The following is a 114,624-nucleotide window of genomic DNA, read 5'->3' on the forward strand; positions in this document are numbered from 1 at the left end:
GCAAATCGGGACCCCGCCCTTGATGGCCTTGCCCGGCTGATAGTATGCAGTTTCACTGAGAAACAGAAGATTGTTCGAGTCATTGGCAGGCTGGAAAGAGAGAACCTGTCCTGCATAGACCGAGATAACGGCGCTGGCTTTGTCGTTATCGATTTTGATAAAGGGAAATCCGCCCGTACCTTCGACGAATTTAAGTTGATCACCAATTCCATGATCGGCATTCAGTTGTTCGATATTCATAAGATGGGTTCTTGGGTTCTGTTTGATTTATTCACTACGGGTACGGATGGGATGCCCGAGCTGGCAGCCCTGCTGGGAAGCTGGCATCATAACACCATGCGGGTTGCCGGGAAAAGCTTCGGAAGCCACGATGCGTGCCCGTAACGCAACGACCCCGCATTTTCGAAACCTGCTCTTCATCTTGCATGTTGTTGCGCCCTGCCCTGCATCCAAAAATTACATACTCCATTCCGTCCAGCTGCCGGATTCAGGATTATCGCAACAGAATCAGCCTGGGAATAGCATCCGCACCAGCCCATACGATAGCGTTTTGTCCGAATTCCTTGCCCAGCGCCCGTGACGTCTCCAGATCCAGGCCGAGCACAAGAAAACTTTTCTCCGCCGGCCATGCGCCGGATGGATCGTGGCTCTCTCCCTCAAATATCCATCCCGGGCGGGCTTTACGATCTAATTTATTGCGAAGACGCGCGCAAGCCATCAAATTTTTCTCATGGCTTTGCGGCACGCTATATGGGTTGCAGGCGGTAATAAAAGCCGCACATTTAAGTTTGGATGCAGTGAAAAGCCGCGATAGTGGCTCGGAATACTCGTCGATGCGCAGTATGACCGTTCCGGAACCGGATTCTGCCTTCAGTGCTGCCCGGTACTTGGTCGCGCGGTAGGCAGCTATCAGAGCTGGAGAAATTTCCGCTTGTATCAAAAACGCACTCCAGTCATGTTTAACAATTGTCAGGCCGGACTCATAGCCAATGCGGAAGGACGCCCATTCCATTATTTCCGGCAGTGATATTTCACGCCATTTACGCTATATCAGGCAAGATTTCGTATAACGTTACAAGGATTTCCTGCAGCAAAAACATCTGGCGGAATATCCCGGGTAACCACGCCGCCAGCCCCGATAGTTGTTCCCTTTCCTATCGTGACGCCGGGATTGATAATTACGCCACCGCAAATCCAGGCACTGTCCTCGATGAGGATGGGCTTGGCCGCTTCCAGACCTTTATTGCGTTCTTCCGCCGCCAATGGGTGCGTGGCGGTGTAGATCTCAACATTCGGTCCCAAAAATACATTGTTGCCTATGGTCACTTGCGCGCAATCCAGAATAATACAATTGAAATTAGCTGAAAAATTATCACCAATACGAATGTTATATCCGTAATCACAATAAAATGGCGGCTCGATTTCAGCCTGCCCGCCCAACGCGCGCCCAGCAGTTTCCGCAACATGACGGCACGCTTCCCGATTTCATCCGGAAGCGTGTCATTTGAATACTTTAAGCAATCTCCTGGCCCGTTTTCTTTCGTTACGAAGCAAATCATCGCTCGACCGGTACAATAGTCCGGCAATCATCTTGTCTTTTTCTGTCAGATGCGCCACTTTTAACCTCCGATCGATGTTTATCAAAAGAACTTGGCAAGTCAGACAAGCAATCGGGAGTATTTCTTTCACATCCCCATTTTTTTAGAAATCGTATCTTGGTTCAATGTTCAAAAAAATTTTGAGATCAATAAAATTTGAACCACTCTTGATGGTGTCAACCATCGTCAACTTGGGGGCGTTATATTCGCTAATAGCGCAAACAGAGCATTGATCCCTGTTAGTCCGGGTAATCGCTGCAGGAAGATAGCTATTCCCGCCAAAGATCGCGGATTGATTTAATTTAGTTGCATTGTGCAACCGATCCATTATACTTTTAATGTGCAACTAACCGTATATCCGGGGAGCAAACCTTATTTGATCCACGGACCGTTGAATATTTGAATTCCGGGCATCCAATACTATAAGATAGGAATTGTGTCCGTATATCGGAAAGTATGCCTATATCAGTCAAGGCAGGACAGTGAAATTGTGACGGTGAGTTCTTTTCATGGGATGAAACAGGATCCGGCTCAACCATAGTGTTTTTGCTGGCGTGGCTCAAGCGCACGAGTTCAATGCGCGGAGACCGGCAAACGTAGACCAGGAGGAGGAGTATCAATTATGATCAAGCAGGTGATGCAGGCCGGCGTACCGGTCTTTACCATCGTCATGGCGCTCTATTGCGGTGCCGCGGTTGCGCATGGAAAAGTGGCTATGGAAGAAGATACATGCATGCGCCGGCTCGGCGACAACAGCATGGTACATTTAAGTGCTTATCAGCCACAACATGAGCCAAGCGACCAGTATTGCACCGAGATACCCAAGGAAGGCAATACTTTTCTGGTGGTGGATCTCGTGGACCAGGCGCTGCGTGACATTCCGATAGGAATAAGGGTGGTAAAAGGAACCAGCGAGGTGGAAGACGAGACAGTGACGTATTTGCGTCCGAGCTATCACCCCGATGGAGTGATCAGGGGAGAAACCAGTCTGGACCAGGGACTCTACACGGTATTCATTACAGGAGAGTCTGTACCTCCCGTACATTACCAATATCCATTGCGGGTAAAGATGGTTAACTATGCGAATATTTTTCGTGCATCGATAGGGCCGCTGATAGCCATGCTGCTGTTGACCCTGTTTGCTTACAAGGTCATGAAATCGAAGCGCATGCAGAATTGGCGGTCTTCCCGCCGCTCGTAGGCTATTGAGGGCATGCCCAACCGTTGCCATTGCGTTGCGGACTTTCGAAGTTGATCGGTCTACAATTTTAGCCGTCCCGGCGACGGAGCCGGACAGGAGCGAAATCGCGGAGCAAAACCGCAGTGTCGGCGACTGCTTGGTAAAAAGGTCATGGGTAAAAAAAACAACGAAAAAAAAGCGAGCGAACCTCTGCCGGAGCTATCCAAAAAAGACTACGAGGATACGCTCTACAAACTTCAGGTTGAACTCGTCAAGCTGCAGCGGCATTTTATCAAGTGTGGCGACAAGATTCTGATCATCTTCGAGGGACGGGACGCAGCCGGCAAAGACGGCACCATCAAGCGCATCACCCAGCATCTGAGTCCGCGCGAAACACGTGTCGTGGCGCTTGGAAAACCTTCGGATCGGGATCGCAGTTCGTGGTATTTTCAGCGTTATACCCCATATCTGCCTGCCGCTCAGGAACTGGTATTATTCAACCGGAGCTGGTACAACCGGGCTGGAGTAGAGCCGGTAATGGGTTTTTGCACGGATGCCGAGTATAACGAATTCATGGCCTCGGTTCCGGAGTTCGAGCATATGGTGGTCCGCTCAGGCATTAAACTCCTGAAATACTATCTCGACATCAGCAAATCAGAGCAGGCAAAACGGCTGGATGATCGGAAGAACGACCCCCTCGCGCAATGGAAGATCAGCGCGCTTGATGAATATGCGATCAAGAAATGGAAGGAATACAGTCTGGCGCGCGACAAGATGCTTGCACATACACATAATCTTACCGCCCCGTGGACAATAGCCCGCGCAAACGATAAGCAGCTGGCGCGAATCAACATTATCAAGGATCTTCTCAACCGTCTTGACTATGAGAATAAAGACGAACGCCTGGTCATGCCGGACACACGCATCGTGATGGAGTTTAAAGTCTCCTTTATCGAAGACGGCGTGCTGGAGCCATAATGAAATCTCAATCCGGCGGTTGAGCACTTACTCACAGGGTGGAGTGCAGCGTTGCGACTCGCCCTGTACCCCAAAAACCGCACATCCCGCCTCGTCCAACCACAGGATTCAGGTGAAACCATGGTCAAACCGGGGCCTTTTCATGGTACCGGTGACACCCGAGGGCAATTCATCCCTCCTTCCTTGAGTAATATCGGGCGCCGCCCCCAGCCGATGGATTAATGCAACAACGTTGCGTTGATGATAATCTACCGATACGGCGGTGAACCATACAAGTGGAAAGCGATATTGGATGCGCCCAAAGCTTACCATTGCCGGTTTGGGCCTGGATTCCATGTCAGGCCGGAAATGGCGAAACCCATGGCCATACTATTATTTGAAGCGGGGCGAAAAATGAAGCAGGTATTCCATTTTCCAGGTCAGGCAATTCTCGCTGCCGTTATTGTAGTTGAATCCGCATTCCCCGTTTGGGCGCACGAGCCCGGTGCTCATGTACATGGCCGCGCCGCGCTGGAAATCGCTATCGACGGTGCGATGGTGCAGATCAACCTGAATAGCCCGCTGGATAATCTTTTGAGATTCGAGCATGCCCCGAGAAACGAAAAGGAACGTCAGACCGTCAAGGCCATGGCATCGAAGTTTAATCAGGCTGATAGCTTTTTCATTTTTACGCCGGCGGCTCGGTGCCGGGTAGAATCGACTCATCTGGCTTCACCTGTGCTTTCTCCGGATTTACTGGCAACCGCCTCTCAGGCTGGCAAAAGCGCTGACAAAAATGCCGGCAAAAACAGCGGTGCATCCGAGACTTCCCCATCAGCCTCGTCCGCCACCGATGGGCATGCCGAGCTGGAGGCCACCTGGCAATACCAGTGCGCGAAGCCACAGGCCCTGCAAGGCGTCGAGGTGAGACTATTCCAAATGTTTCCCCGCCTGCAACGCCTCGATGCCGCCGTAGCGGGCCCCAAGGGACAGTCGAGCGCAAAGCTATCGCCTGAATCCCCCCGGTTGAAGTGGTAGTACAGGGAGTGATCAGAACATGAGCCCGTTTGTGATCGACATTCAAAATCTGGTTTTCCAATGGCCGGGCAAGCATGGCTTCCGCCTATCGATCCCCCAATTTCTAGTGAGGCGTGGGGAACGTGTTTTTCTGCAAGGTGCGAGCGGTAGCGGCAAGAGTACCCTGCTGAGCCTGCTGGGCGGCGTGCTGCTGCCGCAGCCCTGCCATCTGCGCGTTCTCGATACCGACCTGACGGCGCTCACATCCAGTGCCCGCGACCGGTTCCGCGTGGATCATATCGGTTTCCTGTTTCAACAGTTTAACCTGGTGCCTTATTTATCCATGCGCGAGAACGTGCTTCTGCCCTGCCGGTTTTCCCAGCGCAGGCGGTGGCAAGCGCTTAAATCAGCCGCCTCGCTCGAACAATCGGCGGACCGGCTGCTGGGTCAATTGGGGCTGGATATGAACTTGGCACGACAACCCGTAACGGCATTATCGGTCGGTCAGCAGCAGCGTGTGGCGGCCGCCCGGGCGCTAATTGGCCACCCCGAGCTGATCATTGCCGATGAGCCGACTTCCTCGCTGGATGCGGCCCGGCAGGCGGAATTTCTTGATCTTCTGCTGGGCCGCTGCGATGATGAGAATGTCACGCTGATTTTTGTCAGCCATGACCAGCGACTGGGGTCGCATTTCAGCCGCACCGTCGATTTGCATGAATTGTGCGAAACAGCAACCCTCTGACCAATCGAATGGAGAAAAAAATGTCACTATCACATACTCGTAAGGTGCTGGCTATAACTGCTGTATTGGGTGTATTGATTAGCGCTGAGGGTACCGCGGGCGTTGATGCGATCATTAAAATTGATGGTTCCAGCACCATGTATCCCATCACCGAAGCGGTGGCAAAAAAATTCGAGGCAGCCCAAAAAGGCGCAATCAAGGTAACAGTCGCCATCTCGGGTACCGGCGGCGGTTTCATGAAATTCTGCGGTGGTGAGATAGACATCGTCAATGCCTCTCGCCCCATTCAGAGAAAGGAGATGAAGGCTTGCAGCAAGGCCGGTGTGAAGTACGTCGAATTGCCGGTGGCATTTGATGCATTAACCGTGGTGGTGAATCCGGGCAATACCTGGAGCAGAACCATGACTGTCGCGGAATTGAAGAAAATGTGGGAACCCGCCGCTCAGGGCAAAATTACCAAGTGGAACCAGGTGAACCCGGCATGGCCTGATGAGAAATTCAAGCTCTATGGCGCAGGCCGGGATTCCGGCACGCTCGATTACTTCACGCTGGCGATTGTCGGCAAGGAAAAATCCCGCCGTAGCGATTTTACGGCATCCGCGGACGACAACGTACTGGTGCAGGGCGTGGCGAACAACAGGAACGCGCTGGGGTTCTTCGGCTTTGGATACTATATGGAAAACCAGGACAGGGTCACCGCTGTCGCGGTGGATGATGGGAGAAACGGTGGCGTCATTCCCTCCGTTGAAACGGTGGAAGACGGCACCTATCAGCCTTTGTCCCGTCCCATTTTTATCTATGTGAACATGAAGGCCGCGGAGAAGCCCGAACTTCAGGAATTTGTCGCGTTCTATATGAAAAACGCATCCGCTCTGGTAAAAGGATCCCAATATTTCCCGCTGCCCCCCAGAGCTTACGCCGCCAACATGGAATTCTTCAAGACGAAGCGATTGGGGACGGTATTTGATGGCTTTTTGCCAGTGGGCCTTACTATCGACGACTTGCTCCAGCGAGAAGCCCGTTTTTATGAAAATTGATCACGGCATCGTCTTCAGTGCCAATCAGTGCCCGGAAGCCGATTCCAGCCAAGCTGACTTGTATGGATTGTGTAAAAGTGCGAGGGGCATGGCCTGAAATCATTGTTTTCCCTTGCACTTGCCAGCGCGTGGAACCGGCGTGCCACGCTGGGGTTGATGGCAATCAGCATCGCGCTTTCGGTCATGCTGTTGTTGGGCGTCGAGCAATTGCGCACCCAGGCGCGCGACAGCTTTTCGCAGTCCATATCCGGCACCGATCTGGTGGCGGGTGCGCGCACCAGCCCCATTCAGCTCATGCTTTATGCCGTGTTCCGCTTGGGGGATGCCACCCATAATATCCGCTGGGCAAGCTTTGAGGCAATGGCGGCGCACCCGTCGGTGGCATGGGCAGTGCCGATTTCGCTGGGCGATTCACATCGGGGTTTTGCGGTAATAGGGACCACTTCCGCCTATTTCGAACATTTTCGTTATGGCGATCGCCGACTGTTGGCATTTGCGGCGGGTAAACCTTTTACGGATATTTTTGACGCGGTAATCGGGGCGGATGTTGCCGCGAAGCTTGGTTACCAGGTGGGCGACAGGATTGTGCTCAATCATGGTGCCAAAGGCATCGGATTGACTGAGCATGCCGATAAGCCTTTCACCGTAAGTGGCATTCTCAAGCGGACCGGCCTGCCGGTGGATCGCAGCGTTCATGTTGGTCTTGAGGCTATCGAAGCCATTCATCTCGACTGGCAGGGAGGCGCTCCGATGCCCGGAGTATCCATTCCGGCGGAATATGTGCGTAAATTCGATCTGGCTCCAAAGGAAATTACGGCGGCACTCATTGGGCTGAAAAGCCGTGCGGGTGTTTTCCAGATGCAGCGGTTCATTAATCAGTACAAGGGGGAACCTTTGCTGGCTGTGCTCCCCGGCGTGGCGCTGGATGAGCTGTGGTCCATAGTCAGCATTGTTGAGCAGTCGCTGCTGGCCATTTCCGTACTGGTGGTCGCGGTAGGCCTGAGCGGTTTGGTGGCAGTTGTGCTGGCCGGCTTGGGCGAACGCAGGCGCGAACTGGCGATTCTGCGCTCGGTCGGCGCCGGTCCGCGTGTGGTTTTCCTGCTGCTGGCTATCGAGGGGCTGATGGTGGTCATGGCCGGTGCGTTGCTGGGCGTGCTGGGATTGACAGTGCTCAGCCTGTTTGCAGCCCCCGTTCTGGAGGCGCATCTGGGTATTTCGCTGGCGGCGGGTATGCTATCGGCCGCGTCGTGGCAGCTACTGTTACTCGTCATGATAACGGGATTTCTGGTCAGCCTCATACCCGGTTATCGCGCCTACCGGTTATCCTTGACTGATGGTTTAACGCCAAGATTGTGAAAAAGGATATCAATATGACTACTGCTTACCCGCACCTGACCCCTTCCCGCTATTTCATTCTATTCTTGATCGGCTGGCTGGTTTTTGCGACGCAAACAGCGGTCGCAGCCGATCAGGATTATAAGGTTGGAGATAAATTATCAGCGCCGGGCGCAGCCAAAAATAAGCCCGCCGTGCCTTCGGCACCCACTACCGCCGGTTACAAGGAAAAAACCTGGGATGATCTGATGCCCAAGAACTGGGACCCGATGGCACCACTGAAAGGGCTGAAGCTGGACCACCTTAAAGACGGCGACCCGCGCGCCATCGAAGCGCTGGAAAAAATACGCGTAGCCTGGAATGACGCCCCGATCGAGCCCGCGCTGGATGGCCAGCGTATCCGTATTCCCGGCTTCGTAATACCTCTGGAGCGAGCAGGCAATAAAGTCAGCGAATTCCTCCTCGTCCCCTATTTCGGGGCATGCATCCATACGCCTCCGCCACCCTCCAACCAGATCATTCATGTGCGGACATCGAAACCCCTGGCCAATATGCGCACCATGGATACGATGTGGGTGAGCGGGGTGATGCATGCCGGCAAGGTCGACACGGAAATGGGCCAGGCGGGTTATCAGTTAAAAGCTGAATGGGTCACACCTTATCCGTAATAAACCTCTGAATGGGATTTTTTGGAACAGACGTTGTTCTCCATGCAAAAAGTGACAGCAGGAGATTGAGTGCTGACGTAGCGTCAGGCACATACGCTACCGTATCATCGAGCGTTACCGTTCGCCTGCCGACGATCAGAGAACTCGGATGAATACTGAAGCGGTCCTTGGCGGTGTGCCTGCGCCCATTTGATGGTATATCTTGCCGATCAATATCATGGCGCGGTCGATAGCAGTCTTGCTGGAGCCCGTCTTCATTGCCAGCGCATCGATGAGTTCTTTTGTGTCATGCCTTGAAAATTCCCCTGGTTTAAATTAATCCCCATTGGTTGAACGATAAGGCTAGCTCGATCAATTCCCTTCCTATTCTACATAAAAAGGCATTCCGGTTTCCCTGCCGTGGGAATACGCTAACAGCTTGCTGACCTTGGATTTCAACCCGCTATTATGTGAATGTTTTGGCCTGGCTTATCCCCGTTCCGCCCTGCTGCTCACATCGCGCGTTCGACTATGCGGGTTAATGGAACATCATACTTTACCTGTAATATTCTACAGCTATTCAGAGACGCCTCTGCATGATGTAATTGGATTGCCCTAACAGTTGGGTTGAGTCTGATCGACATAATTTTTATTCCCTGGCGCGAACATCGCCACGGCAAACAGAACGAGCCAGCCTTCGCCTTCGCCCCAAGGAGCGGAAATCAAACCTGCGGAAATTAAATGACTACAGAAGATGATCCATCGCTGACATCGGCTGACGAGCCTCCCTTATCCAAAGGGGCGCTAGAAAAAAATCAGCAAATCCAGGGCAAGATGGAAAGTTGCGCCGCGGAGCTTTCTGACGTCAACGAAACAGCAAAAAAAGAGATGGCGGCCGGTACTGCATTGCAGCAAGTGGAAAGCACGCTGGCACGAAGCAAAAGCGTGGAAAATAAAGTGCAGGAGTGCGCTGACGACCTTCATGAACTCAATGTTGTTCTGGCCAGGGAAGTTGATACTCACGAGGAGCTTAATCGTGAATTAATGGAAACCGGGCGGAAACTATCCACTACACAAAATATCTTATCCAAAACGCAGGACGATTTGGCTATTGCGCACGAGGTAGGGGTGGAAGCGAATGCGTTGCTGATGCGTTCCGAAGAAATACACACGGAACTCCGCCGAGATATTACGAAAGGCCAGGTTGCTGAAGCGAGGCTCTTTGAAGAGAAGGAGTCCTTGCGCATTACGCTGAGCTGCATTGGGGATGCCGTTATCACAACGGATATTTCCGGAAAAGTGACTTATTTAAATCTTGCGGCTGAAACGATGACCGGTTGGACTTCACAGCAGGCGAAAGGTCTTCCGTTGCCGGATGTGTTTCACATCGTCAATTCACAAACCAATGAATCTGCGCCCAACCCCGTGGAGCGGGTTCTCCGGGAAAAGCAACCGGTGGGCTTGGTTCTGCATACGCTTTTGACACACCGAAGCGCCACCTCTTTTCTTATTGAAGACTCGGCTACGCCGATACGGGATCAACATGGCGACCTCATAGGCGCCGTGCTGGTATTCCATGATATTACTCATGCGCAAAAAATGGCGACGCAGATGACTTACCAGGCATCCCATGACGCGTTGACCGGTCTCATTAACCGGCACGAGTTCGAGCGGCGCCTGGAGCACGCACTACAGACGGGCAAACAGGATGCCAAGCAGCATACGTTGCTGTATCTCGATCTCGATCAGTTCAAGATCGTGAACGATACGTGTAGTCACTTGGCCGGCGACGAGCTGCTAAGACAGTTGACCAGCGTACTGCAAACCATGCTCCGCAGCAACGATACGTTGGCTCGCCTGGGCGGGGATGAGTTTGGCGTATTGTTGGAAAGTTGCCCGACGGAACCTGCGCTTCGCATGGCCGATCTATTACGACAGACGGTGCAGGAGTTTCATTTCGTCTGGAAAAACAAAGTGTTTCAGCTCGGCGCAAGTATCGGATTGATTACCTTCGGCAATGACAAGGAAGAACTCACCGATATTCTACGCATGGCGCACGCAGCTTGCCATCTTGCCAAGGACAAAGGGCGCAATCGCGTACAGATCTATACGTCGGAAAACAAAGAGCTTGCACAACGCCACAGTGAAATGGAATGGGTTGGGCGTATTCAGAAAGCGCTGAAAGAGAAGCGTTTCGTGCTGTACTCGCAAAAAATATTGCAGCTGGGAAATGACGTCAAGAATGGCAACCATTATGAAATGCTGTTGCGCATGAGGGACGAGGAAGGAACACTGGTGCCGCCAATGGCCTTTATCCCGGCTGCCGAGCGTTACGGCCTGATGTGCCGGCTCGATCGTTGGGTAATTGCTACCGCATTTGCACAGTATGAAGGACGCCATCCACCCGGTAGCGCCATGGGCACCTGCGCCATTAATCTATCCGCCGCATCCATCTGCGATGAAAATTTTCATGAATTCGTGGTGGCGCAGTTCGATCTATATAAAGTTCCACCTGGCGGGATCTGTTTCGAGATCACGGAGACATCGGCGATTGCCAATCTGGCCCAGGCAGCGATATTGATTCGCAAATTAAAAGCCCTGGGCTGTCGTTTTTCTCTGGACGATTTTGGAAGCGGCATGTCCTCGTTCACTTATCTCAAACACTTGCCCGTCGATTATCTAAAAATTGATGGCGGTTTCGTGAAGGATATGATGGATGACCCTATTGACCGCGCAATGGTTGAAGCCATCAACCACATAGGGCATGTGATGCATATCGAGACGATCGCGGAGTTTGTGGAGAACAACGCAATTCTGGAGGCACTGCGAACGATGGGCGTGGATTATGCGCAAGGGTATGGCGTCGAAAAACCGCGATTAAGCGAGTTTCCAATACTACCATCTATTTAATCCCCCTCACCACTGAGTCTAGTCCCGCCAGCGGCTTGCCCCGCATAGCGGAGCTTTCACATCCGGGTTAATTCATTAGGTCTTGCAAGCCGCCGAGCCAGGCCGCCGCGATAGTCAGCACCAATCCCGGAATAACCTGTAATGCAAAACGGCTGCCGCCGTTCAACACCGCCAGCACTATTTTGGTCACTGTGTTGGTACTCATCGCGAGAAGAATAGGCAATACCGCCTCGGCCGCTTCAAGTTTGCCTCCCGCTGCCAAGGAGGCTATCGATACCGCGGGGGAATGCGTATCGGCGAAACCGGCTATTGCAGTGCCGGCGATCAGCCCCGCGCTGCCCAGCCAGGCATTGAGCGCCGCTGCGATCAGGAGAACCGTCCCCATCGTCGACGCAAGGATGAGCGCGCTGCGAAAGCTGAATGCCCTGCCCATTGAAATTGTTTCAGGCGGATTCTGTCGCAGCGCCTTCACGAAAAACCAAGCTCCATAAGTCACCGCCATCAACCCTGCCAACAGGAGCGGCACCGCCATGGCGGTAAGCGTGGCGGGATGAGTCGCACCGAGCACAACTGCCATTTGCACAATGGTGGCGACAGTCGAGAGAACAGCACCCCCAACCGCCGCCGGCATAAGCTCCGGCTTCTGTTTGGCGAGCGTACCCATGGAGGCTATCGTCGCCGAACTGGATACGAACCCGGAGGCCAGCCCGGCCGTGGGCAGTCCATAGCGCGGACCCAACAGGCGCAAGGCGATATATCCGCTCGCGCTAATCGACATCATCAACACCACGATGATCCACAAAGTATGCGGATTGATTGCATTGAAGGGGCCCATGTAACTGTCAGGCAACAAGGGCAGCACCACCAGCGCAGCCCCAGCAAGTACCAGCGCATCATGCAGCTCGGCTTCGGTCAGGGTTTTGCGCACGAAAGTGTGAATGCGGGTTCGCGCCGCAAGCAGGAGTGCTACCGTAACGCCGAGACTGGAAGCAAGCAGCGGTTCGCGCATGGCAAGCGCGCCGAGCAACAACGTGAGAAGCTGCACGAATTCGCTGGTAAGGCCGGGGTCGCGCTGATTGCGTGTACGAAAATAGCCCAATGCGATGAATCCAGCCACCGAGAGCGTCACCACCGCCAGTAATGGGACCCCTCCCAGTTCGAAAGCAAGCGCGCCAAGAAGAGCTGTGACTGCGTAGGTGCGAATCCCCGCCGGCGCGCGGTCCCGCCCTCCCCCCTTTCGGCGTTCGCGCTCGATGCCTATCAGCAGGCCAATACCCAGCGCCACGGCGATTTGCATCCAGTTATCGGTGAGCAAGGTCATCTTGGCGGTCAGTTCCGGTGACCGCGGCGCGATGCCGGGGATGAGATCGCAAACTTCATCATATTGCCGCTACAAAACTATATGTATGGAATTTCCATAATCGGTAGAGCGTAGCGTAACCCATCATTGAAGTGTTTTTATACTTCATTACATGACTCGCCCAGGTATCCGGCCATGACTTGATGTTTTGCGCAGGGTTTTGACAGGTTGCGCCACGCTCCGTCATCCTGCGGGAAGCGGATGGCAGGTCTTAAAAGTATCATGGTGTACACATTGCTCATATGCTGGATAGGCTCCGAACGGTATCAAGACACTTTAAACATATTTATGTTGACAAAGTTACCGGTGGTTGATAACCTGCGTTCACGTGCCGCACTTTGCCACGCGTTTCTCTCACCGCCGCAATGAGATTCTCCAAGCAGGTGCCGTATGAAAACAACCCGATTTGCAGCACTGGTCTCCATACTTGGTTTATTGGTGTCATGCGCGCCGATGAGTCCTCACGAGGCGGTCAACAGTCCCGCTCTCCGTAAGGCGGTACAAAGTGCAAGAACCCGCAGCGATCATACCGCCTTATGGAAGCATTTTGAAAAACTGGCTTTGGAAATGCGGGTAAAGGCAGAGGAGCAAAGGCAATTGCTGAAGCACTATGAGGAAAAAAGCTATCTCTATGGCCGGCAAGCGCAAGACCGGCAATCGTACACATGGGCTTTGTTGAACAGATATGAGCTGGCTGTGGAACAAGGCCTTGCCAAGGCCGAGGCTCATCGGCAAAAGGCAGCGAATCTTGCGCAGGATGATCAAGGTGTCTTTGTCCGGCAAACGACCGGTACGCCCGCTATCGTAAAGTACAGGCTGCGCTCAAACAGCATTACTGGCAATAATTAAGCACAGGTAGTTATCCAGGTAGGCAGGTCATAGCTGAATTTTTTGTAATTCCATCGTTGGATACGCATTCATCAGACCTTGGCACCGAGGTTGAAATACCCGTTTTTTTATTTGAATCAAACAGAACGTCTCAAGAGGAGTCAATGCAAATGCAGACAAATTTGGGATCGATGAAAAAAGAAGCACGCACGAAATGCGATACTGCATTGATGGAAGCCCATGCCTTGATTGACTGGGAAGGGCTTCGTACCGAGCTTATGGAGATCTATAGACGCGAGATCGGCCAAGGCGGAGGAGAAGGAGAAAAATTCATGGATCCGGTACCCATCTTCAAGGCAGTGCTATTGGGTCATTGGCACAACCTGTCTGATCCGAAGCTTAAAGAGGCACTCCATATGCGTACCGATTTCATGGATTTTTGCGGCATGGGTCACTCTGGCGACGCGCCGGATGAGATCACATTGCGCCGCTTTCGAAGTCGTCTGATTACATCAGGCAGGCTGGCCGGAATGCTCGCTGGCGTTAATGCGAAATTGCGAGCTCACGGTCTCGTGATCAGGGGCCCGCGCCATGCTGCTGCTGATGACGTGCATGTGCAGCCGTCCGTACGCCCCAAGCGTGACACAATTGATAATGCGGGTATCATGGGTGCGCCCCATGCCATCGAAACCGGAAACAGGCGAGACGGCATGTCAATGAAATATCCCAAACTGATTACCTGCATTAAAACTCGGCATTCCGATCCGGACGCTACCTGGATCAGAAAAAATAAAAAGAAGTATTTTGGTTACACAGGTTACGTACACGTTGCCAACGAGGATAACTATATCCGCAGGAGTGTGCAGGGTGGACAGCAAAAATAAAACAGTACGGCAGCTTTCATGCCCAAGGAGGCGCTATTGGTAAAAAAATGGTTCCCGCTGATACTCCTTATTGTCTTCACAATAATCAGTATGGCTGCGTTAACAGGATTGGCCAGGAATCTGGCCCAGAAAACAACTGTTCTCAGTGATCCGTTATGCAAGGCGGTATGGAAAAAGAAAAAACCGTATCAGTTTGCACAAGCCATGGGCCAGGCAAGGAGGTTGCAAGCCGCTGAGAAATAATTCTGGATAGATCCTTCTTTATCATGGGAAGTACTCGTGAATGCGCCATGAGTGCGATAAAGCAGGCAAGTGTCGGTGCCGACGGAGTCCTCATGGGGGGAGGCATCAGGCTTCCCCGTCGGCTATGACAGGCTAGCGGTGATCGCTTCGGCGGCATCGCTAGCCACTGGCGCTCGCCGCCTATGGAAAATATCTTTCCATTCCAAAAAGAATCAGGGCCAATAAGGGGACAAAACAAATGATGAAGACTGCAAGCCGCACTCCCATCAGGTCGGGAAGCATGATTCTGCCGCGGTTGCCCCACTTCAGAATCGTCGAATCCAGATAACCGGACAACTCGGCGTAGAGATAGCTACCCGCCAACAGGCCCATCATGCCTGCAATTGCATCGTAATTTCCCTGCCCCAGCGCTGCGGCGCCCGTACCTGGACAGTAACCCAGCAATGCGAAGCCAATGCCGAAAACCAGCCCCCCGATTATGTTGGCAGCATAACGCGTGGGCTTCACATGCAGTTGGACAAACCCCAGGCCATGCAGGGAAAAGATACCGATCATGCCGACTGCGATGGCGGTGAGCATGATTTTCATGACGGTGAAATCCGTCATCAAAAGCGCTCCCAGCAATACTTCGTATTTGGCAACACCGCCCTTCTGGAGCAGAAAACCGAATACGATGCCAAAGATCAGCCCAAGTAAAAGTTGTCCTGGTCCATTTGCCTTTTCGCGCGATGGCTTGTTTGATGCTTCCTTTTCGTTTTCCGCCTTCTCGTGCGGGAGCGGGAAAGCAACGGATGAAAGCATTTCCTGTGTCGTTGGCGAAATGGGAGTCATAGCTGGTACCCCTCAGCACCTATATATTGAACATCAGTTTTGCGGTGATAGCGCCGCCCACAAAAAAGCACATCAGCGCAATCCAGGAACCCACCGAGAGTTGCAATGCTCCACTGATTCCGTGCCCGCTCGTACACCCGCCCGCGAGCCGCGCACCAAACGCCATAACCGTACCGCCGATAAACGCAATGCCAAGACGCAGTGCGCGACTTGAACCAAAGTGTTCTTCCCACAGGGGAGGTATCCATTGCGCGGTGATTTCGCCGCCTGTATAAGCAGCCACAAAAGCACCCAGGATAATGCCTGCCATGAGCATGACACCCCAATCAATCTGCGGTTTTGTTTCCTGAAAAAATTTGAGAGATTCAGTATGCCCCTTGGAAAACAGGTTTCCTATGAGCCCTGCAATACGCGCGAACGACGTCGAGGCGCCAATCGGCTGGTTGGAAAAATAAAATGTCGCCATTGAGAGTATCCCGATGAGCGCGCCGACCAGATAGGGAGACCATGCACCCCCGTCATATTCCATCAATGCCTCCCGTCGGATTCAGGTGACCAGCCTGCCCCATCTCGTTCCTTATTGTTTTCCGGCGACTCTTCCCAGCCCCCATTGCGGCCAGCCCTACTCCCAGTAACACCAGGGAAATGGGTTCCGGCAGCGGTGCAACCTGGGTGAAAATTGCCGACGAATCGCTCATCAGTATCAGATTTGCTCCATTGATCCCATTGATACTCCCGACGGTATTAATGCCGCACTCCAAGCCACCCAGCGTATTCGGGCCTGCTCCATTTATCAGCATACCGGCACCATTCGTGAAGCAGGATGACGGGTCAGCCCGCGAAAAGGGGGTATCGAACAGGGTCTGGAAATCAAGACCCATTCCGGGTGCCAATCCAACAGGAAAATAGAGTGGATCCAGGCTCTCGACAGTTATTCGGAGGGCACTGCTCCCGACCGCCGTGATGCTCTCCACGCCGGGATAATTGTCGGGACCAAAATTGTCGAGACTACCAGGCGGCACATTCCGGGCAGAAATTGCCGTTTGCCCTACGGAAGCGTTTACCGTACCGGATAAAATGAGTATTGGGTCGCTATTCGTGGCATCCGGCCCGAACCCGGTCCCATTTCCTGCGTTGGCATCCGGTGTTGGATCGAAATACAACCTGAAGAAATTGTCGCCACCGGCAATCGTACCCAGCACAACTCTATTGCCTACGGTCGAGACTACCTGTTGCTGATAACCTGCAATATATGTCCATCCATTCGATCCCGGACTGCCAATGCCGCCGCCATTACTGTCCAGGAAACCGCCGAGCGAGGCGTGGGTGTAGAGCTGGAACACATCTCCCAGAGGATGGGAAAATATTGACGCATTACCAACCGGCGTCAACATCGTATTGCCCGGCGCCCAATCCAGACCTTTCACATCCATCGCGGGGACAGCGCCGCCACCATCGGCATTAATGATGATTGCATGCGAGGTGGTCGCCAGCATCATGGATAGGATGGCGAAGAATAGTTTGCGCAGGTCCATCATTGGCTCCCGGAGTCAGGTATGTGTGAGTTTTGGGCAACGCGGCGTAATTTGGCTTGTGATTACTCTGTCTTTTCCAATGGCAGGCCCAGCGCTTTCCATGCGCACAAACCTCCCAGCAGGTTATAAACCTTCGAAAAGCCATTCCGTTCCAGGATGCTTGCAGCCAATCCGGCCCGGTGCCCGACGCTGCAGTGAACCACCAGTTCACTGTCTTTCGGGAGTTGAGGAATACTGTCCTCCAGATAGCCCACAAAGGTGTGGATGGCACCCGGTATATGTTCCTTTGCCCATTCGTTATCGTCCCGCACGTCGAGCACGTTGACTTTGTGTTCCCGCATCCAGTGGGTGCATTCCTCGGCGCTGATGGTGCCCAATCCGTAAATGGGCAGGCCCTGCTCCCTCCAGGATTCCACGCCACCGGCCAGCATGCCCATCACTTTGTCCAGACCGATTCGCGACAGGGATGTCACCGCCTCCTGCAGATGATCCGGCTCATCGAGCACAAGAAATATCGGCGTATTTTCGTCCGCGACCCACCCGCCGAAGGCTGGCAGCCCTTTCAGCCAGATATTGTAGGACAGAGGGATATGCGCGGCCGCAAAGGCATCCGGCAAGCGGCAATCGATCACGACTGCGTCCTTCATCCCTTTCTGGAATTCCCGGGGCTGGAGAACGCGAAACTCCGCCGGCAGTCCAGGTGGCCTTCCTCCCATCAGATTCACCCGTTCCATATGGGTAAAATAGGGCGGGCGCGGCAGCTTCTCCGCCATTTTGTGGTCGACAAATTCCATGCGGCTTACCTTGAAGACGAGGTTGGTCTCTTTCTCGATACCCAGCGTGGAGTCATCGCGCCTGGAAATATTCCCGCCGCATGCCGAGCCTGACCCATGCGCGGGAAGAACCAGCGCCTGGTCACCCAGCGGCGCAATTTTTTGGTGAATGGAATCATAAAGAATACCGGCGTTTTCACCGGTCTGATCCGGATCGGGCAGGTCGGTGCGCCCGGTCTCGCTGACAAAAAGCGCATCTCCAGTGAACACGCCCCAGCACTTATCCTTGGTATCCTGCGGATAGACGGCGTAACTTACGCTTTCCGGCGTATGGCCCGGCGTTTCAAGCGCTATGATGCGCGTGGTGCCCACCTTGAGTTCTTTTTCGTCCCCAAGCCTGATATCCGAGTGTCCAAAGAGTTCGTGTGTGCCGGTGACGATCCTGGCACCCGTCATCGCGGCCAGCGTTCGCGATCCGAATTCAAAATCTTCCTGACGGTGCGTTTCGAGTATATAGGCAATACTTAGATCGTTTTTCCGAGCGAGTTCCAGATATTCATCGATATCGCGCCGAGGATCGATCACTACCGCAAGCCCCTCCCCGCACCCGAGCAGGTAAGAGTTCTGCCCCAGGCCTGAGGCTTTCAGTCTTTTAAAAAACATTCGCTACCCCCCTTCCCGGCTCGGCGTAATTTCGCTGGTTTTTTGATTGGATAAACGTACGGTCATGAAAAACAGCATATTGCCAGCGCACAGGCTGGTCAGTGCGTTGGGACACATAATTCGAAAAGTGCGCGTGCGCCCTGGAAGAAACTCGCGCGAATGACTGGCCGGCTCAATCCAGCGGGATGGAGACCACAGCCGCTTGGGTGTGTTCAGACCGATGGGCGTTTGACTGTCCCTTTGGACAGGCTGGCGTGACGAAGCAGCTAATTTGACTTGCTTGAATGCTGGCAACGGTTATTTATTGATACACATCACCGTCGCGCGAATTTTTATAAGGCAATCGTATTGGATTTGCAATTTTCAATTATCCCGTCTATAAAAAAATGGAGTTATACCGGTACAGCTGTGCGCCGGCGGAGCCTGTGCTATGGGGTAAATGTTAAATTTCTTTCTGTAACCATTAAAGCTCAATCAAGCCGGCATACAGCCGATCAAATGAGGAATTCGCTATGGCAACCAGGTATCTCAGCAATTATTACAGTTACAAAGTCATCCCGCAGGTTTTTGGTTTCCAAGTGACCGAAGTTGATCCGAAATTGGCGCTGGAAAAACAAGTACAGGGACATCTCGCGAATGGGCACCATTATTTTTTCCAGGACGAGTTCCAGAACGCCCTGAGTGAGTATCAGACAGCCTACGCCCTGCTGCACAAGTTCCTTCATCCCTATTTCCCTGTTGACGTCACTGCAATCACTACTTCGGTGCTCAAGCAGATGCAATTGACCGATATGATGGTTACTGCCACTGCCCAGGTTGCAAAATACCGCTCGGTCGTGGGGGAGCGTCCGATAGTATCGCCCGACAGTCCGCCGCAGGAAGTCGCGTCCATCGTGCAAAAGCTTGGTGGCACGGGCAGCACCGTGGTGGCGTCGTCCGCGGCGGTTCTTTATGAGCAGGCTTCGACGTATCTTCAGGCTGGAGCTACCGCTGAAGCCCGGCCCATTATTCGCCAGGCGCTCGAGCTCAATGGAGGAAGGGATCGCGAACTGGAATCGAATCTTCTGGTCGCATCCGGCATAGCGGCCGTGCAGCAAAGCGAATTTGATAACGCTCGCGACAGTTTCATGAAAGCATTCCAGCTTGCGCAGCGCACAGGCGCGGGTGTTGGGCCGGCGATCATACCCGGCGTCGTGGGTGTAGCCGGAACGCCCGGCGCAGCTGCCGCCGCAGCGCCCGGGCAAGCGCCGCAACCCCCGCAAACGCCGGGACTCGGGGCAATCAGCAACAACCTCGGGGTTGTGGCGGCCTTGACCGGGGATGCGCGCAGTTCCGGCGCTGCTTTCCAGGCGGCGGGAGACTCCGTGCCCCTGTCGTTTGGGCGCACGCTTTCGCAACCGCTCAACCCCGGTACGGCTACCGCAATGCAGAGACCGATGGGCAGCGAGGGACTCGGCCTCATTCTTAATTCGCCATCAGGTTCCAACCAGTATATGAGCCTGTCGCCCGCCGTTTCTCCGTCCAGCGGTGCTCAGCAATTCGGCATCTTCAAAGGCGATCAGGTCGTCAGCGTCGATCTTCAGGTCAACGCAGCCGCAAACCTGACGGCAAGCATCTACCAGCCCCGAATAACCGCAACCTCGCTCGCGGCACTCGCTACTTTCGAGATCATCGACACCAATTTCATTGCCTATATTCCCCACACTTATGGCTTCACCATTCCATTGAGTCTTGGCGATTGCCATCTGGAGCTGGGCGATTATGAAGAAGCCATCACCTGGTACGAAAAGGCTCGCGACTATCAATACCTGAACCAGGCCATTGAAGCGCCGATGGTCTGGTTGAAGCTGGCCAATGCATACGCCAGATGGGGCAATTTTCTGTTCGAATCCGGTGAAAAGGCCGAAGCCAGAACGAGGTACGAACAGATCGTTCGTCTCACCGATCCCATTCTGGATCCGGCTTCTGCGCTGTACAAGTCGCCGGTGTTCGACGGGCTTACAGCGCAGGTACAAGCCATTCTTGCCGCGCCGCAGCCGTTGGATGCCGAGGTGCACAACCCGTCTATCGCAGCCGTGGTATTGCTTGCCAAACTCAACATTCAAAACATCGAGGATGGGATCGATTTTCCATTGCTCAGCATGGCTCGCGAGCAGGTGCCAGTGTTTCGTTTTGACTACTTGCAAAATACCGCGCGCTACTTCGCCGAGAATGCGATTCAGGCAGAGCGGACATACATCAATTTCAAGACCAGCGCTGAGCAGGAGCAGTTCCAGCGGTCAATGCTGGAGAATGCGGTTGACCTGGAGACCGCAAACGAACAACTCGAGATCAAGAAGGTAGAGATAGCACAAGAACAGAAGGAAGCAATCGAGGCAAATCAGGCTTATGCAAACACACAGCTCGAGAACGCCAGGGATCTGAAAACGGAATATGCGGATGTGAGTCTCGAACAGATGGCCTTGGACTCCGAGATCACATATGTCGGCGCGCCTACGACCGAGTACGACTTCTCCGGCTATGGGGGATATGGAATCTCGGACGGAACCCACCGTGTCGATGAAGTGCTCCGTACGTTGACGCGCCGGCGCAGCGAGATCTCGCGCGAATTCGAACTCGATAACATGGATCGCCGGATCAGCGAGCTGGAAGCTGCGAAGAAAGTCGCGGATGAACAGGTGGATATCGCGACCAAACAGAAAGAGGCCGCCGATATCCAGAAGAATATCGCCACGCTGCGCAAGCAGCAGGCCGAGCAGCAACTGGCGCTGTTCGACTCGCAGGAGTTTACGCCTGACCTCTGGAACCGCCTGGCGAACGAGATTCGCCAGATTTCCAAGTCATATCTCAACCAGGCTATCGTGATAGCCCGGCTGATGGAACAGGCTTACGAGTACGAGGTCGGCAAGGCGGTCAATATCATCAAGCCATCGTATGTCCGGAACGACCTCTCGGGGCTTCTAGGCGGCGATTTTCTGCTTCGCGACATCGATTCGTTCACCTTCATGCGGATCATTCTGGGCGAGAAAAAACAGCCGATGAAGGAAATCATCTCTCTGGCAGACCGCTACCCGGTTCAGTTCCTGCGCGATTTTCAGCGAACCGGGACCATGGGTTTCCGTACCGAGCTGAGCGATTTCGACCGGAACTATCCCGGCGCCTACCTGCAGCGCATCAAGCGCGCCGAGGTGATCGTCGAGGGGTTGATCGGCCGCGGCGGAATACACGCGAGCCTGACCAACACCGGGCTCAGTCTGTCGCGAATGCGTAATGGCGGCACCCAGATGCGGCTGCTGCAGCCGGAAACGCTGCTGCTGTCGCAATACCGCATCGCTGCGGACGCCGTGATCTTCACGCCCGATGTCGAGATGCTGGCGATCTTCGAAAACAGTCCTGTTTCAACCTCATGGGTATTCGAGCTCAATCCTGCGGCAAACGACATCGTCCTGAACTACATTACCGACATAAAGCTCGTGCTCTATTACGAGTCGTTCTTCGATCCCAACCTGAAACCGAAGGTGCTGGAAGAACTCGCGGTCGCACAGGTGAATGCCGGACGCCGTACCGTCGCACTCCGGTACGAGCTTTTCGACGAGTTCTTCGCGTTCCAGGATACCGGCGAGGTGACGTTCACGCTTCGATCGACCATGCTTCCTTTCTATCACACGGATCCACGGGTACGCGAACTCACGTTCCTGATCCAGACGGACGAGGGCATAACGCCCGATAACCTGGTCGTCAAGGTATCCACCGCTGATGGCACTGCCGCTACCCAGACCACGACCGCGGACGGGGCGCTTTCGACGGGTGGGTCGAGCCCGCTCAATGCGTTCATCGGCAAGCCGTGGTTGCAGGAATGGAAAATCAGTATTCCAGTTGCGGAGAACCAGGCCCGGTTCGATGCCGGCTTCGCATGGTCTCAAGTGCAAAATATCGTGATGACCACGGAGTACGAGTTCACCCCCCGTCGCATTCCCGGCCAGCCTTACCTGTTGCTACTGGATCGCCTCGATACGGATACGCTTGCAAACTTCGACGTCGTCGACGATCCCCAGGCCACGGTCTCCGCGCCATCGCAGTGGGTCTTCAATGCTGAAGCGCAGCGCATCGATCAGCTGTCGGATATACATGGGGGCGCGTTTGGGACTGGTGCGACCGGACCTGACAAGCCCGGCACCTACCTCGTTCGTAAAACGACTGCCCAACTGCCCGCGGTCCAGAACTTCATCCTGGCCGTCGACATCAGTTCGGAAGATGACGACGGTATCGGCGTGGTGTTCCGCTGGCAGGACGTGGACAACTTCTATTATTTCCTGATGGACCGGCAGCGCAGCTATCGCCGCATGGGCAAGAAGGTCGCCGGCGTATTCCAGGAACTCGATACCGCCGCGCTTGATACGACGCGTGGATACGATGCCGGTACGAGCTATTCGCTGAAGGTACGCATCAGTGGAATGCAATTGAACGCGTACCTGAATGACGAACTGGTATTGTCGGGGCAGGATGCGTCGCTACCCGGCGCCGGACGCGCCGGACTTTTCTGCTGGGGCAGCGCGGGAGTGCACTTCGACAACTTCCGCATCGTGGATCTTTGAAACGGAAAGAGGATAGCCTGTGGCCAATAAATCGCCTGTCAATCGTCAATCCGCGTCCAATCCGGCGGGTGGCGGTGACGTTCGCGGTCTCGGTGAAACGTTTCAGCCGGACCTGAACTCTGGAGTCGGCAACTATCGGGTTCCTCTCGATCTGTTGCCGGGCATACGGAATTTCCAGCCCAGCCTTGCTCTCGGCTACAGCACCGGCGCCGGTAATGGCGCCTGGGGTCTTGGCTGGTCGCTGCCTTTTGCCGCCATCAGCCGCCGCACGTTTCGAGGCACGCCCTCCTACGGGGATGATGATACATTCCTGTTCGCCGGACAAACGGAACTCCTGCCCGTGGGCTCCGATACCTTTCGGGCATCCATCGAGAACGGATTCGAGCAATTCAGCCGCATGGCGTCCGGATGGCAGGTCACGGAAAAGTCCGGCATACGCCACACCTTCGGGACTACGGCTGAAAGCAGGGTTGAATTCGATGATAACGGGACGACCCGGGAGTTCGCATGGCTTATCGAACGCACCGAGGATACCGCGGGAAACACCATTACATACCAGTATCGAACGGAACAAGGCCAGCGATATATCGAGGAAATTCGCTACGCCGTCTATGCGATCCGGTTCGAATATGAGGCCCGCCCGGACTCGTTCTCGGATTTTCGCAGCGGCTTTGAGGTGCATACCGCCCTTCGTTGCTCGCGTGTCACGCTTCATGTCGAGCCGCTGGGACCGGCCGCCGTGCGGACGTGGGCGCTGGCATACGATATGGAGCCTTACTCCGGTCTATCGCTTCTTCGGTCGGTCACATTTTCGGGCTTCGATCCGGAGACGGGGGAGTCGGCGTCACTTCCTCCGCTGGAATTTTCTTATACCGGATTCTCCCCCTCAAGCCGCCGTCTGAGGAAATTCGTGGCTGAAGCGGGCGCTGCGCCTCCCGGCCTCGACCAGCCGAATCTGGAACTGATCGATCTGGATGGCCGCGGTCTGCCCGGTATTCTGTCGATTGAAAACGGCGCGGCGCGCTACTGGTCCAATACAGGCGGGCTCAGGTGGAGCCCGCCCCGCTCCTTGCCGCAGTTCCCGGCCGTCTTCTCCACAGGGGAAGACCGCGTGCAATTCGCCGACATGGATGGAAACGGTGCGGCGGATGTGCTCGTCGGCAGCGGAACGCTAAGCGGCTTCTACCGCAATGAGGGAACCGGCGCGTTCGCCGATTTCAACCGGTACGTCCGGCAACCGCAGCTCGCTTTTGAAACCGGTGGCCTGCAGTTAATGGATGTCAATGGCGACGGGCTTGTTGATGCGGTGCACGATGGCCGCACCGGTCTTCAGGTATACGACAACCTGGGTTCCGCGGGGTGGGCACCCCCACGGCTCGTCCCGCGTGACGATCTGCCGACACCGGTGCCGAATCTTTCTTCGGGAGATCCTCGCGTCCGTCTCGCCGACATCAATGGTGACGGGCTTGCAGATGTAGTGTTATTCAGCAGCGGTTACTTCGAATACTGGCCTTCGCGGGGCGGAGGCCGTTTCTCCGAATCGCGCAAGATGACCGCCGCGCCAAGATTCACGTATCCGTTCGATCCGGCGAGAGTGTTCCTCGTCGATATCAACGGAGATGGTCTGGCCGATGTCGTTTTTGTCGGCTATGACGAGGTCACGTACTGGATCAACCAGTCGGGGAACTCATTCAGCGCCCCGCAGACGATTCGCTACACGCCGCCAACCTCGCGTGCCGATACCTTGCGAATCGCGGACATGAGCGGAACCGGAACGGCAGGGATTTTGTGGACAAGTCCGTATCCGGACTATCGCTACCTTGACTTCACCGGCGATGTGAAGCCCGGCCTGCTTTCGCGCATAGATAATGGACTTGGCCGAATCACGGCCATCGAGTACTCGACCTCGACCGGAGAAGCAACGCGCGACCGGGAGCAAGGGAATCCATGGACGTCATTTCTTCCATTTCCGGTGCAGGTGGTTTCCGCCGTCACCGTCGATGACTCGATCAGCGGCTTGCACAACGTGACTCGCTACCTTTATCACGAAGGCCATTACGATGGGTATCGGCGGGAATTCGACGGATTCGGCCGATCCGAGCAGATTGAAGAAGGCGATGACTCGATTCCCTCGTGTCGAACTGTCTTTTACTATCATACCGAAGCTTCGGGCCGGCCAGCGGTTCCCGATCCGGAGCTTCGGCGCAGCCTGAAACGCAAGCTTTTCCGGGTAGAAGTATTCGGAGAAGACGGGGGTCCGCTGGCATCGGCTCCATACCGTGTGGAGGAGAGTACGTGGACCGTGCACGTTGAGCAGACGCTTGCGGATAGCCGGCGGGTCCTGTTTCCTTTCATCGAGGAGACAGTCATATCGACATTTGAACGGACGTCCGATGCGCGTATCGAGAGGCGCCTGTTCACGTTCGATATATCCGGAAATGTGACCACCGAAGAGCGTCGCGGAGAAGGCGGACCCGGCGCACCCGGCATCGTGACGACCCACGCCGAGTATGCACTGGACCCCGCGGGACGCGTCCGTGACCGCGTTTCCCGCATTGTCCAGCGTGACGGCGACGGCAATCTGCTCAACGAAGTGCGTCATTATTACGATGGCCCCGCATTCCAGGGATTGGCGCTCGGCCAGGTCACGAATGGACTGCTCACCCGCACCGAAAGGGTGGCGCTGCACAAGAATGCAGCCACGTCCATATACGGTGCGCATGAGCCTGATTTTTTAGCGTTGCAGTATCACGATGGAGTGGATCAGGCTGGCGAGCCAGCCTGGCTGTATAATCATAAACGGGTCAGTCTGGATGAGCGCGGCAACGTCTTGGTCAGCCGGGATGCACGCGGCAACGATACGACCTACGTCTTCGACGAATTCGGTCTGTTCGCCACATCGATCACTGATGCAAAAGGCTTTGTCGCATCGGTCGAGCATGATCTCCGGGTAGCGAGGCCCAGGCGGATGGTGAACCCCAACGGCGGAGTGACCGAGTCGCGCTACGACCCCCTGGCGCGTATCGCCTTGGTAGTGGCCCCCGGCGATACGCTCGCACTCCCTACCGTCGCCTATTCATACGAGACCGCGACGCTGCCTGCGCTGCGTGCTGCCCATTATCTCGTCCTGTCGGGTGATTCCCGCACCATTTCCGTCAATGAGTATCTCGACGGAACCGGCGCCCTCTTCCAGCGCCGCACGGAGCATGACGGCAACAGGGTATCCGTCAGTGGACAGGTCGTTTCCAATGCCCGGGGCAAGACAGCCGAAAAATTTGAATCCTTCTATGCCGAAGGACTGGAGTTTGAACCGTATTCAACCGATCCTTCCGCGCCACGACGCAGCTTTTTCTTCGACCCATTGGGCCGCGCGATCCGCACCTTGCATCCGGATGGCGGCCAATCCGGCGCGGAATATCGAACGTTCGACACGGTGTTTTCCGATGCCGGAGATAACGACCCTGCCCTGGCGGATTCGTTCGGGACACCGCGGCGCGAGATCTATGATGCATGGTACCGTCTGGTGGGAGTGGAAGAGCGCGACCAGGCGTCAAGCCGCACAACAAGCTACGAACTTGATGCCACCGGCCGTTTGCGGCAGATCACCGATCCCCGGGGGGTGGTCCTTAGCCGCATCACCCGCGATCTGACGGGTCAGGAGATTTCGATTGAGCATGTGGATGCGGGCCATCGCCTGTTGGCTTATGATGCCGCCGGCAACCTCGCGCTGCAGGTGGATGGGGCCGGCGAACCCATTAATCGCAGCTTCGATGAACTGAATCGCATCATCGGGACGACCTATGGGGGGGCCGAGCCGGAAACATACTTCTACGACGCCGGGACAGGCACGAATCTGACGGGCCGTATTGCACGCACGATCGACCCCGCCGGCGAGACCACCTATAGCTATGATTCCCGCGGCAATGTCATCGAGCGCTCGCGCCTGGCGCCGGGCCAGACCGAAGCCCTGGCGCTGAGCTACTCATTCGACCGCATCGGCCGTATGACGCGGCTGACCTACCCCGATGGAGCGGTTATTGATTTCGAGCACTACTCGGGATTTTTGCTTCGGTCCATTCCCGGAGTTTTGAACGCGATCGAGTACACAGCCGCCGGTGTGCGAACGGGGATGGATTATCAGAACGGAGTCCGGACTGAATACAGCTATGATCCTGCCTCTCTTCGGCTAAGGGAGATCCGGACGTTCCGGCCCGATACGGGAGACGTATACTTTCATACCCGCTACGACATCAATACGGTCGGGAACGTTGCGTCAATCGAGGATCTGCGGCCTGCTACGCCGGGATTTCTGCGGACGCAGGGCTTCGCATACGATGCCTTCCACAATCTGCTGGAGGCTTCCAGTCCCGATCCGGTAGCAGGATATTCACATGTCTACGAATATGACGCAGCGGCAAATTTTATTCGCAATCCACTGATCAACTCCAATCCGCTCTTTTATGAAAACGGCGGCAACAGCAACCGGCTGAGTGGTCACAGCGATGGCATTAATCCCGTTAGCCTGTTCGGGTACGACCTGAACGGCAACGTCGTATCCATGCCGGGGCGCACCCTGACTTTTGACGCGAAGCAGCAACTTGCGCGCGTGCAACTGGACAGCGGTACCGATGTGGCTTTTTTCTATGACCATAAAGGTGTGCTGAGCCGGCGCGAAGCGACCGAGGCCGGTTCGACGGAGGTGACGCACTATGTTGATAACTTGTTCGAGTCGGGTGATGGTTCGGACACGCGCTGGGTGCTGGCGGGAGACCTGCCGGTCGCCCGTATCTCCGGTGGGACGACCGTATTCATCCACAACGATCATCTGGGCAGCGCGGTCATCTATACCGATGCGGATGGCGGCCTTTTGACCGAGGCCGCGTTCCACCCTTTTGGAAGCGTGCTCATTGCACCGTCCGGTACGCTGCCTCCCGCATTCGCGACGAAAAAACTCGATGCAGAAATCGGCCTGTACTATTTTAACGCGCGCTGGTACTCGCCGACGATGGGCCGCTTCATTTCACCGGACCCGCTCTACCTGTACCAACCGGAACAGGGGCTCCAGGAACCGAAGCGGCTGAACCCTTATGCGTACGCCGGCAATAATCCGGTGCGCTATGTCGATCCGAGCGGCCTCGGCTTCTGGGACGTGCTGGGCGCGATCGTCATCGCCATAGCCGTGGTGGTGGCCGTTGTCGCCGTTTCGGTGCTGACTTTCGGAGTCGGGACCGCGATCGGGTTCGGCACGCTCCTGGCCTATGCGGCGGTTGCGGGACTTGCGGGCGCCGCAATTGGCGCTGTCGTCGGCGGCATTGCCTACGGTAGTTGGGAAGGCGCCCTGCGCGGTGCGCTGATCGGATTTACCGCAGGCGCCAATGCCATGATCGGCGGCATGATCTTCGGGCCGATTATCGGCGCCGCACTGGGTGTCATCACCTTCCTCTCGGTCATCCCGCCAGTGGCAAAGAGCGATGTCTATCAGGGCATACTCGGCTGGACCAGTTACCTGATGCCGATGAGCTGGCCGGGCCATGCCATTGGTCTTACCTTGTTCGCCCTGAACGTCGTCGGCTACCTGGTCACGTTCGGGCAGGTGGATGCGCTGCGGATCCGGGATATGCAGGTTGACTGGAAAACGGGAAACATTTTCACCGTGGGCGGATGGGTCGGCCAACTGGACGGGAGAGCATTCAACTTCGGCGCATTCAGTTTCGTGAACACATCCCGGTATGTCGGCGGAGAAATCATCCCCGCCACGTTCGAGCATGAATCGGGCCATATGCTGAGCAACGCGGCGTTCGGTTTCTTCCAGGCAACGCGCGTGTTTGAAGGAAATGGTCTGGACAGCTTCTGGGAGCGCATTGCCGAAAGCAATGTGCCCCCAGGGCTGCGCGGCAGTGACCCCGTGACACCAGAACCCGATCGTCCCAAGATCCCGCAATGGGGCTGATGTACTCATCTGCGCTTCAGCGGCGTTTGCTCGCAGGGAAGAGTTCTACTTCTGAACTGTCTACTTGACGGGGAAGCTTACGGATAGATCATTTCATACGGGAATAATGCGTCAAAAGACGGGAGTTGTTGCTAGCCTGCCCGTAGCAATTCAACGGATACTTCATTCTGGCATACCCCGTCGCGCTCGAACACGCTGATGTTTTGCAGAGTGGTTTGCGCAATGCTGGACAGCGCTTCAGCGGTAAAGAATCCCTGATGTCCGGTAATCAGCACATTCGGAAAAGTCAGCAGGCGTTGGAATACATCATCCTGTATCACTTGATCGGATAGATCCTTAAAGAACAAGTCGCCTTCCTGCTCATATACATCCAATCCGAGACAGCCGATTTTTGAAGATTTCAACCCTTCAATCACCGCCAGCGTATCAATCACCGCGCCGCGGCTGGTGTTGATCAGCATTACGCCACGCTTCATGCGCATAATCGCCGCCCTGTCGATCAAATGATGCGTTTGCCGGTTGAGCGGACAATGCAGGGTGATGATGTCGCTGTCCGCATAGAGTTGCTCCAGCGGAACATATTCCGCACCCAGACTGATGCATTCCGGATTTTCTTGCGGATCATGGGCGATCAGGCGGCAACCGAAACCGTGCAGTATTCGCGCGACTGCGGCACCGATGCGCCCTAAACCGACAATACCGGCGGTTTTGTCGCGCAATTCAAAGCCGAGCAGTCCTTGCAGCGCAAAATTTCCATTGCGCACACGATTATAGGCTTGGTGAAGATGCCGGTTGAGCGCGAGCATCAATCCCACACTATGCTCTGCTACCGAATGCGGCGAATAGGCGGGAACCCGCACTACATGAAGCCCCAGCCTATTGGCCGTCTGGATATCGACATTATTGAAGCCCGCACAGCGTAGCGCGATGAGTCGGGTGCCCTGCGCCGCCAACGTTTGCAGTACCGCGGCAGTCAGCGTGTCATTGACAAACACACACACGGCGGGAAAATCCGCCACCATCTGCCGTGTTTCCTCGCACAGGTGCGAATCAAAAAACATCAACTCATGCCCGATCTCACGATTGGCAGCCAGCAAAAATTGACGGTCATAGGACTGTGCACTACAAACAGCAACCTTCATTCAGACTCCTTATTGGCTCCATCTGCGCCCGCACGGAATAATCAGCGCTGAGTGCCTCAGCCAGACGTTGGGGGAAGGCTGGCTTATCCGCAGCAGCCCGATTGTGCCTGCACCGGCGGGCATTTGACGGTTCCGAAAGAACAAAATACACAACAGTCACCAGGGTGTGGACGCAGCAGCGCCTTGCAGCCAGTGCATTCATAATAAAACTGGCAGGCATCTGTCGGCATTATTTCCTGTTTGGCATATCCGCAGTACGGGCATGTCAGCACCGATTCAAGGAGGGGCGAATCCTGGCTCGGATCAGCAAGTGACATGAAAAAGTCCGATAGTTGAGCCTTTAGCCTTGTTCCACCGGTGAATGGCTTCGGGAGTGGGCGAGAGATCAACCCGGATCTCCTTTTTCTCGAAATATTCAGCTGCCTCTTTAGAGAGCGTTACCATGCCATGGTGGCCCGAGCCAATGATAAGCCGCTCAGCCCCTTTTTCGTATATGTACTCAGCCTCGTCGAGTGAGATTGTATGAGATGTACCGTACACTGCCTTGGATAGTTTTTTCTTTCTCTTCTTGATCTCGCCTGAAAGCCGGATGAGAACATCATGTTCGATATCGGACCCATCTATGGTGATGGAGCCAAATTTGGTATCGTCAATTCTAGGTTTCATGACAACTACTCCTGTCGTTTGCGCCTGATATTTGACATGAGTGGACCGCAGAGGCTACAGGCCGGAAAGAATCCGCTGGATGGAAAGACCGTGCATCATGCGGTGGCAAGCGTTCCATCCTTGAACTTCTTGCCGGGCATTATTCCTTGGCCTGCTCCGCCATCTGGCGATGAGATTTCGCAATGCTCATATTGTTGTCCGCGGCCTCCTCATAAAGGCGCGCCAATGCCTTGGTATGCTCTTTCAGGTCTTCAGTGACCCTGCCGTAGTAATAGCTGTGCGCCTCATATTCGGTGAGTCTGTTTTTTTGCGCCTGCGCCTTTTCCTGCATTCGTTTGGCCGCATTTTCATAGTGCCGGGCCAGTGCGTTATGGTCCGCTTTGGTCTTGGCATTGCGAATGGCATTTGACATATCCATGGGGTGGGGATCGACGTGCGCACAGGATGCCAACAGACCGAGGACAGCCAGAATTGCGAAAAAACTTTTCATAATGTGTATCTCCGTGGTGGGGTTAGAGTGAAAAAGTAATAGTACAATGTAATTTATGGCCATACTTTATAATTTGATGCGATTAAGCCGCAAGGCATTGGTGACAACAGATACCGAGCTCATCGCCATGGCGGCGCCGGCGAACATCGGCGACAGCAGCAGCCCAAAGGCCGGGTACAGCACACCGGCGGCCAGCGGAATGCCAAGCGCGTTATAGCCGAAGGCAAAGGCAAGGTTCTGCCGGATATTGCGCATGGTGGCGCGTGACAGCACGATGGCGCGTTCGATGCCGCGCAGATCTCCCTTGACCAGCGTAATGCCCGCGCTTTCCATCGCCACATCGGTGCCGGTGCCCATCGCGATGCCGACTTCGGCCTGGGCCAGCGCGGGCGCATCATTGATGCCGTCACCTGCCATCGCCACGGTGCGCCCTTCGGCCTGGAGGCGCTTCACATGACCTGCCTTATCCTCGGGCAGCACTTCAGCCAGCACTTCATCAATGCCCAGCTGCCGCGCAACCGCATCGGCGGTGCTCCGCGAATCGCCGGTAAGCATGACGATATGCACGCCCAGATTCCGCAGTGCCGCGATGGCTTCCGGCGTGTTTTCCTTGATCGGGTCGGCAACCGCGGCGATACCCGCGGCAATACCGTCGATGGCGAAGAAAACCACTGTTTTTGATTCCGCGCGCCAGGTTTCCGCACGCGCGTCCCAACCCTGCGTATCAACACCATGCTGTGCGAGAAAGTTGCGGCTGCCCACCAGCACACGCTTGCCGTCGATAGCGGCTTGCACGCCGAGGCCGTTGATGGCGTTAAAAGCCTCCACCCGGCGCGGTACCAAGCCGCGCGCTTTTGCATTTTCGATAATCGCGAGCCCGATCGGGTGCTCGGAAAGCTGCTCCACGCCTGCGACCATCGCGAGCGCTTCGTCATGCGCAAACCCTTCGGCGATAAAACCAGTGAGTGCGGGGCGTCCAAGCGTCAGCGTACCGGTCTTGTCCACCACCACGGTATCGACATCCCGCATACGCTCGATCGCATCGGCATTGCGGAACAGGATGCCCACGCGTGCCCCCTGCCCCATCGCGACGGTCATCGAAATAGGGGTGGCAAGGCCGACGGCGCAGGGGCAGGCGATGATGAGAACGGCAATGGCATTGAGAAACGCATAGGCAAACCTCGGTTCCGGGCCGAGAAACCACCATGCAAGCGCGGTAAGGATAGCGATGGCGATGACAGCCTGGACGAAATACGCCGCAATGACATCCGCAAGCCGCTGGATGGGCGCGCGGGTGCGCTGCGCTTCCCCAACCATGTGGACGATACGCGCCAGCAGCGTGTCCGCACCTACGCGCTCGGCGCGGATCACCAGCGAGCCGTTGCTATTCATGGTTGCGCCGGTGACCTTGTCGCCCGGCCCCTTGGCTACCGGCACCGGCTCGCCGGTAATCATGGATTCATCCACCCAGCTCGAGCCTTCAAGTACCGTCCCGTCGACAGGAATTTTTTCTCCCGGTTTGACGCGCAGCCGGTTGCCTACGGTCACGGTGTCAAGCGGCACTTGTTCCTCAGTCCCATCGTCGCTCAGCCGCCACGCCTGGTTGGGCGCGAGCTTGAGCAGTTGCTGAATTGCCCGGCTGGTCTGGCCCATCGCCCGCGACTGAAGATAGTCGCCGAGTATCACCAGCGTTACGATAACCGCGGCCGCCTCGAAATAAGTCCCCACCGCGCCATCGTGCGCGCGGAACTCCTGCGGGAACCAGCCGGGCATGAGCACCGCCGCGAGGCTGAAGAGATAGGCGAACCCGACTCCCAGACCGATCAGCGTATACATGTTGAGCGCGCGATGCACGAGCGAAAGCCAGAATTTGCGCAGGATCGGCCAGCCCACCCACAGCACGACGGGGGTCCCCAATGAGAACTCGACCCAGCCGCGTGTATGCGGCTGAAGCCCGAACGGCTCATGAATGCCGATCATGGGCGCCATCGCAAGCGCCACCAGCGGGAGCGACATGGCGATGCCCATCCATAACCGGCGCGCGAGATCACGCAATTCGGAATCATCGGCTTCCCCGCCGCCCGTGCCTGCGACAGATACCAGCGCCATGCCGCAGATGGGGCAGTCACCCGGTGCATCCCGCAGGATTTCCGGATGCATGGGGCAAGTCCATTGGGCTTTCACCATTGCCTGAACGGGGGCCGAAGGTGCGGCATCCGTGTGCCGGTGATCGTGATCGTGGGAGTGCGCGGGATTCATGCCTGATTCATTTCAGACTTTCAGCAGAATTACGCCATGAAATCGAGCCTTGAGCTACCATGATTCATATTAGACCAGCTTTTGCTATTTGGACAATTTTTGGAAATTATTGCGCCACCGGTAACTCGTTCAGAATATCACTCGACTCAGAAAATCGTTCATTCGATTTAATGCTTATGGTATATCCTGCGAGAGGAAGCGATCATTGCATTCCCCTGGCTATCTGGCGGTGGATATCAGCCATACTCATGTTTGCCTCCGCAGCTCGCTCATAACTGCTTATCAGGCTTAAACAATGCAGTTTGAAGTCCTGGGTACGCTTGCCGTAGTAATAGGGATGCGCCTCATATTCCTCAAGCAATTTTTTGTGCTCTTGTACCTTAGCCCGCATTTCTCTGGCCGCGTTTTCATAGTGTCTGGCCAATGCGTTATGGTCGGTACTCGTTTTAGCATTCCGGATGGCGCGGGTCATATCCATCGGATGGAGATTCATTTGCGCGCAGGAAGCCAATAAACCGAGGATGGATAATACGGCGAAAAATGATCTTGTCTTCATGAGACCTCTCCATGGTAATGAGTTTTCAGAGAATAAATAATTTTAGCGAAGCAACCGGACAATAAAAATAGTGCCTTGATAATATAGGTGTTGCATTTCATTTTAAGGGGTTACGCTTTATTCCACCCATCCTGCCGATGCAGAGTCACAAGAATTTTCACATGCATTTTTCCCTCCTCAAGGCAAGTGTGACAACTACCAAAAATTTGCTTAAATCCATTCCAGCAATAGTAGCGCATCCTCATTTTTCATTCTGCTTGTGCAGGCTCCATTCCTTGACCAGTGCATAGATAGCCGGAATTACAACCAGGGTAAGCAGAGTGGATGACACCATGCCCCCCACCATGGGTGCAGCGATGCGCCGCATCACTTCCGAGCCGGTGCCGCTGCCCCACATAATCGGCAGCAGACCCGCCATGATCGCCACCACGGTCATGATCTTCGGACGCACCCGCTCGACCGCACCTTCCATGACAGAAGCATACAAATCAGCGGCCGACGGCTGGCCGCCAGTGCTCGCTCGTTTCGTCTTGATGGCTTCCCATGCATGATCGAGATAGATCAGCATCACGACTCCCGTCTCGGCGGCAACTCCGAGGAGCGCGATGAAGCCCACGCCTGCCGCGACACTGAGATTGTAGCCAAGCAGCCACATCAGCCATACGCCGCCTACCAGTGAAAAGGGCACTGACAGCATGACAATGAGGGTTTCGGTAAGCCGCCTGAAATTAAGATAGAGAAGCAGAAAAATGATGGCCAGGGTTAGCGGCACCACGATTTTCAGCTTCTGTTTGGCCCGTTCCATATACTCGAACTGGCCGCTCCAGGTCGCATAGTATCCGGGTGGGAATTTCACCTGCTCTGCCACTGCTTTCTGCGCTTCGGCCACGTAACCGCCAATGTCGCGGTTGCGAATGTCGACAAAAATATACGCGGACAGCAGCGCGTTCTCGGTGCGTATGCTGGGCGGGGCCTTGACCGTCTTGACGCCCGCCACCTGCCCCAGCGGAATCATGCCTCCGCCTGGAAGAGGCACCAGGATCTGCGTAGCGATGGCCAGGGGATCTTGCCTCAGCTCACGCGGATAGCGCACCGCGACACCGAAGCGCTCGCGGCCTTCCACCGTGGTGGTCAGCATCTCGCTGCCAAGCGCCACCGAGATCACCTCCAGCAGATCGCCGACCGCCAGGCCGTGGCGGGCAAGGGCCATGCGATCGGGTTCGATATCGAGGTAGTAACCGCCAGTGGTGCGTTCCGCATAGGCACTGGTAGTTCCGGAAACCGTTTTTACAACTGCCTCTATCTGTCGGGCGACGTCCTCTATCTCGTTCAAATCCTTGCCGAACACCTTGATGCCGATCGGGGTGCGGATACCGGTGGCAAGCATGTCGATCCTGTTCTTGATCGGCATGGTCCAGGCATTGCTGACTCCCGGTATCTGCAGAGCCTGATCCAGTTCAGTGATCAATCGGTCCAGGGTCATGCCGGCGCGCCATTCATTTTCCGGTTTCAGGTTGATGACCGTCTCCGCCATCTCCAGCGGAGCCGGGTCGGTGGCGGTATTGGCGCGCCCGGCCTTGCCGAACACCGACGCCACCTCGGGAAAACTCTTGATGATCTTGTCCTGGGTCTGCAGCAACTCGGCGGATTTGGTGACCGACAGCGACGGCAAGGTGATGGGCATATACAGCAGGCTTCCCTCGTTCAATACCGGCATGAACTCGCTGCCCAGTTTCATCGCCGGAAATACCGAGAGCGCAAGGGTAATCACGGCCGCCGCGATGGTGAGCTTCTTCCAGCGCATGACCCAGGCGATAACGGGACGGTAAACCCATATCAGGAAGCGATTAACGGGATTTTTCCGCTCGGGCATGATTCTGCCGCGAATGAAAAGAAACATCAGCACCGGCACCAGCGTGATGGACAGGAGTGCCGCGCCCGCCATGGCAAAAGTCTTGGTATAGGCAAGCGGTGCGAACATCCGCCCTTCCTGCGACTCCAGAGTGAATACCGGCAGGAACGAAACCGTGATGATCAGCAGGCTGAAGAACAAGGCGGGCCCAACCTCACGGCAGGCGTCGATCATGATCCGCAGGCGGGGTGCGTCCGGGGGCGCGCGTTCCAGATGCTTGTGGGCATTCTCGATCATGACGATCGCGGCATCCACCATGGCACCGATGGCGATGGCGATGCCGCCCAGGCTCATGATGTTGGAGTTGAGACCGAGCATATGCATCGCGCTCAGCGCGATGAGGACGCCGACCGGCAGCATGACGATGGCCACCAGCGCGCTCCGCGCATGCATGAGAAACACGATGCAGACCACGGCCACGACAATGCTTTCCTCGATCAGGATGCGCTTCAGATTGTCGATGGCGCGATGGATCAGCTCCGAGCGGTCGTAAACCGCCTGCAACGACACACCCTCCGGCAGACCGCTGGAAATTTCCGCAATCCTGGCCTTCAGGTTATGGATGACGTCAAGCGCATTCTGGCCGTAGCGTGCCACGGCGATTCCGGCGACCACTTCTCCTTCACCATTCAGCTCCGCGATCCCGCGCCTTTCGTCGGGCGCCAGTTCGACACGCGCCACGTCGCGGATCAGTACGGGTGCGCCCGCCTGCGCCTTGAGCACCAGATTCTCGATATCGGATATCCCGCGCAGGTAGCCCCGGCCCCGCACCACGTATTCGGTTTCCGCCATCTCGATCACCCGCCCGCCCACATCACGGTTGCTGGCACGGATCACCGCCGCGACTTGGCCGAGTGGAATATCGTAGGCTTGCAGTTTGCGCGGCTCCACCGTGACCTGATAGGTTTGGACGAACCCTCCCACGCTCGCCACCTCGGCCACGCCCTGGGCCTTGGTGAGCTGATAACGCACAAACCAGTCCTGTAGCGTGCGCAGTTCCGCGAGCGTGTGCTGAGCGGCGACCACTACATACTGGTACACCCAGCCGACCCCTGTCGCATCCGGCCCCAAAGTGGGGGTGACACCGCGCGGCATGCGCCCGGCCGCAAAATTAAGATATTCGAGCACCCGGCTCCGCGCCCAGTAAATGTCGGTGTCATCCTCGAAAATAATGTAGATAAACGAAGCGCCGAACACCGACAGACCGCGCACTACCCTGGATTTTGGTACGGCAAGCATGGCCGTGCTCAGCGGATAGGTAACCTGGTCTTCCACTACCTGCGGCGCTTGCCCGGGGTACTCGGTATAGATGATGACCTGCACATCCGAGAGATCGGGAATGGCATCCAATGGTGTGCGAACCACTGCGTAGATGCCAACGCTGATAACCAGAGCTGTCGCGAGCAACACCACGAACACATTGCGTGCGGACCATTCGATTATTCTGCCCAGCATGTCAGTGTCCGCCGTGAGGGTTGGAGGCGGGGCGGGTGACAGGGCTGCCGCTTGAAGGCTGGATGGGGTGGATGCGAACGATGACATACTCCCCATCCGGTTCCTCGGCCATCTCAAAAGCAACCTTCTGGCCGGGTTTCAACGAACGCAGCAGTGCCGGCTCCCTGGCGCGAAAATCCATGGTCATCGCCGGCCACTTGAGACTGGCAATCGGACCGTGTGCGATCGTTACCGTCGCGTGCGCCCAATCTATCGCTTCAATGCTGCCGTCGCCGCGATGTCTTGCCGGTGCAGACGCGGATGTGCCGGATCGGGACTCGTCCTTATCAGGCGTGGGATCAGGAACGTTGTGACCGAAGCTGCCCAAAGCCGCCTTGAGATTGCTCTCCGCATCAATCAGAAAGTTCGCGCTGACCACCACTGCTTCTCCCGCAGCAAGCCCTCCCAGCACTTCGACGTAGCCGTCGGCGTGCATGCCTGGTTCTACCGTACGCGGCTCGAACCGGCCCTCGCCGAGCGCTACCAGCACCAGCCGCCGTGTGCCGGTGTCGAGCACCGCCGAGTCCGGCACGGCAAGCACCTTATCTTTGCTGTGAGATGATGCAAACTCCACCCTTCCATACATGGCGGGCTTGAGCAGACCCTGGTCATTGGGTAGCTCGATACGAACTCTGGCGGTGCGGGTTTCCGCCGTCACCGTGGGGTAGATGAACGTGACTCTGCCGCTGAATATCTTGTCCGGATAGGTATCAATCCTGATCGTGGCGCTCTGTCCCCTATGCACCATGCCAAGATCCTGTTCGAACACGTCAGCCAGCATCCAGATCTGGGATAAATCCGCAATCTGGTACAGCACTTCTCCGGGCATGAAGCGTTTTCCCTGGATGGCGGGCTTTTCCAGCACGACGCCGCTTGCCGGGGAACGCAACGTGACATGGTGGCTGACCTTTCCCTCCTGCCGCAGCGCCCGTAGATCAGTTTCCGAGATGTCCCAGTTACGCAGCCTCTGCAAGGCACTCTCGGCCAGGTGCTGCATACTGCTGAGAACCTCCGGGCCGCCATCCTCGACCGACTGCAATCCTCTTCTGGCGATGAGATACTCATGTTGCGCCGTATCCAGTTCGGGACTGTAAACATCCATCAGCGCGTCGCCTTTTCTTACTGCCTGGCCGGTGGTATTGACATAAAGCTGCTGAATCCAGCCTTCGAACTTGGGTGTTACGGTGTATAGCCGCCGCTCGTCCACCTGCACCGTCGCCACCGCCCTCACCGTGCGGATGAGTTCGCGCAGTGTTGCGATCTCGGTCTTCACCCCCAGTTTTTGCACTTTTTCGGTGCTGATCGTCACCACCACCGGGACGCCGGAGGGAGATTCTTCGCCCTCATAGACCGGTAGATAGTCCATGCCCATCGGATCTTTTTTCGGCATCGGGGAGGTGTCCGGTTGTCCCATCGGGTTGCGGTAATAGAGAATCCTGCCCTTCGTCTCCCCCTGCTTCGCGTCCTGTGGCGTTGAAGCCTCGGACAGGCTGGGCGACGCGGGAATCGAGGATGGGGATTTGGCGCTGCCCCACCAATACCCGGCGGCGACGGCGGCTACTGCCAAAACGATCACTGTTATTAATTTGGTGATGGTTTTCACAGAGCCTCCTCTGAAGCGGGAAGGCTCATCGGCGACTTTCCGATCAGTAAATCGATTTCCGCTAGCGCCTTGTTGTAGCCCGCCATGGACGTCACCTGACTGATTTCATAGTTGAATACGGTCATCTGGCTATCAAGCAAGGTCAGAAAATCGACCCGATTGACGCGATATGCGGCCAATGCTGCTTCAACCGTAAGCCGGGCCTGCGGCAGAATAGTGGTCTGATAGAGCCGTGCCGATTTCAGGCTTTGCTCGGCCATCGCCGCCTGCTGGCGCAGACTGGCGGCCACTTCATTGCGCTGCGCCTGGTACAGGCTCTGGGCCTGATCACGTATCGCCAGGGATTCCGCAACACGGGGAGCGAGCTTGTTCTCGCGCCATACAGGCAGGTTGATCGCCATGGTCAGGCTGACCATGTCGGCACGCCGCGTACCATCCAGCATATTGTCGCGCTGGCCATACGACAGGCGCACGTCAAGGTCGGGGTAGTAATTCTTGCGGGCCAGATCCAGCGCTTTTTCATTGCGTGCCACGATGCTTTGCAGCGCCAGCAATTGCGGACGGCGTGCCAGCGCTGTTTCGCGCAATGATTCGAGATCCACATGCTCTTCCCGCAGTTGCGGCGGTTCCGGTACGGGCGCCGCAACGGTTGCGTCGCGGCCAAGCGCGCGGATGAGTTCAGCTTCGATCGCCGGCCGTTCGCGTGCGAGCCTGAGCAGCTCGTCCACCATCCTGGATACCTGTGTCTGGGCCTTCAAAACATCAGCCTGGCTGCCCCGCCCCACCGCGTAGTGGTCCTCCGCGATGTGCAGGAACTCCTCCAGGATCAGTTTGTTCTTTTCCGCCAGACGGGTCATTTCGAGCGTAAGTCCCAGATCGAAGTAAGCGGTCTTGATGTCGCGCACCACGCGATTCACCGTTTCCTGATAGCCAAAACTGACGCTCTGCGCATCGCGAGCCGCAACATCCTTGCGCAAGCCACGTTTGCCAGGGAATGGCAGGCGCTGGGACAGACCGATCATTTTCATGGTCATGTCTTCGCGGTTGAAAGTCGAAGATGCCAGCGGCGCGTTGATCACCCCCGCTTCGAGGACCGGATCATCGAGCGCTTCCGCGGGCGCTATGCGCTGGCTGGCGGCATCGCGTTGCCGTAGCGCGGCCTGAATTTCCGGGTTATTCTCTAGGGCTTCCGAAATAAGGGAAGCAAGTAGAGGAGAATTATCGGCATTTCCCATTGCAGAGGCCTTCGGGAGAGCAGCCGCGAAAGTCCGCATACCTGCTTCCGCACGGGCGTTACCTGGAACTTCAGCTTGCACATTTACTGAAACCATCGCCCCGGCAAGCACTAGGGCAACGGTTTTGCTGCGGATCAATGCGAATCTCCCTTTACAGGAGCCTGCTTCCGGAATTTCACGATGACGTAATCTGAACCTGATTTTTCCAGGAAGAATTCCACTGCATCGCCTTCCTTCACATGATTGGCCAACCCGCGCTCCTTGAGGCGAAAAGGCATGGTCATTCTCGGCCAATCCAGTGCGGGAATAGGATCGTGATCTATCTTTACCGTGGCTTTGGCCTGATCCACATGCAGCACGATTCCCTTCGCAGGAATGGGATCCGCAGATGTCGCGCTTCCGGATACACCTGCAACGACTGTGCGCTCGTCTTTTTCCAGCATGGGTTTTTGCTTCGGGGAAAATCGCTCATCGGGAACTGCCACCTCGGACTGAATCGAGAAAGCAGCCGGCGCCGGATCGGCCGATGCCGGCTGAATGATCTGGCCCGCGAGTATCGGAGCAGGTATGGATGCGAGTACCAGCCCCCAGTGCAACATGACAGAGAACGGAATATTCATTCTGACCTCCCAAAAAATTTGTAACCGCCGCGATACCGCTTCAGCAATGGCCGGATAGCGGTTACCGCTTACGCACCTGTCAAACCTTGCACCGCAAAGGGCGCTGCGCTCGGATGCAGGTTTAATAAAAGTTAAAAACGATTGTTTGCCCTTGTTACAGGCGGATTTCTTCTGTCGAAGAATTAAGCGAGAGGGGGATGTTGCGGCTGCTGAAGAATGGCTGAAGTAAAGCGGGAATCAAAAGCGATGGCGTAAGAGGAGCCACCGCTGAAAATCAGGGAGGCATACGTTGTGGGAAGCAGCGTGCTGAAACTTGCATAGCAAGGGAGGCTCTCACATGGCAGGCTGGATGTCATGTCACCGGATGCTCTGTCTTTCGAAAACTTTTCATCGCCGTCATCGTGAAGATCGCAAGGGGCGGTAACGGCTGGGATATCAAGACTGGCGCCCATTTGTTTCGCCTGCACGCACAACGGCATGATGGCAGCGATCGCGCCTTGCAGCGGGAGCCACAGCATGATTAAAACCAGTAGAAGTTTTCGTCCGGACACCATGATTGGCTCAGTATAGGTGACTTTTCCTGTAGAGGGCAAGCTGCCTGTAAGAGAGATCTGTTTCGATTTAGTTCCGGCGCCGCCGCCAGCACCTGTTCAAATGGTAGATCACTCCACTCGGGATGGGTAAGGCACAGCGTAATCCATCAAAAATCCCGGCCGACATGGCATATCAAACCCTGACCGGATATCGACGCGATCGCAGATTGACAAAGTGTAAAAACAACTCAATGATAGGTCACGCGTTGCTTCAGCGAGTCGCCGAGCTCAGCCATAAGGGGGAAAAAGCAGCGGGAAGTAAACAGGATCAGTGAAAAACAGGGCAAACAGGAGGCCAACATGCAAGGCATATTTCTCAAATTCTTTGTGAGTGAATACCGGGAGCACAACGGCATACTATTGTACGAATGGCTACTGGAGCGTGCGAAAAAAAGCGGCTTTCACGGCGGCACGGCCATACGCGCGATAGCCGGGTTCGGGCGGCACGGCATACTGCACGAGGAAACGTTTCTTGAGTTGGCGGCGGATCTTCCTGTGGAAGTGAGTTTTGTCCTGAACGAAGAGGAAGCCAGACGCTTTCTGGAGTTATTGGAGGCGGAAAATGTGGATCTGTTTTACGTTAAATTCCCTGTCGAGTACGGATTCCTGCCGGAGTGACCAGCACTCTCCTCGTTTCGCACCCATACCGTGATACTCGAACGCCGGGTGAGCGACCATTAAAACACAAGGTGCAATAAGCAAAATACATTGCGTCGCGTGAGAATTTCCTCACTCTATTACTGTGCCTTGCATCCAGCCAGCATCCATTTTTCACCCCCCTTCACGCAACCAGGATAATAGTCTGCCGATTGCCAGAAAATGGCCTCACGCGGCACACCGCCCCGTGGAAACCGGTAACCCGAAAAAACGCAGGGTGCGACAAGCGTGGCGCATTGCGCTGCATGAGAATTTCAACCTGTAAGATCTTACAGCTATCCCGAAACTTCGTTTAATTATCTAATGTCACGGCCAAGTCACATACGAACTGTTTAATTGCAAGCACGAAGTACGGCGCCGGGCGGCATCGCTGGCGCCGCCTGCCTTATGCCTCACAAATCACACTTTAGGGGTATTAGTGATATCCGGTGGTGTTCCGAAGAAATCACCGCCTCCAGTTGACGGGACAGGCGCGCTCGATACGCAACAACAACCATCACAAGGCTCTTCCCATGCAAAATAACAAATCGCGGTCTTTATCCATGTCTCGCCGTGAATTCCTGAAAACAACGGCCGCCGCTGCTACCACCATGGGTGCGGCCGCCCTTCCGTTTAGCAAACTCTATGCCCAAGGGCCCGCAAAGTACCGGCGCATGAACATTTCAAGCCCGGAAGCAAGACGTACCATCGAGAGCTACAAAAAGGCAATCCGTGCGATGCTCGCCCTGCCTCCGAGCGATCCGCGCAACTGGTATCGCATTGCCCTGACCCATACGATGGACTGTCCCCACGGCAATTGGTGGTTCCTGGTATGGCATCGCGGCTACATAGGCTGGTTCGAGCAGATTTGCCGGGAACTGAGCGGCGATCCGGCCTTTGCACTCCCTTATTGGGATTGGACCGAGAATACAGATCCGCGAAAGCCATTCCGGCCAAGCGTCCCTGCCGTCATGTTCGAAGATGTGCTTACGCCTACCGATTCCGTCTACATTCCCCACTTCAGGGAATTCCAGGCCCGCTACCGGGATGTCATGGCGAAGGCGGATTATTGGAAGCGTATCTACAAACCCGATGGCGAATTTGACGATGCAACCCAATACGGCCAACTCCTCGCTCGCGGCATCCGTACGCCCGATGACCTCTGGTTTGACATCATCGATGACCCCAGGGGAACGTTCTTTTTTGATCAGGCCCATGCGCGCGGCCTGACAAAAGCGAAACCTGGGTTCGATGGCAAAACGGCAAAGGCTGTTTCCTTGCAAACACTGCTGGATGCGCTCGCACCACGTGATTTTCTCACTTTCGCCAGCCCCAAAACAATGGGACACAGCGGGTTGACCGGCTTCGGCGTTCTCGAAGGACAACCGCATAACAGGGTGCACAATTGTGTGGGGGGCATCTTTACCGAGGCAGGCGGGAATACCACTGACAGCGGCGGCTTCATGCAAGCCAACCTGTCGCCCGTCGATCCCCTCTTTTTCCTGCATCACTCGAATATAGACAGGCTGTGGGACGTATGGACCCGCAAGCAACAGGCACGTGGATATCCTGTTCTGCCGGAAGGATCGGATTATGACGCGTGGTCCGCGGAGCCGTTCCTGTTCTTTGCCGACTCGAAAGGACGGCCGGTGATCAAAACGACCGCCGGCGATTACGCCACGATCGGCGATTTCAATTACGATTATCAGCCAGGATCGGGTGAGCAAGTGGTGCCGCCGGTTCTCACTGCCGGAGCGCTCAAGGCGAGGGCGGTTACCCGGATCGAGCGTTTCAGCGCGCAAATTACCCGCCCGACGGCAAATGCCACCGGGACAGCGAGCGGCGCGGTGATGATTCCGCCCGCGCTGCTCCAGGGGCGAATGGAACCAGAGGCGCCAAGGCTTTTTGCACAGGTTACGATTGCCCTGCCTCCGCTGGCGCACGGCCACGACTTCGCCGTTCTGGTCAACGCCCCGGCCGGCGCGACCGGGGCCGATCCATCAAGCCCGCACTATGCGGGCACGCTCTCGATGTTCGGTCATCACCTCGTGCATGCCCCCGTCACCTTTACCGTACCATTATCGGGTACGATTGCCGCGCTGCATGAGGGTAAGCTCCTGCAAGCGAATGCGCCGCTGGATATCCGGATCGTGCCGGAGCAGATGGCCCTGCCTCGGGTACTGGCCGCAAAGCCCGGCATGAAAGCAAAGGCCGAAGTCCTTTCCATCGTAGTGGAAGCGCATTGACCGGGAAAACCATGTACGGACGGCGGCCTAGCCTTGCATCAATCATTATGGTATTGGCATTTTCGGCCGCATGTGTAAGCTGCACGAAGGCTGAAGGTGATTCCCAGCAGGGTGTGATCGAGCTAGCGATTACCCGTCCCGCGACCCCGCAGGAGGCGGTATGGGTACAGGTCCGTGCGGGCAACCTTCCGCGCGGGACGGAGATCCGTGTCAGCACACGCAAAGGAATACTGCTCGGTACCGTCTCGCCTTTCGGCGGACCGCCGGGGCAAGAGGCCATCACGCACACAATTCCCCTTCCCCAAAGCGTCATCGTAAATAACCGCGTGCAATTGCGTCTTACGGTCGATGCACCGGGCAAGCCCGCACGTTCGCCCCAACCGGGCGAGGTGGAAAGCATCAATCTGGTTTATGTGCCGATCAGCTTCTAGCAGACTGCCAGGAAACAAGCGCCACCCGGGTTTGTGATGATTTTTCTGAACCTGCTATTGATCCAACAGGAGGATTCGTGTCTTTAACCTGAATTCGGTAGTTGGACGAGGTGAAGTATGCTTTTTGTGGGCGCAGGGCAAGGCGTGACGACGCGGAATGGCCGTTTCATTCCAAGAAAGCTGTAACGCAGCCATGTTCCGCAAAAACTGTGCAATTCACCCTGAAGCGGCCTCACCCAGAAGATGAGAGTCAAATAATATGAAATATTTTTATTAATCATTATCACTGACCTATTAAATGAGCAATCAACTTGAAGAGGGTTGAGATAAATACTACAGGGTTAATGAGATAAACGGGAAGAACAAAAACTATACGGGAAGAAATGGGAAAGGAAAATAAAAAAGCTTTGCAGCGAATGAAAATAAAAACAGCTACCGGTCGGCAGGAGGGAAATTGAATAAATTAGGTTGGCGTAGCGCCACCTCTTCCAAGCGAACCTTTTCGATTATACGGTAGATCCACTGAATGGACACATCATGCTTTTTGGCCAGCGCACTATGGTTGCTACCGTTAAATTCTGCGTAGATTTCACGGTCTCGTTTTGATAGATTTCTAATCATACCCTTAGGGAAATAAATCAGCTGACCGCCCCAGATGTGAGCCATTAGATCCGCGACAGCCTGCCCCACTTCGATTGCTTTCTCATCACTTACGCCGCACAAAGTCCTGGTGGTTTCGGCCACGTGAATCACAAGGTCAGACAAAAGTTCAGCGTTCTTGCTGGCTGGATCAACAGTCATAGCTTGTTTTCGTGACATCAAACGCTCTCCTGCTGAATTCTATCGAGCCATTTCTTAAGCGTCTCGATAACATGAGCAGCTTCTTTAACGTTGAGCCACTGCAGCGCTTCCCTGCGGGTAACTCTCTTTACATAAGCCGCCAGTGCCCGTTCTGACGGGTCTCGTACGATACCTTTTTCATGTAATGACAACCAAAGCGCACGGATCATTTTTGATTGAGGATCGTCAGCAAGCGGGCGGGATTGCTTCGCCTTACGTGACGGCCTATTGGTCCATCCATGAGACTTGAAATGATCCAGCACATTTTTTCTACCAGCCCAGTCCAGATCCGAAGCCGATTTCACCCGCGCCACCGTCCACAGCATGCTGCGGTACGTTTCATCATCCAGGCCGAGCTGCTGCTTAGCTATATGGATCTGCGCAAGCTCACGTTTACGGATATCGTCGGCGCGGGCGGGTTTCATATGATGAGGAATAAAGTCAGCCGAGAACGTTGTAACCGCGACCGCGCAGACAATTGATGATCATCTGTTTCTGATTTTCGGCTACGTTTGTTACGCCTCCCACACCACCTGCCAGTGCGCCAAACCCGGCATAACCAGCGCTGTGCCCACCTCCCGCCACCAGATTGAGAGCGGTTCCTACGAGCGCGCCCCCAATCGCACCGCTCGCGGCGCTGGAGCCCTGGTCACCTGCATTTCTCGCATATTCCTGACACTCAGCCAGATCCTTCCCGTGATTAGGCCCGGCATTGTCGACCACTGGTGAATAGTCTGGGCCACTGGTTGGCCGTGGCGGCGGGACATAATAATTTGGTCCGGTTAAATTCAAGCCACTACAGCCGGTCAAGATTACTGATGCAGCTATCAAAACAGCGATCAATTTCATGATTATTCCTTAGTATTATTGTTGAAAATGTATGCCAGTCTTCGACAACGATAACGGCTAACAGTGCTTATTCTGAACCTGTTCCGCGAAAGGCATTTTTCCAGGTAAAAAATGGAGCCTCGCAGTAAGCCAAAGCGCGATTTTCGTCATCAGCGATGCGAAATTTGCACTTGCCGCCAGCCAGGAAAGCAAGCCGACCCGCACTCGCGCGCACTTCCGGCTCATGCTTTTCAGGAAAAGAATGCAGCACGTCGCGCCAACTGCCCTTGAGATTGACTTGTAGCTTCATGCGCGCACCAGGCCATTGAAACGCTCCAGGAACATAGCTTTTGCGCCCGACGGCGAACAGGACCAAATCTTTTCGGTTAAAGGGTCGATGCCCGCAATCAGCGACCACTCATCATCATGAGCGGGCATCAGGTCACGCTGCTCTGTTGCTAACATGACTAGGTCTGCCTGTTTGACGCAAGCAGGCAATTCCAGCGGCAACCCGAAACGCTTGAATATTGCCTCCTCCACACGTTTTTCAATCGCTTTGTATTCTGGTAGCAGCTGCTTAAGTGGCCGGGTCATATCCCCTACATAAGCCTCTGCCGCGTCGTGTAGCAGCCCAGCCAGGGCATGCTGGGCAGGTACGATCATACTGACGTACCAGGAATGCTCGGCAACCGAATAGAAGCTGCTGGTATGCCCAGTAAAGCGACAAAGATTGGACAGCGCCGTGGCAATATCCTCAATCTCTATCTGGCTAGGCTCTGGCTCCAGATAATTGAAATAATGACCACTCCTTGTCAGGATGTCCGGGCGGATCTCCATCACGCCACCACTTCCCGCTCGAACGGTGTAATCACGAAATCCTCGATATCAGTTACCACCTTAATACCTGCCACGCCGCGCACTTCATTCGGCGCATTGAGGATTGCATCTTTATTGATTTCCTCTTTTGTGCGCACGAACTTGCTAAAGCCCAGGCGTTTCAAGGTTTCGATCACGGTTTCGACGCCACGCACCGAAACACTGGCTGGGCGCTTGCGCCATTGCACTTCACCGGTAATTAGATTCGCCGTTTTGACCCGGCCACCGTTTGTCAGCTCGCTCCGATGCGCCTCGCAATAGCCTTGGACACCATCCTGCAACGTTTTGAGCTGCTCGTTGAGGGCATCCAGCCGGGGCTGGAAGTTGTGTGTGATCGCCGCGATCGAATCGTTCATTTCCGCAGATGAGCGGGCTAGCTCACGCTGCACGTCGCCAATTTTCCGGATATCGGCAGCGGCATCATCTTTGGTTTGCGGCACATAGACCTGTGCCGGGGCTTTAAGTCTGGTGGCGGTTTTAGCCATTTTTGTGTCTCCTCTTGTGGTTAATCGTTAACGAGCGTGCCATTCCGTATCGCGTGGTCCATCCACCACTGGACTCTCGTCTTTTTTTCTTCGATTTCGCGAAACGATGTGGACCTCTTTAGAATGCCCCGTTCCTCCAGCATTTCAACAATCGCCAGGACATCATGAAATTCTTGTGCAATGCGCTGAGCGTTCGTAAGGTCCTGGCCTGGCTCGATCTCGCCCATACCAAAGCGAAGGGCTTTAGAAACGCGATGCTGCACTTCCGCGCATTCCTCCGATAAACATGTCAGCAAGTGCTCTGATGTGTTCATTTTTATGTCCTCAGTTTCATCTGCCCGATCAAATCAGGCAGCGGCATCTTGCGCAGGGCGGCTTCAAGCACCAGGCTATGCATGGCGCGGCCGCGTAGAAATTTGCATGTTTCTTCCAGATCCTCGGCGGTTTCTGCCATGTAATACCCGGTTCGCGGAGTACCGCAGACCGCATAGCCTTCTTCCCGCAGTTGGCTGACGTGAAGGCGCACCATGCGCGGATTTACCCCCACCAGCGTCGATAACTGTTTAACGGAGATCCCGCGCCCCTTACCGATATGGTTTGAGAGCGTGAAAAGGACTTGATTAGGTGTCGTCATCGTTACCTCTTGACGTGAATTTGCCGAGCTGCTGTTTGACGGATTGCGGCATTGGCGATCGCTGCGGAGCCGGTTCGGCGCGGTCCGGTTCTTTCCCGATCTGTCCACCTATCGCGGTCCTGCCAGCTCGCCGATCCTCTGATTTTGCTTCCGCCTTAGCCTCGGCCTTGTCGGTGTATCCGGCAATGATGGTCAGTAAATAGCCGTGCCCTTTCAGCGGCAGGGTGAGCTTGTCGCGCTTGGCCAGCATCTCCTCAATGCCTATGCGCCAGGTTTCCGTGGGAGCTGCCCAAATACGCCCATTGCGCTCAATCTTGCCTGAGCTGATCATCGGCAAAAGCTCATTGAGAATCGTATTTACCCGGTCGAAAGAGAGCTGACGCTGCGCTGGCCGGAACAATGCAAGGTATTGCACTATCAATTTGCCGAGCGGTGCAGGCAGCTGCAGGGCGGTTATCACCGCTTCGCGCGCGCCTTCGGTGCCGATCACTGTATCAAGGCTCATGGCACTACCGCAGGATGGGCAACTCAGGCGCACAGATGGCTCTCGCTTGACATGAAATTGATCAGCAGCTGCGTTTGTTCGAGATCTAGCTCGATCGGCTCGGTGGCTAGCCCGAACAGCATGATCGTTTTATCTGACGTGCGCGCGAGGCGGAAACGAGGTGGGGCAAGAGTATCCATCCCGATTCCCGCGCAGGTTGGCGATGATTCAGGTTGCTTGATCATATTGCTGGCATCAGCGACATGATCTGCGGGTGTTGGCTTCATTGATGTGTCTGGTAATGCATTAGGGAGCTTGGCGGTTTTCCTGCGCCGATCCGACAAAAGTTCTTCCCGAGTTACACCTGGGGCGAGCGAATAAATTTTATTGCTGTAATCCCCATCGACGACAATCAAACCGAGATCAATGTGGTTTTTAATAAAGGGTCTGACCGAGGATGCGTGGGATGCCGCGATCAGTTCTCTACCTGTTGCCTTGCCCCTCTCAGCAAGCAGTTCCAAGATGACCTGCGCTTTGTTTTTTACCGGTTCCATAATGTGTTCCTCGCTTTGTGGGATTGAGTTATCCGCTTGCGCTGTCGGCTTGTATTCAGCCGAGATTAGTTTCTTCGGATTGATTGTGAACTGCTTGAAGGACATTTTTGCAGGCATACCAGTCGGCCACACGACAACATACGTCAGGCAATCGCGCGTGATTGTGGCGCGGTTAATGGCGCGAGCATCGAAGAGATCTTGCAAAACCTCCATCAGAGGCAAGGCCGGGATTCCGGTTTTTTCGGTTAGTTCACCAAACGACATCGGTAATTGCGCGCTACGGCCATTGAGGCATCCGAGAATTAGATCCTGCTGAGTCATCAATGCACCCTCTCCCTTGCGCTTGGCATCACGCGCACGTATTTCTCAATGGTCTCGTCTACCACTTTAACCAAGGCATCCTGATCAGGTGACATGCGTGCCGCGACAATCCTTGCAAGCTGCCCCATTCCGCTCGCCAACGCGTACCGCGTAACATCCAGCTGCTGGGAAAGCATGGTCGCTTTCCCATTCGCTTGCGCCAGCGCTACATGGAGCCCCGGTTCTGCCAGTGCGATCTGAATCAGGGCGATAACGGTGGCGCTGGAAGCGTTATATCCCTCTTTAACATGTTTTCTGAGCAATTCGAGGTCAACACCATTCACCACCACGGCTGTCATGATGACCCCCCCGGCACAGCCGGGCGGCTGCGCATCGAGCTTCCATAACCGCTTGTGGCGGCATAGATACAACGCAGCGCTTCCGGGTTTTTCCCGCCAAGGATGCGGACGGTAGACACCAGCTTCTCGCCGGCCTCGGCAGCCGGACAGGTCTCGGATAGACGTTCGATCTCGCTGACTAGTCGTGCAATTTCCCGACGCTGATCGTGGTCACGATTTCTGATAACCGATAGGCCACCAAAAAAGATTGCGATGCCAACGATAATAAGTAAGCCGATGACGCCGATGGCTCGCCCAGGATGCTGGGGATCTGGTGACTGATACCATGTCATGATGTCCTCCTGATAACCCATTCGATCTGGACACCTTCGACGGACGCCGCCATTGTGGTTTCCTCTCCATCGGCAGACCGGCTGTATTTGATCTCGGCCGCATCCAGTGCGATCGGTGCGTTAGGGGTTGGTTGCTTGATGATGATGCGAGCGTTGCGGTTACCCGCGATCACGCTTAGCACCACAAACCCATGACGAGCAAGAGTTATGGCGATACGCTTCGCACGAGTTAGCGCGTCCATGACGCCCTGGTTGTGCTGGCCAATAGACGGCGTGGCGAGGACTAACTGCACTGTCATGATGTCCCCCCCAATCTTTTGGCAGACTTCCAGGCGCCTAGCCAGGTGTAGCAGAGGCCGCTATCGCGCCAGAGACGGTATGCGAGTAGTAGTCTGGTCATGGTCAGCTCCTTATAGGGCCTTGACCAAGTCAGCGTTTATTCTCGGCGCGCCAATTTCGGCGCACAGATTCATCGCTTTCGTGGTCAGATTGTTGATGATCAGCGGATAAATCATGCTGACGGCGCCAGAGTTGCTGCGGGCGGGGCGCGTAAGGCGTGCACGCATGGCGTCAAATGCATCAGCCTCACAAATGTCTTGCAGGTCTTTACCCACGCGTTTGAATTTCAGTGCGAGGTAGTTTTCCAGGTGGGCATTGAGCGGCATCAGTTCGGCAATTTCACAGCGGCGAATCACTTCACGCGCCTCGTAGTTCATCCGCTCATCCAGCTTGTTCTTGAGCTCCGGCTGGCCGACGAGGATGATGGAGAGCAGCTTTTTGAAGCCGTCTTCCAGCTCCCAAAACCGCTTAAGGTATTTCAGGGTTGAGACCGACAGGTCGTGCGCCTCCTCGATCAGCAAGACGTGTGTATTACCCGCTCGGCTGGAGTCGGTGAGGATACGTTCCACCTGCCGTGCTTTTCCTTCCAAGCTGCGGCGCGTCTTTGTGCTGGGGCGCATATCGTCGATGATGGCCTCGCAGATCGAACCCGCAGTGAGCGTGCCTTTATCGATCAGTCGCGGCTGAATTACGATGACTGGATGGCTCTCACGCTGCACGCGGTCTATCAGGTCGCGCCGCAAGACGGTTTTTCCAGCGCCAGACTCACCCACCACGGCCAGAAACCCGCCGTGCCTGGCTGTGGTGAACATCGCTTCGCGGATGTAGCGCTGATCGGCCGACAGGAAAATATCATCCGCGCTCTGCACGTCATCGGTAAATGGATCGCGGAAAATTTTGAATTGTGATTTGGCTTGAGCCGATAGCATTACGACCTCCAAGGGTTCGATATCGATTTGGGGAATTGCCGGTAGAGTCTGGCCTGTTCTGGCGCGAACACGGGTCAGCTGCGGTTGAGCTTTCGGCGCAAAGTCCCACAGCGTGGTCAGAGTGGCCTCAGGCACACCGCGGTCCCGCAGCATCCTTTCCGTTGCGGTGACGATCGCTTCGCGCGGCGTCAGCTTCGGCCACAATCCCCAGTTAATGATGTGAGAGGCGCCGGTCCTGGAAAGGGCTTTGCCATGACTTTGCATGATGGCATCTGCCCATCTGGGCTGAGGTATGCCGTATTCCAGTAGCACCCATTTAAGGTTGATGGGCTTAAAGCTAAGTTCAGTTTTAGGAGCGGTTTGTGACATAGCCGCCTCCACTGATGAGTGTTCCCTTGATAGTCATGCTAAAATTTCCTCCGTAGTTCAGTTGTTACAAAAAACGGCAGGTCTTGAAAAATTCTGCCGGGTCATACACCGGCGAGGCTGCAACCTCGCCGGATATCTCTACACCGCCCTTAGGCGCGCAACTCCAAGCGTTTCCTCAGCGACTCCGGCGCGCAGCGATGCCGCCAAGCTCATCAGATCATCCTCGGGCACGCCGTCCGGATACAGCTCCGCGATGCGCTGGTTTTCCTCAATCGTGACTGGCCGACCTAGCTCTGTGCGCATGCGCATGGCGGCCTGCATTTGCGTCAGCGGCCGCACTACTATTTGAGCGGGGTTAGGTATATCCATTGCCGTGCCTTGGCGCGGCAGGTAGTACGGCTGGGGCGAATCGTCGATATGTTTGTATGGATCGATGCGGCCACCGAACGGCAGCGCTTTTTCTTTACGGTTGGCTTGGGCGGCGTCAGCGGTATCGGCATCCATAGCCAGCCGCTCGATTTCATGAGCGGCCTTTTGCGCGTCGGTATCGGCACGGCGCTTATATGATTCGCCAATAACCGGTGCGCCGATCGGGAATCCATGTGCGTCCTTTTGCACCGCCTCAATCACCTGGAAGACTTCATGACCATCCTCCCCAGTGAGCACTACCTGGGCGGCGCTTGCCCGCCACGGGTTGCGGGCGATCAGCAGCTTTTCGCCGACCATCACGCCCGGAACAGGGGAAACGTCGTATGTCTGGCCACGGAATGACACGGTCAGATGGTTGGATACATCGCGTTTCTCGGGATCGGAACGGGCCAGTTCCCGGCAGATTTCCACGGATGGAGCAATGCGGTACTGATCGGCCGCAATCGCGCACCAGGAGGCGTAGCGCGATTTCCCGGTGCGGGTATGGACGGACGTCGCGTTGAATGCGCGCATCCACTGCCAGGCAATACCGTTGAGTTCTTCCAGTGAATTGGCCCGCCGCAGCTTCAGTCCGGATTCAAACTGGCACTCAATGATGTTGTGCGCCTGTTCCACCTGCCCTTTTGCACGCGGGTTTCCGGGTTTGTTGATCAGGACCCGCACCGACAAGCTCCGGCACAGATTGCGGAATATCGCGCCGGTATTTGCACTGCCGGGGTCGAGCATGACATCGAACGGCACGCCGGAAAAGGGATCGTGCTGGCCGCGTTTCTGCATCGCGTTAATGAAAATGTTGCAGAGATTCTGGCCGGATTCCGCCCCCAGGACGTACTCGACATAAATAGCACCGCTTGTATGGTCGGTCACGGCATAGCGCCACACACGTTCGCTCTCGATCTTTTTGAGATTGGCGGGTTTGTTTTTGTAGAAATCGTTAGCAGCCATGACTTGCAGCCCAGCGTCATGTTCCGCCGAACGCAGGTAATACAGCACGCAAATGGAGGCGTCGATCTGCCAAACGTGATTCGGATGCTTGGATGCCATTGCAATGGCTGGTGCGGGCGCCAGCAAGGTATCCGGATGCAGGTTGTAAGCTCGCAATCCGCGCGCGATCGCGGCGATCGATAGCGGCATTACCTCGCCTGTCTCTGCATCCACACGTTCGCAGCGGATCTCATTATTTGCCCGTAGGATGCGCACTGCATTTTCGATACTCATCAGGCGCTTGTTGTTGCGCCGCATGGATTCGATCAGCAGCGCCGATATCATCTTTGCCTCGTCAATGGTCAGGGCGACCGCGCCGGCATCGGAGCGCTGCTTGCGCGCTGGCTTCATGGTTACTTCCTTGATCTTTCGTAACAGAGTTGCGCGCGACAGGCCGAGCTCTTTCATGGCAGATTGATAGATCCATTCTTTGGTGCCATGCCCGGCTTCGCGGGCAGCCTGCCCCACCGAAACCAGCCGCTCTGTCAGCGCCGCGCTCATTTTCCGGTGACAAACTCGGGCACTTTGATTGACTCGAAAGCCTTTTCGATTTGTTCGTCGGCATCAGACCTCATCCATGCCGGAACCGGGTTACCATCGGCGATCAATTTGATGTTGAATTCGCCGCGCATGGTGGCGATGGCGAGTGCTATCTGCGACAGCAACCCGACCATGAATTCCTCATGCGACACCTCGTTCTCGCGGCCATGCTCAGTCAGCGCAGCAAATGCCGGGCGCAGGGCACCGAGGATCGCGGCCTCGGCCGTAAAAGCATGTTCGCTTGCTTCCTTGCGCAAGTCGGAAGCTATTTCGTCCGGTGAGGCAATCTCAACCCGGCGAGTGAGCTTGTGGATGGTTTTATCCTGGTCGTCGATGATCCGATTCTTGTTTTCCAGGACTTTGGATTGCGCCTGATAGTTGGCTTCCAGTTCGGAAAGTTGCTCATCCTTCCTTTGATTGCGCGCCATTATTTCTTCGGCGAGGTCCAAGAAAGCATCTTTGTCACCGGTTTTGGCAACCGCTGCCAGCGCGTCTTTTTGATCTTCTGGCAGCTTGCGGTATTGGCGCAGTTCGCGGTAACCCATCCCAAGTAAAGTCAGGCTCTCCATTGCATCCTGGCCGAATACTCGAAGATTCAATAAATCCTCATCGACCTTATTTGCAGAGGTGCCAATCGCGCGGCAGAAACCATCCCAAGTCCCGACAGTCGGGATTCTTTCTCCATTACGATCTAAAGCGTTAGTCCCTGATAATGCGCGATAAAGTTTGTTTTCCTTGATGTATTGCAACTTGCTCAAACCCACGACCGTCGTGAATTTTGAGATTGCCGTCGCCATACCGATCTGTCCGACCATCTGGTTCACTAAATCGCGCTCCTCGGAATGACTGCTGCCGATATTCGCGATCCTTTCCTCCTGGATCGTAAGGGCATGACCTGCCGGAATTGGATCGTCAATCCCAATGTGATCAGGTGTTGGTTTCTGATGCTGTACTCTTGCCATGTATTACTCCTGTTAATGTGCTTCGCGCGAATAGCGCTGTTCGATTTCACCGGCGCGGCGCCGGACTTCATCGAGGTGACGAGAAAACGATAAGCCGATCTGTATCAACTTCGGACCAAGGCGCCAGCGGGTGGTATCGTGCGGCAGCTGCTCGGCCAAGCCCAGTTGCTGAAGCACACTCAAATCTCGCGTGATGTTGCCAGGGCTGGTGCGTAGCGCCTTGGCCAGCTCGCCAGGGGCGACGCCGCTGAATTCATTTCCGGCAAGCAGCATCATTACTTTGTAGCCGCGCGTCTGTGCATCGTTCTTGTACTGGCGATCTGCCATTACTCCTCCTCGGTAACAAAATCGAATTCAGGTTCCAGGTGCTTGCCCACATTGCCGCGATGCCAGGCAGCTGTTTGCATATGGTCGGTGATGGCATTCAACGTCTCGTTAGCATCGGCTTTGCCAGCATAGAAATCCGCCAGAAGCGCCATAGTTTTAGAAAAGCTGCCATGCATCTTGAGCAGATCAGCGTCTTGCAGGCTGCGCCCCGATGGAATCTTGACGGAAAGATTGCCCTGGGCGTGGGTAAGGTGATCACTGATGAAAGTGCAGCCACAGACATGTTCGTAGGATTGCACTAAGGACAGATGCATCTTTCCGTTTCCGAGCCAGGAATAAAGATTGTCGGCGCTGACGCCCATCCGGTCCGCGATGCGTTCCACCGACAGATTGCGTTTGGCTTTGGCGTAGTCCTTGCAAAGCCGCATGGCTTCAAGCGTGTTGCGAGGGATTATGCGATTCCAATTCCGGGCCATTTTTCTAAATCCGGTTCGATGAATAGTTAGAAACAAAAACCAGTTTTCCGCCTATGCAAACGTTTTTCACGGGCGCAAAATGCCGACCATCAAATTGGTGACGAGGTGTTAACATGGCGGATAACGAATTCAATGAGCTGGCCGGACGTATAGAGGCAATAAGCACGCTTGTATTGCACGCGATTGCCGATCTGGAGATGAGTGAGTTCATTGATGGCCAGGGATTCACGAAGGGTATGCGTCAGGTTGCTGAGGATCTGCAATTTCCACAGCCTCATCTGGATGCAACGCGCCGTACGCTGCTGGAGCTGGCTGGTGCGCTGGATAGCGCCAGGATGAACCGATAATTGGTTGATTCAAGGGAAAGCCAAGGTGATCATTACAGATTCTCATGCTGCACTCTTTTGTTTGGGGGTTAAGCGGAAAGGCGCTCTTCGTCTGGTTTGAGACCGAGCTTCACGGCGATTTCATGCGCTTTGCCGTAATGGCATTTGGCTTGGCCGTTTAGCACGCGGTACACCTCGTTACGGGTGTAGCCGTTATCCTTCGCCCAATCGGTGAAGGTGACGCCGCGCTGACGAAAGCGATGTTTAACGCGATCTGTTGGGCTCATGCTCGGGTTCCTTGATGCAAACATATTCAATTAATGATGTGGTGATTATTGCAGAATAATGCAATAAGTCAATAGTGAGAGTGCAGAATAATGCAACCTTTTTATGAGCGGCTGATTGAGGAACGAAAGAGGCTTGGTCTCACCCAGGACGAAATGGCGCATGAGGCCGGCGTTGCAAAGCGTACTTACTGTAACTATGAAGCCGGAATCTCTGCACCGACGGCAGTGCAGCTCGGCGTCATAGCTTTGATCGGGGTGGATGTTCAGTACGTTATGACCGGTAACCGCCAAACCGCGATCAGCCTGGAGCAAGAGCGCGCGGGGTATGTGGTCGAGGTGTTGAGCAAGGAAGAACAAGCGCTGCTGGACAACTACCGCAATTCTCCTCCAGAGGGTAAAACTGCCATCAAAGCGGTCGGCGTTGCGGTCGCGAAATCTGATAAAGACAAAGCGATAGAAAATTATGAAGGCCCCGAGAAGCGGGTAGGTGAACGGCGTCAAGGAGATCGACGCCAGAAAAGCGCATAGCTGCCATCAAGTTTAAACCGCATTAAAAGACCCTCTCTGTCATACCGCATATCCTCGCGATATGCGATCAATCAACCTCATAGTAATTCACTGCGCGGCCACGCCTAACGGCAGGTCCATGTTTCGCTCTGTCCCTGGCAGAGCCGTCAGCATGACGCCGGTGGAAGTGCTCGATGAAATGCACAAGGTGCGCGGCTTCGCACGCACTGCCGGGTTTCGTGCGCGCCAGAATCCCAATCTCACTAGCATTGGTTATCACTTCATCATCTACACGAATGGCACGGTCGCGACCGGGCGCCATCTTGATGAGGTCGGCGCGCATGTACAAGGCTTCAATGCCAAATCCATCGGCATCTGCATGATCGGCACGGATGAATTTACGGTGGTGCAATGGAAGAGTCTGGCGGGATTGGTTAATGCCCTGAATGAAACTTATCCTGATGCCCGTCTCTGCGGCCATCGAGACCTGTCCCCGGATCAAAACAAAAACGGAATCATTGAGCCATTCGAGTGGCTCAAGATCTGCCCAGGCTTTGATGTCGCAGCATGGCTGAATAACGACATGGAGCCATTCCCCCAAAACGTTTATTCGCCATTATGAGCACCGACATCGGGACGCCCGATTGCAAATGCTGGTGGCGCAGCAGAACCTTGTGGTTTAACACCCTGATGGGCGCTTTGACCGCGCTTGAAGCCAATGTTGCCCTGGTTCAGCCACTTGTGCCTGGGAATGTGTATAGCTATTTCGTGCTGGTGCTCGTCATCGGCAATTCCGTCCTTCGCATCGTCACCACGCAGGCGCTTACAAAATGATAGCAAGCCCATATTTCTGGATCGCCCTCCTGGCGGGTGCGCTCGCGATCAGCGGCGGCTCGTATTACTACGGCGGCAAACATGCCAGGGATGCCGCCAAGGCCGCGCAATTCGTCGAGCTTAGTGACGCTGTGGGTAAAGCCATTGCTAAGATCAAGACGATCACTAAAGAGCTCGATAAATATGAAGCCACCCGAGAAAAAGTGCGCGTGGTGTACAGGACCATCAAGGAGAAAGCAGATGCCAATATCGATAAAAACCCTGGTTACGCTGAGTGCGGTCTTGATGCTGACGGCTTGCGCCTCTACAACGCTCGCCCCGCAGATATTGAATCAGGCGCCCCCATCCCTGACAACTCCGTGCCCGGATCTCCCCCCGGCGTCGGACGGGAAGCTGTCCACGATCCTGAAGAACAGCATCGAGAGGGCTGAGCTCTATTATCAATGCCAGGCACGTCAGGCAGTGTTGGCGGACTGGGCAAAAACGATTACCAGCGAGTAAAGTTTATTCATCTTCAAGCAGAGGAAAGTGATATGAAAACCAGATTGTTGCAGCTCCCAGCCGTCCTGTTAATCGGGGCACTGTCACTCACCGCCCAAGCCGGTGCGCTATCGGATTACCTTGAAAATAAAATAATTGATTATGTGTTTCGAGGCCAGACATTTACCGCGCCTACTACCACATACTTTGCGCTGGCCACCACGTCTGGCAATGATGCTGGCTGCGGCACGGAGGTAAGCGGCGGAAGCTATACGCGGGTGGCGGTGACATCAAGCATGGCTAACTGGGCTGGGACTCAGAGCGCGGGTAGTACCACCGCATCGAGCGGCACGGGTGGAACCACCAGCAATAACGCCACCATCACTTTCCCCGCGCCCACAGCCAGCTGGGGCACGGTGGTTGAGTATTGCGTTTTCGATGCATCCACGGCGGGAAATCTGCTATTCCGGGCCGCCCTAACTACCAGCAAGACAGTCAATAACGGCGATGCCGCGCCATCATTTGCGGCCGGGTCGTCTACGCTACAGATCGATAACTAGGCGCCTGAATGCCAATCGTATCCAGCCAGATTATTTCCCAATCTGTCCAGGTTGACGGTCGCACTGACGTTTTGGAGCGACACACGGATCACAATGGAGTAGATCACGATTGCCCCTATACTGCGGCTGTCGGTCTGGATATTAATGTGGTTATGACGCTTCGCGCCCAGAATATAGGGGCGCGGATTGATATGCTGGAATTGGCCGAAGCCGAGGCTAACAATTTCGAATTGTCACTCTCACAAGTGGAGTTTCTCAAGCGATTCACGCAAAAGGAGCGCACAGATGTAAATGTGGCAAAGCGGACTGATGCAGAAGTAGAGGACGCTTGGAATTTCGTTATGGCTGCCAAAAATGGAATCCACCTTAGAAACCCATTAACGATAGGAATGCTTGCCCTGCTGGAAGCCAAATTACTGCTTGATCCTGGGCGCAAAGAAATTATAGGGGCGCCGTAATGGCGGATTTCCTTCTTCGGTCTACCAGTTCAACCGAGAGGCAGAATTCAACCGCATATGCCTTAGGGGATCGAATTGTCATCGCGCGCGCTGACGCGCAGTCCGGTTTTGCAAACATGCGGAAGTATGTTTACGAGTGCACCACTGCCGGAACTACAGCTGGAAGCGCGCCAATTTACCCGACGACACCTGGCGGGACTGTAAGTGATGGCTCTGTAGTATGGACGTGCCGCGAGTGCCAAACATGGGCAAATGCGGCGCGGTACGCTGATTATATTGCCAATAACCGCATGGCTGCGGGAGACAGGCTATTCGCCTCGCAGGCGCATGCGGAAACCAGCACGGTCTCCTTGACTATTACGTTCCCAGGAACAGTGACAAACCCTTGCTATTTTCTTTGTGTCGATGATTCGATTGGCGGAAATTCGCCAACAACCGTTAGCACTGGGGCGTCAGTATCGAACTCGGGATCGGTCACCCTATCTGTGAATGGCTCTGTAATTGGGTATGGCGTCGCTTTCACTTGCGGGTCCGGTAGCGGTAATCTCAGCCTTAATCAGACCGCGAATATCCAAGAGTGGACATTATGCGATTTTGTTCTTGGGGCCAGTGCAACGCAGCTTCTGATACTCAGCGCATCTGGGAGCGGCTCAGTCTCAGCGGAAACTACACTAAATAATTGCCGTTACCAGTTTGGAAATACCGCCTCTCGTATCAAACCTTCCAATATAGTATCAATACAAGGTGGGAGCATAATATCTGGAGGCACCACGCCGACTTCTATATTCAGCCGCCCCACATCAAATACTCCGGTCAATCTTTCAGTCAGTGGTTTAGATTTTTCAAACCTTGGCTCAACGGTAAATCTGGTGGAGGGCGGGTCATTCTCCGGTAATAACGGCGCAATGATATTGCGCAATAGCAAATTGCCATCGAGTTGGTCTGGCTCCTTGCTATCAGCAGCCATCACGACTATCGGCTTCAATGTAGCCGCATATAACCTCGATTATGCCGACACCAATTACTCGGTATGGCTGGAGGACTATTCGGGATCGGTAAGACACGATACTGCACTGTATCTCTCCGGCACTGACGGGATAAAGTTGAACGGTGCTGCCGTCCCCCTTTGCTACAAAATGACGGCATCGGCAAATGTGATGCCTTTGGAGGGTCTGTGGAGAGTGATCGTCAATGAGGTCACAACCTCGCAAACAGCAACGTTGGAAATAATCCACAATGAAGCAGCCGCACTGAACGATGGGGAAATTTGGCTGGAGCTGGAATATCCGGTAACGGGTGGCAGCGCACAATTCGCGCGACTGACTGATAAGTCAAATCTTCTGGCCACTCCAGCCACGCAAACTACATCCTCCGCTGATTGGGATGACGGATTAAGCGAGCGAGCAAATTCAACTGTGTATGCGGTCGGCAATATTATTAAATCTTCGGGATCGCCCGGAAGCGCGTTCATCTGCACCGTCTCGGGCACAAGCGCAGGAAGCGTGCCTGGGGGCTATACGAGTGCCGCTGATGGAGCGAGCATTACGGATGGGTCGGCAACATTTAAAGCCATGCGTCGGCAGAAACTGCAGGTGCCATTTACCGCCGCCGAGCAGGGTGTGATAAGAGCACGTGCTGTGTTGGCAAAATCCAACGCCGTGGTATGGGTAGCCTCTAAACTAGCGGTGGCGTAATGGCACGGCAATACGTCGTCGATGGCCTTCTGATTCAAGAGTCCGGGACTCGGCAATATGTTGTCGATAGTCTTCTGATTCAGGAAACGACGTCGGCAAATGGTGCAGCCGCATTAGCGGGCGACGCTCAAGTGGTGGCAGCAGCCACTGGCGTGCTGACTACAGAGATCAAACTCGTCGGCGCAAGTCTGTCCGTCGCTACTGCTGCGGGAAATTTAACCACGCAGATCCCGCTCGCCGGTGTGGCTGTCGCCATAGCTCAGGCAGCTGCCGGACTGTCCACACAAATTTCACTTGGCGGCAATGCCGCAGCGGTCGCCGGGGCATCCGGAGCTCTAGCAACCGCTATCCCATTGGGGGGGCAGGCGACAGGTAATGCCGTCGCGGCCGGCGTACTGGCAACTCAGATCCGCCTGGGCGGCGTGGCGGTGGCGCAGGCGATGGCGAGCGGGGATCTTGCTGGCGGCGGAGCGCTGGCCGGAGCTGCAATTGCTACCAGCGCTGCCGCCGGCAATCTCACGGCACAGATCAGATTGAATGGCGCGGCGGTGGCGGCAGCCGCCGCAGCGGCCGGGCTGTCCACCCAGATCAATCTGTCAGGCAATGCCCATGCAAGCGCGACTGTTGTCGCAACGCTTACCACCATTATCCAGCTCGCAGGTGGCGCGTTGGCGGTGTCTGGCGCCGTCGGTACGCTGATAACGGCCATACCATTGACAGCGGCCGCTCTCGCGACTGTGATCGCCACAGGGGAGCTGACGGTTCCAATATTGCTGGCGGGCAATGCTTTGGCCGTGGCAAGCGCAACCGGGCAACTGTCTGGCATGAACCCGGAATACAACCCGCGATATGCTGTTCATGCCGTCGAACGGAATTTCGAGACCAGTCATACCAAGCAGTACGTTGTAAATTATGAGGCGGGGCTGCAATGAGCGCTGTGTTGTGGCCTGAGAAAGATCCTGCCGAGGAGTTGTGGCTCACGTTCAATTACGGACCTGCGCTCACTGTAGGCGAGACTGTCTCTCTCGTAAACATGTCCGTCCAACTTAAGGCCGGTGTAGATGCATCACCCTCGACCTTTATCTCTGGGATGGCCGTGGTCATGGGTGACGGCAAAGTGCTGCAGTTTGCGCGGGCGGGCGTTGATCAGGCCACATATCTGGTGAAGTGCGTGGCCACTACATCAAGTGGCCGCAAGTTGGTTTTGGCTGGCAAGGTGCCGGTGAGGGAGATTGCATAGATTGTCAGGAGCGCACCGAAGAGCAGCGCCATTAATTAACTCAAAATTGATACAGCGATGGATATCGAAACATTGAAATTTGGCTTCCAGGTATTGCAGTTCGTAGCGACCGGCGCGATCGGTATCTATGTTTATATCTCCAATAAAAACCGAGTCACGAATGATCGTATCACTACGCTGGAGAGCGATATCGACAGTCGACTGGATGGGCAGGGCATACGTATCGCCAAGGTGGAAGAGGCGCTGAATCACACGCCGACGCATAGCGATCTCGGTGCGCTGCATGATCGTATTACCTCTGTAGGTAAAGGGGTGGATTTCCTTGCTGGCGAATTCAAGGGCGTAAAAAATGTGTTGAATGTAATCCATCAACACCTCATGAACGGGACCAAGAAATGACCTATTCAGAATCTGTAGCAGCTGACCGGCGCCTGCTCATACTCAGGGCATTGAGGGAGTCACACGAATACACCGCAGCGGCACGGCTGCTCCGTGTCTTTCTAGGATCATTCGGCCGCCCGGTATCCGCTGATCTGGTGGAATCGGAGCTGGCCTGGCTCGCCGAGCAGGGGCTCGTGACGATAAGGGCGGGCGGGGAAACTATCGCCACCCTCACGCCACGTGGTGCCGATGCTGCAAACGGCCTCACCCGGGTGCCTGGTGTGCGCCGTCCGGAACCGGGGGAATAATGCCGCCACGCTCAAAAGTCGGTGAGCTGCCTGCGGAGGTTCGCGCTTGGCTCGATCGCGCGTTGGCCGACAATCAGTTTGGCGAATATGAAGCCCTGTCTGTGATGCTTGAAGAACGAGGGTTTGCAATCAGTAAAAGCAGTTTGCACCGTTACGGAACCAAGCTTGAGCGGCGCCTAGCTGCAATCAAGGCGAGCACCGAAGCCGCCGCCGCAATCGCAGCAGCCGCACCCGATGAAGCCGATAACCGCAGCAATGCAATCATTAGCATTGTGCAGACCGAAATTTTCGAGGCGCTGCTGGCCATGCAGGAAGCCGAGGAAAGCGGTGACCCCGGCAAGCGGAAGAAGACCGATCCGGGCAAGCGGATCGCTATCCTGGGCCACGCGGCCAAGAATATCGCCACGCTCACCCGCAGTAGCGTCAACCTGAAAAAACACCAGGCGGACGTTTATGCAAAGGCGCAATCAGCCGCAGCGGCAGCCGAGAAGATCGCCAAGAAAGGCGGTTTGTCGGCCGAGGCCGTGGCGGAGATTCGTAAGCAAATACTGGGAATTGCCGCGTGACGGGCATTCACTCAACGCTGCTGGCCAATGACGCGGCGCGCGGAGATGCCCCGCCTCCCGTTCTTCTGGGCTACCAGCAGAAATGGGTAGCAGACGATTCGCCGCTAAAAATCGCTGAGAAAAGCCGTCGCGTAGGTCTGACCTGGGCAGAGGCATCTGACGACGTCTTGATCGCGGCGGCAGAGGGCGGAACCAATGTGTTCTACATCGGCCCTACTCAGGATATGGCGCTGGAATACATCGAGGCATGCGCCATGTGGGCGCGGGCATATGATTACGCGGCAGGCCAGATCGAGGAGGGAATCTTCCAGGATGGCGACAAGGAAATCAAAACATACAAAATTGATTTCCCCTCATCCGGACGGCGCATTGTCGCCCTTAGTTCGCGCCCGACCAATCTTCGTGGTAAGCAGGGTGTCATCGTTATCGATGAGGCCGCCTTTCACCCGGACCTGAAAGCGCTTCTGAAGGCGGCAATGGCCATGCTGCTATGGGGCGATAAGGTACGTATCATTTCCACCCACGACGGCACGGACAATGCCTTCAATGAATTGATTCAGGAGATCCGCGCTGGCCGACGCAAAGGAGCTGTGCACCGCATCACATTCCGCGAGGCGATCGAGCAAGGGCTATATCGGCGTGTCTGCCTGCGCCGTGGCATAGACTGGACGGCGGCGGGCGAGACGGCCTGGGTGGAAGATGCTTATGCGTACTATGGCGATGATGCGGCCGAGGAGCTGGACGTTGTGCCCAGTCAAGGTGGCGGCGCCTTCCTGACCATGTCACTGATCGAGAAACGCATGTCGCCGGATACAGCCCTGGTACGCGGTGCCTGGAAACAGGAATTCGGACATCTGCCGGACAATGAGCGCTGGATGGAAGTAGACGCCTGGTGTGCGGAGAATCTGTTGCCGCACTTGCTGCAGCTCGACGCCGCACGCTACCACGGTTTCGGTGAAGACTTCGGGCGCGTGGCCGATTTAACCGTGCTCACCTTCCTGGAAGAGGGCTCTGATTTGATCAACCGCGTGAGGTTGATGGTCGAACTGTCGAACTGCCCCTTTCGCCAGCAAGAGCAGATTCTGTTTTACATCGTTGACAAGCTGCCGCGTTTTCGGTCGGGTGTGCTCGATGCCACCGGCAACGGGGCGTATCTGGCCGAGCGCGCTGCGCAGCGTTACGGCGCATCCCGCATCGAGCAGTTACGGCTCAGCGAGGGTTTCTACATCGAACATATGCCACGCTTCAAGGCCGCGCTGCAGGACGCCACGCTGGACCGGCTACCCAAGGATTCGCAGATCCGCGATGATTTGCGCGCCCTGCGCGTGATTGACGGCGTGGCCAGGCTACCGAATGTCAAAACACAGAAGGGGGATGGTAAGCGCCTGCAGCGCCACGGCGATGCTGCCATTTCTCTGTTCCTGGCGAACTATGCGATGAAACGCGAAGTTGTTCCAATGGAATTCCAATCACTTGGCCGGGCGCGCGAATCCGCTCAGCTCTCAGATTACATCGAGGCATAACATGGCTCAGCCATCAAAAAAAGAACTGACGCAAGAGATCGCCACCATCGAGCGCGACGTTACCCGCTTCGCCTTCGGTGGCGTGTTGGAAAATCTGGATGACACCCTCAAAACCCGTGGCGGTGGCAAGGGCCTGAAAATCTATGATGATCTGGAGCGCGACTGTCACGCTTACGCAGTACTGCAAAAACGCAAGCTCGCGGTGATTGCGCGCCCCTGGGAAGTGCTGCCCGCCTCGGATAGCCCGTTGGATCAGCGTGCAGCCGAATTGGTGCGGAGTCAGCTTGCTGCAATGTCGTTTGACAAAGTATGCGCGGCGCTCCTGGATGCCACGCTCAAGGGCTTCGCCGTCGGCGAGGTGATGTGGGTAGCCCAGGGCGCGGAACTCGTTGCCACCGAAATGCGTCCCCGCGATCAGCGCCGGTTCGCGTTCAATGAACAATCGGAACTGCGGATGCTTACGCGCCAATCCACTATGTTGGGTGAGGCCGTGCCCGACAGAAAGTTCATCATTCACCAGTTCGGCGCCAAGGATGGCAGCCCCTACGGCCTCGGCCTGGGGCACAAGCTTTTCTGGCCGGTCTTTTTCAAGCGCAAGGATATTGGTTTCTGGCTGATCTTTGCCGATAAGTTCGGCAGCCCGACGGCACTCGGCAAATACTCGACCGGCGCTACCTTGCCCGAACAGAACAAGCTGCTCGCCGCACTCAGCGCGATCGCTCAGGACTCAGGCATCATCATACCCGAGGGCATGGTTATCGAGCTGCTCGAAGCCGCCCGTTCCGGCTCCGTCGATGCCTACGAGAAGCTCGCTCGGTATATGGATGAGCAGATCTCGGAATGCGTACTGGGCGAGACCATGTCCACCACGGCCGCCAGCACCGGGCTGGGCAGCAATCAGGCCGGGGTGCACAACGAGGTGCGCATCGAGCTGGCCAAGGCCGATGCGGATCTACTCAGCGACACATTGAATGCTACGCTGGTACGCTGGATAGTCGATTTCAATTTGCCCGGTGCCGGTTACCCGACAGTATGGCGACTGTTCGACGAAGGTTCCGGCAGCGATATCAATACTTTCACTATCGGGTTGCAGCGATTGGTCAATATGGGCGTGCAGGTTCCGACTCGATGGGTGCGCGAGCAGTTCCTGATCCCGGCGCCCACCGCTGATGAAAGCATACTCGAACCGAGAGCCATTCCGGGTGAAGGCGGCGGGGCCTCACCCGCATTTGCCGAAGCTGACGGGTCGACAGAAGGCTCAGATCCCACTCCGGTCACCACGATGGCCGAGCAGCTTGCCATGAACGCGGCATCTCCCTGGGAAACAATTCTCTCGGCGGTGCGGAAAAAAGTTGATGGCGCGCAAAGTCTGGAAGCACTGCGCGACGATCTGCTTGCGGCATTCGGTGAGCTGTCGGTCGACCAGCTGACCGCCGTGATGGAAACCGCGTTTGCAGCGGCGGATCTGGCGGGAAGGTTCGGAGTTGAACAAGAGGCGCTCACTAAGAAATGAAAGCCACGGACGTCCAAAGGTGCGCCTCAGTGGGAGACGATCCATTTAAATCGTTTTATAAAACGTTTAAAGGGGTATTTTCTGAGCCAGGCAACGCTCCATTTTGTCTGAAGGACGCACATGGCGGTTGATGATAATTCGGCGGCCGCTTCTGCCAAGCTCCCTTTCGCCGAGCAGATCACTTTTTTCCGCGCAAAACTCAATCTCCCGACCAAACGTTGGAACGATATTCTGAAGGCAGCGCATGATCGGGCATTCATTGTTGCTGGTGCACAGAAAGCCGATTTGCTCCAGGAGCTGCGACAAATTGTCGACAGTGCGATCGCGGAGGGAAAAACCCTACAATGGTTCCGGGACAGCTTCGACGCCATAGTGGGAAAGCATGGGTGGAGTTATACTGGCCCACGCGACTGGCGCACCCGCGTAATCTACACCACCAACATGAGCACCAGCTACGCGGCCGGCCGCCAACAGCAGCTGCAGCGTTTCGAATACTGGCGCTACAAGCACAACGATTCGGTACAGCACCCGCGCCCGCTGCATGTTTCCTGGGACGGTCTGATATTGCCGAAAGATGATCCCTGGTGGCAGACGCATTACCCGCCCAATGGGTGGGGCTGCCGCTGCCGCGCGGTTGCGGTAACGCCAGCGGAAGCGCGACGTGCAGGCAAAATGGAAGCGCCGGATGATGGAACCTACACCAAGACGGACCACAACGGCGTTACGCATACTATCCCGAAGGGTATCGACTACGGCTGGGACTACGCACCAGGTGCGCCCGGCAATAAGTGGGATCCGGATTACAACCGCTACTCCCCCGAGCTCGCCGAGCAGCTGCGCAAACACGTCGAGGGTGGCGGCTAATGGCGCGTATAGAAATCCAGGTTGATGACCGTGGGGCAATGCGGGGGCTGGATGAGTTGATCCGGCGCGGAGGAGATTTATCCGGCCCCCTTGCAATGATCGGCGAGAAGATAGCGGATTCAACGATGGACAGATTCGGCACTTCGCGCGGTCCGGATGGCCAGGCATGGGCGCCCAACTCGCACCTGGTGATTCGTCAATTGCTGGAAAGGAAGCCAGGCGCATTTTCCAGGCGTACCGGCGGGCTGACGGAAAAAGGAAAATCTTTTGTAGCGGGTAAAAAACCTTTGGTTGGCGAAACGAGATCGCTTTCAACCACCATCCGTTACCAGCTGCTCGGCCGCGATGCAGTAGTAATCGGCAGCTCAATGATCTATGCTGGCACACATCAGTTCGGCGCCAGGAAAGGTGCCTTCGGCAAAACTCGGCGCGGAGCGCACATCCCTTGGGGAAACATACCCGCGCGCCCATTCCTGGGTATTTCCGAACAGGATCGCGGTACGATTATCGACGTGATCAACGATTACCTTACCGGAAGTAATTATTAAATTACATTAATTGAGGCGGTGCATGACTCCCACGACAATGAAGCATTCGAGGGAGATCCATGAAACCACTTCATATTTTCAAGTCCGGCAGTCACGTTGCCACCAGTGGCGACACCTACAATTTCAGCGACGCTGATTTAGCCGCAATCGCTGCCTCCTATTCACCCGACAAGCACGAAGCGCCTCTGGTAGTAGGGCATCCCAAACATGATGATCCGGCTTATGGCTGGGTCAAGTCGCTCAGTTTTGCCGATGGCAACCTGCAGGCGGAACCTGCCCAGGTAGAACCGCAATTCGCCGAACTGGTTGCCGATGGCCGCTTCAAGAAAATTTCGGCCAGCCTCTATTCGCCCGCACACCCTTCAAACCCCACCCCCGGCAACTGGTATCTGCGTCACGTCGGCTTCCTTGGCGCACAGCCGCCCGCCGTCAAAGGTCTGAAATCCGCCTCGTTTGCCGATACCGAAGAGGGCGTAGTCGAGTTTGGCGATTGGGCAGATATGCAAAACGCCAGTCTGTGGCGCGGCCTGCGTGATTGGATGATTAGCAAGTTTGGCTTGGATGAGGCTGACAAGGTTGTGCCGGATTGGGCAACCACTTCTCTTACCGAGGATGCAGTACGGCAGCCGGCATCGCCAGTAAACGGGTCACCCACCTATTCTGAAACCGCCGCCATAGCGGCAACAACCGCAGGAGATGAGATGAGTGCAGAAGACAGGGCGCGGCTAGCCGCACTGGATAAAGAGAACAAAGAATTGAAAGCCAGGCAGACGGAGTTTGCCGAGCGTGAACGTGTGATCGCAGAGCGCGAGGCGAAAGCCCGCACCGCTGAAATTACCGAGTTTGTCGAGGGTTTGACGGCTGCTGGCAAGGTCCTCCCCAAGGATAAACACGGCCTGGTGGCTTTCATGAGCGGAGCCAATGAGGCGGGTGTGATCGAATTTGGCGAAGGCGACAAAAAGGAATCCAAGGCTGCAACCGAGTGGTTGCGCGGTTTTCTGTCTAGCCTGCCCAAGCAGGTCGAATTCGGTGAGCTCGGTAACAAGGGCACCATCAATGAGGGGAGCACTGGGGAGGAAATTGCCAAACAAGCGGTTGAATTCCAGGAATCAGAACGCAAAGCCGGGCGTGAGATTTCCGTATCGGCCGCGGTAAAACACGTTACCGAAGCACGCGCCTAGCAAACAGGGGATAGGTCAACGATTAACGGGTGTGGCAGGAGCAAGGCGCTGGGACCGCAGATCCCTAAATTGAGTCCGTTCCAGCAAGGGCTCGCCGGAATACTGCTGGACTTGGCCACACCCATATACGCATACCAGGCAACATCATATCAATCAAAAAAAGGAGCCAAGCGGCCATGAATCCAGTTCTTACCAAGAGTTTCAAAGCGGAAGCTGCGATCTCAGCCTATCGCATCGTCAAATTCGGTACGGCAGACAATCAGGTTGTGCAGGCGGCGGCAGCTGCTGACTTTTCGGTAGGCGTATCCACCGCTGTGGCTCCGGCCATCAACGAGCGTTGCGATGTCGTTATGTCAGGCCTAGCCGAAGTCGAGTTCGGCGGAACCGTGACCCGTGGCGGACCGGTTACAGCGGACGCCAGCGGCAAAGCGGTCGCGGCAGCTCCCGCCGCAGGCGCAAACGCTCGCATCATCGGCTTTGCTCACGTCTCGGCGGTGTCCGGAGATATCGCGCCGGTCCTGCTTGCGCCAGGCTTAATGCAGGGTTAACCAACGACTGACAATCAAGCAAGTAGCTACTAGTTTCGCTATTCACATATAACCCCAGGAGTCACACCGATGAAATCTGTCTTCTCATATCAAATAATGTTTCGAGTCCTTCCGCTGCTGGTGGTCGCGGCACTGCTGGTCATGGGCTGGGTACCCGCAGATCCCGCTTTTGCCGCCTTGCCATTCATGGCGCTGGCCACCACACCATTCCCGACCACGCCGCAATTGACCGCGATCGCCATCGCCTACCGGAACACCAGGCTGATCGCAGATGACGTATTGCCGCGTGTGATGGTGGCAGATCAATCATTTAAATATCTCAAATATCCGTCAGGTACTTTTTTCACAGTGCCGGATACCAAGGTGGGGCGCAAAAGTGCGCCTGGCCAAGTGGAAATGAGCGCGACCGAAACGTCCGATTCCACCGAAGATCATGCCCTGGATGATGCGGTGCCCTATGCCGATATTCAGTCAGCCGCAAGCCAGCCGAACTTACCTGACCCGCTGATGAAAGCAACGGAGTTCGTTTCTGATCTGTTATTGCTGGCTCGGGAGAAACGCGCGGCTGATCTGGTATTTACCGCTGGTAACTACGGCGCAAACAATAAATCCACGCTCTCCGGCACCTCGCAATGGTCGGACTTCACCAACTCCGACCCCGTGAGCGCAGTGCTGACTGCGCTCGACACCTGCATCATGCGCCCGAATATAGGCATTTTTGGCCGGGCGTCATGGACCAAATTTGCCACGCATCCCAAGATCTGCAAAGCCGTGTTCGGCAACAATACAGACGCGGGTGTGGTAAGCCGCGCCCAAGTTGCGGCACTGTTTGAACTGGAAGATGTCCTGGTTGGCGAGGGCTGGATCAATACCGCCAAAAAAGGGCAAGCCGCCTCAATGGCGCGGGTATGGGGCAAGCATGCCGTGTTTGCTTACCGTAACAAGACAGCAGATACCCAGCGCGGCACCACCTACGGCATAACTGCCCAGTGGGGCGGACGCATCGCCGGTAGCCAGTATGAGAAGAACATCGGCATGCGTGGCGGCGAGATCGTGCGCGTTGGAGAGTCGGTGAAAGAGCTGCTGACAGCCAACGATTTGGCGTACATGTTCGAAAACGCAGTCGCCTAAAAAATAACCCCCCCCGAGAGCAGTGGCTACCCCGGCATCCCGACGAGGATGCCGGGCAAGGCGTAAGCAAACTCACCAGAGATTTTCCAATGAGAAAATATATCGTTAACAGTCCGCTCAATCACGATAACCGAGCTTATGCGATTGGGGAAGTCGTCGAGATGGGCGACGAGCATGCGGAACGGCTGATTGTGCTTGGCCGGATCGTTCTGATCGTGGAAAGCGAACCGCCGTCCACCCTGCCGCCAGAAGTCGAGAGGCCGGTTGTAGTCGAGGAGCCGGTTGTAGTCGAGGAGCCGGTTGTAGTCGAGGAGCCGGTTGTAGTCGAGGAGCCGGTTGAGGTGGTCAAGCCTGAGGCGAAGCCCACCTCTGCGAAAAGCGGTCGGAGGGCAGCTGCAAATAGCTGAGCACCTTAATGTCCTACGCCACCAAACAGGATCTTGTTGATCGCTTCGGGATCGAGGAGCTGACGCAGCTTACCGACCGTAGCGATACCAGTGCGATCGACGATACCGTGGTGACCAGAGCGCTGGAAGATGCGGATGCAGAAATCAACGGTTACCTGGCAACGAAATACACGCTGCCAATCTTGCCAGTGCCGACAGTGCTGGAAAAGCTGGCGTGCGATATTGCCCGGTACCGTCTTTACGACGTTCGTGCAACCGACCAACTGACCCAGCGCTATAAAGACACAATCCGCTTTCTACAGGAAGTAGCAACGGGGAAAGTAAGCCTGGGCGCGGACGCAACAAACGAGCAGCCGGTGCAATCGGGTGGTGCCGGTTACGACGCGGGTGACAGAGTCTTTACCGCAAACCGGTCAGATGGGACCGTCGGCACGCTGGGGGATTATTTGTAATGGCCATCGTTCTACTCGATCCGGAGCTCGTTATAGCCAGGTTGGCCGATCAGGTTCCTCCCCCATCACTGCGCCGGGTGGCTGCTGCAGCGGAGTTGGCGGCCGCTTCGGAAGATCTGAAACAGGTGCCTGCCGCTTATGTGGTGCCCGCTGCGGAACGTGCCAGCCAGAATCAGTTTGCAACCGGCGGCGTTTTGCAGCGCAACCAAGTTAGATTCGCGGTGGTGCTGGCGGTATCAAATGTAAGCGATATGAGAGGGGAAAAAGCGCAAGCGGATCTGCGAATCCTGCGTACCAGCGTCATAACAGCATTGCTGGGCTGGTCTCCGGATAGCGCTTTTGACCCGGTTGAATATGTCGGCGGCAGATTACTGCGGCTCTCGGATGCCGTGCTCTGGTGGCAGGATGAATTTTTAACCGCACATCAATTGAGGTACGTATGAACACAGATAAAACCGCGTTACCGGCGACGGGGGGCAGCTACACAGTTTGCCCTGATACCGGCGTCCTGACGCAAACACAAGCGCCCACCGCTGATCATCCGGAAGGGAATCGCCCACGCCCCTCAGAAGCCGATGACGCCGATGCCGCTCCGATTGAAGAGGCTGTAAGCAAAACCAAGAAAGGAGCCAAATAATGTTCTTCCGCAAAAAGGCGTTGCTCACCAAGATCGAGACCACATACGCCACGGATGCACTCCCAACAGGTGTGGCCAACGCGATCCTCTGCCTCAATGTCAACATCACGCCGATGGAAAACGAGATGATCGACCGGAATCGAGAGCAGGCGTTTTTCGGGCATCAGGCTCAGCTCCCCGTCAACACCACAGTGAGGTTGGATTATGAGGTCGAGCTGGTGGGCAGCGGAACGCTCGGCACAGCTCCCGCCTGGGGGCCGCTGGTGCGCGCGTGCGCTTTCGCGGAAACCATATCTGCCGGGGTATCCGTGGCCTACAACCCGATCTCATCCGCCATCGAGTCGGTAACTCAGTATTTCAATCTGGATGGCGTTCTACATAAGCTGCTGGGCTGCCGTGGATCTGTCTCCATGAAAATCAGCGCCAAAGGGAACCCAGTTTTTGCATTCAAGACGATGGGGCTTTACGGTGGCATCTCCGATGCGGTAATGCCAACCCAGACGCTCACCGCCTGGAAGGATTCGATCGCGGTCAACAATGCGAACACCAGTGCATTTGCGCTGCACGGTTATGCGGGCAAGCTATACGACATGAATATTGATCTGGCCACGAAGTTGGTGCATCGCAATTTGGTTGGCACCGAAGACATCCAGTTGACCGACCGCGAGCCTGCTGGCGATATCGTGATCGAAGCTACGAATATTGCCACAAAGGATTTCTGGACGATATCCAAAGCCGCGACCCTCGGCGCTCTAACCATCACTCACGGCACCGTGGCTGGCTACAAAGTAAAAATAGACGCTCCCAACGTGCAACTGATCAATCCTTCATACGAGGATCGAGATGGGTTTGCCGCGGCGAAAATGGGTCTGAGATTTATGCCCGGATCGAGCGGTAACGATGAGCTGACAATCACGTCCATCTAAATAAGAACGCATTTTCTCCAGGAGAAACCATGTTCAAGCTGGTAAAAAAAACGAGTATCTGGTGGCCGGTTACAGTGCAGGTGCCGCAAGATGGCGGGAAAACACAACCACGTCGACTGCAAGCGGAATTCAAGCTCCTTAGTCAGCCCCAGATCGATGAGTTGCTTCAGGAGTCGCCACACGACGTCGAGTTTCTTTGCGAGGTGGTCACGGATTGGAAAGACGTGGCGGATGAAGACGGCCAGCCGCTAGTTTGCTCCCCGGAGCAAAGGCTGGAGCTATTCGAGATCGGTTATGTCCGTGCCGGATTTTTTGAAGCATTCTGGAAGGCAAATTCAGGAAGGGCGGCCGCTCTAAAAAACTAGCAGACGCCGCCCGTCACTGGGCGGCAGGTCAGGTTGGCAACCCTCGTGCAGGGCCCGACGAAGTGGAAGAGGATCTGCGTGCGTTCGGCATCACTGTAGAGCCCGAGGCGAATGAAGATGCAGCCGAAGACAACGCTTTCGGTGTTTGGAAAGAGAACGTCAAAACGGTCGAATTCTTCTTGTCGGTCTTGACCCAGTGGCGAGTGCACGGCATGACCGGCGCCATCCTCGGATTCGAATACCCCGGCATTGTGGCAGCGATGGCCATGAACGGCATCCGGAACCAAAAACGTCTATTTGCAGATCTCAGAATCATGGAAAGCGCGGCAATGGAGATATTGAATCGTGAACGATGATCTGAATGTTGGGATCAAGATCACTGCCGACGGCAAAGGCGTCATTGGCGAGACGCGCAAAACGGAGGAGGCGATCGGTGGGATAGGTCAAACCGCCAAGAAGACCAATGCCGAATCTGCCGCAGCCGCAGATAAGTTTACCGCTACCCTAAAACGCCAGGCGGATACGCTGGGCATGACCAAGAGTCAAACCCTCGCCTACGAAGCCTCTCAACACCAGCTTACCAGTGCACAGCGCGAGTCCGTGGCGCAGAGTATGCAATCTATTAACTCATATGAGCGTCAAGAATCCATTCTGGGACGTGTCAGCATGGCGGCCAAGGCGGCCGGCGCGGCGATTGTTGTCGGCCTGGTGGCCGCGCTTAAAACCTCGGTTACCCAGAGCGCGTTGGCGGAGCAGTCGCATATTCGGCTTCAGGCAGTACTGCGTGGCACCGGCCACGCTGCCGGACTCACCAAAGCCGATCTCGACGCGATGGCCGACAGCATGAAAGGCCGGCTCGGCATTGACGACGACGCGCTGCGTGACTCGATGGCAGTACTCCTCACATTCCGCAACATTTCCCGCAACAGCTTTGGCGAAGCGCTTGAGGTATCCGCCGATCTGGCCGCAGTGATGCAAACGGATTTGAAATCGGCCGTGCTGCAGCTTGGCAAGGCACTGGAAAATCCGGATGAGGGTTTGACTGCGCTGAAGCGCTCGGGCGTGTCATTCAATGACACCCAGAAAGAGATGATCAAGCAGCTGGTCGACACGGGTCGCCAGGCTGAGGCTATTACCTTAATTCTAAGCACCATGCGAGAGCAAGGGCTGGATAAAGTTGCCGAATCCATGAATCAAGGCATGACTAAAACTATCCGTGATGCCGGTTTGGCTTGGGATGATCTGCTCAAAACGATAGGCGGTACCAGTGTTGTTAAAAACACGGTCGAAACTATCTTTGGATCATTCACGACCACTTTCGAGAACATGCGTAGGGTGATCGAGGGCGGCGACTGGCTGGATCGGCTCAGATATTTCACTGGCTTTGGCCTGTCCGAGAATCTAAAAAATGCCAGCGGGAGCACCGTTGCTCCTGTTGATACGGATGCGGCTGCCGCTCGCGAGGGTCTTGCACGTCAGCAGGCAGCGCAGCAAGCGGAGATATTGGCACTCCAGAAGAAAAAAGCGGCCGAAGAGGCTGCAAAGCTAAGTGAGGAAAATCGCAAACGTGCGGCGCAGGAGCTCAAACAAGAAATCGATGCCTCGAACCGATATGCGGACGCGCTTAAGATCGAAACGGAGCAGATCGGCCTAAACACAATTCAGAAACGCATGCTTGTCGCGGCTGCTGAAGCCGCGAAAGCCCCCACGGAAGCGCTGCGCAGGGAGATCATGACCAGCGCCCAGGCATGGGCGACCGCTACGCAAGCTGAAGAGGCGCGTATTGCCACCCAGAAAGAGCAGGTTGAACTTCTGGAAAAGCAACGTAAAGCGGAGGCCGCGTTGCTCAAGGAACAAACGAAAGCTGCCGCCGAGCGGGAAAAGATCGAAGCGGACGCCGCGAAGGAAACGGCCCAGGAATGGAACCGCATGTGGGGCACCGTAGAGCAAACCGGGAAAATGGCGTTTGTTCAACTGCTCGGTCACGGTACCGGCGCCATGAAAGCCATTGGCGCATCGATCAAGGCATCGATCATCGATATGCTTTATCAGCTCACCGTGCGTAAATGGATTATTAACATCGGCACATCGGTCGGCGGGGTGCTTGGTCTTGGGGGTGTGGCAAATGCCTCTGGAGGCGGCGGACTTTTGTCTACTGGGGCAAACGTGCTTCAGATAGGCAAGGCCATATTCGATGGATTCTCCGGCGCATTTACCGGTGGTATTGCCAGCCTTGTGTCAGGTGCCGGTTCTCTGTTTGGATCAAGCGCGGTGTCTGCATTCGGTGCGGGCATGGGGCTAACCGGCGCGCAAGCGACTGCGGCTGCCGGAGCCTACAGTGCGGCCGGAATGTCTGGTATCGGTTCGGCGTTATCTATGGGATCGGTGGCGGCCGCGGCGGCCGGGCCACTCGCGATAGCCGCCGCTGGCGTCATGCTCTCCAACATGATCGCGGGGGACTACGAGATATTCAAAGGCAGCGGAATACTGAATTTTCTAGGAGGTATTGGCGGTCTGATAAATCGTGCATTCGGCCTCGGGCCTAAAAAGGTGCAGGCAGAGGGCATTCAAGGGACATTCAGTGATGATGGATTCAGCGGCACTGCATTCTCGGACTGGAAGCGAAAGGGCGGCTGGTTCCGGAAGAGTAAGTTCGGCACCGACACAGCTCCGCTCTCGGAGTCTCTAACCGATAACTTCGGCAAGGGATTTCAGGCATTGAAAGATAGCGGCATCGAGTACGCAAAAATTCTGGGCTTGTCGACCGATGCTGTCACGGGTTACACGAAAAGCATCAAGCTGGCGCTCACAAAGGATGCGGATGAGAATCAGCGCCGGATCGATGCTATGTTTGGCGGCATAGCTGATGAGCTGGCCTTAAAGCTGATGCCGAATATCCGTGAATTTGCTCAAGCTAACGAGTCCCTTGGTCAGACATTTGCCCGTCTTGCCGAAGAGTCGGCTAGAGCGCAGGTCGCCATTGGCCAGGGCCTTGTTACCGGCATGCAGCGACTGATGGGCTTGGCAGATCAGATGGCGTCGCTTGCGCTCTCTGATTTGTCGCCGCTGACGGCCGCACAGCGCTTGGCAACCGCAGAGGCGACCTATGCCACCACGCTGGCCCAGGCGAAGGCCGGCAATATGGATGCTATCGGCAGACTCGGTGGCGCCGCCCAGGATTACCTGAAAGAAGGGCGCGGGTTCTTCGCTTCCAGCCCCGAATACAGCGCACTCTTCGCAAACGTGCAAGCTGCGGTCGGGGATCTCATTGGCAGCCAGCTCACCGATAGCGCGATCGCAATCACAGATCTGAAAGTACCTCTCGACGCCATTGTAACCAACACCGCCAACCTGGATAAACGTATTGGCGATATCTTGGCCGCTGCAGTTGCCGCCCGCGCATCGACAGATGCGGCCGTGATCAAAGCCCAAACAGAAGCGATTGTGCGTGCCACGCTCGATGCCGCTCGGGTGCAAGTAAGCGCGCAGCAGGCGGGGGTACTGGCGTGAGCATGAGTGAGAGCGATATAACCAAGCTGGTTTTGCAGAACCGAAGGTTGACCGAGCTACTGAAGATGCTGAGAGTGCAATTGATCCGCGCTCAGTATGGAAGGCTCAGCGACGCCGTGCTATCCGAAACCATGAGGGGCCAAATTGAAGAAGAGCTGGCAAGATCCGTTATTCAGGCACCTCCGGAAAAATGATTTCTGATACCGACTTTCTTGTCTGGCTCAAGCGCGATGGCACGGCACGGGCGCTTCTTGTTGAAGCCTCCGTCTACTCCGGTGGCATCGAGGTCGTGCGCACCATGTCGAACCGTGCGTTTATCTCAGGCCCCATCGACTCGCCAGCGCATGCCGCCTATGACGATATTATTGTTGGCGTGCCACGCTTTTCTTCTCAACTCTCTGAATTGTTTACTGGGAAATCGCTGCCGACCTGGGGAGATATCGAAATCATCAATGAATCGGGCTCCCGCGACAGCTGGCTAAGCGATTCCTGGGATGGCCGGGCAGTACGGTTATATATGGGTGACCCAGACTGGTCGAAGTCAGATTACCGGCGAGTGCTTGACGGCACCATCGGCGATATATACGCGCCGGCGCCGAACCGCTTGGCCCTGAAGCTGCGCGACAAGACCTGGGCGATGAATGTCCCGATTCAAACGAACCTGATCGGTGGATCCACCGCGAACAAAGATCAGCCAAAGCCCCTCTGTTTCGGCCAATGCTTCAACGTCGAGCCATTACTGATTGTGGCCGCTACGCATCAGTACCAGGTACACGACGGCGCCATCGAGGCAATCACCGCCGTCCGGGATAATGGGCTTGCGGTGGCATACACCACCGACATCGCCACCGGCACGTTTACACTCAGCGCAGCTCCGGCCGGGCGCATCACTGCCGATGTTAAAGGCGCCAAGCCTGGCGGAATCTACCTCACGAAGTGCGCCGATATCGTCAATCACATCGTGACGACGCGTACGCAGCTCACTGCCGATGATATTGATGCAACCAACTTCTCAGCATTCAATACGATCGCTCCGCAAACCCTCGGTATATATATCCGAAATAGGGAGAACGTGATCCCGGTACTTGATGAGTTGGCGTCAGCGGTGGGCGGGTTCTGGACCTTCTCGCGCGATGGATTTCTGAGGCTGGGCAGGCTGGATGCTCCCTCCGGATCCCCCGTACTGGAATTGGAAGCCGATGATATTCGCGAACGTCAATTCGCCTGCACGGGCCGGGTGTTACCAATCAAGACACTGCGGCTAGGCTATGCGCGAAACTACACTCCGCAAACCGATGGTCTTGCCGGGGCCGTTACAGAGACTAACCGTGCTCTCTACTCGGCCGAGCACCAGGTGGCGATCGCAACCAACGCCGGCATCGAAACAACGCACCTGCTGGCCCGTAGTCCGGATCTCGAGCCAACTCTGTTTGCGGACGCTACCGAGGCTGCAACGGAGGCATCACGTCGTGCAACGCTTTTTAGCCAAGTGCGCGGCGTATATGAGATCGGCGTCTGGACGGCGCCGCTGCGCGTCAATCTGGGCGAGGTGGTAAAGGTCACCCATCCGCGCTTTGGCTTCGCTGCCGGTGCCCCGGCCGTGGTCGTGGGCCTGGATGAAGAACCGGCGCGCGGCCGCGTCACTCTGCGGGTATGGAAATAATGGCTAACCTACGCATTATCGGCATCAATGAAGCGGATACCGCCACGCTCAGCGCCAGCCCGGCATTGGTGGCCACCCTGCCTGTCACGAACTTGCAAGATCCGGCCCGTGCAAGAGTAGCGAGATCCACCTCGCTGGCCACCCAATACATCTATGGGAATTTTTCCGGTGTAAAAAACATTTCCGCTATGGCGCTTGTCCGACATAACTTCACCGCCGTCGCAACTCTCCGGCTCAAGCTTTACGATGCCTCAAATCAGACTGGCACTGTGGTTTACGACTCGGGTGTGCTGACCTTCGGCGCCGCGCAAGGATGGGGGGATTTCGTTTGGGGTGTAGACCCGTGGGGAGCGGAGCTTTTCAGTGACTGGCCAGTCAAGTGGAAAGACCTTTTCTTTACGTCAGTACAAGCGCAGAGCTTCTCCCTGCAATGGGATGATGCGGCCAACACCGACACCTTCATGCAGGCTTCAAGACTTTTCCTGGGATCGGTATTCGAGCCCACGGACAATATGAGCTGGGGCTTCAAGTGGGGCTGGAATGAACGCACCGAACAGGAGCGCACCGAAGGCGGAAGCCTACGATCAGACGCCGGAGAGCCATACCGTACCATGCGCTTTAACCTTGAATACCTAACAGACTCGGAGCGCGTCCAGCTTGGCGACATATTCCGTCGGATCGGCAAACGGCGAGATTTTTTCTTTAGTGGGTTCCCGACCATAGGCGGTGCCAAAGAACGCGATTTCGCGGGAGTATTCAAAGTAATCCAGATGCCTGACATCGAGGGCAGATTCCTGGAAACGAACCGCACTGAATTGATTATGGAGGAAACCTAAATGACTGCGGCTCGTAACGTTTACGCCCAGAAAAAGGTGGTCGGCAACCCCGATTACCCTGTCCGTGATAATGCGGAAATAGATATCAACCAGATCGCGGCTTCTCTGCCGCCTGCCCCGTTCGGGTACAAGCCAGCCACCACCACCGGTCTGACTTTCGGCTACTACGGCGGAGAGATGTGGGTGGATGGCGTGCTGACCAGCATCTCGGACTCAACCATCTTACTGACCGCGAGCGCTACCAATTACGTCGAAGCGACGCGGGCGGGAGTGGTCAGCAAGAACACGACCGGATTCACGGCCGGACAAATCCCGCTCTATGAAATCACCACAGATACCGGCTCGATAACGGTAGTCAATGATCGCCGCATCAGCAATATTCCTGTCATCGGACTGCTGTCGCTGTCGGTCGCCGGCGCCGCTGGAGATGTCACTCTTACCGCAGCGCAGGCACGCAACGATATTCTTAATTTCACCGGCGCGCTCACGGGCAATAGAAACGTGATCGTGCCTACGGTCCCTCAGATCTGGACTGTCTACAACAATACAACAGGCGCCTTTGCCCTTACCGTTAAGACAGCCGCAGGCGCGGGGATAGTGGTCACGCAAGGCGCGCGGCTCCTCGTCATTTGCGATGGCACAAGCTGCTACGGATTCTCTTATGCCTCCACCGCTTCACCCACCTTTACCGGCACTGTAACGATCGCCTCAGCGGTAATTTCCGGAGGTTCGATAACAGGCATCACTGATCTTGCAATCGCAGATGGCGGAACCGGACAGAGCACCGCAGCTGGCGCTTTCACAGCAATTAAGCAAGCGGCAAGTGAGAGTGCGACCGGGGTTGTTGAGCTTGGCTCGAACGCGGAAGCTGCCACCGCAACAGACACCGCACGAGTCGCCCCTATATCCGCGATGAAGTATCACCCCGGTATGGCAAAGGCATGGCTGGTATTTAACGGCACAGGAACCCCGGCAATACTAGGTAGCTATGGAGTTACCTCTATAACTGACAACGGTACCGGGAACTATACCATTAATTTTTCAGTGACCTTCGCAAGCGTGAATTACGGAATACTCGGCTTTGCTCAAGATGATAACGCGGATGGCGGGGTGATTGTGTCTACATGGTCTACAGATACAAGAACAACGACCGCTCGCCAAATTCATGTATCCGAGTCAACGGCGGGAGGCGCTGTTGACTCTCCGTACGTTTTTCTCGCTTTCTTCGGAGACTTGGTATGAAAATAACCTATACCCGCCCTGACGGCGGGACGTCCGTAATAACTATTGCAGGTCAAGAGTCGGTGGCAAAATCCCTAGCCGGTACAATGGGACCATCCATTTCCGCTATGACCGAATCCCAATTTATTGACTGGGTAAAAGGAAAGGATGTTCCCGTCGACGCGACCAATGTTCAGGTTGTTGAGGATAGCGATGTGCCAGTGGATTACACTGGGCGAATTGCTTCCGCCCATAAGCGCATCAATGTCGCGTACAAAACGGCTATCCGACAAATGACTGCCGACTACCCGGCGGATGAGGTAATAAGTTGGCCCAAGCAGGAAGAGGAAGCTCTCGCATGGCTGGCCAATAACAGCGAACCCACCCCATGGATTGATGGCGCGGTCTTAGGGCGCGGTATCACCAAAGCCGAATTCGTCGATAAGATCATCGCCAATGCCGTCCTGTTTGCCCCGGCCCACGGCAAGCTGACGGGGAAAAGGCAGAAACTTCGCGATCAGATCGAGGCGCTGGGCGCTGCCCCGACTCAGTCACAACTGGACGCAATCCAATGGTAGAGATCGACGCAAAGCCGAAAAAATCCACGCTGGCCGAAATCATCGATCAGACGGCACATGCCGCTGTCGGCATCGTTTTGATGTATTTATTCGTGCTTTTTCCTCTGCTGGGCATCGCCGTATTGGTAATGATCATCGCTCTTCTCAGGGAACTACCACAGCATGAATGGAGAGGTTACGGCAGATTGGACATGATTTTCTGGGGCGTTGGCTGCCTGCTGTTCATGACCGTGTATTACACGATTGGCGTGCCGGATTTGGAGTCAATCAAAGCATTAATAACCGCCTGGCAAGCATGAGCATACCCGGCATCACTTTTAACCACAGACGAAGGAGATCGACCATGAACGTTGAAGATGTGAAGGTTCAAATAAAAGTGCTTCAGGATACGCTGGCCAACGCTTTAATCGAGGCTAAGAATCTGAATCAGCGGGCCGATGCTGTTGTAGACAGAGGATTGAATGCGATCGGACAATCGAGTTACTCCGCTCCTATAGTAATAAGCATCTCGACGGTGATGCTGATGATCGGCGGGGTGGTGGGCTGGGTAGTGAAGAGCCTGTTTGTCTGATTACCATCATCTACGTATCGAATACGCAGATGAGAGAGCGACCGGAGACATGCGCAAACATACCTCCGGCCGCCGCAACCCACAGAATACAGCTGTGAGCCACAGCCAAGGCTCCCTGCCACGTACGCGGCAACGGGAGTCTAGCATAACCATGTGAGGCTCACTATGACCGCAACACCTATCATCCCCTGGATCGGCGGCAAAAAGCGCTTGGCCAACAAGATCATGCCGCTATTCCCAAACCACGAGTGCTATGTGGAACCATTCGCCGGTGCGGCCGCACTTTATTTCCGTAAGACGCCGGCGCCGGTGGAAGTGCTCAATGACATCAACGATGAATTAATTAATCTCTACCGGGTCGTAAAGCATCACCTCGAGGAATTCACCAGGCAATTCAAATGGGCATTAACCAGCCGCCAGGTATTCAAGTGGTTGCAGGCCACGCCCGAGGAAACGCTGACCGACATCCAGCGTGCGGCTAGATTCTACTATCTGCAAAAACTGGCGTTCGGTGGCAGAGTCAGCAGTCAGACTTTTGGTACCGCTACCACCACGCCACCCCGGCTCAACCTGCTGCGTTTGGAAGAGGATTTGAGCCAGGCACACTTGCGCTTGTCGAGCACATGGATAGAGAGTCTCCCGTGGCAGGAATGCGTGCGCCGATATGATCGCGCCCACACGCTTTTCTACTGTGATCCGCCATACTGGGGCACTGAGGGCTATGGCGTGCCCTTTGGACTGGAGCAGTACGACCAAATGGCCGACTTGGCCAGATCAATTAAGGGCAAAATGGTAATCAGCGTCAATGATATTCCTGAAATGCACAAAGCCTTTAACGGGCTGGCAATGGAGTCGGTCGATATCACCTACACCGTAGGCGGTGCCCAGCGGAGCGGCAAGCGCTCTGAGCTGATCATAAGGAACTGGTGAAGCGCTTCCGGAGATCGTCTATATGGGCTGGATTCCATAATCGCTCAACCGCATCCCCTGCTCTCATTCGGAAGACCTCCCATTTCCCTGTACCGATGGAAATGATGAAGCAGTGGTTTGGGCGATTAGGGACATCAGCTATGTAGAATTCGTTTCCAAACTCGTGACCACCTGGCAGCATACGACGGCACCCCGTCAACGTTTGTTCAGGAGGGAGCTCAGTTAACCATTTTGGGGGTTTTAGCTTCTTCATTGGGAGCTTACGTCAACGGTAATTGACGTGCGACATTGGATCGTAAGCGGAGGGGGTACTGGGTTACTTAGGATAGGATATTGTATGCTGTACAATTCGTTTGCAACAGTCACAAATTAACGAATTGTCAAATATCACATCCGTGGGCGACCAATTATCGCGCGCGGCTTCATCAACTACCGGATTTAGATTTAATTCGTACCCCGTTCCGCGCCCTTGCGCTGTCCGCATTCGCATTGTGCGCCTCGGCATCCCCGGCGAATGCCCAACCAGAAGAGCCACCTGGAAATACCCGCGTGGTTGAAAATCCGCCGTTGCTGGAGATCATCCGCCCCGCCAGACCGCGGCCGGAAGCGCGCATGGCCGTACCGGAGGGCGCACCCGCGCCGGCGGCCGAGGCATCTTTGGACCTGAACGTCACCTATACTAACGGCAAGATCTGGAATCCGGCGGAACAACGTTACGATGCAGTGAGGTTGCGAAGCTATCAGGGCAAGGAGATCAATCCCGATATTCCTTATGTGTCGCCCACGATCTCTATCCTGCCCGGCGAGACGATCCGCATGACATTGCATAATCAGCTCCCACCGGACCCAAGCTGCAGCGGGGAGAGCAAGAACATGAACATTCCCCACTGCTTCAACGGCACCAATCTCCACACGCATGGCCTGTGGGTAAACCCGGCGGGCAATGGCGACAATGTGCTCATCTCCATCAACCCCGGTGTCAGCTTTCAGTATGAATACAAGGTACCGTCCGACCATCCGGCTGGCACATTCTGGTATCACACGCATCGCCATGGCTCCACCGCGTTGCAGGTAGCAAGCGGCATGGCCGGAGCGCTCATTATTCGCGGCACGCGTTACCCGTCGCAGGAGTCGAACGGTGATATCGATACCTTGCTGGCGCCTACTGTCACCCAGCCCTTCACTGAGCGCTTGCTGGTCATGCAGCAGATCCAGTACGCATGCCGCGATGCGCAGGGTAAAATCAAGACAAATGCGGATGGCAGCTACAAATGCGATCCGGACGATGTCGGCGGGATCGAGGGATATGATCAGTTCGGCCCCGGGACATGGCCCGCTTCGGGTCGCTACACCAGTATCAATGGCCAGGTTCTCCCAACCTTCAGCAGCGCCAGAACGGGTCAGATTGAGCGCTGGCGCGTAATCCATGGGGGTGTTCGCGACACTATCAATCTGCAGTTCCGCAAGCTCAAGGCAGGTGGCCGCAGCCCCGCCTTGTTGACGGCCGCTCAGCACAACGCGTATGTGCAAGAGAACTGCACCGGTCCCACGCTACCCCAGCACTTGGTCGCAGCGGACGGACTGACCCTTAAATCCGTGATCAAGACCGATGTCACTGTTTATCAGCCTGCCTATCGCTGGGATACGCTAATGGTTTTTCCGCAAGCAGGCATTTACTGCGTGATTGACGACGCGGCTCCGCCATCCGCAAGCGTGGAACAGGCTCCCCCGTCACGCCAGCTGCTGGGCCTCGTCACCGTCGAACAAGGTCACTCCGTTCCTCGCGACATCACCGCCTACCTGACCCGGGAACTCGTCGTGGCAGCCAGGCTGAACCTGCCTGATTCCATCCAGTCCAGAGTGGCAAGCGACCTGCGCAATGGCCTGAAGCTTACCAAATTCATGCCGCATGCCGATATCAAGGATGATGAGGTTACCGGCACCCAGGAACTCCGGTTCAATATAGACGTCAGCAAAAGTCCCATGGAATTCCAGGTGAACGGCAAACCCTATGACCCGGGCAGAATCGACCGGGTGCTTACATTGGGCGGCGTGGACGAGTGGACGTTGAAGTCCGATTTCGTCAGCCATCCTTTCCATATACACGTCAACCCTTTCCAGATCGTCAAGATTCTGGACCCCAACGGGAAGGACGTCAGCACGGCGGATGCCGTGGATTCGATCGACGCGCCCGACCCGCAATACCGCGCGCTGAAGGGTGTATGGAAAGATACGCTATGGGTGAAAAACCTGGTACCGCCCGGAAAGCCGCCCGGCCAGTACACACTGGTGGTGCGCACCCGTTATCAACGCTACATCGGCGATTTCGTGCTGCACTGCCATATCCTGGACCATGAAGACCAAGGAATGATGCAAAACGTCCGTATCGCCCTGCCGGATGGCGGCGGGAGCGAAAGTCACGGCCACCGTTAAGCACTGGGCGCGGGTTATGATCCTGCGAGGAAATACCATGAATTTCGTCATTCCGGGCTTGACCCGGAATCCAGTCCAGATACCGACGGTGGTGCACTTTGAACTCCACTGGATATCGGCTTTCCCCGGTATGACATCTGTATTGGTTTCCTGCCCGATTAATAGCATAGTGTAATCTTGCCATCCCGTCTCGCAACCTCTTAATCATGGACGGGAGGACCAGGTGGGCGCGAATCAAATGATACATCAACATTACGGCGCAATGCGCTTCGCTTATTGACGCCCTACACCTACCGGCGTTTGAAAATCGCCGGCATAATGGGTTTTTACCGCCATCCATGCTATAAATAATTACGACGCATAACCAGTGGCCTGTGCATCACGCGCTCAAGCGGCCCGGCCCAAAAAATTTATCACATGGCGGAACAACAAGACGACAAATCCAGGCTGCCGTTACCCGGGATCTTAGCGTTGGTGGCGATCGTAAGCAGTTTCCTCATCTATGAGGGAATTTCGCTCAAAACCTCCCGGCCCATCGACAAGGAAACAGCGGGGAAAGCGTTCCCGGGGATGGGTCTGGTGCAGGCTCGCCTGTGGCAGGACCCCTTCGAAGCCGTTGAAACGTACCGGCTCCAGGAGGCGAAACAGCCAGGGTTGACAGGTAAGCCGCACACGCTGGATAACCTGATCAAGGTCATCGGCGAATCCGGCGTTCGGGCCGGTATCCGCATCGTGCCGGTATTCGTGGACGGAAGCCCTTATGTCAATGGCGTTGAGTCCCGGCTCAAGGACCGTTACGCCATGGTATCGGCCTTGGGTGCGGCGGGTTATGTGCCGGAGTCGGGTGAGCATATCCGGGTATTCAGGTGGGATCAGGAAAAAATGCTGGAGACCGATGCGCCTCCCTTGCTGATTCCCGTCGAGCTGTTTTTCCCGAAGGCAAAACTCCGGGACAAGGAATACGGCAAACAGGTTCTGGTCGTATGGCTCAAAGACCAGGATTTCGGGCGGCTGGATAAACTGCTGGCGCATCTCGATGAAACTCTGCGCAAAAGCCTGCCGCAAATAGAACCCGTGTATAGCGTACTGGGACCACGAGGTTCCGCGACCCTGAGCGTCATGCTCAAGGAATTGCGGGATATTCAATCCAATCTTCTCGCGAATCCCCCTTTCGGCACATTGAAACATCTCAAATTCTATTCCCCCTGGGCAACGGCGGAGGACACGTTTCTGCTTGATGACCTGCCCAGCCTGCCTGGTTCGCCCGGCTCCTCCAATTCGTATGGGAGGCAGGAAACGAAAATAACCGTTGAAGAGCTATTCAAGTATCCAAGAATCGAGTTTATCAGGACGATCAAGACCGATGCCATGCTGGCGGAGCAGCTTATACAGGAATTGAAGCGCCGCCGGGTGGATTTGAAACCTTGCCCGGACAAGGATTGTAATCCGAAAGTCGCGTTGATTTCGGAATGGGATACGCTTTATGGCCGCTCGCTTCCACGTACCTTTGCGGCGGTGGCAATGAATAACGGTTCCGGCAAAGCCGGGCCGGCGCTGGAATCCGAAATCAATAAATTGCGCAGAGACGAATGGCCCGGCTGGATAACCCCGCATTCATATCTTGCGGGACTTGACGGCGAATTACCGGCGAAAGAGGATGACCAGAAAAAAGAGGCCGCTCAGTCCAGGGTAAAGGCATGGTACGAAGGCTCGTCTCAGGATATTGAGCAAAATGCGGGACAGCGCCCCGAGGGCCGCGGTCAACTGGACTATCTCCTCAGGCTGGCGGCGGCCTTGAAGCGGGAGGAAGAAAAAAGCGGAGAGGAATTCAAGGCAATCGGCGTGCTGGGCAGCGATGTCTATGACAAGCTCCTGATTCTGCAGGCACTGCGCCAGACATTCCCTCGCGCCGTCTTTTTCACTACCGATCTTAACGCCCGGCTGGCTTACCCTCCTCAGTGGCAGTTCACACGCAATCTCATCGTTGCTTCGCACTTTGGGCTGGAACTCCAGCCAGCGCTGCAAACACCCATCCCTCCATTCCGCGACAATTACCAGACATCGCTGTTTTATGCGGCCCTATGGGCCTTGGAGCACTTTTCGGCAAGAGCGGATTGTCCGGACTGCTTCCAGTTGAGCGTGGGCATGGGCAAAGAACCGCAGCCAGCGATATTTTCCGGGAATGTAACACCACGATTATATGAAATCGGACGGCACGGCGCCTTTGATATCAGCACCGATATCCAAACAAGCATCGGCCCTCAGGCTTCGGATTACGCAAGTGTCCACGCGCAGCGTCCGGATCTGAACGCTTATTCCGGCACATGGCGAAACCTGAAACAGATGGGCGGAATGGCGCTCGCGGCCGTTGTGCTTATCCTCGCCGCCATGCTGATCAGCAGCGCGGTGGCAGATGCCTGCCTCCGGCTTGCCTCGAACAAATCGTTCTGGCTGGGTCTCGCCATGGCGGGCGCGGCGGGTTACGGCGTGGCGGCACTGATGACTTGGATGGTGCCGAATCCGGCGGAGAACGAACCGTTCACACTGACTGAGGGAATCAGCGCATGGCCGGCGGCGTCAATTCGCCTGCTCGCATTGGTAATGAGCGCGATCTTTCTCTGGTATTCCTGGCGAAAGATGAAAGACAATGAGCGCATTCTGGCGCGTGATTTTAATCTCACAGACGAAGACGGCGCGCCCGTGGATAAACTGGATTGTAGCCCTCCCGCCTTATCCGCATGGTCGCTTCGCCGTAGCGTGGGAATACACACCTGGCGGCCGCAAACGGCGGATCAGGTCAATGCCGCGCGCCTTTGGCAGGAATACGCCGGGCTGGGGGAGTTGAGAAACTTTGCCATGCGGGGCGTGCCGCAAGTGGCGCTTGCGCTGCTTTTCGCATTTCTGATGATGGTTCTTTTCGGTTTCCCCAACACGCCCTGCAGGGGCCAGGGCTGCTTTGCAATTAATGATATTATCATAATTCTGAGCGTGGTCATGATGCTGATCCTGATATTCTATGTGATAGATGCCACGCGGCTCTGCCGCAGATGGGTCGAGTGTGTCGCCATAAAAAAAATCCAGTGGTCCGATGGAGCGCATACAAAAATGGCCAAAGAGCGTGGCCGAGGCAGCAGCACGGGCACGAACATGGACAAAGACAATCTGGATGAATGGCTCGGCATCGAATTGGTCGCCGAACGAACAACGGTTATAGGCAATTTTATCTATTTTCCTTTCGTCATCATGTTGCTTCTGGCAATCGCCCGCCACAACTACTTCGACAACTGGGGATTTCCAGCCGCACTCGTCATTATCTTCACCCTCAATGCGACCCTCGTTGTCGTCAATGCGATGGCATTGCGGCGTTCCGCCGAAATGACCAAACGGGAAGCCATCAAACGGCTGGAAAAGAAACTTCTTGAACTGCCGGATCAGACAGCATATGGGGAATCGCAAAAGCACGAGATCGAGTGGACACTTGGAGCAATCAGGAACAATCAAAAAGGCGCCTTCCTGCCATTCACCAAGCACCCGGTGTTCGGTGCCGCGATAGCGCTGCCGTCCGGGGGCTATGGTCTCGTGCTTTTGTTCGAATACTTGGCGACGGCTTTTTAAGCTACCATGAGAAGGAGAAACAAGGCGGTTTTGTCACGGGCTTCGGATTTCGTCAGCGGTGCATACTCACGGGGAGAGGCTTTGCATGGTCTTGCTTAATCGCTTAACCGCTTTCTTTTCCGCCCTTCTTCTGGTTTTGCTCCTGGGATGCGCATCGCCCCCCACACCAGGGGGAACCGGAGAACCCACTGACGACAGCGTCATTACTGCCAGAGTAAAAGAAGCAATTCTCGAGGAACCCTCCTTGAACCCGGAAGAGATTGGCGTCGAGACTATCCAGGGCGCGGTGCGGTTGACAGGCTTCGTCAGTTCCATCATCGTCATGGAAAAGGCGATCGAAGTGGCGCGTGGCGTCAAAGGTGTAAGATCAGTAAAGGATGAGATGAGGCTCAAGTGGCAGCATTGAGCCCAAACCTTTGAGGAATGATTGATATGTATCATATAAAACTCTTGTTGACTCTCGCGTTCATTTTGCTCGCGCCACACACTTTCGCGCAGGAGCCGCCACAGAACCCGTTTCCTCCAGCAAGCTTCGAAGGCATTGTCATACAGGCTGATCCCCTGGAGGTAAAATCGGTAAGCGGGGAAGTACGCCAGTTTCTTTCCCCTGACCGGCAAGGTCCGGCACAAGCCCCGGCGATAAGGCCCAAGTCCGGCGATCTGGTTGCGCTGACTTACGAACCCACTCCCAAAGGCAATATACTCAAGGAAGAAATCAGGATTACCGGTGCCACCATCGTCGGCACCATCAAGGAAATCGCCACCGATATGTCATGGCTCATCGTCAGGACCCGCAACCTGGATAAACCCGAGAGCGAGGTCAATGTTCCGCTCCAGACAAGCACCCAGTTCCAGCCGCTGGTATCGGCCATGCGTCCCGGCGACGGCATCCAGGCAACCTACATCCGTAGCGGGGGCATCAATGCCACGGATGGCATCAACTCCGTAAAATCCCTGGAGTGGCAAAGCAAATCGGTAGGCCGCGCCGCGCGCTGGTGGTCGCTCATCGGTGCAATGATAGCACTCTACATTCTGGCTTACGTTTTCACCAAGGGCCACCCGACAGAGCTCTTCCTGGGTACGGACAATCGCTATAGCAGCTCAAAATTCCAGACTGTCCTCTGGTTCTCGCTCGTTATCAGTGCTTACATCGCCATTGTATCTCACCGCATCTTTGCAGCTGGCTGGAGTTATGTGGGCGGGGTGGATATCCCACCGAACCTGCTCATCCTTTCCGGAATCAGTGTGCTCAGTTTTACGGCTGCCAAAGCAATCACCGTAGGCAAGGTCGAAAAAGCCACCGCGGAGGGAAGGACAGACATGAAAGCCAACGCTGATACCCCCAGGGTTCTTGACCTTGTCAACGACGATTCCAACCACACCGACCTCGGCGACTTTCAGATGGTGGCGATTACCCTCCTGGCGGCGATTATTTATGCCATATCCGCAGTTGAGTTTATGGACCACATCGAATTTCGCCGCGTAGTCACAATGCCCGATGTCGATGCAACGCTGCTTTCCATCTTCGGTCTCGGCCAGGCGGCGTATTTAGGCAAGAAGGCGGCTGGAGATTAGTTACCGTAACCGGCGCCTACGCCATCCTGCTACCGCCCGATTGTTGGGTTATCTCAGGTTTTGGCGCATTGTGTGCCATAAGGAGTGCGAATGGCGCCAGCCCATGATTCGGCCGGTGCGGCTGCTCTGATCTCCGCGGCTCGCTTCGCGGCAGTTTCAGCATTCTTCGGACGTCCCGCTCCGGAAAGAGCCGACGCATAATCTTCAAGCACGGCCACATAGAAGTCGGGGGCTTTTTTGGAAACGATTTCGGGATCCAGCTCGGCTAAGACGCTTTCAAAGTAGGTAACGGCTTCAGCATATTTTTTTTGAGCAAGATTGAGGCGCGCCAATTCCGTCAAGGACAAATAAAATACTCCTCCGCTTTTCTTGTCCATGTCGTGAGCAATCGTAAGCTCGTGCTCTGCTTCCTTAAAAAAACATGTTACGCCGAGAGAGCGGCCATACTCATAGTGAAGAACAGCCCGGAAGCGGGGACTGGTCTGAGCCAGATTGGTATGAGTGAATGAATGAGCGTAAATTTTGCGTGCCGCATCCCAATCCCCTCGGTCCCGGGCAGCGGCGGCGGCCTGCATGTTGTCGCCCGCTGATTTCTCGTTGACGGAGGCACAACCCGCCAAGCTGAGTAAGAGAATGATGCCTGGAACTAATCGCTTCATATATTTTCCCCTGATCTAACGACGCCGGATAAGAATAATCTGATTATTGCCGCTACGGGGTCTCCTCTGCCCCTTCGCTGATTATATTAACATTAAATGCTGATCGGATTTGATCGCCACTTGCGTCACCGGTAAAAGGGTCGAGCCGATCATGCATGGAGCGATAGGATACCGCCAGGATAATCCCGGAATTCCGATTACTCGGTGCTCCTGCGAACTACCCGGCACTGAGGGCGATCCAGTCAGGCTACGCGGCTTCGACCCGGGTCCAAAATGAGCAGTCAACGCCGCCGCGATCTCACTGAACACAGGCGGTGCGATGGCAAGGAACGATGCATAATCCACCATCCGGCATATTCCTTCACGATACCCGGCAATATGTCATGGCAATTTCCGCAGCTCGCACTTCCCCGTATCCAATGTCAATCCCTTATCTCCATAACCCCAGACAGCGTTGAAGTCCCCGGCCTTTTTGCCGGTGATATCGCGGTCATCATGAGATTGGATCGTCAACGAAACAATTACCGGTTCACTGCCAGGATGCGCGGTGGGTTTCAATTTGCCGGTCGCCATGATAGTCCCGGCAACGGCATTTTTTAATACCGCCACTGTTGCCGCATAGCAATTCGTCCATAGACACGCCGAAAGTTCGCTGGTTTTCGTGTTATAGGCGAATGACTCGGCATGCTGGAAACCGTCGGTTATCTTTTTGCACTGGCCGCGTGCGCACTCATGCTGGGTATCGGGGATGCAGTAATATTCCCTGTATTCCTCGGAAGAGCCCCTCGCCGGACTCAACAACAATGGGAATAGCGGCACGAACGCACATGGAATAGTGACCCTCCAGTTGAGATGGCCACCAGAAATCATGGTTCCGCGATGATGAAGCCCCATTCCCCCAACTGGGAGATAAAGGAAGGCAGATCCTTGGCGGTCGCCCCCTGCACGTGCATGAGTATATTGTAGGAAACCTTGCGCCACTGTTGCGTGAACTGTGCCTCGATATTTCTTATCTTTTCGGGCCCCAGCCCTTTCGGCGCTTTCCAATCCTCGGTATCGATATCCCAGGTCACAATAGTGAGCGACAAGTCGTCGGCCACTTCGACCAGTTCCGGATCGAGATTCCCACGAAATCCCCCTGCCCCATACGGTGGGCGGATTTTCGTTGGTGTCACCCCCGTGACATCGGCAATGATATTCTGGGTATCTTCCAGCTCCGACCGCACGTTTCGCTCTGTCGCTCTCGCCAGATCCGAATGACTCCAGGAATGATTCTGGATATCATGTCCCTCGCGAACAATCATCCTTGCCGCCTCGGGATACCGTATTACCTCGCTCCCCAGAACATAAAACTCCGCCTTGATTTCATTTGTCTTCAACGTATGCAGAATGCTCTCCAGCGCAGCCACGGGCGCCGGTCCGTCATCAAATGACAGAATTACCGATTTTCCGTCACCAACCATTTCCCCCCCTGGATAAAATAAGCGATCGGACCTTCATTCAGGCCCTCACCTATCCTGCCACAATTTCCCCGCTTGATTATTACCGCTTTTTCAATATAGAACATTTTTGAGAAAAGATGCCGAAAGCACGGATGAATTGCATCAAATTAATATAACTGGAGAATATTCCAGGAATGAGCGCTGCGCCATGCCACAGGCGGCCACGGCATGCCGACAATTATTCCTTCCGCAAGGAGTTTGCCCTGACAATCATCCTCAAGGACTGATCTTTCGTAAAAAAAGCCACCGCCCAATTGGCCATTGTCATGAGTCTGTTGCGATAAGTAATCAAGGAAAAAAGATGTACCAGCAGCCACATTACCCACGCCACGAATCCGTTGAAGTGTATTTCAAGTTTGGGGAGGTCAGCCACCGCTTTGCTTCTTCCGATTATCGCCAGGGAGCCTTTGTCACGGTAGGTAAATGGCTTTAATGTCCAGATGCTTCACCAGGTTCAGCCCGGCAAAGCCGCCTCCTATGATGACAATTTCTTTTTTCATTTCTTCTACGAGAGAAATAATTTATGAGCACTCGGGTTCAGAAATCGAGACATATCTTGCCGAAGTGCCGGTTGCTTTCCTGATAGCGGAACGCGTCGACGATCTCCTCCAACGCAAAATGACGATCAATTACCGGCTTCAATCCGGTGGCATCAATTACGCGAATCATGTCCATTTGCTGGCGGCGGCTGCCAACGACCAGCGCCTGCAGGCGCAATTGCCGTGTCAATGCCAAAAGCAGCGACAGCGTCCCTGTCACCCCCGAGAGAATGCCGATCATCGCGATGTGTCCACCAACACGCGCCGCCACCATGGACTGTGCCAGCGTTGACGGTCCGCCTATTTCAATGACATGATCGACACCGCGCCCTCCTGTCAATCGACGCACCGAATCGCCCCAGTTTTCATCCTCACGGTAGTTGATGAGGTGATCCGCGCCCAGCGCTTTAAGCCGGGCGAGTTTCTCATCGCTCGACGATGTGGCGATTACCGTCGCACCCGCTATCTTGGCGAATTGCAAAGCGAATATTGAAACGCCGCCGGTGCCCTGAACCAGAACGGTCTCGCCGGGTTTCAATGCACCGTCGACCATCAATGCCCGCCAGGCTGTCAATCCCGCGCAGGTAAGCGTCGCTGCTTCCGTATGACTATAACCCTTGGGGGCATGAGTGAATGCGGTCGCCAGCATTGTTACCTGCTGGCGCGCGAAACCATCAATGCCGTCGCCCGGCACGGTCTCCATGCTCTCAACCTCAGGTTCGCCATCCAGCCAGGTGGGAGAGAAAGTACTGACGACGTGATCGCCTATTGCGAAGTCAGTCACTCCCTCACCCACCGCGATGACCTCCCCCGCTCCATCCGACATGGGGATACGAGGCACTGATGGCGCCCACATGCCGCTGACCACCGCGTAATCATGGTAGTTAAGCGAACTCGCCCGGATACGGACCATGATCTCGCCGGCTTTCGGCATGGATGAATCGCAGGTGCCCAGCGTTACATTATCAAATCCGCCGCCCGGCTGCACATAGATTGCCTTGATAGTCATGATTGTCCTCTCTCTCAAAAACCTGAACACGTTGAACCGGGGAGCCAGTGTATACGCACAGCATGGTCGTAAACAAATATTACCACTCCATCGACACCGTCTCAGCCTCAAAGCGCGGCGGATATGATCGTGAAGACTGTGTTTTGCCCTCCAGGACTTCCCAGCAGCCTCAATCCCTCACGGTTTGCATTCACGATCCACGAGGAAACCTGGCCGAACGCGGGAGACACGAAACCCAGACCGGCGCTCAGGGCTGCGGCCGGAATAAATTTGCCGATTTTAAAAAAAATAAATCGTTTTCATGTTGAAATCGCTCCATGGTAGGGGATACATTTAAAGTCTGCAGGGCAGGAAAGTATAGTCGGGCAAAAGATATTGCTATCGCCCATTTGGCCCCTTAATACCTCATTAGCGGGCTGTACTCTCCAGCTAACAAGCAGGGTCCGGAACATTACCCCGGGCTTGCATTTTCCCGAATAAACCCGGGATCCAGTAGTTGGGTGTAGAGCATGCAGCATGGCCGATGCGCGACGCGGCGTGGCATGACTTCATTCAGTAAGGATCACTTTATACGTCCGGCTCAATATTGATTAATCTTTTCTGATAAATAAGGAAACAAATTCATGGAGTCAAAACCCATTACCAATACAGACAACATAATAAATTCCCGGGATTTGTTGACGCGCATCAATTGGCTCAAGCAGGCATTGAACTACCGGTTTTCTGAAGAGTACTCAAGAGAATTGAAAGCACTGAATGCATTCGAAAGGAATATCGAACCTGTCGCTTCATCCTCGACTTACGAGCCTGGTGCGGATCTGATTCGCGACAACTATATTGAAGAATACAAAGAGGCGATGGAGAAACCCGATATGGCGGAGGATTCCAAGGCAGCCTTCAGTCCTGTCGATTTCAATGGCGTGATTTACTGGCTGCGCCATTGAAGCAAAGCTCTCTCCACCGAAGCCGGGCCACTGTTTCAGTAGGTGATTACGGTCTTTCCGATATGATCCCCCTCTTGTTGATAGTGATACGCATAATTGGCGTGATCGAAAATGAATGTGCGAGCGATGATCGGCCGCAAGCCGGGAGCAGCGATGGCCCGATTCATCGCATGGAACATTTCGATGGAGCCGACATTGATGCCGAGCATGCGGACCGAACGCTGCATCAGCGGCAGCGGATCGATCTGTCCAAAACCGGAAATTACCCCGATAAACGCAATAAAACCTCCAAACCGCACGGACCTCAGCGAGCGCTCCAGCGTATTCGCGCCACCGACTTCCATCACGATATCGGCACCCCGGCCACCGGTCAGCTTCATGACTTCCTCGTCCCAATGCGGCGTGGTACTGTAGTTGATGAGATGATCTGCGCCCATCGCCTTGGCCCGCTCCAACTTCTCATCACTGCTTGAAGTCTGGATAACCGTTGCACCATGCAACTTGGCAAACTGCAAGGCGAATAAACAGACTCCGCCGGTACCCAGCAAGAGAACCGTCTGACCGGCATGGATTTGCCCGGCTGCCACCAACGCATGCCATGCAGTCACACCGGCATTCGGTAGCGTTGCCGCTTCCTCGTAGCTCAAATGTGCCGGAAAAGGAATAGCCGCATGCTCGGGAAGCACCACATACTCGGCCAGCATGCCGTCGATTGGCCCGCCCAGGGAGCGCCGGAAAATCTCTTGCGTGAGCGGCCCGGCTATCCAGTCGGGAAAAACTGCGCCCGCAACGCGATCTCCTATCTTGATGCCTGTTACGTTCTGCCCGATCGCGACCACATCGCCAGCGCCATCCGATAGTGGAATGACATGGGATTTCACCCCGGCAGGGTACCGCCCGTGCGCGACAATGAAATCACGAAAATTCAATGAATTGGCCCGCACGTGGATAAGCGCCTCGCCAAGGCCGGGCTGGGGCCGGTCGAGATCCTGGCGCAACATCAGCCCTCCAATACCACACGCCTCCCTGAGTTGAAAAGCCTTCATTGAATTAACTCCTTCTTAATCAATGTGTTATTTCTGTATACCCTCTGTGCTTATGTATCAGATAGATTTGTGCCGAGCGGCTAGGCACCGGGCGTCGTTGATCAAGCCGCCGCCCAAAGCCGTAGATGCGAAACTCAGGCCGACGCTCAAGAACGAGAAATGCTGCCTAGAAAATTTGACCATATTGTCAGGGTAGATAACAGATCTGAATTGTCAAGGTGGAAAAAAACCTCGACATTACAGATTTCACCCAAGATATAGTTGGACCAATGGGAAACCTCTGTTATATACCCAAGATATACCCAAAGCCGGGATTGTCACTCGTCTGTTAGGGGTTGAGGTTAAATACGCCCCTTGAATTTCCTGTAATACGTGCTATTCATTACTTAGGCCAGGGGGAGAAGAAGTGGGGTGCGTCACTTGGCGGCTGGCGCCGAAAAGGCAACCACGGTAGCATCCAAAACAGGCACGCTTAAACTTGATCCTTCCATATTTTCAAACTGAGCGGGCAATCACGCGACAGCACGCCCATGCGCTTTTAATGTGCTTCAACGTATAGACCAAAAAATTTACTTTCCTTTATCTTTCACTCTTATCTTCGGGAGAACGGGATGAATAATGACGAAATCGTAAGCATACTGAATGGCCTGATCGAGATTTCACGCGATGGCGCCGAGGGTTTCAGGACTTGCTCGGAAGATGTGGACGATGTGGCCTTGAAGCTATATTTTAAGAATCGGGCCGAAAGTTGCGAAAAAGCCATTCGCGAATTGAACACCGAGGTCAGGCGACATGGCGGCGATCCTGATTCGGGTGGCACTTTAACAGGCACATTGCATCGCGCCTGGGTTAATCTTCAAGCGGCGATCATCAGCCGGGACAATCTTTCCGTACTTGAAGAATGCGAACGCGGCGAAGCCGCTGCCGTGCTGGCCTATGAAAATGCACTGAGGGAAGAATTGCCGGGCGAACTGCGCGCGCTCCTTGACAAGCAATTGGACGGCGCAAAAAGAAATCACGACCGCGTGCGCCAGATGCGCGACACAGCCAGGCATTCCAGCACGACTTGACGTCATCGGATGCCTGACATGGGGTAATCTCCCTAATGCGCGCACGGGTGGAGCGAAGCGCAACCCATCAAAACCCGCACACGCTACCCATGGCCGGCTACAGGTATGATATAGCCCAAATCCTATCGCGATTTTTCAGCGCCGTTATTTCGAAATCCGATACAACGTCAATGTGGCGCCTTCCTTCATCGCCAGTGTTGCGGTATTCCCGTCGGCTCCCAGCTTGAACGAACTTACCTCCTTCCCCGAAAAACCCGCGCAGCCATTGGTATCGTAGGTAAATGCTTTGATGACTAAAGTACCGCCAGCATCGTAAGTGTAGGACGCGAATTCGACGCCCGGATCGCCGCAACTTTCATGGCCGGGACTCGCGACATCCCCGATGGGATCGATCATCATGTATTTCCCGCCGGGAAAGAATACATAAGTGGAAGTCTTGATGGCGGCCGGCTCAGCCGCCCAGGCTCCGATAATTCCCTTGGGATCATTCTCCACCTTGAAATAGCGGATCTCCTTGACTTCCGTTTTGATAGGCTCCTTCGAGGAACTGATCTCCAGCGTGCCGGCGATATGAAAGAGTTCACCGAAGAGACTCTTTTGTTCCCGCTTCCTTTGCACAGTGAAAATGTCCGAGGTAATCAAATCGGAGCCATCGCTACGGATTCGCCAGTTTGGCCGCGGGTGCGACAGCCCGGCATGAAGATTGGTATCGATTACCGGCTGGGCCACGAACTTGAATCCGCGCGTATCGACCTCGGAAACCTTCGCCGCGCCGTATTCCACCCCGGCTTTGCTGACCACATTGCCGCCGCATACGCGATTGGTATCGCAGGAATCCTCCGGCGTCGCCTCTCCTACCAGGTACTCGCCCGTGCCATCCGCCGAGAAACGGATAACGGAAGTCGCCGCTCCGTCTTGTTTAACCCAGATGTTGGTGCTGAGCAGGTTGATGCCTTGCGAAAGAAAATGGGCATTGGCCTCTGCTGCGGTTTTGACGGGGCCGGCGATGCCGCCCGCCTCCCTTGCCTTCTGCAACTCGGGGGACGCGGCAAACGCGGCGGGGTCACTGTCCAGATTGAGAGAAGCGCTGACAGCGGATGCGGCATTGGAAGGAATGGAAATGCCATTTCCGGGATTGCCATCCACATCCAGCGACTGAAACAGGATAAGCAGGTTTTTCAACCGCTTGTCGTTATCTCCAGCCAATTCGATCGGCGTGATAATCACCGCACCATTTACTTTCCCCAGGCTCAGGCCACCCAGCTTGAACTCAACCATATCTCCATGATTAAACTTGAAAGTCCCCTTCTCATCCGTGGTGCCTGAACCAGAAGGCGCCACATAGGCGACCCCGCCCACCGCGGCATCCAGCAATCTTCCCGTAGCCGGACCTGTCTGTGGTTTGCCGGCACTGGCGCCCTTGTTGGCGCCATTATCCGATTCAGGTCCGCTTCCATTACCACAGGCAACAAGACCCAAGGCGAATGCCAAAGGCATCAAGCGTGCCCAGGAGATTTTTCTTTTTCGCTGATTGAATTTCATCCAGGTAGTCCGATTTAATTAAGAATTATTAAAAGTTATTATTTTAAACTATAACGCCGCGGTCTTGAAAAGCATCATGCGTGCCACTTCCACGGAATTGAGGCATGGCGGCCAATCGACCCATTACTCCTCCCGCTCGGCCTTTTCCTTCAGTTGAACCCAGTGGCTGCCCCCATCCTTGCGGGTCACCAGTTCAGGGTACGTCCGAATCATTTCCAGCAATCCGGAATAACCAAATTGTTGAGGCGAGAATCCCGGATTGGTTCTGCGCATATACTGCCCTAATGCACCCAGCCCAACCCAATCTTCCGAGGCATCCGCAGCCAGCAATGAAACAGCGTCGACAAGCGCCTTGGGGCGTTGTTTTTTTACCTTTGAAGGCTGGGCCTTGACACTTTCGGATTCCGGCGGCTGATACTCAAAAAACTGATCGCTGGCATTTCGCAATGCATCGGGCGTCTTTTTCTCCCCCACGATATACACCATGGAACCCCGTTCCCTCAGCTTGCGGCACAAGTAAGAGAAATCGGAATCGCTGGTAACCAGGCAGTAGGTCTCGGCTCTGTCATCGAACAAGTCCTCCAGGGCATCCAGTGCCAGCGCGATATCCGCCGTATTCTTTCCCGATGCATATTGGTATTGGAGGCAAGGCGTGAACGCCAGTCGAACCAGGGCCTCTTGCCATTTATTGGCGAGCGTTGCGTGATTTCCATAACCACGGCGTACCACCACGCGGCCAAACTGCGCTACCACACGCAGCGCATACTCAAGAATTTCGGGTGAAGTATTATCGCAGTCGACCAGCACCGCGACACGATCTTCCTGGTTATCAAGCACTGATGCACTCCCTTCCGGCAAATTGGATGATGGGTGGAGGATAAGCTACAGCCACTCCGCACCCGCCGCCTATAAAACCATACCACCCCATTATTGGCGAACGACACTATACCAAATGTAGCAACTGATGCAGACCCTTTAGTGAGCTGTCAGTGGGTGGTCACGGAGGATACGTATCTGAACAAAGGTTGCCATTAACGAAGGGAAGATACTGGCATGAGAGCGGTATTTCGTCAAAGCCTGCCTTACATTCCCGAGTTGCGCGGTGTCAGCAGAAAAATACTTTCCTGCAACCGGCTCAGGCCGCGCTTGCGAAAGCGCGGCTCCTGGGCGAGGATATCCAGTTGCTTGAGAAGGCGTATCTCGCCGTACCCCTGGTAAAGTGTCTCGACTTCACCCGGAGAAACGGCAAACGGCGGCCCTTCCATTTCCGGCTGGGCGTAGTCGAACGTAACGAGCAGGATTTGCGTTGCGGGCGGCAGAATGCTCAGCAGGTGACGTACATAGCCTTCGCGCATTTCCGGCGGCAGCGCCACCAGTGATGCGCGGTCATATACCGCACTTGCTTTCGCCAGATCATCCTTCCCCAAATCGAAAAAATCACCGCAAAGGATACGAATACCATCCGCATCGTAGCAATTGAATTTTTTGCCGGTAACGTGATGCGGGGTATAGCCGTTTTCCTTGAAGAACGCTTGCACCGCCATGGTGCTCCATTCCACACCCAGTACCGAATGCCCCTGCTCGCGCAGCCATAGCATGTCACGGCTTTTGCCACACAGCGGCACGAACACCTCACTGCCGGAGGCAAGTTGCAATTTTCCCCAGTATTGACGCAAATAGGGACTAATTTCATCCTGATGAAAACCGGTTTCTTCCCGTTCCCAGCGCGCCAGCCAATAATCTTTTTTCATTTTTGTGATCTAATATTAATGCCCGAGTTTGATCAATACTGAAATAGACACTGCCATCGGGCCACGTAACGCCCTCTCATGCCCAACGGCCCTCGTTAAACCATAATGTGCGGCGCCGTTCGCAAGAATATGCAAGAAGGGTATCATTTGCAAGACTGCCCCATTTATTTAATAGCACACATCATGGATCAGGAAAAAATAGAAGTCATTGACTTACGTTCCATTCATCGAGATATTGCCTGCTCCTACTTGAATGAGTTCATTCAAATTCATGAATCTGTTTTTCCAGATTCCATTGAGCTTAAGGATTCAGAACAATGGCGGCAATCATTTTCGGAATTTTCACCCTCGGTTGCCCAGGTGAAGATCGCAATTGCCCTCAATCGAGAACCCAATCAGGAACCACGTGTAATAGGTGGACTTGTATTTAAGCACTACGGAAAAAGTGGCTGTGGATTATGGACTTCTTTTGCCGTGAAACCATCTCATCAAGAAAAAGATATAGCCACACGCTTAATCAGATATGTAACCGATTCGCTGGAAATACTCCTCTTTGCTGAAACCAGGGATCCAGAAAAATATTCCGTTGCGGATGAAAGGAAAAAAACCGTAGGACAAATCGGTTTTTTTGCAAAATTGGGTGCCAGGAAAATTGACATTCCTTGGCTCTCGAAGTTGAGGCATACCCAGGAAGGATATGACCATTTGCTGTGTTTTCCGGTAAATCAAGACCTGGAATCCATTGATAGGGATCGTATTGCACCATTTTTACTTGAATTCCATGAAATCTCCGGCGATGAAGAGCCTAACTTGCATGCCAATATCATCCTAATGACGCAGGATTTACCGAAGCAAATCAAGCTGGAAAAACTGCCGGCGAGAGAAGAACCGGTGCTGCCTTTAAAAGCCGCGTCGGTTTGTCTCCATTTTGTCCAGCGAAAAGCGGAATTGAGAGAATCCGAGCCTGATAGAGTTTTCGGGTCGATGGAGTTGGATCTATTGAATTATCAGTTTCAGGTGAACCCGCCCTTGACCAGCAGGCACAAACTCGGAGAGGGAAATATGGCGGAAATAATATTTCCATCATCATTCCAATATCACTCTGAAGGGCGATTTGAATCCCTTATTTGCGATCAAATGCAGAAAAAGGTCAATTGCATGCTTAATATGACTGAATTTAAGCATAGCAAGATAAGAATATGGCATTTGACACTATCAGCTCATGAGGATAATCCGCTCAACGAATTTGAAATCATTAAACTTATCAGTCTCTATGATGGGCGATCCGAAGATACCGGCCCGTACGCGCCCCCCTCCAAAGAAAATACGGCTTCTGAAAAAAAGATCCTTGCTAACGAAATAAAATTTAAATACGGCGACGAACCGTTTTCGATAATTGGATTGATTAGCAAGTTGGTTGCAAATTATAGAGACCCCCCATCACAACATAAATCCTCAGAGCTCGAACTTAAAAGTGGAACGATTCAGCTTCTGCTAAAAGATGAAGAGACAAAAACATTGTTATGGAACGCTATCAGGGCGAGGTCAAAGGCTGAACAAAGTACTGAAAATGTACAAAGTGCTGTGAATGGGAATAATCCTCATGAGGCAACTCGCGCTGTGATGGCCGAAAATGGCCTTCCAGCAAAAGCCCTTCAGGCATTATCGGGAATAACCATCGGAATTTTTGATTTTGGTCAAACAGATTTTGAAGAGATTGTGGACACATTTGAACCATCATTCGAAGATGGCAGCGTATTTATAAAATTCAATCGATGCACGCTTTTATCCATAGCACAAGATGATCGTGCCTTTGAAGCCTGTAAAAAAACGATCGGTATCAGTCCCTATCTGATTATTCCTCACGCTGTTCTTATCCATAATGAAGAATTGGTACAGATGGCGGAGAAAGAAATACAATCAATTGAAGAGAAAAAGTCTTTTTTTTCTATCCTTAAGCTGGGCAGCCTGGAGGCTGCATATAACACCGCCAGTGAATATTTGTACAGCCAGCATTTACCGATGATTTTTAATTATCCAACCGAGACTATTTTATTCAAACAGGGCAAAAGGAAACGCGGCTCCACTCAAAAATACAAAATAGTTCAATCCCAATTATTAGAGTTTCAGAAGAGAATTGAGGAACTGTGGCAGTTGCGTCGCGGGATTGTGGGCGCGGTTATTGCAACTCTACTGGCGTTTATTTCAGTAATGCAGGCTCGTACCGTATTTGATATGCAAGTTCGCGATGTTATGACTATCGTCTATGATATCGTGGATTTCGATGGTACGAAACTTCTCGATCATATAAGAGATGCCGACGTGCTTGGTGCATTTTTTATATTCCTTGTGCCCATCGTAGTAGCGTGGTTATCCCTCATGGGGCTGAAAAAAATAAAAAAATAAATATCCCAAATATCCCAATTCTATGCTCATTATTTAAAATTAAGATTTACCGAAGTGAATTAATAATTGCCTGAGCGGCAATGCGGCCAGTTTCAGCGGCGCCATTCATATATCCTTGAAATTTATTACTGCAATGCTCGCCCGCAAATAGCAGATTGCCAATTTGGCGCCCAATTTCACCGTTAAATTGCGTCCATTGGCCCAGCCTAAAGCAGGAGTATGCACCCAGTGAAAAAGGCTCTGAAGGCCAATGAATGCGAAAGCTGGCATTTGTACGATTTAAATTAAACCCGGGATATACCTGGTCAAGTGCTGCAGATAATTCTTGCGAGCGCCTTTCAGTAGTGCCATCACCTATCTCTATTCCGGCTTTACCCCCCAAATAGAATGTGTACACGCCACTCGGCCCTGCCTGAAGCCGGCTGGCGTCCCAACCCGTTTGAAACGCCTTGTCGGAATAGCATTCGCCGCTATACCCCTGCTCCCGCCAAATTCTCTTATCGACGCCTACCACAAGTTTTGTATTCGTTCCATAACCGAGAGTACGGACCGCACTTCGCTTTATGGGCGGTAGCATGTCCCCCATCTCCACCTCACGCAACAACGTAAAGGGTAACGTCAGGATTACCCAATCGGAATCAACAGAAATCGTTTTTCCCGGGGTTGCTAAAGCCAGACGAAATCCCTTGCCATTAGGTCGTATTGAAACTAACCGATGCCCAAACTGAACGTCTTGCCCGATGCGTTGCGCAAGCTCATCTATGATGCGATTATTGCCGCCTTGAATTTTGAAGCGCTGGTCGCTTTCACCAAAAATCTTGAATCCATCTTTCACCGTTGCATCAATCATGGATAAAAGGTTGATACAGGAAAGCTCGCTCGCATCCAGGCCATACTCGGTTACATAAGCGACATTGATTAAATCGAGAATCCAGCCGGTAGCGCCTATCTCGTGAAGATATTCTGATAAGGAGATTGCATCAAACTCCGCGTCGATGTTGCTGTGCGCTCTTGCGGTAATATTCGAGGACAGGCGCGCCGCATCACTGGCGATTTTTATTGCAAGCGGTCTGAATTCGGCAATTACCTGCTCTTCGCTATAGCAGCGTTTATTGAAAAAGAACATTGTTTTCAGGTTGTGTTCATTTTCGATTCCGGTATCGAGCAAAGGGAGCCCGAACGTTTTAGCAAGGGCAAGCATGTCAAGATGCGTTGAGTCAATGAACTCACCCCCTAGCTCAGTTATCAGGCCTGGAGCGATATCGCCGTGGGAGGTGCGTATTCGCCCCCCAATCCGTTGCGACGCTTCATATACAGTGGCCTGATATCCAGCTTGGCGCAATACATACGCTGCGTTAAGCCCGGCAATACCCGCCCCTACGATGGCGATGCGCGGATTTTCTTTTTTTACGTCGGCCAGGATCGGTGTGGCATAGGTGGCGGTCAGTGCGGCAACTGAGCGGAGGAAATTTCTCCGTGATCCGGAGTAATCAGCATTGACCTGCAACTTATAGCCCGGATCAGAACGATTCAGGGCTTTTGAAACCAACCGGAATAATTGGCTTCGCCCGGGCCTGGAGGCGGAGTTTGGATAATTTTGTGTTATCACTTTGATTTTTAGCTGGAATGTTTCATAAATTCGCGTGATGATTGCAGGATATTGTTTTGTAGGGAGGTTTGTGAAAGAGTGATGTAGTTACTCATACACCCGACTGCACCAAATTTCTATACGAGACCAGCGAGGGCGCGCAAATTTATGAAATATTCGGGCTAGATCACTTGTTGAAGTAACGATCTTTTTACCCAATGAGTGGGCAAGTTGGCATCCCGCATAATAGTGACAGGAGCGTCATCCAGGTTTCTGGCGCACGAATGGAATACTTGGCGGCTATTCAGTACGCTCCGTCAGGCTATACTATCGACAATCGCTGGACAAGCCAATCCTTGCCGGCATAATGCAGGCAAACAGAAGCGGTCAATCATTCGGAGGAAACAGCATGGACGAGAAAACAAAACCGCACCTGGTCGGTGTCAATCACATCGCGCTTGAGGTCGGGAATATCGAAGAAGCACTCGCCTTTTATGCTCGCATCTTCACGTTCAGATTGCGGGGCCGCGGCCAAGGTGCCGCCTTCATCGACATGGGCGATCAGTTCATCGCGCTGAGCGAAGGGCGATCGCAAGGCGCGGACGACGACAGGCATTTCGGCCTCGTCGTCGATGACCGTTCCCAGGTGCGAGCACTCGCTGAAGCAGCGGGAGCGAAGATTCTGGAAGGCAATACCCTGGACTTTCTCGACCCGTGGGGCAACCGCGTGCAAGTGGTCGAATACCGCGATCTGCAATTCACGAAGACGCCCGCCGTGCTGAAGTTCATGGGACTGGATCTGGACAAGAGCGCAGAAGCCAAAGCGGAGTTGCTCAAAAAAGGAATCGAGCCGTAAAAGGCAAGGCACAGGTTCAGCGGGCGCACGATGTACCACAGGTTTTTCAGGGTGATCATGAGCGAGAGAAGCAACCGTGGAGCAGTTTTTTTGTTGCACGCCAGTCGCGGGGGATGTCAAAAATCGGATCCTTATGCGATACTACGCGCGCGCCAGGTTCAGTTTCAAAAAAATTGGCGATACAATACCCATGCGGTTAAGGGGCTTGACGTTGTTTGGCTTGGTTTGGTTTCTGCCTCACATTCACCTGCGGCCTGCTCGTAAGGAAAATCCATGAAAACACTTCCCATCGCCTTCCTCCTATCCATCGTGATGAGCGCGGCGACACCTGCTCATGCGCAAGAGTCGAAGTGGCGGACGATAAGCGAGGAGGCGATATCACTTTACGAGAAGGGCCAGTACGACCGCGCGGTGGCGGCTGTCAAGAAGTCGCTCGCCGTGGCGGAAAAAGCGGTTGGGCCTCACCACCCCAATACAGCGACCAGCCTGAACAACCTCGCGGAGCTCTACCGCGACCATGGCCAATATGCGCTGGCGGAGCCACTCTACAAGCGAGCCGTGGCAATCCGGGAAAAATACTTTGGCCCCAACCATTCCCTGGTGGCGACAAGCCTGAACGGCCATGCGGAGCTCTACCGTGCCCAGAATCGATACGCTGAGGCCGAGCTGCTCTACAAGCGCGCGCTGGCAATCCGGGAGAAAACCCTCCGCCCCAACCATCCCGATGTGGCCCAAACGCTGAATAATCTTGCGGAACTCTATTGCACCCAGGGTCAGTATGCATCGGCCCAACCCCTTTATGAACGTTCACTGATGATCCGGGAGAAAGTGCTCGGTGGCGATCATCCCAGCATGGCAACAGGACTGAACAATCTGGCGCTGATCTATCATACTCAAGGCCAGTATGCGCAAGCCGAGCCGTTTTACAAACGTGCCCTGGGAATTTACGAGAAAACCCTCGGCCTCGATCATCCCAATGTGGGAACGAGCCTGAGCAATCTTGCGGCGATCTATCATAACCAGGGTCAATACGCACAAGCCGAGCCGCTCTACCAGCGCGCACTGACGATACGGGAGAAAACACTCGGCCTCGATCATCCCGATGTGGCGAGGGACTTGAGCAGCCTTGCGGAGCTCTATCGTATCCAGGGTTTGTATGCGCAAGCCGAGCCATTCTATGGGCGTTCGCTGGCGATCTTCGAGAAAACACCGGGTGTCTACCGTCTTGACATGGCAACAAGCCTGAACAACCTCGCGTTGATCTATCACACCCAGGGCCGGTATGCGCAGGCCGAGCCGTTCTACCAGCGTGCGCTGGGAATTTTCGAGAGCACCCTGGGCCCCGACCACCCCAACGTGGAGAAAAGCCTGGATAACCTTGCAAAACTCTACCGCGCAACAGACCAGACCGGTGCAGCTGAGAAACTGGGTGTGCGGCTGGCGAGCTTTCGGGCCGCTCCGCGATAACTCCAGGCGGTAATAACTTCGGTCGCTGGCGTTCCTGAGAGTTTCCTGAGAGATAATCGCAATCACCGTTGCCCCATTTTACACTCGTGGCATCCGTCCCATTGATTCAGGGTGGTCCAATACAAAACTGATTCATCTTGTTTTCATCAGCCGCGCAGCCGCTCTGGCATCGCTACTGTTGATGATCACCAGCTGCGTACATACCGTGCCCTTCAAGGACGCGGCAGGCCGCACTATTCCGGGCAGCATCGCAAGCATGGAAACCGTGCCCATCGGCGGCATATCCCAAAGCATCTGGTTACGCGGAGTATCCCAGTTCAATCCGGCGCTGATCATTCTGCACGGGGGCCCCGGCACCAGCGAATCAGCGCTCTTTCGCCACTACAATTCCGCCCTCGAACGACATTTCCTGGTTGTGTACTGGGAGCAGCGTGGAACCGGGCGTTCGTTCCATTCCGATATTCCCCCGGCATCCATGACCATCGCGCAATTCGTGCACGATCTCGACGAAGTCGTGGAATGGGTGAGGCGGCGTTTTGACAAGGATAAGGTTGTGCTGCTGGGTCACTCCTGGGGCACGGTACCGGGTACGATCTACGCTTCCCTCTACCCGGAGAAAGTCTCGGCTTATGTAGGCGTTGCACAGATTGTGGATGTGCCGCAAACTCGCCGCCTGTCCTATGAATTTGCTTCTTCGGAGGCAAGGAAGCGCGGCAACTCCAGCGCGCTCTCTGAATTGGAAGCCATCGGGCCGCCCCCTTACGATTCGGTGGATGAGAAATTGACAACCGGCAAATGGGTCGAGCGCTTTGGAGGCGTTTTTCACGCCAATCTTTCGACAGGGAAACTTATCTGGGTGGCTCTCAACACCGATGAGGCCAACCTGATCGACCTCGTCAAATTCGGGCAGGGCAACCGCTTTTCCCTGGTAGAGCTTGAGGATGAAATCTCACGGCTTAATCTGAGCGAGCACTACCAGTCCTTCGACGTGCCCGTATTTTTTCTACTCGGGCGCTATGACCGGCATGTTCCGGCCATCCTGGCCGAACAATATTTCGGGATGATCAGGGCACCGTACAAGCGCCTCGTCTGGTTCGAGCAATCGGCGCACAACCCGCCCTTTGAAGAACCGGTGAAGTTCGACCAGGTATTGATTGAAGAAGTGCTGCCACTATCAGAGCCGAAGAAACATTAGAGAAAATTCAAAAAATGCTGCCCCACTTTTCCGTTAAGGAAAGTTACGTAATGCCCCCATTTCGACGGCATTCCGGCAAAAAGGGGGACTCACTCCTGAAACCATTCCGGGATCGACCTGATTTTTCGCTTATCACCCTTCCTATAAGCCCCGCATCCAGCACAAAAACATCAGCCATTATCCATTTCCGGTAGGGGGCGGCTGAGAGCCGCCTGTCAAATACATGTATTCAAAGGGTAAAAGCCCTGCAACAAACCTTCAGTACAATTCAGGACTCTGGGCTCATACAATATTGAATTTTATGTTTATCCTCACTGTGCAAACCATGAATAACAGGCGATTCCCACAAAGCATAAAGAAGGAAATGACGGAATACGTGCTCTATATCAGAAGCAAGACAGGCGCTATCGAGCGTAAAAGCAGCTACCCCATCTTCTGGTGTTATGAATGGCTTCTCCCTTACGCGCATGAAGAACCACTCATCGGATGGCCTGAATCCAAGGTGTTCTGGGCAAGGGAAATCGGACCCAGTGTGGGTATAGCGCCAGTTGCCTCCACTCCCCCGGATTAATTTTTCGGACATTCAAGTTCACGTCAACTACGGACATACATCGCCCCCAAGTACAAATTCCATCTGTCTGTACTATCATGAATGTATCTGGGCACTTGAGGAGATAGTATGGCTTCGGCAAAAACCACATCATGGATGCTGACGATACTGTTCTGCATCGCGCCACCCGGAGCTTGGGGACATGATGAACATGACCCGGTGGGGAATGCTCTGCCCGAAAAACTGGGCGAGGTGAACTTCCCGGTCAGTTGCAGCACCGAGGCGCAGAAGGAATTCAACCGGGGTATGGCACTATTTCATTCCTTCTGGTTCTATCCGGCAATCGACTCGTTTGGCAGAGTACTCCGCCAAGATCCCGAATGTGGCATGGCTTACTGGGGCATTGCGATCATGTCCATAGGCAATCCGTTCACGTGGCCGCCCGGCCCGAAGGCATGGAAGGAAGGTGCATCCGCCGTGGCAGATGCCCAGCGCGTGGGTGCCAAGAGCGAGCGTGAACGCGATTATATCGCCGCGTTAGCCGCGTTCTTCAAGGATTGGGAAACAACCGATTACCGCCCACGCCTACTGGCTTTCCAGGAAGCAATGAAAGGCGTGGCGGCACGCTATCCGCGCGACATCGAAGCACAGATCCTCTACGCCCTCGTGCTCAACGCCACGGCGCTGCCCGCTGATAAAACTTTCGCTAACCAGCTTGCAGCGGCGAATATCCTGGAACCGTTATTCAAGAAACATCCGGATCATCCGGGGGTCGCCCACTATCTGATCCACACGTATGATTATGCCGAACTGGCGGAAAAGGGTCTTCCTGCAGCCAGGGCCTATGCCCGGGTCGCGCCCTCGGTGCCGCACGCACTGCACATGCCGTCGCACATCTTCAGCCGGGTTGGCCTCTGGCATGAGATGGCGGAGAGCAATCGCGCCTCTTATCTTGCAGCCAAGAGCGAACTCAAGGAAGCGACCCTTGGCATTGGTGCGTATGATGCCCTGCACGCCATGGACTACATGGTTTTCGCCCACCTCCAGCAAGCGCAGGACAAGGCAGCCAGGCGCCTGGTGGACGAAGCCACGTCGATCCGCAAGGTCAACGTGGAAAATCTTCCGGCCGCGTACGCCTTTGCCGCCATTCCAGCTCGCTTTGCGCTGGAACGTGGCGACTGGAAAGGCGCTGCCGCACTCGAACTGTCCCCCGCCGACTTGGCCTGGAGCAAATTCCCGCAGGCCGAAGCGATCCTTGTCTTTGCCCGCGGCCTGGGCGCCGCGCGCAGCGGAGATATCGCGGCCGCACACAAGGATGTGGCACGACTCCAGGCACTCAAGGAAACGATGACGGCGGCCAAATTGGACTATTGGGCGGGTCAGACAGACTTTCAAATCAAGGCGGTCGATGCCTGGCTTGCTCTCGCGGAGAATCGCAACGACGAGGCAGTGCGGTTGATGCGCGCTGCCGCGGAAGCTGAAGAGGCAAGCGACAAGCACCCGGTGACTCCGGGGAACGTGGCCTCTTCTCGCGAGCTGCTGGGAGAGATGCTGCTGGGGCTCGACCGTCCGGCACAGGCATTTGCCGAGTTCGAGCACTCATTGAAACGCGATCCCAATCGCTTCCGCAGCATTTACGGTGCTGCTCGCGCTGCGGAAGCGTCAGGCGACCGAAAGGAAGCCCGCGACTATTACGCCAGGCTTCAGACCCTGGCGGCCAATTATGATACCGCACGCAGTGAACTGATTCAGGCCAAGGCCTTTCTTGGAAAGCACTGACCGCCGGCACTTGCGTAGGCTCAGAGAGGCGTAGGCTCAGAGAGCCGCCTAATGGATTATCTGCATTTGGATTCCCATGCCAGATTGATTGGCGGGTATGTTTCAAGAAAGGAAAAATCATGTCCCACTATGACCCCGACAAACTCGAACACCCTCCTCTTCGCCCGGAAAATGACCCGTTTACCAGCGAAAGCATGACGCAAAATGCTTTCCAAAGTCAGTGCCAGTGCGAGCATGACCGCGAAGTGCCTGAAGTGGATCTGCTGTCTCCATTGACCATTCGCGGCATTACCTTCCCCAACCGCATCGCGATGTCGCCGATGTGCATGTACTCGGCGGAGGACGGTTTTGCCAATGACTTCCATCTGGTCCACCTCGGTAGCCGGGCGATGGGCGGCGTGGGGCTGGTGATCGTCGAGGCGACGGCAGTCACCGCCGAGGGGCGCATCTCCCCTGCCGACATGGGAATATGGAAAGACGAGCATATCGAACCGCTGGCCCGGATCGCGCGGTTCGTGGAGACGCAAGGCGCCATTCCCGGCATCCAGCTCGCCCACGCCGGGCGCAAGGCCAGTTGCGATAAGCCATGGACCGGCGGGCGCAGCCTTAAAACAGCTACTGAGGGGGGCTGGCCGGTTATCGGACCCAGCCCCCTGCCCTTCGATGCGGGAGACCCGGTTCCGGCGGCGATGTCGGAAGCGGATATCGGGCATTGCATCGACGCCTGGGAAACCGCCACGAAACGCGCGCTGGCGGCAGGCTTCAAACTCATCGAGCTTCACGCCGCGCACGGCTACTTGATGCACGAGTTTTTATCGCCCCTCAGCAATCACCGCACCGATGAATACGGCGGCAGTCTCGAAAACCGCATGCGGCTCTTGCTGCGCCTCGCCGGACGATTGCGCGGGATCATTCCCCACGAGTTGCCCTTCTTCGTGCGAATATCAGCAACCGATTGGACTCACGGCGGCTGGGACATCGAGCAATCGATTGTGCTTTGCAGGGAACTGAAGGCGCTGGGCGTGGATCTGATCGACGTCTCCTCCGGCGGCGCGACACCCGATGCGAAGATTCCCGTATCAAGAGGTTACCAGATTCCTTTTGCCCGGCGCATTCGCGAGGAAGCGAAAATCCGCACCGGCGGCCTGGGTATGATTACCGATCCACAATATGCGGATGAAATCATCACCAGCGGCCAGGCAGACCTCGTTTTCATCGGACGGGAGCTGTTGCGCGAGCCGTACTGGGCCATCAAGGCGCAACATTCCATGGGGGAGGAACCGGCGTGGCCGACGCAGTATGGCTATGCGGTGAAACGGCGAGCGAAATAAAGGCCGCAATACAAGAAGTATCTGATGGAGGAAAGGCTTGAATAATTCATGTCAATCGAATAATCAGCAAAAATTCTTCACATTCAAATTGCGAAGCTGCGGCTGGGGTGCTGCCCCTTCTATATGGACGATCAGTTCATCGCGTTGAGCGAAGGACGAACACAGGGCGCAGACAATGAAAGGCATTTCAACCTCGTCGTCAATGACTACTTCTGCGTCCGGGAACTAGAGTCGAACAGCAAGGCGATTAAGCGGAGGTTCACTAAAGTGAGATTTTATAGATAGCGCTTCCAAATTTTTTGGAACGGCTCCATGATATTGAAGGAGAATGTCTCGCACAATACCTTTAAATGTTGAGGAAGTCCGTAGTGCTGTAAGAAAACCAAGTCAAATTTTATTGCTTCCGCAGAAGATATTTGTCGTCTAAGAGAATTAATCTGTGCAAGCCCTGTGATCCCTGGTCGAACCCGGAATCTCTGCTTATATACAGCACTTAGGGTCGTTTTTTGAAAGACATTCGGGCGTTCTGGTCGAGGTCCCACAAAGCTCATATCCCCACGAACTATGTTAATAAGTAGTGGCAAAACATTTAGATTTGCCTTAACCAATAGTTTCCCCAACGCCGTTTGTTCTCGTATACCCTGTCTATTCGAATAAGTATTTGCTCGTCTTCGTGTTCTAAATAAAAGATATTTAAACACCTTACCATCTCGTCCCACAGCTTCAATACCTTCGAAGCCGCTCCCCCGCGTTTCTAGACGTATCAAAACATACACTGCAAACAAAACCGGAAAAACTATCAAAATTACCAATAAAGCCAACCAAAAATCAAACATACGAATAAAAATTGGAGTCCATGGAGAAATTTTTCCTAAACGGTGATAATGGTCAATTAAAAATGCCGCTCGACCAGTATCTAGAGCAAAGAATAATTTGCTCATTCGCCCCGGATATGTATCTAGGTCTGCCAACCATTCTTCTCTATACCGCTCACGTATGGATATGGATAGATTCCTTGTATTCCAATTGATTATGGCAACCGCAAGGCGAGAGGACCATTGAATAAGCTCATCAATAATAATCGCGAGTAATATCGTGAGGGCGATTGTGCCTAAACTCATGCAAATCCTCTGCCTTCAATGGTAATAAAAGCTTCAATCGTTTTCACTTGGCCTCTTGCGGTAATTTTATAGAAACGTTTGCGAGGACGCCCTACGTTAGAAGGCTCCACATCCTCCCATCGACTTGTAAGCCATCCAGCGTCTTCAAAACGCATCAAAATAGGATAGAGGGTACCAGAAGACAAACCTGTAACCATTCTTATGTCGGCCCCAGAGAGGTGGTCTTGTGGGCTTGTTGCAAACATTTGCAGAACTCTCAAACTTTGCAAGCTAAGTCGAGGCTCTTTTTTATCAGAATCTATCATAGTAGCAAGTCTACATAGGGATTGAATCCTTGTCAAGATCGCGAAAACCATTTCGGCGCGCTGAATGGCGAATACCTCTAATTTCTTATTCTTCCCTGTCTTATAAAGGCTTCAAATGAAATCTAATATTTGAATTCACTGCCCTTTAATTCTTCAATCTCGCAAAAGCCGCCGCCATTGCGCCGCTAGGTTCAGGTTCCCGTTTTTGTTGTTGCGACTTGGGCCGCGATGAATCATCCCTTCTGCCACCACGATGTTCGGGTGTGTCGCTACGCTGCTCAGGCTTGCTTTCACGCTGCCCCGCTGTATCTGCCAAGCGCATGGTGAGCGCAATCCGCTTCCGCTTTTCGTCAATCTCCACCACCTTGACCTTCACCACCTGCCCCACCTTGACCACGGTATGAGGATCTTTCACGAATTTGTCGGCAAGCGCGGAAATATGCACCAGCCCATCCTGATGCACGCCGATATCCACGAATGCGCCAAAAGCGGCAACGTTGGTCACCACCCCTTCCAGGATCATGTCCGGGCGCAGATCCTTCATCTCGTTCACGCCCTCCTTGAAGGTGGCGGTGGTGAATTCCGGGCGCGGGTCGCGGCCCGGCTTTTCCAGTTCACCCAGGATGTCGCTGATGGTCGGTATCCCATACTTGCCATCCGCATACTTCGCGGGATTCAGCGACTTCAATAGCGGGCCGTTGCCGATAATCGCCTTGATATCCTGCTTGAGGTCGGCGATGATTTTTTCCACCAGCGGATACGACTCGGGATGCACGGCCGAGGCATCCAGCGGGTTGTCGCCGTTCATGATGCGCAGGAACCCAGCCGCCTGCTCGAAGGTCTTGTCGCCCAGGCGCGGGACTTCGCGCAGAGCCGCGCGCGACGTAAACATTCCTTTTTTGTCGCGGTAAGCGACGATGCTTTGCGCTACGGTGCTGTTGAGCCCGGACACCCGTTCCAGCAATAGCGGCGAGGCAGTATTGACATCCACGCCCACGGCATTGACACAATCCTCCACCACGGCATCAAGCGAACGCGCGAGCTGGGTCTGTGCGACATCGTGCTGGTATTGGCCGACCCCGATGGACTTGGGATCGACCTTAACCAGTTCCGCCAGCGGGTCTTGCAAGCGGCGTGCAATGGATACGGCACCGCGCAGCGATACGTCCATATCGGGCAATTCGCGCGAAGCGAATTCGGAAGCGGAATAGACCGACGCGCCCGCTTCCGACACCACGATCGAGGTCAGTTTGAGCGCGGGGCGCAGCTTGATCAGGTCTC

General features: G+C 54.9%; 118 protein-coding genes (2 of these 118 only partly in view). 65 read left to right on the plus strand and 53 right to left on the minus strand.

Translation table 11 applies throughout. From position 1 onward, the window contains the following. From EBAPG3_RS10145 to EBAPG3_RS15645, 4 genes are all read right to left on the minus strand, one after another. Positions 1–240: the 5' portion of a D-hexose-6-phosphate mutarotase gene (locus EBAPG3_RS10145; RefSeq protein WP_004177585.1), read on the minus strand. It extends 702 nt beyond the left edge of the window; only the first 240 of its 942 coding nucleotides appear in the window; the start codon lies at positions 238–240; the stop codon falls past the left edge of the window. A 253-nt stretch (positions 241–493) separates the two neighbouring features. Then, a complete protein-coding gene (locus tag EBAPG3_RS10150; protein ID WP_151898928.1) occupies positions 494–1,012 on the minus strand; it encodes a DUF3293 domain-containing protein in 519 nt (172 codons plus the stop codon). Between the two features lie 38 nt (positions 1,013–1,050). After that, on the minus strand, positions 1,051–1,326 hold the full coding sequence (locus EBAPG3_RS15435) for an LbetaH domain-containing protein (RefSeq protein WP_227869196.1): 276 nt from the start codon (positions 1,324–1,326) through the stop codon (positions 1,051–1,053). 174 nt (positions 1,327–1,500) lie between these two features. Continuing rightward, positions 1,501–1,590, minus strand: coding sequence for a maltose acetyltransferase domain-containing protein (locus EBAPG3_RS15645; protein WP_227869296.1), 90 nt, complete (start codon positions 1,588–1,590; stop codon positions 1,501–1,503). A gap of 630 nt (positions 1,591–2,220) precedes the next feature. Between EBAPG3_RS15645 and EBAPG3_RS10165 the strand changes: the two genes are divergently transcribed. The 8 genes from EBAPG3_RS10165 (at position 2,221) to EBAPG3_RS10200 (ending at position 11,423) form a co-directional block, all read left to right on the plus strand. Then, positions 2,221–2,799 carry a hypothetical protein gene (locus EBAPG3_RS10165; RefSeq protein WP_004177610.1) on the plus strand — a complete coding sequence of 193 codons (579 nt, stop codon included), beginning with the start codon at positions 2,221–2,223 and terminating at the stop codon, positions 2,797–2,799. Between the two features lie 150 nt (positions 2,800–2,949). Beyond that, positions 2,950–3,756: a polyphosphate kinase 2 gene (gene ppk2, locus EBAPG3_RS10170; protein ID WP_004177611.1), complete on the plus strand. Its 807-nt coding sequence runs from the start codon at positions 2,950–2,952 to the stop codon at positions 3,754–3,756. Between the two features lie 360 nt (positions 3,757–4,116). Next, positions 4,117–4,773, plus strand: a complete 657-nt coding sequence (locus EBAPG3_RS10175; protein WP_004177613.1) for a DUF2796 domain-containing protein — start codon at positions 4,117–4,119, stop codon at positions 4,771–4,773. A 19-nt stretch (positions 4,774–4,792) separates the two neighbouring features. Continuing rightward, the gene (locus EBAPG3_RS10180; RefSeq protein ID WP_004177615.1) at positions 4,793–5,494 is read left to right on the plus strand and encodes an ATP-binding cassette domain-containing protein; all 702 of its coding nucleotides are present in this window, start codon (positions 4,793–4,795) and stop codon (positions 5,492–5,494) included. 20 nt (positions 5,495–5,514) lie between these two features. After that, complete coding sequence (locus EBAPG3_RS10185) at positions 5,515–6,531, plus strand: PstS family phosphate ABC transporter substrate-binding protein (protein ID WP_004177616.1); 1,017 nt, start codon at positions 5,515–5,517, stop codon at positions 6,529–6,531. A gap of 102 nt (positions 6,532–6,633) precedes the next feature. Beyond that, positions 6,634–7,887: an ABC transporter permease gene (locus tag EBAPG3_RS10190; RefSeq protein ID WP_004177618.1), complete on the plus strand. Its 1,254-nt coding sequence runs from the start codon at positions 6,634–6,636 to the stop codon at positions 7,885–7,887. Positions 7,888–7,901: 14 nt separating this feature from the next. After that, positions 7,902–8,534, plus strand: a complete 633-nt coding sequence (locus EBAPG3_RS10195; RefSeq protein ID WP_004177620.1) for a DUF3299 domain-containing protein — start codon at positions 7,902–7,904, stop codon at positions 8,532–8,534. Between the two features lie 720 nt (positions 8,535–9,254). Further along, positions 9,255–11,423: an EAL domain-containing protein gene (locus EBAPG3_RS10200; protein WP_004177628.1), complete on the plus strand. Its 2,169-nt coding sequence runs from the start codon at positions 9,255–9,257 to the stop codon at positions 11,421–11,423. Positions 11,424–11,490: 67 nt separating this feature from the next. On the opposite strand, the gene EBAPG3_RS10205 is transcribed toward EBAPG3_RS10200, so the two are convergent. Then, positions 11,491–12,744 carry an MgtC/SapB family protein gene (locus tag EBAPG3_RS10205; protein ID WP_004177630.1) on the minus strand — a complete coding sequence of 418 codons (1,254 nt, stop codon included), beginning with the start codon at positions 12,742–12,744 and terminating at the stop codon, positions 11,491–11,493. Positions 12,745–13,173: 429 nt separating this feature from the next. On the opposite strand from EBAPG3_RS10205, the gene EBAPG3_RS10210 reads away from it, so the two are divergent. The 3 genes from EBAPG3_RS10210 (at position 13,174) to EBAPG3_RS10220 (ending at position 14,738) form a co-directional block, all read left to right on the plus strand. Further along, entirely contained in the window at positions 13,174–13,632 is a 459-nt protein-coding gene (locus EBAPG3_RS10210) for a hypothetical protein (RefSeq protein ID WP_081607263.1), read from the plus strand. Positions 13,633–13,781: 149 nt separating this feature from the next. Further along, a complete protein-coding gene (locus EBAPG3_RS10215) occupies positions 13,782–14,495 on the plus strand; it encodes a transposase (RefSeq protein WP_004177634.1) in 714 nt (237 codons plus the stop codon). 36 nt (positions 14,496–14,531) lie between these two features. Beyond that, positions 14,532–14,738: a hypothetical protein gene (locus EBAPG3_RS10220; protein WP_151898929.1), complete on the plus strand. Its 207-nt coding sequence runs from the start codon at positions 14,532–14,534 to the stop codon at positions 14,736–14,738. Between the two features lie 180 nt (positions 14,739–14,918). On the opposite strand, the gene EBAPG3_RS10225 is transcribed toward EBAPG3_RS10220, so the two are convergent. The 4 genes from EBAPG3_RS10225 to EBAPG3_RS10240 are packed head-to-tail and all read right to left on the minus strand — an operon-like array spanning position 14,919 to position 18,540. Then, positions 14,919–15,569, minus strand: coding sequence for a YeeE/YedE thiosulfate transporter family protein (locus EBAPG3_RS10225; RefSeq protein ID WP_004177640.1), 651 nt, complete (start codon positions 15,567–15,569; stop codon positions 14,919–14,921). Positions 15,570–15,588: 19 nt separating this feature from the next. After that, positions 15,589–16,098, minus strand: a complete 510-nt coding sequence (locus EBAPG3_RS10230) for a YeeE/YedE thiosulfate transporter family protein (protein ID WP_004177642.1) — start codon at positions 16,096–16,098, stop codon at positions 15,589–15,591. Beyond that, positions 16,088–17,107: a hypothetical protein gene (locus EBAPG3_RS10235; protein ID WP_151898930.1), complete on the minus strand. Its 1,020-nt coding sequence runs from the start codon at positions 17,105–17,107 to the stop codon at positions 16,088–16,090. Before EBAPG3_RS10235 ends, EBAPG3_RS10230 begins: the two co-directional genes overlap by 11 nt. A gap of 59 nt (positions 17,108–17,166) precedes the next feature. Next, complete coding sequence (locus EBAPG3_RS10240) at positions 17,167–18,540, minus strand: MBL fold metallo-hydrolase (RefSeq protein WP_004177646.1); 1,374 nt, start codon at positions 18,538–18,540, stop codon at positions 17,167–17,169. A gap of 512 nt (positions 18,541–19,052) precedes the next feature. Here EBAPG3_RS10240 and EBAPG3_RS10245 point away from each other — a divergent pair. Continuing rightward, positions 19,053–23,135, plus strand: a complete 4,083-nt coding sequence (locus EBAPG3_RS10245) for a Tc toxin subunit A-related protein (protein WP_004177650.1) — start codon at positions 19,053–19,055, stop codon at positions 23,133–23,135. A gap of 19 nt (positions 23,136–23,154) precedes the next feature. Further along, positions 23,155–29,085, plus strand: a complete 5,931-nt coding sequence (locus EBAPG3_RS10250) for a toxin TcdB middle/N-terminal domain-containing protein (RefSeq protein ID WP_085922019.1) — start codon at positions 23,155–23,157, stop codon at positions 29,083–29,085. A 131-nt stretch (positions 29,086–29,216) separates the two neighbouring features. On the opposite strand, the gene EBAPG3_RS10255 is transcribed toward EBAPG3_RS10250, so the two are convergent. From EBAPG3_RS10255 to EBAPG3_RS10305, 11 genes are all read right to left on the minus strand, one after another. Then, on the minus strand, positions 29,217–30,227 hold the full coding sequence (locus tag EBAPG3_RS10255) for a 2-hydroxyacid dehydrogenase (RefSeq protein WP_004177769.1): 1,011 nt from the start codon (positions 30,225–30,227) through the stop codon (positions 29,217–29,219). An 83-nt stretch (positions 30,228–30,310) separates the two neighbouring features. Beyond that, positions 30,311–30,544: a GDCCVxC domain-containing (seleno)protein gene (locus tag EBAPG3_RS15445; RefSeq protein ID WP_081607265.1), complete on the minus strand. Its 234-nt coding sequence runs from the start codon at positions 30,542–30,544 to the stop codon at positions 30,311–30,313. Beyond that, positions 30,531–30,893, minus strand: coding sequence for an Mth938-like domain-containing protein (locus EBAPG3_RS10265; protein WP_004177768.1), 363 nt, complete (start codon positions 30,891–30,893; stop codon positions 30,531–30,533). Before EBAPG3_RS10265 ends, EBAPG3_RS15445 begins: the two co-directional genes overlap by 14 nt. A 139-nt stretch (positions 30,894–31,032) precedes the next feature. Continuing rightward, positions 31,033–31,383 (minus strand): hypothetical protein, encoded by a 351-nt coding sequence (locus tag EBAPG3_RS10270; RefSeq protein WP_004177766.1) that lies wholly within the window; start codon positions 31,381–31,383, stop codon positions 31,033–31,035. 66 nt (positions 31,384–31,449) lie between these two features. After that, a complete protein-coding gene (locus EBAPG3_RS10275; RefSeq protein WP_004177765.1) occupies positions 31,450–33,642 on the minus strand; it encodes a copper-transporting P-type ATPase in 2,193 nt (730 codons plus the stop codon). Between the two features lie 202 nt (positions 33,643–33,844). Beyond that, positions 33,845–34,198, minus strand: a complete 354-nt coding sequence (locus EBAPG3_RS10280; RefSeq protein ID WP_004177763.1) for a hypothetical protein — start codon at positions 34,196–34,198, stop codon at positions 33,845–33,847. Positions 34,199–34,439: 241 nt separating this feature from the next. Then, on the minus strand, positions 34,440–37,565 hold the full coding sequence (locus EBAPG3_RS10285; RefSeq protein WP_004177761.1) for an efflux RND transporter permease subunit: 3,126 nt from the start codon (positions 37,563–37,565) through the stop codon (positions 34,440–34,442). 1 nt (position 37,566) lies between these two features. Next, on the minus strand, positions 37,567–39,207 hold the full coding sequence (locus EBAPG3_RS10290) for an efflux RND transporter periplasmic adaptor subunit (RefSeq protein ID WP_004177759.1): 1,641 nt from the start codon (positions 39,205–39,207) through the stop codon (positions 37,567–37,569). Continuing rightward, positions 39,204–40,580: a TolC family protein gene (locus EBAPG3_RS10295; protein ID WP_004177758.1), complete on the minus strand. Its 1,377-nt coding sequence runs from the start codon at positions 40,578–40,580 to the stop codon at positions 39,204–39,206. The genes EBAPG3_RS10290 and EBAPG3_RS10295 overlap by 4 nt, the downstream gene beginning before the upstream one ends. After that, positions 40,577–41,062, minus strand: a complete 486-nt coding sequence (locus EBAPG3_RS10300) for a copper-binding protein (protein ID WP_004177757.1) — start codon at positions 41,060–41,062, stop codon at positions 40,577–40,579. The genes EBAPG3_RS10295 and EBAPG3_RS10300 overlap by 4 nt, the downstream gene beginning before the upstream one ends. A 182-nt stretch (positions 41,063–41,244) precedes the next feature. Continuing rightward, positions 41,245–41,580: a hypothetical protein gene (locus EBAPG3_RS10305; protein WP_004177756.1), complete on the minus strand. Its 336-nt coding sequence runs from the start codon at positions 41,578–41,580 to the stop codon at positions 41,245–41,247. Between the two features lie 375 nt (positions 41,581–41,955). Here EBAPG3_RS10305 and EBAPG3_RS10310 point away from each other — a divergent pair, with 375 nt between their 5' ends. The 3 genes from EBAPG3_RS10310 (at position 41,956) to EBAPG3_RS10320 (ending at position 44,968) form a co-directional block, all read left to right on the plus strand. Beyond that, complete coding sequence (locus EBAPG3_RS10310) at positions 41,956–42,273, plus strand: DUF190 domain-containing protein (protein ID WP_004177754.1); 318 nt, start codon at positions 41,956–41,958, stop codon at positions 42,271–42,273. Between the two features lie 551 nt (positions 42,274–42,824). Then, the gene (locus EBAPG3_RS10315; protein WP_004177751.1) at positions 42,825–44,537 is read left to right on the plus strand and encodes a tyrosinase family protein; all 1,713 of its coding nucleotides are present in this window, start codon (positions 42,825–42,827) and stop codon (positions 44,535–44,537) included. Positions 44,538–44,650: 113 nt separating this feature from the next. Next, complete coding sequence (locus EBAPG3_RS10320) at positions 44,651–44,968, plus strand: hypothetical protein (RefSeq protein WP_161493790.1); 318 nt, start codon at positions 44,651–44,653, stop codon at positions 44,966–44,968. 432 nt (positions 44,969–45,400) lie between these two features. Here the strand turns inward: EBAPG3_RS10320 and EBAPG3_RS10325 are convergent, their stop codons facing one another. The 18 genes from EBAPG3_RS10325 to EBAPG3_RS10410 all read right to left on the minus strand — a co-directional run bounded on the left by EBAPG3_RS10325 (position 45,401) and on the right by EBAPG3_RS10410 (position 56,015). Continuing rightward, a complete protein-coding gene (locus tag EBAPG3_RS10325; RefSeq protein ID WP_227869197.1) occupies positions 45,401–45,787 on the minus strand; it encodes a Mor transcription activator family protein in 387 nt (128 codons plus the stop codon). After that, positions 45,787–46,233 carry a gp16 family protein gene (locus EBAPG3_RS10330; protein ID WP_004177745.1) on the minus strand — a complete coding sequence of 149 codons (447 nt, stop codon included), beginning with the start codon at positions 46,231–46,233 and terminating at the stop codon, positions 45,787–45,789. The genes EBAPG3_RS10325 and EBAPG3_RS10330 overlap by 1 nt, the downstream gene beginning before the upstream one ends. A 16-nt stretch (positions 46,234–46,249) precedes the next feature. Next, on the minus strand, positions 46,250–46,657 hold the full coding sequence (locus EBAPG3_RS10335; RefSeq protein ID WP_051048989.1) for a glycine zipper family protein: 408 nt from the start codon (positions 46,655–46,657) through the stop codon (positions 46,250–46,252). Between the two features lie 67 nt (positions 46,658–46,724). After that, complete coding sequence (locus tag EBAPG3_RS10340; protein WP_004177739.1) at positions 46,725–46,946, minus strand: hypothetical protein; 222 nt, start codon at positions 46,944–46,946, stop codon at positions 46,725–46,727. After that, positions 46,943–47,473 carry a hypothetical protein gene (locus EBAPG3_RS10345; protein ID WP_004177736.1) on the minus strand — a complete coding sequence of 177 codons (531 nt, stop codon included), beginning with the start codon at positions 47,471–47,473 and terminating at the stop codon, positions 46,943–46,945. Before EBAPG3_RS10345 ends, EBAPG3_RS10340 begins: the two co-directional genes overlap by 4 nt. After that, positions 47,473–47,997, minus strand: coding sequence for a host-nuclease inhibitor Gam family protein (locus EBAPG3_RS10350; RefSeq protein WP_004177735.1), 525 nt, complete (start codon positions 47,995–47,997; stop codon positions 47,473–47,475). The genes EBAPG3_RS10345 and EBAPG3_RS10350 overlap by 1 nt, the downstream gene beginning before the upstream one ends. A gap of 20 nt (positions 47,998–48,017) precedes the next feature. Further along, entirely contained in the window at positions 48,018–48,311 is a 294-nt protein-coding gene (locus EBAPG3_RS10355) for a hypothetical protein (protein WP_040852198.1), read from the minus strand. A 2-nt stretch (positions 48,312–48,313) separates the two neighbouring features. Next, entirely contained in the window at positions 48,314–48,631 is a 318-nt protein-coding gene (locus EBAPG3_RS10360) for a helix-turn-helix domain-containing protein (RefSeq protein ID WP_040852197.1), read from the minus strand. Continuing rightward, a complete protein-coding gene (locus EBAPG3_RS10365; RefSeq protein WP_004177730.1) occupies positions 48,618–49,136 on the minus strand; it encodes a hypothetical protein in 519 nt (172 codons plus the stop codon). The genes EBAPG3_RS10360 and EBAPG3_RS10365 overlap by 14 nt, the downstream gene beginning before the upstream one ends. 23 nt (positions 49,137–49,159) lie before the next feature. Continuing rightward, positions 49,160–49,990: a hypothetical protein gene (locus tag EBAPG3_RS10370; protein ID WP_004177728.1), complete on the minus strand. Its 831-nt coding sequence runs from the start codon at positions 49,988–49,990 to the stop codon at positions 49,160–49,162. Beyond that, on the minus strand, positions 49,990–50,328 hold the full coding sequence (locus EBAPG3_RS10375; RefSeq protein ID WP_004177726.1) for a hypothetical protein: 339 nt from the start codon (positions 50,326–50,328) through the stop codon (positions 49,990–49,992). Before EBAPG3_RS10375 ends, EBAPG3_RS10370 begins: the two co-directional genes overlap by 1 nt. Beyond that, a complete protein-coding gene (locus tag EBAPG3_RS10380; RefSeq protein ID WP_004177725.1) occupies positions 50,325–50,660 on the minus strand; it encodes a hypothetical protein in 336 nt (111 codons plus the stop codon). Before EBAPG3_RS10380 ends, EBAPG3_RS10375 begins: the two co-directional genes overlap by 4 nt. Next, positions 50,657–50,902: a hypothetical protein gene (locus tag EBAPG3_RS10385; RefSeq protein WP_151898932.1), complete on the minus strand. Its 246-nt coding sequence runs from the start codon at positions 50,900–50,902 to the stop codon at positions 50,657–50,659. Before EBAPG3_RS10385 ends, EBAPG3_RS10380 begins: the two co-directional genes overlap by 4 nt. Before the next feature lie 168 nt (positions 50,903–51,070). After that, positions 51,071–52,309 (minus strand): ExeA family protein, encoded by a 1,239-nt coding sequence (locus EBAPG3_RS10390; protein ID WP_227869198.1) that lies wholly within the window; start codon positions 52,307–52,309, stop codon positions 51,071–51,073. Between the two features lie 126 nt (positions 52,310–52,435). Beyond that, positions 52,436–54,211, minus strand: a complete 1,776-nt coding sequence (locus EBAPG3_RS10395; protein ID WP_004177720.1) for a DDE-type integrase/transposase/recombinase — start codon at positions 54,209–54,211, stop codon at positions 52,436–52,438. Next, positions 54,208–55,212 carry a hypothetical protein gene (locus EBAPG3_RS10400; protein WP_004177718.1) on the minus strand — a complete coding sequence of 335 codons (1,005 nt, stop codon included), beginning with the start codon at positions 55,210–55,212 and terminating at the stop codon, positions 54,208–54,210. Before EBAPG3_RS10400 ends, EBAPG3_RS10395 begins: the two co-directional genes overlap by 4 nt. A gap of 12 nt (positions 55,213–55,224) precedes the next feature. Further along, the gene (locus EBAPG3_RS10405) at positions 55,225–55,539 is read right to left on the minus strand and encodes an IclR family transcriptional regulator (protein ID WP_004177716.1); all 315 of its coding nucleotides are present in this window, start codon (positions 55,537–55,539) and stop codon (positions 55,225–55,227) included. Then, positions 55,539–56,015, minus strand: coding sequence for a hypothetical protein (locus tag EBAPG3_RS10410; RefSeq protein ID WP_004177714.1), 477 nt, complete (start codon positions 56,013–56,015; stop codon positions 55,539–55,541). Before EBAPG3_RS10410 ends, EBAPG3_RS10405 begins: the two co-directional genes overlap by 1 nt. 113 nt (positions 56,016–56,128) lie before the next feature. Here EBAPG3_RS10410 and EBAPG3_RS10415 point away from each other — a divergent pair, with 113 nt between their 5' ends. After that, complete coding sequence (locus EBAPG3_RS10415; RefSeq protein ID WP_004177712.1) at positions 56,129–56,362, plus strand: hypothetical protein; 234 nt, start codon at positions 56,129–56,131, stop codon at positions 56,360–56,362. Between the two features lie 68 nt (positions 56,363–56,430). Here EBAPG3_RS10415 and EBAPG3_RS10420 read toward each other — a convergent pair whose 3' ends face one another. Continuing rightward, positions 56,431–56,628, minus strand: coding sequence for a DNA-binding protein (locus EBAPG3_RS10420; protein WP_004177711.1), 198 nt, complete (start codon positions 56,626–56,628; stop codon positions 56,431–56,433). Positions 56,629–56,718: 90 nt separating this feature from the next. Here EBAPG3_RS10420 and EBAPG3_RS10425 point away from each other — a divergent pair, with 90 nt between their 5' ends. The 6 genes from EBAPG3_RS10425 to EBAPG3_RS10450 all read left to right on the plus strand — a co-directional run bounded on the left by EBAPG3_RS10425 (position 56,719) and on the right by EBAPG3_RS10450 (position 59,467). After that, a complete protein-coding gene (locus tag EBAPG3_RS10425) occupies positions 56,719–57,156 on the plus strand; it encodes a helix-turn-helix domain-containing protein (RefSeq protein WP_004177709.1) in 438 nt (145 codons plus the stop codon). A 61-nt stretch (positions 57,157–57,217) separates the two neighbouring features. After that, positions 57,218–57,757, plus strand: a complete 540-nt coding sequence (locus EBAPG3_RS10430) for an N-acetylmuramoyl-L-alanine amidase (RefSeq protein ID WP_040852194.1) — start codon at positions 57,218–57,220, stop codon at positions 57,755–57,757. Continuing rightward, positions 57,754–57,969: a DUF7940 domain-containing protein gene (locus EBAPG3_RS15205; protein WP_040852192.1), complete on the plus strand. Its 216-nt coding sequence runs from the start codon at positions 57,754–57,756 to the stop codon at positions 57,967–57,969. The genes EBAPG3_RS10430 and EBAPG3_RS15205 overlap by 4 nt, the downstream gene beginning before the upstream one ends. Continuing rightward, positions 57,966–58,400, plus strand: a complete 435-nt coding sequence (locus tag EBAPG3_RS10440; RefSeq protein ID WP_004177706.1) for a hypothetical protein — start codon at positions 57,966–57,968, stop codon at positions 58,398–58,400. The genes EBAPG3_RS15205 and EBAPG3_RS10440 overlap by 4 nt, the downstream gene beginning before the upstream one ends. Before the next feature lie 102 nt (positions 58,401–58,502). Then, positions 58,503–59,009, plus strand: a complete 507-nt coding sequence (locus EBAPG3_RS10445) for a phage tail fiber protein (protein ID WP_004177705.1) — start codon at positions 58,503–58,505, stop codon at positions 59,007–59,009. 8 nt (positions 59,010–59,017) lie between these two features. Further along, on the plus strand, positions 59,018–59,467 hold the full coding sequence (locus EBAPG3_RS10450) for a hypothetical protein (RefSeq protein WP_040852187.1): 450 nt from the start codon (positions 59,018–59,020) through the stop codon (positions 59,465–59,467). A 685-nt stretch (positions 59,468–60,152) separates the two neighbouring features. Here EBAPG3_RS10450 and EBAPG3_RS10455 read toward each other — a convergent pair. Next, positions 60,153–60,434, minus strand: coding sequence for a hypothetical protein (locus EBAPG3_RS10455; RefSeq protein WP_040852184.1), 282 nt, complete (start codon positions 60,432–60,434; stop codon positions 60,153–60,155). Here EBAPG3_RS10455 and EBAPG3_RS10460 point away from each other — a divergent pair. The 33 genes from EBAPG3_RS10460 to EBAPG3_RS10620 all read left to right on the plus strand — a co-directional run bounded on the left by EBAPG3_RS10460 (position 60,418) and on the right by EBAPG3_RS10620 (position 90,683). Further along, positions 60,418–61,161: a hypothetical protein gene (locus EBAPG3_RS10460; protein WP_085922020.1), complete on the plus strand. Its 744-nt coding sequence runs from the start codon at positions 60,418–60,420 to the stop codon at positions 61,159–61,161. The genes EBAPG3_RS10455 and EBAPG3_RS10460 overlap by 17 nt on opposite strands. Beyond that, complete coding sequence (locus tag EBAPG3_RS10465; RefSeq protein WP_004177692.1) at positions 61,161–62,093, plus strand: hypothetical protein; 933 nt, start codon at positions 61,161–61,163, stop codon at positions 62,091–62,093. The genes EBAPG3_RS10460 and EBAPG3_RS10465 overlap by 1 nt, the downstream gene beginning before the upstream one ends. After that, the gene (locus EBAPG3_RS10470; protein ID WP_040852180.1) at positions 62,090–62,401 is read left to right on the plus strand and encodes a phage fiber-tail adaptor protein; all 312 of its coding nucleotides are present in this window, start codon (positions 62,090–62,092) and stop codon (positions 62,399–62,401) included. Before EBAPG3_RS10465 ends, EBAPG3_RS10470 begins: the two co-directional genes overlap by 4 nt. Before the next feature lie 57 nt (positions 62,402–62,458). Then, positions 62,459–62,800, plus strand: a complete 342-nt coding sequence (locus EBAPG3_RS10475) for a hypothetical protein (RefSeq protein WP_004177690.1) — start codon at positions 62,459–62,461, stop codon at positions 62,798–62,800. Continuing rightward, on the plus strand, positions 62,797–63,090 hold the full coding sequence (locus tag EBAPG3_RS10480; RefSeq protein WP_004177689.1) for a VpaChn25_0724 family phage protein: 294 nt from the start codon (positions 62,797–62,799) through the stop codon (positions 63,088–63,090). Before EBAPG3_RS10475 ends, EBAPG3_RS10480 begins: the two co-directional genes overlap by 4 nt. Then, positions 63,090–63,656, plus strand: a complete 567-nt coding sequence (locus EBAPG3_RS10485; RefSeq protein ID WP_004177688.1) for a DUF3486 family protein — start codon at positions 63,090–63,092, stop codon at positions 63,654–63,656. Before EBAPG3_RS10480 ends, EBAPG3_RS10485 begins: the two co-directional genes overlap by 1 nt. Then, a complete protein-coding gene (locus tag EBAPG3_RS10490; RefSeq protein WP_004177686.1) occupies positions 63,653–65,179 on the plus strand; it encodes a terminase large subunit domain-containing protein in 1,527 nt (508 codons plus the stop codon). Before EBAPG3_RS10485 ends, EBAPG3_RS10490 begins: the two co-directional genes overlap by 4 nt. 1 nt (position 65,180) lies before the next feature. Then, complete coding sequence (locus tag EBAPG3_RS10495) at positions 65,181–66,692, plus strand: DUF935 domain-containing protein (RefSeq protein ID WP_004177684.1); 1,512 nt, start codon at positions 65,181–65,183, stop codon at positions 66,690–66,692. Positions 66,693–66,812: 120 nt separating this feature from the next. Then, positions 66,813–67,556 (plus strand): phage head morphogenesis protein, encoded by a 744-nt coding sequence (locus EBAPG3_RS10500; protein ID WP_004177683.1) that lies wholly within the window; start codon positions 66,813–66,815, stop codon positions 67,554–67,556. After that, positions 67,556–68,104 (plus strand): phage virion morphogenesis protein, encoded by a 549-nt coding sequence (locus EBAPG3_RS10505; protein ID WP_004177682.1) that lies wholly within the window; start codon positions 67,556–67,558, stop codon positions 68,102–68,104. Before EBAPG3_RS10500 ends, EBAPG3_RS10505 begins: the two co-directional genes overlap by 1 nt. Positions 68,105–68,163: 59 nt before the next feature. Then, complete coding sequence (locus tag EBAPG3_RS10510) at positions 68,164–69,285, plus strand: hypothetical protein (RefSeq protein ID WP_004177680.1); 1,122 nt, start codon at positions 68,164–68,166, stop codon at positions 69,283–69,285. Between the two features lie 176 nt (positions 69,286–69,461). Then, positions 69,462–69,833 carry a capsid cement protein gene (locus EBAPG3_RS10515; protein ID WP_004177679.1) on the plus strand — a complete coding sequence of 124 codons (372 nt, stop codon included), beginning with the start codon at positions 69,462–69,464 and terminating at the stop codon, positions 69,831–69,833. Positions 69,834–69,902: 69 nt separating this feature from the next. Next, entirely contained in the window at positions 69,903–70,964 is a 1,062-nt protein-coding gene (locus EBAPG3_RS10520) for a hypothetical protein (protein WP_004177676.1), read from the plus strand. Between the two features lie 89 nt (positions 70,965–71,053). Beyond that, positions 71,054–71,371, plus strand: a complete 318-nt coding sequence (locus EBAPG3_RS10525) for a hypothetical protein (protein WP_085922021.1) — start codon at positions 71,054–71,056, stop codon at positions 71,369–71,371. A gap of 8 nt (positions 71,372–71,379) precedes the next feature. Beyond that, complete coding sequence (locus EBAPG3_RS10530; protein WP_004181391.1) at positions 71,380–71,823, plus strand: gp436 family protein; 444 nt, start codon at positions 71,380–71,382, stop codon at positions 71,821–71,823. After that, positions 71,823–72,266 (plus strand): phage tail terminator protein, encoded by a 444-nt coding sequence (locus tag EBAPG3_RS10535; RefSeq protein ID WP_004181390.1) that lies wholly within the window; start codon positions 71,823–71,825, stop codon positions 72,264–72,266. Before EBAPG3_RS10530 ends, EBAPG3_RS10535 begins: the two co-directional genes overlap by 1 nt. Continuing rightward, positions 72,263–72,460, plus strand: coding sequence for a hypothetical protein (locus EBAPG3_RS10540; RefSeq protein WP_004181389.1), 198 nt, complete (start codon positions 72,263–72,265; stop codon positions 72,458–72,460). Before EBAPG3_RS10535 ends, EBAPG3_RS10540 begins: the two co-directional genes overlap by 4 nt. Then, the gene (locus tag EBAPG3_RS10545; RefSeq protein ID WP_004181387.1) at positions 72,460–73,386 is read left to right on the plus strand and encodes a phage tail tube protein; all 927 of its coding nucleotides are present in this window, start codon (positions 72,460–72,462) and stop codon (positions 73,384–73,386) included. The genes EBAPG3_RS10540 and EBAPG3_RS10545 overlap by 1 nt, the downstream gene beginning before the upstream one ends. A 29-nt stretch (positions 73,387–73,415) precedes the next feature. Then, the gene (locus tag EBAPG3_RS10550; RefSeq protein WP_004181385.1) at positions 73,416–73,751 is read left to right on the plus strand and encodes a hypothetical protein; all 336 of its coding nucleotides are present in this window, start codon (positions 73,416–73,418) and stop codon (positions 73,749–73,751) included. Between the two features lie 62 nt (positions 73,752–73,813). Then, entirely contained in the window at positions 73,814–74,107 is a 294-nt protein-coding gene (locus tag EBAPG3_RS10555; RefSeq protein WP_004181383.1) for a DUF1799 domain-containing protein, read from the plus strand. Beyond that, entirely contained in the window at positions 74,097–77,261 is a 3,165-nt protein-coding gene (locus EBAPG3_RS10560) for a phage tail length tape measure family protein (protein WP_004181381.1), read from the plus strand. Before EBAPG3_RS10555 ends, EBAPG3_RS10560 begins: the two co-directional genes overlap by 11 nt. Before the next feature lie 2 nt (positions 77,262–77,263). After that, positions 77,264–77,455: a hypothetical protein gene (locus EBAPG3_RS15210; protein ID WP_040853315.1), complete on the plus strand. Its 192-nt coding sequence runs from the start codon at positions 77,264–77,266 to the stop codon at positions 77,453–77,455. Further along, the gene (locus EBAPG3_RS10570; protein ID WP_004181377.1) at positions 77,452–78,924 is read left to right on the plus strand and encodes a hypothetical protein; all 1,473 of its coding nucleotides are present in this window, start codon (positions 77,452–77,454) and stop codon (positions 78,922–78,924) included. The genes EBAPG3_RS15210 and EBAPG3_RS10570 overlap by 4 nt, the downstream gene beginning before the upstream one ends. Then, positions 78,924–79,760 carry a hypothetical protein gene (locus EBAPG3_RS10575; RefSeq protein WP_040853314.1) on the plus strand — a complete coding sequence of 279 codons (837 nt, stop codon included), beginning with the start codon at positions 78,924–78,926 and terminating at the stop codon, positions 79,758–79,760. Before EBAPG3_RS10570 ends, EBAPG3_RS10575 begins: the two co-directional genes overlap by 1 nt. Beyond that, positions 79,761–81,002 carry a hypothetical protein gene (locus EBAPG3_RS10580; protein WP_004181372.1) on the plus strand — a complete coding sequence of 414 codons (1,242 nt, stop codon included), beginning with the start codon at positions 79,761–79,763 and terminating at the stop codon, positions 81,000–81,002. Then, positions 80,999–81,559 (plus strand): hypothetical protein, encoded by a 561-nt coding sequence (locus EBAPG3_RS10585; RefSeq protein ID WP_004181371.1) that lies wholly within the window; start codon positions 80,999–81,001, stop codon positions 81,557–81,559. Before EBAPG3_RS10580 ends, EBAPG3_RS10585 begins: the two co-directional genes overlap by 4 nt. Next, the gene (locus EBAPG3_RS10590) at positions 81,553–81,858 is read left to right on the plus strand and encodes a hypothetical protein (protein ID WP_004181368.1); all 306 of its coding nucleotides are present in this window, start codon (positions 81,553–81,555) and stop codon (positions 81,856–81,858) included. The genes EBAPG3_RS10585 and EBAPG3_RS10590 overlap by 7 nt, the downstream gene beginning before the upstream one ends. A gap of 44 nt (positions 81,859–81,902) precedes the next feature. Then, the gene (locus EBAPG3_RS10595; RefSeq protein WP_004181367.1) at positions 81,903–82,130 is read left to right on the plus strand and encodes a hypothetical protein; all 228 of its coding nucleotides are present in this window, start codon (positions 81,903–81,905) and stop codon (positions 82,128–82,130) included. Between the two features lie 165 nt (positions 82,131–82,295). Then, on the plus strand, positions 82,296–83,060 hold the full coding sequence (locus tag EBAPG3_RS10600; RefSeq protein ID WP_004181366.1) for a DNA adenine methylase: 765 nt from the start codon (positions 82,296–82,298) through the stop codon (positions 83,058–83,060). 549 nt (positions 83,061–83,609) lie between these two features. Beyond that, on the plus strand, positions 83,610–85,493 hold the full coding sequence (locus EBAPG3_RS10605; RefSeq protein ID WP_004181364.1) for a multicopper oxidase family protein: 1,884 nt from the start codon (positions 83,610–83,612) through the stop codon (positions 85,491–85,493). Positions 85,494–85,910: 417 nt separating this feature from the next. Continuing rightward, entirely contained in the window at positions 85,911–89,108 is a 3,198-nt protein-coding gene (locus EBAPG3_RS10610; protein WP_051049131.1) for a hypothetical protein, read from the plus strand. Positions 89,109–89,193: 85 nt separating this feature from the next. Further along, complete coding sequence (locus EBAPG3_RS10615; RefSeq protein WP_004181359.1) at positions 89,194–89,514, plus strand: BON domain-containing protein; 321 nt, start codon at positions 89,194–89,196, stop codon at positions 89,512–89,514. Positions 89,515–89,540: 26 nt separating this feature from the next. Beyond that, a complete protein-coding gene (locus EBAPG3_RS10620) occupies positions 89,541–90,683 on the plus strand; it encodes a hypothetical protein (RefSeq protein ID WP_004181357.1) in 1,143 nt (380 codons plus the stop codon). Between the two features lie 53 nt (positions 90,684–90,736). Here the strand turns inward: EBAPG3_RS10620 and EBAPG3_RS10625 are convergent, their stop codons facing one another. From EBAPG3_RS10625 to EBAPG3_RS10650, 5 genes are all read right to left on the minus strand, one after another. Next, complete coding sequence (locus EBAPG3_RS10625; RefSeq protein ID WP_004181355.1) at positions 90,737–91,342, minus strand: hypothetical protein; 606 nt, start codon at positions 91,340–91,342, stop codon at positions 90,737–90,739. A 381-nt stretch (positions 91,343–91,723) separates the two neighbouring features. Continuing rightward, the gene (locus EBAPG3_RS10635; RefSeq protein ID WP_161493792.1) at positions 91,724–92,161 is read right to left on the minus strand and encodes a hypothetical protein; all 438 of its coding nucleotides are present in this window, start codon (positions 92,159–92,161) and stop codon (positions 91,724–91,726) included. A 47-nt stretch (positions 92,162–92,208) separates the two neighbouring features. After that, positions 92,209–92,805, minus strand: coding sequence for a polysaccharide deacetylase family protein (locus EBAPG3_RS10640; protein ID WP_004181352.1), 597 nt, complete (start codon positions 92,803–92,805; stop codon positions 92,209–92,211). Positions 92,806–93,022: 217 nt separating this feature from the next. Next, positions 93,023–93,217: a hypothetical protein gene (locus EBAPG3_RS15650; protein WP_040853309.1), complete on the minus strand. Its 195-nt coding sequence runs from the start codon at positions 93,215–93,217 to the stop codon at positions 93,023–93,025. A 164-nt stretch (positions 93,218–93,381) separates the two neighbouring features. Beyond that, on the minus strand, positions 93,382–94,392 hold the full coding sequence (locus EBAPG3_RS10650; RefSeq protein WP_004181348.1) for a zinc-dependent alcohol dehydrogenase family protein: 1,011 nt from the start codon (positions 94,390–94,392) through the stop codon (positions 93,382–93,384). A gap of 623 nt (positions 94,393–95,015) precedes the next feature. On the opposite strand from EBAPG3_RS10650, the gene EBAPG3_RS10655 reads away from it, so the two are divergent. Next, positions 95,016–95,336, plus strand: coding sequence for a hypothetical protein (locus EBAPG3_RS10655; protein WP_004181347.1), 321 nt, complete (start codon positions 95,016–95,018; stop codon positions 95,334–95,336). Positions 95,337–95,371: 35 nt separating this feature from the next. Here the strand turns inward: EBAPG3_RS10655 and EBAPG3_RS10660 are convergent, their stop codons facing one another. Next, positions 95,372–96,382, minus strand: a complete 1,011-nt coding sequence (locus tag EBAPG3_RS10660) for a zinc-dependent alcohol dehydrogenase family protein (RefSeq protein ID WP_004181344.1) — start codon at positions 96,380–96,382, stop codon at positions 95,372–95,374. A gap of 611 nt (positions 96,383–96,993) precedes the next feature. Between EBAPG3_RS10660 and EBAPG3_RS10665 the strand changes: the two genes are divergently transcribed. Beyond that, positions 96,994–97,452, plus strand: a complete 459-nt coding sequence (locus tag EBAPG3_RS10665) for a ferritin-like domain-containing protein (RefSeq protein WP_004181342.1) — start codon at positions 96,994–96,996, stop codon at positions 97,450–97,452. A gap of 144 nt (positions 97,453–97,596) precedes the next feature. Here the strand turns inward: EBAPG3_RS10665 and EBAPG3_RS10670 are convergent, their stop codons facing one another. The 3 genes from EBAPG3_RS10670 to EBAPG3_RS10680 all read right to left on the minus strand — a co-directional run bounded on the left by EBAPG3_RS10670 (position 97,597) and on the right by EBAPG3_RS10680 (position 100,745). Continuing rightward, positions 97,597–98,994, minus strand: a complete 1,398-nt coding sequence (locus EBAPG3_RS10670; RefSeq protein WP_004181340.1) for a hypothetical protein — start codon at positions 98,992–98,994, stop codon at positions 97,597–97,599. A 123-nt stretch (positions 98,995–99,117) separates the two neighbouring features. Beyond that, positions 99,118–99,831 carry an NYN domain-containing protein gene (locus EBAPG3_RS10675; protein ID WP_004181339.1) on the minus strand — a complete coding sequence of 238 codons (714 nt, stop codon included), beginning with the start codon at positions 99,829–99,831 and terminating at the stop codon, positions 99,118–99,120. Between the two features lie 245 nt (positions 99,832–100,076). Next, positions 100,077–100,745, minus strand: a complete 669-nt coding sequence (locus EBAPG3_RS10680; RefSeq protein WP_004181338.1) for a thiopurine S-methyltransferase — start codon at positions 100,743–100,745, stop codon at positions 100,077–100,079. Between the two features lie 183 nt (positions 100,746–100,928). Between EBAPG3_RS10680 and EBAPG3_RS10685 the strand changes: the two genes are divergently transcribed. Further along, positions 100,929–103,151, plus strand: coding sequence for a GNAT family N-acetyltransferase (locus tag EBAPG3_RS10685; protein WP_085922022.1), 2,223 nt, complete (start codon positions 100,929–100,931; stop codon positions 103,149–103,151). A gap of 46 nt (positions 103,152–103,197) precedes the next feature. Here EBAPG3_RS10685 and EBAPG3_RS10690 read toward each other — a convergent pair whose 3' ends face one another. After that, positions 103,198–104,760, minus strand: coding sequence for a flavin monoamine oxidase family protein (locus EBAPG3_RS10690; protein WP_004181336.1), 1,563 nt, complete (start codon positions 104,758–104,760; stop codon positions 103,198–103,200). Positions 104,761–105,148: 388 nt separating this feature from the next. On the opposite strand from EBAPG3_RS10690, the gene EBAPG3_RS10695 reads away from it, so the two are divergent. From EBAPG3_RS10695 to EBAPG3_RS10720, 6 genes are all read left to right on the plus strand, one after another. Then, complete coding sequence (locus EBAPG3_RS10695; RefSeq protein ID WP_004181335.1) at positions 105,149–105,595, plus strand: VOC family protein; 447 nt, start codon at positions 105,149–105,151, stop codon at positions 105,593–105,595. Between the two features lie 273 nt (positions 105,596–105,868). Next, positions 105,869–107,062 carry a tetratricopeptide repeat-containing protein gene (locus EBAPG3_RS10700; protein WP_004181329.1) on the plus strand — a complete coding sequence of 398 codons (1,194 nt, stop codon included), beginning with the start codon at positions 105,869–105,871 and terminating at the stop codon, positions 107,060–107,062. 181 nt (positions 107,063–107,243) lie between these two features. Then, on the plus strand, positions 107,244–108,257 hold the full coding sequence (locus tag EBAPG3_RS10705; RefSeq protein WP_004181327.1) for an alpha/beta fold hydrolase: 1,014 nt from the start codon (positions 107,244–107,246) through the stop codon (positions 108,255–108,257). Between the two features lie 325 nt (positions 108,258–108,582). Then, positions 108,583–108,828 (plus strand): hypothetical protein, encoded by a 246-nt coding sequence (locus EBAPG3_RS10710; RefSeq protein WP_161493794.1) that lies wholly within the window; start codon positions 108,583–108,585, stop codon positions 108,826–108,828. A 108-nt stretch (positions 108,829–108,936) separates the two neighbouring features. Continuing rightward, positions 108,937–110,586 carry a tetratricopeptide repeat protein gene (locus tag EBAPG3_RS10715; protein ID WP_004181323.1) on the plus strand — a complete coding sequence of 550 codons (1,650 nt, stop codon included), beginning with the start codon at positions 108,937–108,939 and terminating at the stop codon, positions 110,584–110,586. 119 nt (positions 110,587–110,705) lie between these two features. Further along, positions 110,706–111,917, plus strand: coding sequence for an NADH:flavin oxidoreductase/NADH oxidase (locus EBAPG3_RS10720; RefSeq protein WP_004181322.1), 1,212 nt, complete (start codon positions 110,706–110,708; stop codon positions 111,915–111,917). A 275-nt stretch (positions 111,918–112,192) separates the two neighbouring features. Here EBAPG3_RS10720 and EBAPG3_RS10725 read toward each other — a convergent pair whose 3' ends face one another. The 3 genes from EBAPG3_RS10725 to EBAPG3_RS10735 all read right to left on the minus strand — a co-directional run. Further along, on the minus strand, positions 112,193–113,038 hold the full coding sequence (locus tag EBAPG3_RS10725) for a sugar transferase (protein ID WP_004181321.1): 846 nt from the start codon (positions 113,036–113,038) through the stop codon (positions 112,193–112,195). Further along, a complete protein-coding gene (locus tag EBAPG3_RS10730) occupies positions 113,035–113,343 on the minus strand; it encodes a PadR family transcriptional regulator (RefSeq protein WP_227869199.1) in 309 nt (102 codons plus the stop codon). Before EBAPG3_RS10730 ends, EBAPG3_RS10725 begins: the two co-directional genes overlap by 4 nt. A gap of 145 nt (positions 113,344–113,488) precedes the next feature. Then, positions 113,489–114,624, minus strand: the end of a protein-coding gene (locus EBAPG3_RS10735) for a Tex family protein (protein WP_004181320.1). 1,231 nt of this gene lie beyond the right edge of the window; only the last 1,136 of its 2,367 coding nucleotides appear in the window; its start codon lies beyond the right edge, outside the window; the stop codon is at positions 113,489–113,491.

It is taken from the genome of Nitrosospira lacus, from assembly GCF_000355765.4.
In the GTDB taxonomy this organism is placed as follows: Bacteria; Pseudomonadota; Gammaproteobacteria; order Burkholderiales; family Nitrosomonadaceae; genus Nitrosospira; species Nitrosospira lacus.

Bases quoted from the DNA above. Each gene is read 5' to 3' on its own strand.
- EBAPG3_RS10150 (WP_151898928.1), bottom strand. From the start codon at position 1,012: ATGGAATGGGCGTCCTTCCGCATTGGCTATGAGTCCGGCCTGACAATT.
- EBAPG3_RS15645 (WP_227869296.1), bottom strand. From the start codon at position 1,590: ATGATTGCCGGACTATTGTACCGGTCGAGCGATGATTTGCTTCGTAAC.
- EBAPG3_RS10165 (WP_004177610.1), top strand. From the start codon at position 2,221: ATGATCAAGCAGGTGATGCAGGCCGGCGTACCGGTCTTTACCATCGTC.
- ppk2 (WP_004177611.1), top strand. From the start codon at position 2,950: ATGGGTAAAAAAAACAACGAAAAAAAAGCGAGCGAACCTCTGCCGGAG.
- EBAPG3_RS10175 (WP_004177613.1), top strand. From the start codon at position 4,117: ATGGCCATACTATTATTTGAAGCGGGGCGAAAAATGAAGCAGGTATTC.
- EBAPG3_RS10180 (WP_004177615.1), top strand. From the start codon at position 4,793: ATGAGCCCGTTTGTGATCGACATTCAAAATCTGGTTTTCCAATGGCCG.
- EBAPG3_RS10185 (WP_004177616.1), top strand. From the start codon at position 5,515: ATGTCACTATCACATACTCGTAAGGTGCTGGCTATAACTGCTGTATTG.
- EBAPG3_RS10195 (WP_004177620.1), top strand. From the start codon at position 7,902: ATGACTACTGCTTACCCGCACCTGACCCCTTCCCGCTATTTCATTCTA.
- EBAPG3_RS10200 (WP_004177628.1), top strand. From the start codon at position 9,255: ATGACTACAGAAGATGATCCATCGCTGACATCGGCTGACGAGCCTCCC.
- EBAPG3_RS10205 (WP_004177630.1), bottom strand. From the start codon at position 12,744: ATGACCTTGCTCACCGATAACTGGATGCAAATCGCCGTGGCGCTGGGT.
- EBAPG3_RS10210 (WP_081607263.1), top strand. From the start codon at position 13,174: ATGAAAACAACCCGATTTGCAGCACTGGTCTCCATACTTGGTTTATTG.
- EBAPG3_RS10215 (WP_004177634.1), top strand. From the start codon at position 13,782: ATGCAGACAAATTTGGGATCGATGAAAAAAGAAGCACGCACGAAATGC.
- EBAPG3_RS10225 (WP_004177640.1), bottom strand. From the start codon at position 15,569: ATGACTCCCATTTCGCCAACGACACAGGAAATGCTTTCATCCGTTGCT.
- EBAPG3_RS10230 (WP_004177642.1), bottom strand. From the start codon at position 16,098: ATGGAATATGACGGGGGTGCATGGTCTCCCTATCTGGTCGGCGCGCTC.
- EBAPG3_RS10235 (WP_151898930.1), bottom strand. From the start codon at position 17,107: ATGATGGACCTGCGCAAACTATTCTTCGCCATCCTATCCATGATGCTG.
- EBAPG3_RS10240 (WP_004177646.1), bottom strand. From the start codon at position 18,540: ATGTTTTTTAAAAGACTGAAAGCCTCAGGCCTGGGGCAGAACTCTTAC.
- EBAPG3_RS10245 (WP_004177650.1), top strand. From the start codon at position 19,053: ATGGCAACCAGGTATCTCAGCAATTATTACAGTTACAAAGTCATCCCG.
- EBAPG3_RS10255 (WP_004177769.1), bottom strand. From the start codon at position 30,227: ATGAAGGTTGCTGTTTGTAGTGCACAGTCCTATGACCGTCAATTTTTG.
- EBAPG3_RS15445 (WP_081607265.1), bottom strand. From the start codon at position 30,544: ATGTCACTTGCTGATCCGAGCCAGGATTCGCCCCTCCTTGAATCGGTG.
- EBAPG3_RS10265 (WP_004177768.1), bottom strand. From the start codon at position 30,893: ATGAAACCTAGAATTGACGATACCAAATTTGGCTCCATCACCATAGAT.
- EBAPG3_RS10270 (WP_004177766.1), bottom strand. From the start codon at position 31,383: ATGAAAAGTTTTTTCGCAATTCTGGCTGTCCTCGGTCTGTTGGCATCC.
- EBAPG3_RS10275 (WP_004177765.1), bottom strand. From the start codon at position 33,642: ATGAATCCCGCGCACTCCCACGATCACGATCACCGGCACACGGATGCC.
- EBAPG3_RS10280 (WP_004177763.1), bottom strand. From the start codon at position 34,198: ATGAAGACAAGATCATTTTTCGCCGTATTATCCATCCTCGGTTTATTG.
- EBAPG3_RS10285 (WP_004177761.1), bottom strand. From the start codon at position 37,565: ATGCTGGGCAGAATAATCGAATGGTCCGCACGCAATGTGTTCGTGGTG.
- EBAPG3_RS10300 (WP_004177757.1), bottom strand. From the start codon at position 41,062: ATGAATATTCCGTTCTCTGTCATGTTGCACTGGGGGCTGGTACTCGCA.
- EBAPG3_RS10305 (WP_004177756.1), bottom strand. From the start codon at position 41,580: ATGCTGTGGCTCCCGCTGCAAGGCGCGATCGCTGCCATCATGCCGTTG.
- EBAPG3_RS10310 (WP_004177754.1), top strand. From the start codon at position 41,956: ATGCAAGGCATATTTCTCAAATTCTTTGTGAGTGAATACCGGGAGCAC.
- EBAPG3_RS10315 (WP_004177751.1), top strand. From the start codon at position 42,825: ATGCAAAATAACAAATCGCGGTCTTTATCCATGTCTCGCCGTGAATTC.
- EBAPG3_RS10325 (WP_227869197.1), bottom strand. From the start codon at position 45,787: ATGTCACGAAAACAAGCTATGACTGTTGATCCAGCCAGCAAGAACGCT.
- EBAPG3_RS10330 (WP_004177745.1), bottom strand. From the start codon at position 46,233: ATGAAACCCGCCCGCGCCGACGATATCCGTAAACGTGAGCTTGCGCAG.
- EBAPG3_RS10335 (WP_051048989.1), bottom strand. From the start codon at position 46,657: ATGAAATTGATCGCTGTTTTGATAGCTGCATCAGTAATCTTGACCGGC.
- EBAPG3_RS10340 (WP_004177739.1), bottom strand. From the start codon at position 46,946: ATGAAGCTACAAGTCAATCTCAAGGGCAGTTGGCGCGACGTGCTGCAT.
- EBAPG3_RS10345 (WP_004177736.1), bottom strand. From the start codon at position 47,473: ATGGAGATCCGCCCGGACATCCTGACAAGGAGTGGTCATTATTTCAAT.
- EBAPG3_RS10350 (WP_004177735.1), bottom strand. From the start codon at position 47,997: ATGGCTAAAACCGCCACCAGACTTAAAGCCCCGGCACAGGTCTATGTG.
- EBAPG3_RS10355 (WP_040852198.1), bottom strand. From the start codon at position 48,311: ATGAACACATCAGAGCACTTGCTGACATGTTTATCGGAGGAATGCGCG.
- EBAPG3_RS10360 (WP_040852197.1), bottom strand. From the start codon at position 48,631: ATGACGACACCTAATCAAGTCCTTTTCACGCTCTCAAACCATATCGGT.
- EBAPG3_RS10365 (WP_004177730.1), bottom strand. From the start codon at position 49,136: ATGAGCCTTGATACAGTGATCGGCACCGAAGGCGCGCGCGAAGCGGTG.
- EBAPG3_RS10370 (WP_004177728.1), bottom strand. From the start codon at position 49,990: ATGACTCAGCAGGATCTAATTCTCGGATGCCTCAATGGCCGTAGCGCG.
- EBAPG3_RS10375 (WP_004177726.1), bottom strand. From the start codon at position 50,328: ATGACAGCCGTGGTGGTGAATGGTGTTGACCTCGAATTGCTCAGAAAA.
- EBAPG3_RS10380 (WP_004177725.1), bottom strand. From the start codon at position 50,660: ATGACATGGTATCAGTCACCAGATCCCCAGCATCCTGGGCGAGCCATC.
- EBAPG3_RS10385 (WP_151898932.1), bottom strand. From the start codon at position 50,902: ATGGACGCGCTAACTCGTGCGAAGCGTATCGCCATAACTCTTGCTCGT.
- EBAPG3_RS10395 (WP_004177720.1), bottom strand. From the start codon at position 54,211: ATGAGCGCGGCGCTGACAGAGCGGCTGGTTTCGGTGGGGCAGGCTGCC.
- EBAPG3_RS10400 (WP_004177718.1), bottom strand. From the start codon at position 55,212: ATGGCAAGAGTACAGCATCAGAAACCAACACCTGATCACATTGGGATT.
- EBAPG3_RS10405 (WP_004177716.1), bottom strand. From the start codon at position 55,539: ATGGCAGATCGCCAGTACAAGAACGATGCACAGACGCGCGGCTACAAA.
- EBAPG3_RS10410 (WP_004177714.1), bottom strand. From the start codon at position 56,015: ATGGCCCGGAATTGGAATCGCATAATCCCTCGCAACACGCTTGAAGCC.
- EBAPG3_RS10415 (WP_004177712.1), top strand. From the start codon at position 56,129: ATGGCGGATAACGAATTCAATGAGCTGGCCGGACGTATAGAGGCAATA.
- EBAPG3_RS10420 (WP_004177711.1), bottom strand. From the start codon at position 56,628: ATGAGCCCAACAGATCGCGTTAAACATCGCTTTCGTCAGCGCGGCGTC.
- EBAPG3_RS10425 (WP_004177709.1), top strand. From the start codon at position 56,719: ATGCAACCTTTTTATGAGCGGCTGATTGAGGAACGAAAGAGGCTTGGT.
- EBAPG3_RS10430 (WP_040852194.1), top strand. From the start codon at position 57,218: ATGCGATCAATCAACCTCATAGTAATTCACTGCGCGGCCACGCCTAAC.
- EBAPG3_RS15205 (WP_040852192.1), top strand. From the start codon at position 57,754: ATGAGCACCGACATCGGGACGCCCGATTGCAAATGCTGGTGGCGCAGC.
- EBAPG3_RS10440 (WP_004177706.1), top strand. From the start codon at position 57,966: ATGATAGCAAGCCCATATTTCTGGATCGCCCTCCTGGCGGGTGCGCTC.
- EBAPG3_RS10445 (WP_004177705.1), top strand. From the start codon at position 58,503: ATGAAAACCAGATTGTTGCAGCTCCCAGCCGTCCTGTTAATCGGGGCA.
- EBAPG3_RS10450 (WP_040852187.1), top strand. From the start codon at position 59,018: ATGCCAATCGTATCCAGCCAGATTATTTCCCAATCTGTCCAGGTTGAC.
- EBAPG3_RS10455 (WP_040852184.1), bottom strand. From the start codon at position 60,434: ATGGCTGCTGATAGCAAGGAGCCAGACCAACTCGATGGCAATTTGCTA.
- EBAPG3_RS10465 (WP_004177692.1), top strand. From the start codon at position 61,161: ATGGCACGGCAATACGTCGTCGATGGCCTTCTGATTCAAGAGTCCGGG.
- EBAPG3_RS10470 (WP_040852180.1), top strand. From the start codon at position 62,090: ATGAGCGCTGTGTTGTGGCCTGAGAAAGATCCTGCCGAGGAGTTGTGG.
- EBAPG3_RS10475 (WP_004177690.1), top strand. From the start codon at position 62,459: ATGGATATCGAAACATTGAAATTTGGCTTCCAGGTATTGCAGTTCGTA.
- EBAPG3_RS10480 (WP_004177689.1), top strand. From the start codon at position 62,797: ATGACCTATTCAGAATCTGTAGCAGCTGACCGGCGCCTGCTCATACTC.
- EBAPG3_RS10485 (WP_004177688.1), top strand. From the start codon at position 63,090: ATGCCGCCACGCTCAAAAGTCGGTGAGCTGCCTGCGGAGGTTCGCGCT.
- EBAPG3_RS10495 (WP_004177684.1), top strand. From the start codon at position 65,181: ATGGCTCAGCCATCAAAAAAAGAACTGACGCAAGAGATCGCCACCATC.
- EBAPG3_RS10500 (WP_004177683.1), top strand. From the start codon at position 66,813: ATGGCGGTTGATGATAATTCGGCGGCCGCTTCTGCCAAGCTCCCTTTC.
- EBAPG3_RS10505 (WP_004177682.1), top strand. From the start codon at position 67,556: ATGGCGCGTATAGAAATCCAGGTTGATGACCGTGGGGCAATGCGGGGG.
- EBAPG3_RS10510 (WP_004177680.1), top strand. From the start codon at position 68,164: ATGAAACCACTTCATATTTTCAAGTCCGGCAGTCACGTTGCCACCAGT.
- EBAPG3_RS10515 (WP_004177679.1), top strand. From the start codon at position 69,462: ATGAATCCAGTTCTTACCAAGAGTTTCAAAGCGGAAGCTGCGATCTCA.
- EBAPG3_RS10520 (WP_004177676.1), top strand. From the start codon at position 69,903: ATGAAATCTGTCTTCTCATATCAAATAATGTTTCGAGTCCTTCCGCTG.
- EBAPG3_RS10525 (WP_085922021.1), top strand. From the start codon at position 71,054: ATGAGAAAATATATCGTTAACAGTCCGCTCAATCACGATAACCGAGCT.
- EBAPG3_RS10530 (WP_004181391.1), top strand. From the start codon at position 71,380: ATGTCCTACGCCACCAAACAGGATCTTGTTGATCGCTTCGGGATCGAG.
- EBAPG3_RS10535 (WP_004181390.1), top strand. From the start codon at position 71,823: ATGGCCATCGTTCTACTCGATCCGGAGCTCGTTATAGCCAGGTTGGCC.
- EBAPG3_RS10540 (WP_004181389.1), top strand. From the start codon at position 72,263: ATGAACACAGATAAAACCGCGTTACCGGCGACGGGGGGCAGCTACACA.
- EBAPG3_RS10545 (WP_004181387.1), top strand. From the start codon at position 72,460: ATGTTCTTCCGCAAAAAGGCGTTGCTCACCAAGATCGAGACCACATAC.
- EBAPG3_RS10550 (WP_004181385.1), top strand. From the start codon at position 73,416: ATGTTCAAGCTGGTAAAAAAAACGAGTATCTGGTGGCCGGTTACAGTG.
- EBAPG3_RS15210 (WP_040853315.1), top strand. From the start codon at position 77,264: ATGAGTGAGAGCGATATAACCAAGCTGGTTTTGCAGAACCGAAGGTTG.
- EBAPG3_RS10570 (WP_004181377.1), top strand. From the start codon at position 77,452: ATGATTTCTGATACCGACTTTCTTGTCTGGCTCAAGCGCGATGGCACG.
- EBAPG3_RS10575 (WP_040853314.1), top strand. From the start codon at position 78,924: ATGGCTAACCTACGCATTATCGGCATCAATGAAGCGGATACCGCCACG.
- EBAPG3_RS10580 (WP_004181372.1), top strand. From the start codon at position 79,761: ATGACTGCGGCTCGTAACGTTTACGCCCAGAAAAAGGTGGTCGGCAAC.
- EBAPG3_RS10585 (WP_004181371.1), top strand. From the start codon at position 80,999: ATGAAAATAACCTATACCCGCCCTGACGGCGGGACGTCCGTAATAACT.
- EBAPG3_RS10590 (WP_004181368.1), top strand. From the start codon at position 81,553: ATGGTAGAGATCGACGCAAAGCCGAAAAAATCCACGCTGGCCGAAATC.
- EBAPG3_RS10595 (WP_004181367.1), top strand. From the start codon at position 81,903: ATGAACGTTGAAGATGTGAAGGTTCAAATAAAAGTGCTTCAGGATACG.
- EBAPG3_RS10600 (WP_004181366.1), top strand. From the start codon at position 82,296: ATGACCGCAACACCTATCATCCCCTGGATCGGCGGCAAAAAGCGCTTG.
- EBAPG3_RS10610 (WP_051049131.1), top strand. From the start codon at position 85,911: ATGGCGGAACAACAAGACGACAAATCCAGGCTGCCGTTACCCGGGATC.
- EBAPG3_RS10615 (WP_004181359.1), top strand. From the start codon at position 89,194: ATGGTCTTGCTTAATCGCTTAACCGCTTTCTTTTCCGCCCTTCTTCTG.
- EBAPG3_RS10620 (WP_004181357.1), top strand. From the start codon at position 89,541: ATGTATCATATAAAACTCTTGTTGACTCTCGCGTTCATTTTGCTCGCG.
- EBAPG3_RS10625 (WP_004181355.1), bottom strand. From the start codon at position 91,342: ATGAAGCGATTAGTTCCAGGCATCATTCTCTTACTCAGCTTGGCGGGT.
- EBAPG3_RS10640 (WP_004181352.1), bottom strand. From the start codon at position 92,805: ATGGTTGGTGACGGAAAATCGGTAATTCTGTCATTTGATGACGGACCG.
- EBAPG3_RS10650 (WP_004181348.1), bottom strand. From the start codon at position 94,392: ATGACTATCAAGGCAATCTATGTGCAGCCGGGCGGCGGATTTGATAAT.
- EBAPG3_RS10655 (WP_004181347.1), top strand. From the start codon at position 95,016: ATGGAGTCAAAACCCATTACCAATACAGACAACATAATAAATTCCCGG.
- EBAPG3_RS10660 (WP_004181344.1), bottom strand. From the start codon at position 96,382: ATGAAGGCTTTTCAACTCAGGGAGGCGTGTGGTATTGGAGGGCTGATG.
- EBAPG3_RS10665 (WP_004181342.1), top strand. From the start codon at position 96,994: ATGAATAATGACGAAATCGTAAGCATACTGAATGGCCTGATCGAGATT.
- EBAPG3_RS10670 (WP_004181340.1), bottom strand. From the start codon at position 98,994: ATGAAATTCAATCAGCGAAAAAGAAAAATCTCCTGGGCACGCTTGATG.
- EBAPG3_RS10680 (WP_004181338.1), bottom strand. From the start codon at position 100,745: ATGAAAAAAGATTATTGGCTGGCGCGCTGGGAACGGGAAGAAACCGGT.
- EBAPG3_RS10685 (WP_085922022.1), top strand. From the start codon at position 100,929: ATGGATCAGGAAAAAATAGAAGTCATTGACTTACGTTCCATTCATCGA.
- EBAPG3_RS10695 (WP_004181335.1), top strand. From the start codon at position 105,149: ATGGACGAGAAAACAAAACCGCACCTGGTCGGTGTCAATCACATCGCG.
- EBAPG3_RS10700 (WP_004181329.1), top strand. From the start codon at position 105,869: ATGAAAACACTTCCCATCGCCTTCCTCCTATCCATCGTGATGAGCGCG.
- EBAPG3_RS10705 (WP_004181327.1), top strand. From the start codon at position 107,244: ATGATCACCAGCTGCGTACATACCGTGCCCTTCAAGGACGCGGCAGGC.
- EBAPG3_RS10710 (WP_161493794.1), top strand. From the start codon at position 108,583: ATGAATAACAGGCGATTCCCACAAAGCATAAAGAAGGAAATGACGGAA.
- EBAPG3_RS10715 (WP_004181323.1), top strand. From the start codon at position 108,937: ATGGCTTCGGCAAAAACCACATCATGGATGCTGACGATACTGTTCTGC.
- EBAPG3_RS10720 (WP_004181322.1), top strand. From the start codon at position 110,706: ATGTCCCACTATGACCCCGACAAACTCGAACACCCTCCTCTTCGCCCG.
- EBAPG3_RS10725 (WP_004181321.1), bottom strand. From the start codon at position 113,038: ATGAGTTTAGGCACAATCGCCCTCACGATATTACTCGCGATTATTATT.
- EBAPG3_RS10730 (WP_227869199.1), bottom strand. From the start codon at position 113,343: ATGATAGATTCTGATAAAAAAGAGCCTCGACTTAGCTTGCAAAGTTTG.